The sequence below is a fragment of the Serratia sp. TMDUHS_CL genome, assembly GCF_037137105.1.
GTDB lineage: Bacteria > Pseudomonadota > Gammaproteobacteria > Enterobacterales > Enterobacteriaceae > Serratia > Serratia nevei.
Window position 1 is genome coordinate 397,059 of record NZ_JBBBDV010000003.1, and the last position, 114,723, is coordinate 511,781.

104 protein-coding genes, 3 tRNA genes and 1 riboswitch (1 of these 108 cut by a window edge) are annotated in these 114,723 nt (G+C 59.5%); of the genes, 84 read left to right on the plus strand and 23 right to left on the minus strand.

Translation table 11 applies throughout. The features are described from left to right. Nucleotides 1–379: the 5' portion of a two-component response regulator DpiA gene (gene dpiA, locus WCL58_RS08955; protein ID WP_021505854.1), read on the minus strand. It extends 308 nt beyond the left edge of the window; the window shows 379 of its 687 coding nt (coding positions 1–379); its start codon is at nt 377–379; its stop codon lies beyond the left edge, outside the window. Nucleotides 380–692: 313 nt separating this feature from the next. On the opposite strand from dpiA, the gene citC reads away from it, so the two are divergent. The 11 genes from citC to dhbA all read left to right on the plus strand — a co-directional run bounded on the left by citC (nt 693) and on the right by dhbA (nt 11,855). Further along, nucleotides 693–1,763: a [citrate (pro-3S)-lyase] ligase gene (gene citC / locus WCL58_RS08960; protein WP_004940809.1), complete on the plus strand. Its 1,071-nt coding sequence runs from the start codon at nt 693–695 to the stop codon at nt 1,761–1,763. After that, on the plus strand, nt 1,763–2,071 hold the full coding sequence (citD, locus tag WCL58_RS08965; protein WP_019452464.1) for a citrate lyase acyl carrier protein: 309 nt from the start codon (nt 1,763–1,765) through the stop codon (nt 2,069–2,071). The genes citC and citD overlap by 1 nt, the downstream gene beginning before the upstream one ends. After that, on the plus strand, nt 2,055–2,975 hold the full coding sequence (gene citE, locus WCL58_RS08970) for a citrate (pro-3S)-lyase subunit beta (RefSeq protein ID WP_016927085.1): 921 nt from the start codon (nt 2,055–2,057) through the stop codon (nt 2,973–2,975). The genes citD and citE overlap by 17 nt, the downstream gene beginning before the upstream one ends. Beyond that, nucleotides 2,975–4,480: a citrate lyase subunit alpha gene (gene citF, locus WCL58_RS08975; protein WP_004940815.1), complete on the plus strand. Its 1,506-nt coding sequence runs from the start codon at nt 2,975–2,977 to the stop codon at nt 4,478–4,480. The genes citE and citF overlap by 1 nt, the downstream gene beginning before the upstream one ends. 3 nt (nt 4,481–4,483) lie before the next feature. Continuing rightward, nucleotides 4,484–5,032, plus strand: coding sequence for a citrate lyase holo-[acyl-carrier protein] synthase (citX, locus tag WCL58_RS08980; RefSeq protein WP_033654921.1), 549 nt, complete (start codon nt 4,484–4,486; stop codon nt 5,030–5,032). Then, entirely contained in the window at nt 5,013–5,897 is an 885-nt protein-coding gene (gene citG / locus WCL58_RS08985) for a triphosphoribosyl-dephospho-CoA synthase CitG (RefSeq protein WP_060430289.1), read from the plus strand. The genes citX and citG overlap by 20 nt, the downstream gene beginning before the upstream one ends. Nucleotides 5,898–5,922: 25 nt before the next feature. After that, entirely contained in the window at nt 5,923–7,386 is a 1,464-nt protein-coding gene (locus WCL58_RS08990) for an anion permease (protein ID WP_004940821.1), read from the plus strand. Nucleotides 7,387–7,532: 146 nt separating this feature from the next. Then, nucleotides 7,533–8,762: a bifunctional glucose-1-phosphatase/inositol phosphatase gene (gene agp / locus WCL58_RS08995; RefSeq protein ID WP_336850935.1), complete on the plus strand. Its 1,230-nt coding sequence runs from the start codon at nt 7,533–7,535 to the stop codon at nt 8,760–8,762. 161 nt (nt 8,763–8,923) lie between these two features. Next, a complete protein-coding gene (locus tag WCL58_RS09000) occupies nt 8,924–9,616 on the plus strand; it encodes a 4'-phosphopantetheinyl transferase family protein (protein WP_336850936.1) in 693 nt (230 codons plus the stop codon). A gap of 189 nt (nt 9,617–9,805) precedes the next feature. Next, nucleotides 9,806–10,996 (plus strand): isochorismate synthase, encoded by a 1,191-nt coding sequence (locus tag WCL58_RS09005; RefSeq protein ID WP_043147656.1) that lies wholly within the window; start codon nt 9,806–9,808, stop codon nt 10,994–10,996. Nucleotides 10,997–11,096: 100 nt separating this feature from the next. Continuing rightward, a complete protein-coding gene (dhbA, locus tag WCL58_RS09010) occupies nt 11,097–11,855 on the plus strand; it encodes a 2,3-dihydro-2,3-dihydroxybenzoate dehydrogenase (RefSeq protein WP_039565253.1) in 759 nt (252 codons plus the stop codon). A 1-nt stretch (nt 11,856) separates the two neighbouring features. On the opposite strand, the gene rarD is transcribed toward dhbA, so the two are convergent. Continuing rightward, nucleotides 11,857–12,735: an EamA family transporter RarD gene (rarD, locus tag WCL58_RS09015; protein ID WP_336850937.1), complete on the minus strand. Its 879-nt coding sequence runs from the start codon at nt 12,733–12,735 to the stop codon at nt 11,857–11,859. Nucleotides 12,736–12,874: 139 nt separating this feature from the next. Between rarD and alkB the strand changes: the two genes are divergently transcribed. Then, nucleotides 12,875–13,522 carry a DNA oxidative demethylase AlkB gene (alkB, locus tag WCL58_RS09020; protein WP_019452474.1) on the plus strand — a complete coding sequence of 216 codons (648 nt, stop codon included), beginning with the start codon at nt 12,875–12,877 and terminating at the stop codon, nt 13,520–13,522. Here the strand turns inward: alkB and WCL58_RS09025 are convergent. Further along, the gene (locus tag WCL58_RS09025) at nt 13,505–14,440 is read right to left on the minus strand and encodes a LysR family transcriptional regulator (protein WP_033647920.1); all 936 of its coding nucleotides are present in this window, start codon (nt 14,438–14,440) and stop codon (nt 13,505–13,507) included. The genes alkB and WCL58_RS09025 overlap by 18 nt on opposite strands. 85 nt (nt 14,441–14,525) lie before the next feature. On the opposite strand from WCL58_RS09025, the gene WCL58_RS09030 reads away from it, so the two are divergent. From WCL58_RS09030 to nadS, 3 genes are all read left to right on the plus strand, one after another. Continuing rightward, nucleotides 14,526–15,155, plus strand: coding sequence for an alanyl-tRNA editing protein (locus WCL58_RS09030; protein ID WP_336851048.1), 630 nt, complete (start codon nt 14,526–14,528; stop codon nt 15,153–15,155). 64 nt (nt 15,156–15,219) lie between these two features. Continuing rightward, on the plus strand, nt 15,220–15,543 hold the full coding sequence (locus WCL58_RS09035; RefSeq protein ID WP_060420873.1) for a type II toxin-antitoxin system RelE/ParE family toxin: 324 nt from the start codon (nt 15,220–15,222) through the stop codon (nt 15,541–15,543). A gap of 37 nt (nt 15,544–15,580) precedes the next feature. Then, nucleotides 15,581–15,877: a NadS family protein gene (gene nadS, locus WCL58_RS09040; protein ID WP_060420390.1), complete on the plus strand. Its 297-nt coding sequence runs from the start codon at nt 15,581–15,583 to the stop codon at nt 15,875–15,877. A gap of 7 nt (nt 15,878–15,884) precedes the next feature. Here nadS and WCL58_RS09045 read toward each other — a convergent pair whose 3' ends face one another. Continuing rightward, nucleotides 15,885–16,127, minus strand: coding sequence for a hypothetical protein (locus tag WCL58_RS09045; protein ID WP_025303447.1), 243 nt, complete (start codon nt 16,125–16,127; stop codon nt 15,885–15,887). A 303-nt stretch (nt 16,128–16,430) separates the two neighbouring features. Here WCL58_RS09045 and WCL58_RS09050 point away from each other — a divergent pair, with 303 nt between their 5' ends. Beyond that, nucleotides 16,431–17,339, plus strand: coding sequence for a sugar glycosyltransferase (locus tag WCL58_RS09050; protein ID WP_197796175.1), 909 nt, complete (start codon nt 16,431–16,433; stop codon nt 17,337–17,339). Then, complete coding sequence (locus tag WCL58_RS09055; protein ID WP_060420394.1) at nt 17,317–18,540, plus strand: O-antigen ligase family protein; 1,224 nt, start codon at nt 17,317–17,319, stop codon at nt 18,538–18,540. The genes WCL58_RS09050 and WCL58_RS09055 overlap by 23 nt, the downstream gene beginning before the upstream one ends. Here WCL58_RS09055 and WCL58_RS09060 read toward each other — a convergent pair. Both WCL58_RS09060 and WCL58_RS09065 read right to left on the minus strand, forming a co-directional pair. Further along, on the minus strand, nt 18,464–19,579 hold the full coding sequence (locus tag WCL58_RS09060) for a glycosyltransferase family 9 protein (RefSeq protein WP_225528615.1): 1,116 nt from the start codon (nt 19,577–19,579) through the stop codon (nt 18,464–18,466). The genes WCL58_RS09055 and WCL58_RS09060 overlap by 77 nt on opposite strands. Before the next feature lie 143 nt (nt 19,580–19,722). Continuing rightward, on the minus strand, nt 19,723–20,358 hold the full coding sequence (locus WCL58_RS09065) for a flavodoxin family protein (RefSeq protein WP_336850939.1): 636 nt from the start codon (nt 20,356–20,358) through the stop codon (nt 19,723–19,725). 115 nt (nt 20,359–20,473) lie between these two features. Between WCL58_RS09065 and WCL58_RS09070 the strand changes: the two genes are divergently transcribed. The 3 genes from WCL58_RS09070 to WCL58_RS09080 all read left to right on the plus strand — a co-directional run bounded on the left by WCL58_RS09070 (nt 20,474) and on the right by WCL58_RS09080 (nt 22,451). After that, on the plus strand, nt 20,474–21,370 hold the full coding sequence (locus WCL58_RS09070) for a LysR substrate-binding domain-containing protein (RefSeq protein ID WP_100396965.1): 897 nt from the start codon (nt 20,474–20,476) through the stop codon (nt 21,368–21,370). Nucleotides 21,371–21,439: 69 nt separating this feature from the next. Beyond that, the gene (locus tag WCL58_RS09075) at nt 21,440–22,027 is read left to right on the plus strand and encodes a nitroreductase family protein (protein WP_336850940.1); all 588 of its coding nucleotides are present in this window, start codon (nt 21,440–21,442) and stop codon (nt 22,025–22,027) included. Between the two features lie 130 nt (nt 22,028–22,157). Next, nucleotides 22,158–22,451: a DUF2623 family protein gene (locus tag WCL58_RS09080; protein WP_060451675.1), complete on the plus strand. Its 294-nt coding sequence runs from the start codon at nt 22,158–22,160 to the stop codon at nt 22,449–22,451. Between the two features lie 13 nt (nt 22,452–22,464). Here the strand turns inward: WCL58_RS09080 and WCL58_RS09085 are convergent, their stop codons facing one another. Continuing rightward, on the minus strand, nt 22,465–23,034 hold the full coding sequence (locus WCL58_RS09085; RefSeq protein WP_336850941.1) for a helix-turn-helix domain-containing protein: 570 nt from the start codon (nt 23,032–23,034) through the stop codon (nt 22,465–22,467). A gap of 38 nt (nt 23,035–23,072) precedes the next feature. Between WCL58_RS09085 and WCL58_RS09090 the strand changes: the two genes are divergently transcribed. Both WCL58_RS09090 and WCL58_RS09095 read left to right on the plus strand, forming a co-directional pair. Next, the gene (locus WCL58_RS09090; protein ID WP_049197356.1) at nt 23,073–23,591 is read left to right on the plus strand and encodes a GNAT family N-acetyltransferase; all 519 of its coding nucleotides are present in this window, start codon (nt 23,073–23,075) and stop codon (nt 23,589–23,591) included. Between the two features lie 17 nt (nt 23,592–23,608). Next, nucleotides 23,609–24,049 (plus strand): DMT family transporter, encoded by a 441-nt coding sequence (locus WCL58_RS09095; protein ID WP_043143187.1) that lies wholly within the window; start codon nt 23,609–23,611, stop codon nt 24,047–24,049. 86 nt (nt 24,050–24,135) lie between these two features. Here the strand turns inward: WCL58_RS09095 and WCL58_RS09100 are convergent, their stop codons facing one another. Beyond that, entirely contained in the window at nt 24,136–24,999 is an 864-nt protein-coding gene (locus WCL58_RS09100; protein WP_336850944.1) for a hypothetical protein, read from the minus strand. 243 nt (nt 25,000–25,242) lie between these two features. Beyond that, nucleotides 25,243–25,318 (minus strand) — tRNA-Asn (locus tag WCL58_RS09105). Nucleotides 25,319–25,655: 337 nt separating this feature from the next. Between WCL58_RS09105 and nac the strand changes: the two genes are divergently transcribed. Next, the gene (gene nac / locus WCL58_RS09110) at nt 25,656–26,579 is read left to right on the plus strand and encodes a nitrogen assimilation transcriptional regulator NAC (RefSeq protein ID WP_336850945.1); all 924 of its coding nucleotides are present in this window, start codon (nt 25,656–25,658) and stop codon (nt 26,577–26,579) included. Between the two features lie 36 nt (nt 26,580–26,615). On the opposite strand, the gene WCL58_RS09115 is transcribed toward nac, so the two are convergent. Beyond that, a complete protein-coding gene (locus WCL58_RS09115) occupies nt 26,616–28,079 on the minus strand; it encodes an AMP nucleosidase (protein WP_336850946.1) in 1,464 nt (487 codons plus the stop codon). A gap of 138 nt (nt 28,080–28,217) precedes the next feature. Next, the gene (opgB, locus tag WCL58_RS09120) at nt 28,218–30,521 is read right to left on the minus strand and encodes a phosphatidylglycerol--membrane-oligosaccharide glycerophosphotransferase (RefSeq protein WP_336850947.1); all 2,304 of its coding nucleotides are present in this window, start codon (nt 30,519–30,521) and stop codon (nt 28,218–28,220) included. Nucleotides 30,522–30,807: 286 nt separating this feature from the next. Here opgB and WCL58_RS09125 point away from each other — a divergent pair, with 286 nt between their 5' ends. From WCL58_RS09125 to WCL58_RS09140, 4 genes are all read left to right on the plus strand, one after another. Beyond that, nucleotides 30,808–31,548, plus strand: coding sequence for a transporter substrate-binding domain-containing protein (locus WCL58_RS09125; RefSeq protein ID WP_049198701.1), 741 nt, complete (start codon nt 30,808–30,810; stop codon nt 31,546–31,548). 732 nt (nt 31,549–32,280) lie between these two features. Continuing rightward, nucleotides 32,281–33,312 carry a methyltransferase gene (locus WCL58_RS09130; RefSeq protein ID WP_336850949.1) on the plus strand — a complete coding sequence of 344 codons (1,032 nt, stop codon included), beginning with the start codon at nt 32,281–32,283 and terminating at the stop codon, nt 33,310–33,312. Nucleotides 33,313–33,492: 180 nt separating this feature from the next. After that, entirely contained in the window at nt 33,493–34,233 is a 741-nt protein-coding gene (locus WCL58_RS09135; RefSeq protein WP_336850951.1) for an SDR family oxidoreductase, read from the plus strand. 45 nt (nt 34,234–34,278) lie between these two features. Then, complete coding sequence (locus tag WCL58_RS09140; RefSeq protein ID WP_336850953.1) at nt 34,279–35,937, plus strand: alpha-keto acid decarboxylase family protein; 1,659 nt, start codon at nt 34,279–34,281, stop codon at nt 35,935–35,937. Nucleotides 35,938–36,138: 201 nt separating this feature from the next. On the opposite strand, the gene WCL58_RS09145 is transcribed toward WCL58_RS09140, so the two are convergent. From WCL58_RS09145 to tenA, 4 genes are read right to left on the minus strand one after another with little or no spacing between them, the layout of a single operon-like run. Continuing rightward, a complete protein-coding gene (locus tag WCL58_RS09145) occupies nt 36,139–37,074 on the minus strand; it encodes an ABC transporter substrate-binding protein (protein WP_336850955.1) in 936 nt (311 codons plus the stop codon). 35 nt (nt 37,075–37,109) lie between these two features. Then, nucleotides 37,110–37,877, minus strand: coding sequence for an ABC transporter permease (locus tag WCL58_RS09150; RefSeq protein ID WP_060437754.1), 768 nt, complete (start codon nt 37,875–37,877; stop codon nt 37,110–37,112). Then, nucleotides 37,874–38,614 (minus strand): ABC transporter ATP-binding protein, encoded by a 741-nt coding sequence (locus WCL58_RS09155; protein WP_336850956.1) that lies wholly within the window; start codon nt 38,612–38,614, stop codon nt 37,874–37,876. Before WCL58_RS09155 ends, WCL58_RS09150 begins: the two co-directional genes overlap by 4 nt. Next, the gene (tenA, locus tag WCL58_RS09160; protein WP_126180700.1) at nt 38,611–39,294 is read right to left on the minus strand and encodes a thiaminase II; all 684 of its coding nucleotides are present in this window, start codon (nt 39,292–39,294) and stop codon (nt 38,611–38,613) included. The genes WCL58_RS09155 and tenA overlap by 4 nt, the downstream gene beginning before the upstream one ends. Before the next feature lie 62 nt (nt 39,295–39,356). Further along, nucleotides 39,357–39,459, minus strand: a riboswitch (TPP riboswitch). 150 nt (nt 39,460–39,609) lie between these two features. Here tenA and WCL58_RS09165 point away from each other — a divergent pair. From WCL58_RS09165 to gap, 4 genes are all read left to right on the plus strand, one after another. Then, the gene (locus WCL58_RS09165) at nt 39,610–40,632 is read left to right on the plus strand and encodes an LLM class flavin-dependent oxidoreductase (RefSeq protein WP_055313476.1); all 1,023 of its coding nucleotides are present in this window, start codon (nt 39,610–39,612) and stop codon (nt 40,630–40,632) included. Nucleotides 40,633–40,645: 13 nt separating this feature from the next. Beyond that, nucleotides 40,646–41,380, plus strand: coding sequence for an SDR family NAD(P)-dependent oxidoreductase (locus WCL58_RS09170; RefSeq protein WP_141959665.1), 735 nt, complete (start codon nt 40,646–40,648; stop codon nt 41,378–41,380). 126 nt (nt 41,381–41,506) lie between these two features. Next, nucleotides 41,507–42,481 (plus strand): GlxA family transcriptional regulator, encoded by a 975-nt coding sequence (locus WCL58_RS09175; RefSeq protein ID WP_336850957.1) that lies wholly within the window; start codon nt 41,507–41,509, stop codon nt 42,479–42,481. A 77-nt stretch (nt 42,482–42,558) separates the two neighbouring features. Continuing rightward, nucleotides 42,559–43,569 carry a type I glyceraldehyde-3-phosphate dehydrogenase gene (gene gap, locus WCL58_RS09180; protein ID WP_102984427.1) on the plus strand — a complete coding sequence of 337 codons (1,011 nt, stop codon included), beginning with the start codon at nt 42,559–42,561 and terminating at the stop codon, nt 43,567–43,569. 54 nt (nt 43,570–43,623) lie between these two features. On the opposite strand, the gene WCL58_RS09185 is transcribed toward gap, so the two are convergent. After that, nucleotides 43,624–43,699: transfer RNA gene (locus WCL58_RS09185), tRNA-Asn, on the minus strand. Between the two features lie 99 nt (nt 43,700–43,798). Next, nucleotides 43,799–44,599, minus strand: coding sequence for a DgsA anti-repressor MtfA (gene mtfA / locus WCL58_RS09190; RefSeq protein ID WP_038872331.1), 801 nt, complete (start codon nt 44,597–44,599; stop codon nt 43,799–43,801). Nucleotides 44,600–44,691: 92 nt separating this feature from the next. Here mtfA and WCL58_RS09195 point away from each other — a divergent pair. After that, a tRNA-Ser gene (locus tag WCL58_RS09195) sits at nt 44,692–44,781 on the plus strand. Between the two features lie 159 nt (nt 44,782–44,940). On the opposite strand, the gene WCL58_RS09200 is transcribed toward WCL58_RS09195, so the two are convergent. Continuing rightward, a complete protein-coding gene (locus WCL58_RS09200) occupies nt 44,941–45,690 on the minus strand; it encodes an AraC family transcriptional regulator (RefSeq protein WP_049240784.1) in 750 nt (249 codons plus the stop codon). Nucleotides 45,691–45,909: 219 nt separating this feature from the next. Here WCL58_RS09200 and WCL58_RS09205 point away from each other — a divergent pair, with 219 nt between their 5' ends. The 6 genes from WCL58_RS09205 to WCL58_RS09230 all read left to right on the plus strand — a co-directional run bounded on the left by WCL58_RS09205 (nt 45,910) and on the right by WCL58_RS09230 (nt 54,516). Next, nucleotides 45,910–48,000 (plus strand): TonB-dependent siderophore receptor, encoded by a 2,091-nt coding sequence (locus WCL58_RS09205; protein ID WP_336851049.1) that lies wholly within the window; start codon nt 45,910–45,912, stop codon nt 47,998–48,000. A 21-nt stretch (nt 48,001–48,021) separates the two neighbouring features. Beyond that, complete coding sequence (locus tag WCL58_RS09210; protein WP_336850959.1) at nt 48,022–48,861, plus strand: iron-siderophore ABC transporter substrate-binding protein; 840 nt, start codon at nt 48,022–48,024, stop codon at nt 48,859–48,861. Further along, entirely contained in the window at nt 48,854–50,839 is a 1,986-nt protein-coding gene (gene fhuB, locus WCL58_RS09215; protein ID WP_336850961.1) for a Fe(3+)-hydroxamate ABC transporter permease FhuB, read from the plus strand. Before WCL58_RS09210 ends, fhuB begins: the two co-directional genes overlap by 8 nt. A 28-nt stretch (nt 50,840–50,867) precedes the next feature. Next, on the plus strand, nt 50,868–52,484 hold the full coding sequence (locus WCL58_RS09220) for a cyclic peptide export ABC transporter (RefSeq protein WP_197652690.1): 1,617 nt from the start codon (nt 50,868–50,870) through the stop codon (nt 52,482–52,484). Nucleotides 52,485–52,647: 163 nt separating this feature from the next. Next, nucleotides 52,648–53,280, plus strand: a complete 633-nt coding sequence (locus WCL58_RS09225; protein ID WP_038872328.1) for a helix-turn-helix domain-containing protein — start codon at nt 52,648–52,650, stop codon at nt 53,278–53,280. Nucleotides 53,281–53,553: 273 nt separating this feature from the next. Next, the gene (locus WCL58_RS09230) at nt 53,554–54,516 is read left to right on the plus strand and encodes a hypothetical protein (protein ID WP_336850963.1); all 963 of its coding nucleotides are present in this window, start codon (nt 53,554–53,556) and stop codon (nt 54,514–54,516) included. Between the two features lie 51 nt (nt 54,517–54,567). Here WCL58_RS09230 and WCL58_RS09235 read toward each other — a convergent pair whose 3' ends face one another. Continuing rightward, nucleotides 54,568–55,002: a DoxX family protein gene (locus WCL58_RS09235; RefSeq protein WP_180547432.1), complete on the minus strand. Its 435-nt coding sequence runs from the start codon at nt 55,000–55,002 to the stop codon at nt 54,568–54,570. A gap of 1,676 nt (nt 55,003–56,678) precedes the next feature. Here WCL58_RS09235 and WCL58_RS09240 point away from each other — a divergent pair. The 18 genes from WCL58_RS09240 (at nt 56,679) to WCL58_RS09325 (ending at nt 80,474) form a co-directional block, all read left to right on the plus strand. Further along, a complete protein-coding gene (locus tag WCL58_RS09240; protein ID WP_147840152.1) occupies nt 56,679–57,644 on the plus strand; it encodes a type VI secretion system protein TssA in 966 nt (321 codons plus the stop codon). A 24-nt stretch (nt 57,645–57,668) separates the two neighbouring features. Next, nucleotides 57,669–58,226: a type VI secretion system contractile sheath small subunit gene (gene tssB, locus WCL58_RS09245; protein WP_038872309.1), complete on the plus strand. Its 558-nt coding sequence runs from the start codon at nt 57,669–57,671 to the stop codon at nt 58,224–58,226. Next, entirely contained in the window at nt 58,223–59,749 is a 1,527-nt protein-coding gene (tssC, locus tag WCL58_RS09250; protein WP_019456177.1) for a type VI secretion system contractile sheath large subunit, read from the plus strand. Before tssB ends, tssC begins: the two co-directional genes overlap by 4 nt. A gap of 231 nt (nt 59,750–59,980) precedes the next feature. Beyond that, nucleotides 59,981–60,505, plus strand: a complete 525-nt coding sequence (locus WCL58_RS09255; RefSeq protein WP_004935369.1) for an Hcp family type VI secretion system effector — start codon at nt 59,981–59,983, stop codon at nt 60,503–60,505. Nucleotides 60,506–60,586: 81 nt separating this feature from the next. Next, nucleotides 60,587–61,033: a type VI secretion system baseplate subunit TssE gene (locus WCL58_RS09260; RefSeq protein WP_038872306.1), complete on the plus strand. Its 447-nt coding sequence runs from the start codon at nt 60,587–60,589 to the stop codon at nt 61,031–61,033. An 11-nt stretch (nt 61,034–61,044) separates the two neighbouring features. Further along, nucleotides 61,045–62,886 (plus strand): type VI secretion system baseplate subunit TssF, encoded by a 1,842-nt coding sequence (tssF, locus tag WCL58_RS09265; protein WP_055317104.1) that lies wholly within the window; start codon nt 61,045–61,047, stop codon nt 62,884–62,886. Then, nucleotides 62,879–63,907, plus strand: a complete 1,029-nt coding sequence (gene tssG, locus WCL58_RS09270; protein WP_336850964.1) for a type VI secretion system baseplate subunit TssG — start codon at nt 62,879–62,881, stop codon at nt 63,905–63,907. Before tssF ends, tssG begins: the two co-directional genes overlap by 8 nt. A gap of 16 nt (nt 63,908–63,923) precedes the next feature. Further along, complete coding sequence (gene tssH / locus WCL58_RS09275) at nt 63,924–66,509, plus strand: type VI secretion system ATPase TssH (RefSeq protein WP_102984436.1); 2,586 nt, start codon at nt 63,924–63,926, stop codon at nt 66,507–66,509. A gap of 64 nt (nt 66,510–66,573) precedes the next feature. Continuing rightward, entirely contained in the window at nt 66,574–68,835 is a 2,262-nt protein-coding gene (gene vgrG, locus WCL58_RS09280; RefSeq protein ID WP_087763132.1) for a type VI secretion system tip protein VgrG, read from the plus strand. Nucleotides 68,836–68,847: 12 nt separating this feature from the next. Continuing rightward, the gene (locus WCL58_RS09285) at nt 68,848–71,073 is read left to right on the plus strand and encodes a DUF2169 family type VI secretion system accessory protein (RefSeq protein WP_336850965.1); all 2,226 of its coding nucleotides are present in this window, start codon (nt 68,848–68,850) and stop codon (nt 71,071–71,073) included. Beyond that, a complete protein-coding gene (locus WCL58_RS09290) occupies nt 71,063–72,217 on the plus strand; it encodes a pentapeptide repeat-containing protein (protein WP_225528625.1) in 1,155 nt (384 codons plus the stop codon). The genes WCL58_RS09285 and WCL58_RS09290 overlap by 11 nt, the downstream gene beginning before the upstream one ends. After that, nucleotides 72,210–72,824: a DUF3540 domain-containing protein gene (locus WCL58_RS09295; protein WP_087763130.1), complete on the plus strand. Its 615-nt coding sequence runs from the start codon at nt 72,210–72,212 to the stop codon at nt 72,822–72,824. The genes WCL58_RS09290 and WCL58_RS09295 overlap by 8 nt, the downstream gene beginning before the upstream one ends. Before the next feature lie 6 nt (nt 72,825–72,830). Then, nucleotides 72,831–73,196: a PAAR-like domain-containing protein gene (locus WCL58_RS09300; protein WP_038872288.1), complete on the plus strand. Its 366-nt coding sequence runs from the start codon at nt 72,831–72,833 to the stop codon at nt 73,194–73,196. 9 nt (nt 73,197–73,205) lie between these two features. Then, complete coding sequence (locus WCL58_RS09305) at nt 73,206–73,712, plus strand: type VI secretion lipoprotein TssJ (RefSeq protein WP_060420446.1); 507 nt, start codon at nt 73,206–73,208, stop codon at nt 73,710–73,712. 1 nt (nt 73,713) lies between these two features. After that, on the plus strand, nt 73,714–75,072 hold the full coding sequence (tssK, locus tag WCL58_RS09310) for a type VI secretion system baseplate subunit TssK (RefSeq protein WP_336850967.1): 1,359 nt from the start codon (nt 73,714–73,716) through the stop codon (nt 75,070–75,072). After that, a complete protein-coding gene (gene icmH / locus WCL58_RS09315; RefSeq protein WP_087763129.1) occupies nt 75,069–76,580 on the plus strand; it encodes a type IVB secretion system protein IcmH/DotU in 1,512 nt (503 codons plus the stop codon). The genes tssK and icmH overlap by 4 nt, the downstream gene beginning before the upstream one ends. Before the next feature lie 35 nt (nt 76,581–76,615). Continuing rightward, nucleotides 76,616–80,095: a type VI secretion system membrane subunit TssM gene (tssM, locus tag WCL58_RS09320; protein WP_060420450.1), complete on the plus strand. Its 3,480-nt coding sequence runs from the start codon at nt 76,616–76,618 to the stop codon at nt 80,093–80,095. A 25-nt stretch (nt 80,096–80,120) separates the two neighbouring features. Beyond that, complete coding sequence (locus tag WCL58_RS09325; protein ID WP_004935323.1) at nt 80,121–80,474, plus strand: DUF6277 family protein; 354 nt, start codon at nt 80,121–80,123, stop codon at nt 80,472–80,474. Nucleotides 80,475–80,737: 263 nt separating this feature from the next. Here WCL58_RS09325 and WCL58_RS09330 read toward each other — a convergent pair whose 3' ends face one another. Next, on the minus strand, nt 80,738–80,965 hold the full coding sequence (locus WCL58_RS09330; protein WP_089186148.1) for a hypothetical protein: 228 nt from the start codon (nt 80,963–80,965) through the stop codon (nt 80,738–80,740). 238 nt (nt 80,966–81,203) lie between these two features. On the opposite strand from WCL58_RS09330, the gene WCL58_RS09335 reads away from it, so the two are divergent. The 18 genes from WCL58_RS09335 (at nt 81,204) to WCL58_RS09420 (ending at nt 104,625) form a co-directional block, all read left to right on the plus strand. Further along, nucleotides 81,204–81,494, plus strand: coding sequence for a hypothetical protein (locus WCL58_RS09335; protein WP_038872271.1), 291 nt, complete (start codon nt 81,204–81,206; stop codon nt 81,492–81,494). A gap of 717 nt (nt 81,495–82,211) precedes the next feature. Then, the gene (locus WCL58_RS09340) at nt 82,212–82,787 is read left to right on the plus strand and encodes a helix-turn-helix transcriptional regulator (protein WP_060420452.1); all 576 of its coding nucleotides are present in this window, start codon (nt 82,212–82,214) and stop codon (nt 82,785–82,787) included. A 106-nt stretch (nt 82,788–82,893) separates the two neighbouring features. After that, entirely contained in the window at nt 82,894–83,763 is an 870-nt protein-coding gene (locus WCL58_RS09345; protein ID WP_142110153.1) for a hypothetical protein, read from the plus strand. Between the two features lie 34 nt (nt 83,764–83,797). After that, a complete protein-coding gene (locus WCL58_RS09350) occupies nt 83,798–89,584 on the plus strand; it encodes an amino acid adenylation domain-containing protein (protein ID WP_336850969.1) in 5,787 nt (1,928 codons plus the stop codon). Nucleotide 89,585: 1 nt separating this feature from the next. Beyond that, nucleotides 89,586–90,413: a Cof-type HAD-IIB family hydrolase gene (locus WCL58_RS09355; RefSeq protein ID WP_060420458.1), complete on the plus strand. Its 828-nt coding sequence runs from the start codon at nt 89,586–89,588 to the stop codon at nt 90,411–90,413. Between the two features lie 105 nt (nt 90,414–90,518). After that, complete coding sequence (locus WCL58_RS09360) at nt 90,519–90,752, plus strand: hypothetical protein (protein ID WP_038872255.1); 234 nt, start codon at nt 90,519–90,521, stop codon at nt 90,750–90,752. A gap of 78 nt (nt 90,753–90,830) precedes the next feature. Beyond that, the gene (locus WCL58_RS09365) at nt 90,831–91,229 is read left to right on the plus strand and encodes a hypothetical protein (RefSeq protein ID WP_060439610.1); all 399 of its coding nucleotides are present in this window, start codon (nt 90,831–90,833) and stop codon (nt 91,227–91,229) included. Nucleotides 91,230–91,300: 71 nt separating this feature from the next. Continuing rightward, the gene (locus tag WCL58_RS09370) at nt 91,301–92,779 is read left to right on the plus strand and encodes a PhoPQ-activated protein PqaA family protein (RefSeq protein ID WP_336850971.1); all 1,479 of its coding nucleotides are present in this window, start codon (nt 91,301–91,303) and stop codon (nt 92,777–92,779) included. 645 nt (nt 92,780–93,424) lie between these two features. Further along, nucleotides 93,425–93,964, plus strand: a complete 540-nt coding sequence (locus WCL58_RS09375) for a fimbrial protein (protein ID WP_038872246.1) — start codon at nt 93,425–93,427, stop codon at nt 93,962–93,964. Nucleotides 93,965–94,020: 56 nt separating this feature from the next. Continuing rightward, nucleotides 94,021–94,704: a fimbrial biogenesis chaperone gene (locus WCL58_RS09380; protein ID WP_084827581.1), complete on the plus strand. Its 684-nt coding sequence runs from the start codon at nt 94,021–94,023 to the stop codon at nt 94,702–94,704. Nucleotides 94,705–94,759: 55 nt separating this feature from the next. Next, nucleotides 94,760–97,342: a fimbria/pilus outer membrane usher protein gene (locus WCL58_RS09385; protein WP_336850973.1), complete on the plus strand. Its 2,583-nt coding sequence runs from the start codon at nt 94,760–94,762 to the stop codon at nt 97,340–97,342. Between the two features lie 43 nt (nt 97,343–97,385). Continuing rightward, nucleotides 97,386–98,327 (plus strand): fimbrial protein, encoded by a 942-nt coding sequence (locus WCL58_RS09390; protein WP_060420468.1) that lies wholly within the window; start codon nt 97,386–97,388, stop codon nt 98,325–98,327. Between the two features lie 136 nt (nt 98,328–98,463). Next, entirely contained in the window at nt 98,464–98,823 is a 360-nt protein-coding gene (locus WCL58_RS09395; protein ID WP_060420470.1) for a hypothetical protein, read from the plus strand. A 73-nt stretch (nt 98,824–98,896) separates the two neighbouring features. After that, entirely contained in the window at nt 98,897–100,192 is a 1,296-nt protein-coding gene (locus WCL58_RS09400; protein WP_060439614.1) for an HlyD family secretion protein, read from the plus strand. Further along, a complete protein-coding gene (locus tag WCL58_RS09405) occupies nt 100,179–102,296 on the plus strand; it encodes a peptidase domain-containing ABC transporter (RefSeq protein ID WP_100396942.1) in 2,118 nt (705 codons plus the stop codon). The genes WCL58_RS09400 and WCL58_RS09405 overlap by 14 nt, the downstream gene beginning before the upstream one ends. Nucleotides 102,297–102,391: 95 nt before the next feature. After that, nucleotides 102,392–102,592, plus strand: coding sequence for a hypothetical protein (locus WCL58_RS09410; RefSeq protein ID WP_016927170.1), 201 nt, complete (start codon nt 102,392–102,394; stop codon nt 102,590–102,592). An 86-nt stretch (nt 102,593–102,678) separates the two neighbouring features. After that, on the plus strand, nt 102,679–103,077 hold the full coding sequence (gene gspS, locus WCL58_RS09415; RefSeq protein WP_060420474.1) for a type II secretion system pilot lipoprotein GspS: 399 nt from the start codon (nt 102,679–102,681) through the stop codon (nt 103,075–103,077). Between the two features lie 114 nt (nt 103,078–103,191). Then, entirely contained in the window at nt 103,192–104,625 is a 1,434-nt protein-coding gene (locus WCL58_RS09420) for an EmmdR/YeeO family multidrug/toxin efflux MATE transporter (protein WP_060439618.1), read from the plus strand. A 56-nt stretch (nt 104,626–104,681) separates the two neighbouring features. On the opposite strand, the gene WCL58_RS09425 is transcribed toward WCL58_RS09420, so the two are convergent. Then, on the minus strand, nt 104,682–104,945 hold the full coding sequence (locus WCL58_RS09425) for a FaeA/PapI family transcriptional regulator (RefSeq protein ID WP_060420478.1): 264 nt from the start codon (nt 104,943–104,945) through the stop codon (nt 104,682–104,684). 774 nt (nt 104,946–105,719) lie between these two features. On the opposite strand from WCL58_RS09425, the gene WCL58_RS09430 reads away from it, so the two are divergent. From WCL58_RS09430 to WCL58_RS09475, 10 genes are all read left to right on the plus strand, one after another. Beyond that, nucleotides 105,720–106,244, plus strand: coding sequence for a fimbrial protein (locus WCL58_RS09430; protein WP_336850976.1), 525 nt, complete (start codon nt 105,720–105,722; stop codon nt 106,242–106,244). 128 nt (nt 106,245–106,372) lie between these two features. Beyond that, the gene (locus WCL58_RS09435; RefSeq protein WP_100396941.1) at nt 106,373–106,876 is read left to right on the plus strand and encodes a fimbrial protein; all 504 of its coding nucleotides are present in this window, start codon (nt 106,373–106,375) and stop codon (nt 106,874–106,876) included. 56 nt (nt 106,877–106,932) lie between these two features. Further along, nucleotides 106,933–109,473, plus strand: a complete 2,541-nt coding sequence (locus tag WCL58_RS09440; RefSeq protein WP_336850977.1) for an outer membrane usher protein — start codon at nt 106,933–106,935, stop codon at nt 109,471–109,473. A gap of 33 nt (nt 109,474–109,506) precedes the next feature. Further along, nucleotides 109,507–110,265, plus strand: a complete 759-nt coding sequence (locus tag WCL58_RS09445) for a fimbria/pilus periplasmic chaperone (RefSeq protein WP_060420489.1) — start codon at nt 109,507–109,509, stop codon at nt 110,263–110,265. A gap of 30 nt (nt 110,266–110,295) precedes the next feature. Then, nucleotides 110,296–110,904: a fimbrial protein gene (locus WCL58_RS09450; RefSeq protein ID WP_060420492.1), complete on the plus strand. Its 609-nt coding sequence runs from the start codon at nt 110,296–110,298 to the stop codon at nt 110,902–110,904. Nucleotides 110,905–110,913: 9 nt separating this feature from the next. Next, a complete protein-coding gene (locus WCL58_RS09455) occupies nt 110,914–111,405 on the plus strand; it encodes a fimbrial protein (RefSeq protein ID WP_060420495.1) in 492 nt (163 codons plus the stop codon). 15 nt (nt 111,406–111,420) lie between these two features. Beyond that, the gene (locus WCL58_RS09460; protein WP_060420498.1) at nt 111,421–111,912 is read left to right on the plus strand and encodes a fimbrial protein; all 492 of its coding nucleotides are present in this window, start codon (nt 111,421–111,423) and stop codon (nt 111,910–111,912) included. 14 nt (nt 111,913–111,926) lie between these two features. Then, nucleotides 111,927–112,481: a fimbrial protein gene (locus WCL58_RS09465; RefSeq protein WP_370592990.1), complete on the plus strand. Its 555-nt coding sequence runs from the start codon at nt 111,927–111,929 to the stop codon at nt 112,479–112,481. A gap of 39 nt (nt 112,482–112,520) precedes the next feature. Further along, on the plus strand, nt 112,521–113,363 hold the full coding sequence (locus WCL58_RS09470; protein WP_060439626.1) for an MrpH family fimbial adhesin: 843 nt from the start codon (nt 112,521–112,523) through the stop codon (nt 113,361–113,363). 121 nt (nt 113,364–113,484) lie between these two features. After that, nucleotides 113,485–114,090, plus strand: a complete 606-nt coding sequence (locus WCL58_RS09475) for a helix-turn-helix transcriptional regulator (protein WP_084827590.1) — start codon at nt 113,485–113,487, stop codon at nt 114,088–114,090. A gap of 44 nt (nt 114,091–114,134) precedes the next feature. Here the strand turns inward: WCL58_RS09475 and WCL58_RS09480 are convergent, their stop codons facing one another. Together WCL58_RS09480 and WCL58_RS09485 are read right to left on the minus strand one after the other, a co-directional pair. Then, nucleotides 114,135–114,314 carry a hypothetical protein gene (locus tag WCL58_RS09480; RefSeq protein WP_038872213.1) on the minus strand — a complete coding sequence of 60 codons (180 nt, stop codon included), beginning with the start codon at nt 114,312–114,314 and terminating at the stop codon, nt 114,135–114,137. After that, on the minus strand, nt 114,311–114,496 hold the full coding sequence (locus WCL58_RS09485; RefSeq protein WP_060420507.1) for a hypothetical protein: 186 nt from the start codon (nt 114,494–114,496) through the stop codon (nt 114,311–114,313). Before WCL58_RS09485 ends, WCL58_RS09480 begins: the two co-directional genes overlap by 4 nt. Nucleotides 114,497–114,723: the final 227 nt, after the last annotated feature.

Consider the following 114,723-nt stretch of genomic DNA (forward strand, 5'->3'; position numbering starts at 1 on the left):
GCGCTTCGCGGCGCTGGCTGAAGCGCTGCAGGGTCTGGCTCAGCCGGTCATAGGCCAGCGGTTTGATCAGGTAGTCGAACACGCCGTAACGCAACGCCTCGGCCACGGTGGCCATGTCGCTGGCGGCGGTGATGAACACGATGCCGCCGCGATACCCGCTCAGCGTCAGTTCGCGCAGCAGGGTGATGCCCTGGCCGTCGGGCAGAAAGTTGTCCAGCAGGATCAGGTCCGGCTTGAAGCGCTCGGTCATGGCGCGCGCCTGCGCCAGGGTGCCGGCCAGCCAAATCTGGCGGCAGCCGCCGTTCTGGCGGATAAACTCCGCGTGCATTTCCGCCAGCGGCGTTTCGTCTTCAACGATCAGGATGTTCAGCCATTCCATAATGAAACCTACTATTGCAATCAAGATGCTAAATGAATGTAAGTAAATTGCGGCGCTAAATAAAGATTATCTCAATAATAAACACCATAAGATTAATTAAGCAAATAAAGAACATTAAATAACTTATTAACCGGAATCGGTTTGTGAAATAGGTCAATAATCGGCGTTTTTTTTCTGTTTACCATTGATTTATCGAACGCGAGACGGCGTTTATCTTCATGGTTTTTAAGGTTTTAATTATCCTTGTTGATGTTAATTAAAATGTCTTTTTGTATTTAACTTGTTGTTTGTCAGTTAACCCAGAGAGCGTGTTATGTTAGGCGATGCCGTATTTAATCGGGTAAAGCGATCGGATCATAAAGCGATTTCGGAAATAAGCGCCTTCTTGCGCAGTAACGATCTGAATATCGACACCACGGTTGAGATATTTATTACCGTTACCCAGCACGACAAATTGGTCGCCTGCGGCGGCATCGCCGACAATATTATCAAATGCGTCGCCATCAGCCCGCTGATGCGCGGCGAAGGGTTGGCGCTGGCGCTGGCGACCGAGCTGGTGAACCTGGCCTACGAGCGCCACCACACTCAGCTGTTTATCTACACCAAGGTGCAGAACGAGCCGCTGTTCCGCCAGTGCGGTTTCTACCCGATCGCCACCGTGCCGGGCATCGTGGTGCTGATGGAAAACAGCCCGTGCCGCCTGAAGCGCTACGCCGCCCAGCTGGCGAGCCAGCGCCGGCCGGGCGACACCATCGGCAGCATCGTGATGAACGCCAACCCCTTCACCCGCGGGCATCAGTATCTGGTGCGTCAGGCGGCCAAACGCTGCGACTGGCTGCACCTGTTTTTAGTGAAGGAAAACACCTCGCGCTTCAGCTATGAAGACCGCCGCCGGCTGGTGCTGGCCGGCACCGCCGATATCCCCAACCTCACGGTACACGAAGGCTCGCAGTACGTGATCTCGCGCGCCACCTTCCCCTGTTACTTCATCAAGGATCAGGGCGTGGCCGATGACTGTTACACCGAAATCGATCTGAAGATCTTCCGCCAGTATCTGGCGCCCGCGCTGGGCATTACCCACCGCTTCGTCGGCAACGAGCCGTTCTGCGCGGTGACCGCGAAATATAACCGCGACATGCGCTACTGGCTGGAAACGCCGGCGCTGCCCAGCCCGCCGATCGCGCTGGTGGAAATCGAGCGTTTGCAATATCAGGGCACGGCGATCTCCGCTTCCTGGGTGCGCAAGCTGCTGGCGGCGGGGGACTTCCACGCCGCCGCGCCGCTGGTGCCGCCGGACACCCTGTACTACCTGCAGGATCTGCAAACGCAGCGCCGGGCCAAGGCGGCCCCGCATCCTTTTGAGTCCGCACAATCAGGTGAATGATGAAAATTATCCGAGAAGCAATGGCCGGCACGCTGGAATCCAGCGATGTCATGGTGCGCATCGCGCCCGCCGAGGGGCCGCAGCACGATCTGTTGATCGCCAGCAGCGTGGAAAAACAGTTCGGCGCGGCGATCCGCCACACCCTGCTGGAGGTGCTGCAGCGCTATGAGGTGGAGCCGGTGCAGGTGATCGTCGACGACAAGGGGGCGCTGGACTGCGTGCTGCGCGCCCGGCTGGAAACCGCGCTGATGCGCGCCTGCGAGGGCGGCCAGCTGCCGTGGGAGGCGAAAGATGAAAACGCTGAATAAAACCCGGCTGCGCCGCAGCATGTTGTTCGTCCCCGGCGCCAACGCGGCGATGGTCAGCAACGCCTTTATCTACCAGGCCGATGCGCTGATGTTCGATCTGGAAGACTCGGTGATCCTGCGTGAAAAAGACGCGGCGCGCCGGCTGGTGTACCACGCGCTGCAGCACCCGCTGTACCAGGAGGTGGAAACCATCGTGCGCGTCAATGCGCTCGACTCCGCCTACGGCCTGGCAGACCTGCAGGCGGTGGTGCGCGGCGGCGCGGACATCGTGCGCCTGCCGAAGACCGACAGCGCGCAGGACGTTGTCGACATGGAGCGCGAGATTGCCGCCATCGAAGCGGCCTGCGGCCGGCCGGTCGGCAGCACCGGGCTGCTGGCGGCGATCGAATCGGCGCAGGGCATCACCAACGCGGTGGCGATCGCGCACGCTTCGCCGCGGCTTATCGGCATCGCGCTGGGGGCGGAAGACTACGTGCGCAACCTGCGCACCGAACGCTCGCCGGAGGGCATCGAGCTGCTGTTCGCCCGTTGTTCGCTGCTGCAGGCGGCGCGCGCCGCTGGCATTCAGGCGTTCGACACCGTCTATTCCGACGCCAATAACGAGGCCGGCTTCCTGCAGGAAGCGGCGCTGATCAAACAGCTCGGCTTCGACGGCAAATCGCTGATCAACCCGCGCCAGATTGAGCTGCTGCACAACCTGTACGCGCCGACCGCCAAAGAGGTGGCGCACGCGCAGCGGGTGGTGGACGCCGCCGAAGCGGCGGAGCGGGAAGGGCGCGGCGTGGTGTCGCTCAACGGAAAAATGGTCGACAGCCCGGTGATTGAACGCGCCCGGCTGGTGCTGGAGCGCGCCGCGCTGTCCGGCTTACGGGAAGAACCGGCGCAGCACGGGGAGGAAGCATGATGAACCGCCAACAACGATTGATGACCTTCGCCAACCCGGCGGATCTGCCGGGCTATCAGGACGTGTCCAAAGCCAATCTGCAGGCGCGCAAACCGCGCGATCTCAAGCTGTGCGACTCCTTGCAGGAAGCGGTGCGCCGCAGCGGGCTGCAGGACGGCATGACCATTTCCTTCCACCATGCGTTTCGCGGTGGCGATTTGACGCTCAATCAGGTGATGGAGACGCTGGCGGCGATGGGGTTCCGCAACCTGACGCTGGCGTCCAGCTCGCTGACCGACTGCCATGCGCCGCTGGTTGAGCATATCCGCCACGGTGTGGTGAGCCGCATTTACACCTCCGGGCTGCGCGGCCCGCTGGCGGACGCGGTTTCGCGCGGCCTGCTGGCGGAGCCGGTGCAAATTCACTCGCACGGCGGCCGGGTCAACCTGATCGAATCCGGCGAGCTGAAGATAGACGTGGCCTTCCTCGGCGTGCCGGCCTGCGATGAGTTCGGCAACGCCAACGGTTACAGCGGTGAAGCCTGCTGCGGCTCGCTCGGCTATGCGCGGGTGGACGCCGAGGCGGCGGGCACCGTGGTGCTGTTGACCGAGCAGCTGGTGCCGTATCCGCATCATCCCGCCAGCCTGGCGCAGGATCGGGTGGATCTGATCGTGCAGCTGGAGCGGGTGGGTGACGCCGACAAGATCGGCGCTGACGCCACGCGCATGACCTCGAACCCGCGCGAGCTGCTGATCGCCCGCCGCGCCGCCGAGGTGATCGCCGGTTCCGGCTACTTCACCGAAGGCTTCTCGCTGCAAACCGGCACCGGCGGCGCCTCGCTGGCGGTGACCCGGTTCCTGGAGGACAAGATGCGCGCCCGCGGCATTCGCGCCGCGTTCGCCCTCGGCGGCATCACCTCGACCATGGTGGATCTGCACGAGAAAGGGCTGATCGGCAAGCTGCTGGACGTGCAGAGCTTCGATCGGGCGGCGGCGACCTCGCTGGCGCGCAACCCGCGCCATATCGAAATCAGCGCCAACCAGTACGCCAACTTCAGCTCCAAGGGCGCCTCTGTTGATCGGCTCGACGTGGTGGTGCTGAGCGCGCTGGAAATCGACACCGGCTTCAACGTTAACGTGCTGACCGGCTCCGACGGCGTGCTGCGCGGCGCGTCCGGTGGCCACTGTGACACCGCCGCCGCCGCGCGGCTGGCGATCATCGTTGCGCCGTTGGTGCGCGGGCGCATCCCGACGCTGGTGGAGCAGGTGACTACCTGCGTCACGCCGGGCTCCAGCATCGACATTCTGGTGACCGACCACGGCATCGCCGTCAACCCGGCGCGGCCGGAGCTGGCGCAGCGTCTGCGGGAGGCCGGCCTCGAGGTGGTGAGCATCGACTGGCTGCGCGCCCGTGCGCTGCAGCTGACCGGCGAACCGCAGCCGATCGCCTTTACCGACAAGGTGGTGGCGGTGGTGCGCTACCGCGACGGCTCGGTGATCGACGTGGTGCATCAGGTGGCGGAGTAAGCGATGGCCGCCGTCGATCCCCAACTGGCTGCTGAACGCGCGGTCAGCCTGCCGGAGCTGCTCACCAGCCGCGAATGCCGTCAGGCGCGCCAGCAGGCGTGGCTGGCGCAGCACGAGTGCACGCTGCTGGTGCTGACGCTGGTGGTGCCCGGCCCCGTGAAGGACAGCGCGCTGACGCGCGGCATCTTCAACCTGGGGTGGGCGGCGCTGCTGCGACTGTGCGCCGAACAGGGTTGGCCCAGCCCGCAGGCCGAGGCGCTGGCGCTCTCCACCGGCTGCGAAGGGTTTGTCGCGCTGCGCGCCGATGCCCAGCGGGTGAAGGACTGCGCCATGCAGCTGGAGGTGAGCCGCCCGATCGGCCGGCTGTGGGATATCGACGTGCTGGATACGCAGGGGCGCATTTTGTCGCGCCGCGACATCGGCCTACCGGAACGGCGCTGCCTGCTGTGCGGCCAACCGGCCAAGATCTGCGCCCGCCAGCGGCGGCACAGCAGCGAGCAGCTGCTGCATGAAATGGAAAGGATGTTCAACGATGCGATCTCTGCCGATTAACCTGCCCGCCCACCGTGCCGAACCGGCCTGCGATTTCGCCCGCGCCGCTTTCCGCGCGCTGCTGGTAGAAGTCAACCTCACGCCCAAGCCGGGGCTGGTGGATCGCCATAACACCGGCGCCCACCGCGACATGGATCTCGGGCACTTCTATCGCAGCGCCCGCGCCATCGGCGTGTGGCTGCCGCGCTTTATCCAACGCGGGCGCGAGGACGCCGCTTTGCCGGCAGAGCAGCAGCTGGCGCGGCTGCGGCCGCTCGGCCTGGCCTGCGAAAACCAGATGTTTCGCGCCACCGGCGGCATTAACACTCACAAGGGCAGCGTGTTCTCGCTCGGATTGCTGTGCACCGCCTTCGGCCGCCTGCAGCAGCAGGGCCGCGCCATCGGCGCCGAAGCGCTGTGCGCCGAGGTGGCGGCGATGTGCCGGGGGCTGGTGGATCGCGAGCTGCGGCGCAACAACGCCGGGCAGACCGCCGGCCAGCGGCTGTTCGCCGCGCACGGGCTGAGCGGCGCACGCGGCGAGGCGGAGGCCGGTTTCCGGCTGGTCATTGACGGCGCGCTGCCGCTGTATCGGCAACGGCTGGCCGCCGATGGCGACGAACAGCGGGCGCTGCTGGACAGCCTGCTGTGGCTGATGGCCCACAACGACGACACCAACGTCGCCTCGCGCGGCGGCCTGCACGGGCTGCGCTGGCTGCGGCGCCGGGCGGCATTGCTGCTGGCGCAGGGCGGTTCGGCGGGGGAGGCGGGTCTGGCGCGCCTGCGGCGCTTCGATGCCGACTGCATCGCTCGCAACCTCAGCCCCGGCGGCAGCGCCGACCTGTTGATAGTGACCTGGCTGCTGGCGCAGCTGGGTGCCCAAGAATAATAACCAAGCCTTCAGGAGAGTCCCTATGTCCCAAACCCAGGAAAAGATCTGGAAAGCGATAGCGCCGCTGGCGGTGCTCGCGATCCTGTTATTGATACCGGTGCCCGACGGCATGCCGCCGCAGGCCTGGCACTACTTCGCCATCTTCGTGGCGATGATCGTCGGCATGATTCTGGAGCCGATCCCGGCCACCGCCATCAGCTTTATCGCAGTGACCGTCAGCGTGCTGAGCGCCAACTGGGTGCTGTTCGGCGCGCAGGAGCTGGCGGAGCCGGGCTTCAAGGCCGGTAAAGAGGCGCTGAAATGGGGGCTGGCGGGCTTCTCCAGCACCACCGTCTGGCTGGTGTTCGGCGCCTTTATCTTCGCGCTGGGCTACGAGGCCACCGGGCTGGGGCGGCGCATCGCGCTGTTCCTGGTGAAGTTCATGGGCAAGCGCACGCTGACGCTGGGCTATGCGGTGGTGATCATCGATATCCTGCTGGCGCCGTTCACGCCGTCCAACACCGCGCGCACCGGCGGCACGGTATTCCCGGTGGTGAAAAACCTGCCGCCGCTGTTCGACTCCTTCCCCAACGATCCCTCTTCACGCCGCATCGGCGGTTACCTGATGTGGATGATGGTGGTCGGTACCAGCATCAGCTCCTCGATGTTCGTCACAGGCGCCGCGCCGAACGTGCTGGGCATCGAGTTCGTCGGCAAGATCGCCGGGGTGCACATCAGCTGGATGCAGTGGTTCCTGGCGTTCCTGCCGGTCGGCCTGCTGCTGCTGATCATCGCGCCGCTGATTTCCTACTACCTGTACAAACCGGGCGTGACCCACAGCAGCGAAGTGGCCGCCTGGGCGGATACCGCGCTGGGGGAAATGGGCAAGCTGACGCGCAAGGAATACACCCTGATCGGCCTGGTGCTGCTCAGCCTGTGCCTGTGGGTGTTCGGCGGCAAAATGCTGGACGCCACCGCGGTGTGTCTGCTGGCGGTGTCGCTGATGCTGGCGCTGCACGTGGTGTCGTGGAAAGAGATCACCAAATATTCCAGCGCCTGGAATACGCTGGTTAACCTGGCGACGCTGGTGGTGATGGCCAACGGCCTGACGCGTTCCGGCTTTATCGACTGGTTCGCCCAGACCATGAGCACCCACCTGGACGGCTTCTCGCCGAACATGACGGTGGTGGCGCTGGTGCTGGTGTTCTACTTCGCCCACTACCTGTTCGCCAGCCTGTCGGCGCACACCGCCACCATGCTGCCGGTGATCCTGGCGGTCGGCAAAGGGTTGCCGGGCGTGCCGATGGAGCAGCTGTCGATGCTGCTGGTGCTGTCGATCGGTATCATGGGCGTGCTGACGCCGTACGCCACCGGCCCGGGGGTGATCATCTACGGCTGTGGCTACGTGAAGTCGAAAGACTACTGGCGCCTGGGCGGTATTCTCGGCGTGGTGTACATCGCCGCGCTGCTGCTGATCGGCTGGCCGATCATGAGCCTGTGGTACTGAGTTGAAGCCACGCGGCCACCGTCCGGTGGCCGCGGTTACGATCCTTTCCCGTGAACCCTGTCACACATTTGTCACACTAACCCCGCCATCATACTCAGGCAAACGCTAACACCTTAAAAATAATCATTTTCCGGGAGCCTCTGCGGATGAGAAAAAAAACCTTATTGCTGTGCCTGCCTTTGTTATTCACCGGGAACGCGCTGGCGGAAGCCGGCGGTTATCAGCTGGAACAGGTGCTGGTCATGAGCCGCCATAACCTGCGCGCGCCGCTGGCCAACAACGGCAGCGTGCTGGCGCAGTCTACGCCGAAGGCCTGGCCGGCCTGGGAAACGCCGGGCGGCCAGCTGACCACCAAGGGCGGGGTGCTGGAAGTGTATATGGGGCACTACTTCAACGCCTGGCTGAAGCAGACCGGCCTGTTGCCGAAAGAGGGTTGCCCGACCGCCGGCAGCGTGTACGTCTACGCCAACAGCCTGCAGCGCACGGTCGCCACCGCGCAGTTCTTCAGCAACGGCGCGTTCCCCGGCTGCGACGTCAGCGTGCACCATCAGGACAAGATGGGCGAGATGGATCCGACCTTCAACCCGATCATCACCGACACCAGCGAGGCCTTCAACCAGCAGGCGCTGGCGGCGATGAACGCCGCGCTGGGCTCGCTGAAGCTGGACGCCTCTTACCAACAGCTGGCGAAGATCATCGACTACAAGGATTCCGCCGCCTGCAAGACCGACAAACACTGTGACCTGACCAAAGAAGCCAGCGTGATGAGCGCGGTGCCGGGCAAAGAGCCGGGCGTCTCCGGCCCGCTGCGGGTGGGCAACTCGCTGGTGGACGCCTTTATGCTGCAGTATTACGAAGGTTTCCCGATGAAAGAGGTGGCCTGGGGCAAAATCGCCACCCCGCACCAGTGGCAGCATCTGGCGCAGCTGAAAGATGGCTATCAGGACTCGCTGTTCACCTCGCCGGTGGTGGCGCAGAACGTCGCCAAGCCGCTGCTGACCTACATCAACAACGCGCTGCTCGGCGAGCGCAAACCGGACGCGCCGAAGCTGACGGTGCTGGTCGGCCACGATTCCAATATTGCCTCGCTGCTGTCGGCCATGCAGTTCCAGCCGTATCAGCTGCCGCAGCAATACGAGAAAACGCCGATCGGCGGCAAACTGGTGTTCCAGCGCTGGCGCGACGCGCAGAACGACCGCGAATTGCTGAAGATCGAGTACGTCTATCAGTCCACCGAACAGCTGCGCAAGGCGACGCCGCTGACGCTGCAAACCCCGCCGCAGCGGGTGACGATGGCGCTGAAAGGCTGCCCGATCGACAAAGACGGCTTCTGCGCCTGGAGCGATTTCGAAAAGACCATGAAAGGCATCTTGTAATGCCCAGCCTCTCTCCCGCGCGCGGGGGAGAGGCCTCTCCCCATCCCGGCTAACGCGCCGCCACGCAGGCCTTAACGCCATTTATTTTGCCCAGGGTCATTGTTGCAGGCCGTTTCGGGGGCTAACATCATCAGCCTGCCTGTTTATCATGGATACCGCCGTTGCCCACTTTTATCCGCAATATCGAATTTTTCACGCCGGACGGCTATCCAGGCCAGGTGGCGCGCTGCCATTTTGCGCTGGCGGAGTATCGCGACGAGAGTTTTCCCGAGGCGGGCTTTGCGCTGCCGGATCATCTGGCGCGTGCGGTGCCGAAGCGCCGCGCGGAGTATCTGGCCGGGCGTGTTCTGGCGCGGCAACTGTTGGCGCCGCTCGGTTTTGCCGACTTCACCCTGGCGCGCGGCGAAGATCGCGCGCCGCAGTGGCCGCCGGGCATCGCCGGGGCGCTGAGCCATAATTCGGATACCGCGCTGTGCGCCGTGCACCGCGAGAGCGGGCTGGGCGGCGTGGGGCTGGATGTGGAGACGCTGCTCTCCGACGTGCGGGCGGAGGAGCTGTGGGGGGCGATCGTTTCCCCGGCGGAGCGCGAGGCGTTGCTGCGCGAGGCGCTGCCGTTCAATGAACTGCTGACGCTGACGTTTTCCGCCAAAGAGAGCCTGTTCAAGGCGCTTTATCCGCAGGTGCGCTGTTACTTCGATTTTCTCGATGCGCGCATGGTCGCCGTGGATATGCAGCGGCAGACGTTTGTATTAGCGCTGCTTAAGACGCTGACGCCAAATTGCCCCGCCGGCCGCCGGTTTAACGGGCGTTTTTGGCGTGAAGGTGACGATGTCACGACTTTTATTTTCTGCTAAAACACAATAATAACAGTGTGTTATTTCTTACTTTGCCGTAACGCGGATTTGCCGCAGCGGGCGGAAAGATTCATTCATCGGAGATTGACCCACGGTGGGGATCCGGTGTAATTTATCCTCCTTTTATGGCTAATGATAATTATTCGCATAAACATTATCATTGGTAAGGCGCAACAAAGGAGTGGTCTAGTGGCGACACTGACGACAGAAAACCAAACCTTCCCCGGGTTTGTGTACGCCGAACAATCGACCTTTTTGTACCGGTCCGAATTCCGTTCCCTCTCCGCCGATGGCGTGTTCGAGCGTATCGAGACGCCGGCGTTCGGCGGTGAGCAGGAAGGCAGCGCGCTGGCGCAGCATATCCGCCAGGCGCTCGCGCGCGCCAAAGCCGCCGGCCAGGAGACGCCGGTGGTGGTGGGCGCCATTCCGTTCGATACGCGCCGGCCTTCCAGCCTGTACGTGCCTGAAAACTGCCAGTTTGTCGCCAACGACAGCTTTACCCGCGCCGCGCGCCCGATGCTGCAACAGCCGCATCGCCTGGCCGCCTGCACCAGCATTCCGGACGAGCCGCGCTTCAAGCACGCGGTGGCGGAAGCGGTCAGCCGCTTTAAACAGGGCAAGCTGGACAAGGCGGTGCTGTCGCGCATCCTCGACATCGAGCTGGAGCAGCCGGTGGCGGGCCACCAGATCCTCAATAACCTGATGGTGCAGAACCCGACCGGTTATCACTTTTCCCTGCCGCTGGCCGATGGCGGCGTGCTGATCGGCGCCAGCCCGGAGCTGCTGATCCGCAAGCAGGGCGGCGAGATCCACACCAATCCGCTGGCGGGCTCGGCGCGCCGTCAGGACGATCCGCAGCAGGATCGCCTCGGCAGCGAGCGCCTGATGCGCTCGACCAAAGACAAATACGAACACAAGCTGGTGATCGACGACATTCGCCGCCACCTGGCGCCATTGTGCGCCAGCCTGAGCGTGCCCAGCGGCCCGTCGCTGCTCAGCACCGGCACCATGTGGCACCTGTCCACCCGCATTCGCGGTGAGCTGCTGAACCCGAATCTCAACGTGATGCAGCTGGCCTGCCTGCTGCATCCGACGCCGGCGCTGTGCGGCTTCCCGACCGAGAGCGCCCGCCAACTGATCGCCGATCTGGAACCGCACGATCGCGGCCTGTTCAGCGGCATTGTCGGCTGGTGCGACGCCAACGGCGACGGCGAGTGGGCGATCGTCATCCGCAGCGGCCTGCTGCGCGGCAACCGGGTGCGGCTGTTCGCCGGCGCGGGCATCGTCGCCGCTTCGACACCGCAGTCCGAGTGGATGGAAACCGCCGCCAAACTGGGCACCATGCTCAACGCTTTCGGCCTGAACAGCGGCGCGCTGTAGGCCTCTTTGCGGCGCAGTGCGCGCCGCGTCATACGCTTTCGCAGGAGACAACGATGAACAACAACATGACCCGGCAGCGTGCCCGGATGGCGGTGTGCGCATGAGCATTCAAATGGATTTCACCGGCAAACGCGTGTGGGTGACCGGCGCGGCGCGCGGCATCGGCGAGCAGATCGCCCGGCATTTTTTGACGCAGGGCGCCGAGGTGGTGGGATTTGACCGCGAGTTCGCCAACCCGGATCTGCCTTACCCTTGCGTGACGCTGGACATCAGCCGGCCGGAGCAGGTGGAGGCGGTGTGCCGCCAACAGTTGGCGGAGAACCCGCGACTGGACGTGTTGGTCAACGCCGCCGGCATTCTGCGCATGGGCAATACCGAAGATCTGAGCGTGGATGACTGGCATCAGTGCATCAACGTCAACGCCTCGGGAGCGTTTTACCTGTTCCGCGCCGTGCTGCCGCACTTCAAGGCGCAGCGCAGCGGGGCGATCGTCAGCATCGGCTCCAACGCCGCGCACGTGCCGCGCGCGCAGATGGCGGCCTACTGCGCCTCCAAGGCGGCGCTGACCAGCCTGAACCACTGTGTGGGGTTGGAGATGGCGCCGTTCGGCGTGCGCTGCAATCTGGTGTCGCCGGGCTCGACCGACACGCCGATGCAGCGCGGCATGTGGCAGACCGACGACGCGCAGCAACGCACCATCGCCGGCTTCCCCGAGATGTTCAAGCTGGGGATCCCGCTGGGCAAAATCGCCCGCCCGGATGAGATCGCCAACGCGGTGTTGTTCCTGGCCTCCGATTTGGCCAGCCACATCACCATGCAGGACATCGTGATCGACGGCGGCGCGACGCTGGCCGCCTGAGTCAGACCCGCTGGCGGCGCAGCAGGTGCTGCGCGCCTTCCGCCGCCAGCAGCAGCACCGCCAGCCAGATCGCCAGATAGGTCGGCCATTCGCTTTGGCCGATGCTTTCGCCGAGCAGCAGCGCGACGATCACCAGCAGCACCGGTTCCACATAGCTCAGCAGGCCGAACAGGCTGAACGGCAGCAGGCGGCTGGCGAGGATGTAACACACCAGCGCCACGGCGCTGATGACGCCGAGCAGCGGAATGCGCCAATACAGCTCGGCATTGATCTGCAGCGCCGCTGCGCCGCCGTCGCCGAAGGCGAACCAGGCCGCCGCCGGCAGCATCAGCGCCAGCTCGCACCACAGCCCGCCGAGATTGTCGGTGCCGAAACGCCGCCGCAAAATAAAGTAGAGCGGATAGCCCAGCGCCACCACCAGCGTCGGCCACGAGACGCCGCCCGCCTGATACAGCTCATTGCCCACCCCTACCATGGCGCACGCCACCGCCAGCTTTTGCAGCAGCGACAGCCGATCGCGGTAGATCAAACGGCCCGCCAGCACCATGGTCAGCGGCAGCAAAAAATAGCCGAGCGACACGTCGAGGGCCTTGCCGTGCAGCGGCGCCCACAGGAACAGCCACAGCTGCACCCCCAACAGCGCCGAGGTGAGCAGCAGGCCCAGCAGGCGCTGCGGCCGTTGGCCGATCCAGGCCAGCGTGTCGCCCACATTGCGCCAATCGCCGGACAACGCCATAAACAGCGTCAGGAACGGCAGCGTCAGCAGCGTGCGCCAGCCGTAGACCTGCTCGCCGTTCAGCGGGGTGAGGGTAGAGGTGAAGTAATACATCGCGCCGAACAAGATGGAGGCGACGACCGAAAGAGTGATGCCCTTAATCACACGCATTCCTGGTGAGTGATTGATTTTATGGCGGCTACTGTAGAGAAATTTGCCGCCAACGACAATGGCGTTGCCGGGCGCTGGACAATCGGCGGCGGCGGGTTACAATGAATACTGTGTATTCATACAGGCTTTAGCGATGACAATCGATCTTTTTGAAGACGCGCTGCCGCCGCCGTGGCGCGAAGAGATCGCCCCCGGCGCGGTGGTGATGCACGGCTTCGTGCGCGATCACGGGCCGGAACTGCTGGCGGCGGTGCAGGGCGTCGTCGCCCAGGTGCCGTGGCGGCATTTGACCACCCCCGGCGGGCACGTGATGTCGGTGGCGATGAGCTGGTGCGGCAACGGCTGGACCAGCGACAGCCGTGGTTACCGCTATTCGGAACGCGACGCGCGCAGCGGCAAACGCTGGCCGGCCATTCCCCCCATCCTGATGGCGCTGGCGGACGAAGCCGCGCAGCAGGCGGGCTTCGGCCCCTTCGTGCCGGATTCTTGCCTGATGAACCGTTACGATCCGGGCAGCAAGCTGTCGCTGCATCAGGATAAAGACGAGCACGACTTCGGTGCGCCGATCGTCTCGGTGTCGCTCGGGCTGCCGGCGGTGTTTCAGTTCGGCGGGCTGCAACGCAGCGACCGGGCGCGGCGCATCCCCTTGGCGCACGGCGACGTGGTGGTATGGGGCGGCCCGGCGCGGCTCTGTTTTCACGGCATCCTGCCGGTCAAGGAAGGCTACCACTCGCTGGTGGGGCCGCACCGCATCAACATCACGCTACGCAAGGCGCTTTAGCTGTGGCTCCTGCGCCAGGCAGGCGACGAGATAGTCGATAAACACCCGCAGTTTGGGCGGCAGATACTGGTTAGGCGCGTAGAGTAACCACAGGCCGCCGTGATAGCTGCTGAGGAAATCCCACTCCGGCAACACCTGCACGATCTCGCCGTCGTCGAGCGCCTGGCGGGCGGTAAAATACGGCAGGCTGCCGATGCCGATATGCTGTTTCACCGCGTCCAGCCGCACGCCGGTGTGGTTGGCGGCGTAGCGGCCGCGCACGTTGACCGTCACCGTTTTGCCGCTGCGGCGGAACTTCCATTGCGCGTCGCTCGGCGTTTCGCCCAGATAGATGCAGCTGTGCGCCGCCAGATCGTGCGGGTGCTGCGGCGTGCCGTGCTGCGCCAGGTAGTGCGGCGTGGCGCACAGCAGATGGTCTATTCTCATCAACTGGCGGCCGATCAACCCGGGCGACGGGCGATCGGTGATGCGCAGCGCCAGATCGACCCGATCGTCGATCAAATCCATGTAGCGATCTTCCAGCCGCAGCCTCACGTCCACCTTCGGGTAGCGGCGCAGGAACTCCGGCATGTGCGGATGCAGCACGAAGCGGCCCACCGCCTTGGGCACGCTGACACTGACCAGCCCTTCGGGCTCCACGGCGCCGCGCCCGCCGATCGCCATGACCGCGTCGGCCGCCGCCAGCAGGGTGCGGCAGTGCGCAAACGCCTCTTCGCCGCTTTCGCTCAGCCGCAGTTTACGGGTGGTGCGGTGCAGCAGCTGCAGCGCCAGCGCCTGCTCGAGCTTCGCCACGCTGCGGCTGACGGCGGAAGGCGAGGTGCCCAGTTTACGGGCGGCGGCGGAAAAGCTGCCGCTCTCTACCACCTGAACGAAAACGGCCATTTCGGGCAACAGGGCGTAAGAAAGATTTGTGCTCATGACGCAAAGGTCCATTGTGATGGCGGCGGATTATCCCTCGATTATGACATGAATATAATGGCTCTTCGAACCGAGGAGAAAAATGATGACCGAACGACGTTATTACTACAGCGACGATGTACAGGGCCAGGCGCAGGCGTTGAGCTGCGCGCCGGCCGAGGCGGGCGCTTACGCCGTGGTGCTCGACGCCACGCTGTTCCACCCGCAGGGCGGCGGCCAGCCGTCCGACGTGGGGACGTTAGGCGGCGTCGCCGTGCTGCGGGTGCAGCAGCAAGGGGATACCGTGCTGCACTTTACCGCCGCGCCGCTGCCGCTCGGGCCGGTTACGATGCAAATCGATGAAGCGCAGCGCCGCCTGCACGCCCGCTGGCACTCCGGCGGGCATCTGATCGGCTGGCTGGGAGAAACCCGAGGCTGGCGGCCGGTCAAGGCGCATCATTGGCCGGGGGAAGGGCGCATCACGTTTATGCCAGGGCCGGATGCGCAGACGGTAGAAGCGGACTTTTTGCAGGCGGAGCTGGCGCGTTTGATCGCCGCCGATTTACCCCGCCGCCAACAGGCGGTGGAAGGTATGCGCCAGGTCTGTTTCGGCGAACTGCCCGCCTACGGCTGCGGCGGCACCCATGTCGCCAGGCTGGGCGAGGTGGGGGCGGTGATCGTCACCGGTGTCAAAATGAAGAAAGGGCAGCTGATTGTGCAGTATGAGCTGGGGTGAACACCCTTGATTATCGTACCCTGTACGAGTAGGCTGGAGGGAACGATCGCAGGAGGCGATGATAATGGACTATCTGGAGTTTATCGAAACGACCGTTTTCAGCCGAAAGCGGGCTGAATTGATGAAGGATGATGACTTTCAGGCTTTCCAAAGCTATTTGCTGTTGAACCATCATGAAGGGGATACGATCAGCCACACGGGCGGATGCAAAAAGATACGCTGGGGGCTGGACGGAAAGGGAAAACGCGGCGGCGTAAGAGTGATTTATTATCTGACGGCGCCCAGCGGCCGAGTCTATTTATTGTTGATATACCGTAAAAATGAAAAGGATGATTTATCCGGACAGGAAAAGGCGATATTGAGATCCATCGTTCAACAACTTGATTAACGATGGCGAAATGGCGTGACGAAGGAGTTAAAGCATTATGAAAAAAGAACTTTTCGACGATTTGGTCAGCAGTATGAACGAAATGGTGGCGATCGAAAAGGGTAAGATGACGCCAAAATCCGAGCATGTTCACCGTCATGCTATTCCAGACGTCAAGCTGCTGCGCAAATCCCGTGGGATGAAGCAGGCGGAGTTTGCCAAGGCTGTGGGGGCCAGCGTGGGACTGGTGCAAAGCTGGGAGCAGGAACGCCGCATACCCTCGGGGTCGGCACTGAAACTTCTGCTGCTGATTGAGCGTAACCCGGCATTGCTCGATGAGTTGCTGGTGATTTAAATCATACTCAGCGCCCGGCCTGCCGCAGCTGGGTGCAGAACGCGCATTGGCATCCCGCTACCGGCACCGCCGCGCAGCTGCCGATGTTCACCGGCTGGGCGTCCATGGCGTGAAAGCCGTAAAACAGATTTTCGATGTTTTGTTCCGCCGCGCGCGCCTGTTCCGGGCGCGGTTCGGGCACTTTTGACTGAAACGCCGCGGCCTTGCCGGCCAGCAGGCTGAGAAACAGCAGCGACAGCTGGATTTTCATCGTCGTCTTCCTTTGGCTGAAGTTGTGATACGTTATAACAAAACCCCATCAATGCCAAGCGGCGGTGCCGCTGTCACTCACGTTATTTTTACGCGCTGCAACAGTTTCTCATTCAATTAACACTTCGACATATCTCTTGTCGATACGCTGACTAATAATTCAAATTACAAAAATTGCCTCATTAAACGAATATTTAGATACTCGCTGTGCGGCCTGGCCAGTGCTGACACGTTTTAAATTCTGAGCATACAGAAAGATGCCTCTGTAGGTATCGTCACGCACTCTGGATAGGACATCGCCACCATGGGCTCTTTTTTTAAGCAGGTCTACCGCTATTCCCACGCGCGCCCTTATCGGCATAACGAAAACCTCTGGCCCTATGTGAAGATCGCGCGCGGCGAAGGCGGTGAAATCGCCGCCTTATGGTACAAGCACCGGCCGGTGCCGATCGTCCCGCTGAGCGAACTGCGCAGCAGCTGCCGGGGGGAGGTGCTGCTGACGGCTACCGGCCCGTCGGTGAAGGCGCTGCGCTTCGAAAATATTCCCGCCATGCCCGCCATCGGGGTCAACGGCGCCTATTTTCTGCATCGGCAGGTGGATTTTCGCTTCTACGTCATCGTGGACATGGGGTTTATCGACAGCCGCCCAGAGATCGTGCGCGACGTCATTCAACGGCCTGAGCTGACGCTGTTCACCACCGTGCACGGCGTGGCGCGCATTCTCGATCGCTTTGGCCCGGCGGCGATCGGTTGCCGATTTGCGATCGTCGAAGACGCGGCCTGCAAGATTTACCGCCCCCGGATCGACAGCGGCGCGCTGTGGGAGCACTACTGCCGGGAAAACGGCGTGGTCTTTGCCGCCGAGAGCCGCATGCTCGGCTTTAGCCAGGATATCCGCTGCGGCATTTTCGATGCCGGCACCGTGGCCTATTGGGCGCTGCAAATCATCGCCTATCTCGGCTTCAAGCAGCTGTTTATCGCCGGGCTGGACATGAACAACTTCCACCAGCCGCGCTTTTACGAAACGGAACAGGATCGCTTGCCCACGTTCCTGGCGGACAAGGTGGAGTCGCTGGTGATCCCCGCTTTTCGACACGCCGGCGCGATCATGAAAAAGCAGCAGATCGCGATAAAAAACCTCTCCCTGCACAGCGCTATCGGCAGCGATATCTTCGAGAAGGTGGACGGCAATGTTTACTTTCAGCAAGCCTGAGCGGTGTTATCGCTTCGGCAGCGCGCTGTTTTTAGCCTTCGCGTTTTTCAGCGCGATCTTTTGCGGGCAGACCCGCGTCAACAACCTGTTTCATTTGGCGGCGCTGCTGTGGCTGGCCGCCGTATTCACCTGGCCGCCGCTGCGGCGGCAGCTGTGGGCCAATCGTCAGGCGCGCTGGGGCGGCGGGCTGGCGCTGATATTTTTGCTTTATTATTCCCTCAGCGCGCTGTGGGGCGAGACGCCGGGCGACATGCCGTCGGCCCTGACCCACAGCGCCTATATCCTGCTCTACCTCGCCTGGCTGGTGACGCTGCTCGACGGTGAGCGGCGTCACCAACTGCAGTGGGCGATGCTGGCCGGCATGACGGCGCTGTGCCTGTATCTGACGCTGGTCGACGCCCCGTCGATTTATCATCTGCGAGAAACCACCGCCCGCAATCCGGGGCCGAGCAACGTGATCGATCTGGCCGGTTACGCCGCCATCGCCATTTTGTTGAGCCTGATGATTTTCCGCGATACCGGGCAAAAAGCGGCGCTGTGCTTTATCCCGCCGCTGCTGGCATTCATGGTGCTGACGCAAAGCCGCGGCCCGCTGATCGCACTGGCGCTCGCGGTGGTAGTGGCGATGCCTTATCGACACCGGCCGGGACGGTGGCTGTGGTTTCTGTTGCCCGGCGCGCTGGCTGTGGTTCTTGCCGTCGTTTACAGCGCGATCGGCGAAATGTTGCTGACGCGTTTTGGCGAGCTGTATCAACAGAGCTTTGTTCGCATCAGCATTTGGCGCCACAGCCTGGCGCTGATCGAACAGGCGCCGTTCTTCGGCTACGGCTTTGATAAGCAGCTTAACTTTCTCAATTACACCGGCGAGCTGAACCACACCACGCACAGCCTGTACCTCGGCGCGTTGCTGAAGGGCGGCTGCGTGGGTTTCCTGTTGCTGCTGGCGCTGCTGGGATATGGCGCGCGGCTCGCCATCGCACACTGGCGCGCAGGGCGGCGCTGGGAGGCGGGCCTGTTTCTGTTTATGCTGGTGTTCTACAGTTCGCAGGGCATGTTTGTGATCGCCAATCCGGCGGAGTTTTGGTACCTGTTTTGGCTGCCGCTGGCGCTGCTGCTGTCGCAGCCTAAACGGCGGCCGATCGGGACTGTGCAGACGACAGCGCCGCCAGCGTCTTCTCCCACACCTGTTCCGCCGCGATAATACTAAGCGGCTGGCGGCGCTCAGCGGCACTCAGCGCGGCGCTGTCAACCGGCACGTGCATCACCTGATGCCGTTCGCTGTCCTGATAGGGGCCGGTATGCCGCGGGTTAGCGGTGACGAACAGGCTGACGGTGGCGGTTTTCAACGCCACGGCGAGGTGAAGCGGCCCGGTATCGCCGGTCACCAGCACCTGCAGATTGGCGATCGTCGCCAGCAGTTGCGGTAACGTGGTCGCGCCGATATGGCTTACCACCCGCTGTTGCTGTTCCTCGCTCAAACCTGCCATAAATTCCCGTTCGAGGCCGCGCTCCGCCTTGCTGCCAATCAACGCGATCTGACAGTCGGGGGAGTGCGCCAGCAGCCGTTGCGCCAGCTCAACAAAGCGATCGACCGGCCAGCGGCGCAGCGTTTCGGAGGCGCCCATCTGAAAGCCGATCAGGATCTTGCCCGCCGGTTTCGCCAGCGTGGGAAAAGCGACCGGGATGAACATGTCAGGATTGTCGGTACGGCACCCCAATTGCCCCACCATATCCAGCTTGCGCTGAATCAAATGGCCGTCGCTGCTGTGGCTGACGCCGGTCAGCCAGCGCTCCATACCGCTCGGTTTGTTGCCGTAAACGTCTTTGAACAGGTATTGGCAACCGGCGGCGATGGCGACCAGCACGTCGTAAGGCGCCTTCGAGTGCAGGATGACCGCCAGCTGTGGCCGGTTTTTTCGCAGGCGCCGGATAACGGCCAACATGTCTTTGGCCTTGTGGTCCCAGTAAATCACGTCATGAAAGCAGGGGCTGCCTTCGACCAGCTGCCGGTTTTTATGGCTGGAGACCAGCGTGATTTGCGCGCCGGGATAGCGTTCGCACAGTGCGCGGATGGCGGGCGTATTGAACATCAGATCGCCGAGGGCGCTGGTGGAGAAAATCACGATGCGTTCAAAGGATTGCTGCGGATCGAAGCTCGCTGCGGGCCGGAAATTGCCCGCGATGCGGGTATAGAGACGTAAACCGGCGTTGGCCGCCGCTATTTTCCACTGTTTAGACATTGCAGTTCGCTTCCGCTTGATATCGGCGGCCACCGTCTGGCGCCGCGTCGTATCATACAAGCGCGGCAACGGCGGGCCAATGGCCCGCAACAGATTGCGACAGATGCTAACGTTATGTTTGCAATTGCCGCCGGGCGCCGCGCTTACTCCTCCCAGACCTGCGTACTGCGCGGGCTGTCCATCTGATAATCCGAATAGGGGCGAGTGAAGAACTCGCGCCCCAGTTCGCGGGCGGCCTGCAGCGGATAGCGCGGATCGCGGGCGATCTCGCCGCGCTGGTTGCCGGCGCCGTGCACCACGCCGACGAATGCGGAATGGGTGTAGCGGCTGAACTCCTGGATCTGATGCACGATGCCCAGCGCCGCGCCGGGGTAGGTCTCTTCCGACGCTACCGCCAGCCCGATACGCTTGCCGCTCATGCGCTGGTGCACCTGTTCCGCCTGAGGGTAGGCGTTGGAATAGAAGCTGAACGAGCGATCGAAAAAGGCTTTGGTTTGCGCCGACATGCCGTACCAGTAAATCGGCGTGCAGAATACCGCGCCATCGGCCGGCAGGAAGTGCTCCAGGAACAGCTCTGCGTAGCGATCGGCCGGCGGCGGCGTGTGGCGTTCATCGCTCAGAAAACCGCTCAGGTAATCATCGAGAAAATGCAGGCTGGCGGACGTGCCGGCTTCGGCGGCGCCCGCCAGGATCGCCTGCGCCAGCGTGGCGCTGTTGCCGTCGCGGCGCGGGCTGCCGACCAACACCACCAGACGTTTAGATTGATGAGTTGTATTCATGTCATGTTCCTCGGTATGAAGTGGATTCAGCCCTACTCTAGAAACAAGTGCCGGCGGGCGACAAATGACCGCTTTTCTGCCAGGATGATTTCAACTCATCTCAAGAGGCTTCGCCATGTTTGCCACGCTGCCCGTCAACGCATTACGCACCTTTGAATCCGCCGCTCGCCTGCGCAGCTTCAAGCTGGCGGCGGCCGAGCTGGCGGTGACGCCGACGGCGATTTCGCACCAGATCAAAGCGCTGGAACAGCAGTTGGGGTTTGCGCTGTTCGAGCGGGTGCCGCGCGGCGTGCGGCTGACGCCGAAAGGCGAAACGCTGTTTGCCGGGGTGCACGGCGCGCTGCTGGACATCGCCGCCACGCTCGAGGGCCTGCGGCCGCAGCCCAGCACCGGGTCGCTGTGCGTCTCGGTCACGCACTCTTTCGCGGCGCTGTGGCTGGTGCCGCGCCTGGGGCGTTTCTACCAGGCGTACCCACACTATCTGGTGCGCCTGGAGGCCTGCGCTGAGGTGATCGATCTGCAGCAGGACGCCAGCGTGGACGTGGCAGTGCGTTACAGCCGCGCGCAGTATCCCGCGCTGCATCAGACGGCGCGGCTGGAGGAAAGCTTTGGCGTCTACGCCGCACCGGGGCTGGCCGCCGCCGAGCCGGAAAATCCGGTGCTGATCACCGTCAAGTGGGGGGATTCGGCGCTGTACGACAGCGGCTGGCATGACTGGTGCCGGGCTGCCGGCGTAGACTGGTGGCAGCGCCATGCGGCGATGCGCAGCTATCACGAGGAGCATTACGCCCTGCAGGCAGCGGTGGCCGGGCAGGGGCTGGTGCTCGCCAGTTCGGTGATGGTGTCCGATATGGTGGACAACGGCCTGCTGGTGGCGTACCGGCCGGAGGTGCGCGTACCGGGCGCCGCCTACAGCGTGCTGTGCGCGCCGGGGCGCGAGCGGCATCCGCCGGTCAGGGCGTTTCTCGCCTGGCTGCAGCAGGAGCTGCCGCAGGGCAATGGCACGAAATAAAAGTTTTATCGTCCTAAGCTGTGGGAATATCAGCGAACTTTTGTTTTTACTTCACTGCGAGAACCTATCATGAGCCAGCCAAGAACCTCCGATTACCCGATTGATGCGCAATTTATCGAGCGCTGGTCGCCGCGCGCGATGGCCAACGACGCCATCGACGATCAAACGCTGCTGAGCTTTTTTGAAGCGGCGCGCTGGTCGCCATCGGCCTACAACATTCAGCCGTGGCGCTTTGCCTACAGTAAGCACGGTTCCGACAGCTGGGAGAACTACCTGGAATTCCTGATCGACTTCAACCGCGGCTGGGCGCAGCACGCTTCGGCGCTGGTGGTGATCGTCTCCAAAACCACCAGCCTGAACGGCGAACGGCTGGTGGACAACCCGACCCACGCGTTCGACACCGGCGCCGCCTGGGCCAGCCTGGCGCATCAGGCGCACCTGAAAGGCTGGTTGACCCACTGCATGAGCGGCATTCACCACGACAAGATTAAGGCGGCGCTGCAGCTGCCGGACGACTATGCGGTGCACGCCATGGTGGCGATCGGTAAACCGGGCGACAAGGCCCGCCTGCCGGATTTCCTGCAGGAAAAAGAGGCGCCGTCGGGCCGCCTGCCGCTGGGCAAGACCGTCAGCGAAGGGCTGAATTTCATGCTGTGATTGCCCGCTTTCCCTCAGGCCCGCTTGGCGGGCCTTTTATATGCGGCGAGTAAAACTTAGGGAGTATGTTCTCGTTCGCTTATTCGCTGTATATTTTGTTATATAGCGATGGCGTAATGAGGAGGAAACCGTGGGTGACCATTTTGGCAAAGGGCTGTTGGCGGGGCTAAAGGCGGAGAACCTGAAGCCGGAGGCGGAGCTGTCGCGCTTTTGCTCCGACTATAAGCGCGGCTTTGTGCTCGGCTATGCGCACCATTTGGCGCAGCGCTGCGGCGACGAAAACCGGGCGGCGTTCGAAGCCGGGCAGCTGAGTCGCGCCTATGGCCTCGGCAGTGAGCCGATGAGCGAGTTCTTTTCCGGCGGCGACAGCCGGCTGGCGGAGAAGTTTTTCCGCGCCGGCTATAACCGGCCGACGCAGGGCTAGCGCGGGCGGGGCGTCAGGCGGCGCTCAGCACCGCCACCATATACACGCACGGTTGGTCGCTCTGGTTTTCAAAGCGGCAGTCCGCCGGTGGGCCGAGCTCCAGGCAGTCTCCCTCGGCCATGTCATGGCGCACGTCACCTTCCACAAAGACCAACTCGCCGGATAAAACCCAGATCAGCTGGCGCTTGAAGGCATACACCGAAGCCGGCATCGGGATCGTCGCGCCGGCCGGCAGTTCGATACGCACCAGATCGAGCGGCAGATCGGTGCGCGGCGAAACGTGGCGCCGCACGTAGCCGCTCTCCGGATCGACCCATACCGGCTGATCTTCCCGGCGCAGCAGCCGGCCTTCCTGCGTTTCCGCCCGGGCGATCAGCTTGGACATGCTGAGGCCGAACGCTCCCGCCAGCCTGCCCAGCAGCATCGCCGTCGGGCTGCTCTCGCCGCGCTCGATCTTATGAACCATCGCCCGTGAGACGCCCGCCTGCTCGGCCAGATCGGACAGCGACCAGTGGCGCGCCTCGCGTTCAATGCGAATGCGTGCGCCGATCAGCTGATTTAGATTGTCTAATTTAATATTCATATCGTAGTATTATAGTGGACAATTGGCCGGGGTAAACCATGATTATACGAAATGCGACGCTCAACGATAGCGCGGCGATTGCCGCCATCTATAACGACGCGGTGTTGAACAGCACCGCCATCTGGAATGAACAAACCGTGGATGCGGCCAATCGCGCGGCGTGGATCGGCGAACGGCAGGCGGCGGGCTACCCGGTGCTGGTGGCGGTGAACGGCGCGGACGAGGCGATCGGCTACGCGTCGTTCGGCGACTGGCGCGCCTGGGACGGCTATCGCCATACCGTAGAACACTCGGTGTATGTCCATCAGGCGCATCGCGGCGAAGGGATTGGCAAAGCGCTGTTGATCGCCCTGATCGCACGGGCGCGGGAGATCGGCAAGCACGTGATGGTGGCCGGCATCGAATCCGGCAATCAGGCCTCCATTCAGCTGCATCTGGCGCTCGGGTTCCGCGAGGTGGGGCGCATGGAGCAGGTGGGCGCCAAATTTGGCCAATGGCTGGATCTGACTTTCCTGCAGCTGACGCTCGACGAGCGAACGGCGCCGCCGGCGCGCTGATCCTGGGAGACAGGGCGATGAATATGCTATTGCTGCTGATCGCGGCGGGAATGGGACTGGTGGTGCAGAATCTGCTGATGGTGCGCATTACCGAAAGTGTCTCGACCATCCTTATCACGCTGGTGATCAACTCCAGCGTCGGTTTGCTGCTGTTGGTGGGGTTGCTGCTGGCCAAAAACGGCCTCGGCGCGGTGGCGGAAGTGACCGGCGCCGCCAGGTGGTGGATGCTGCTGCCGGGGCTGCTGGGATCGCTGTTCGTGTTTGCCGGTATCCTTGGCTACCAAAAACTGGGGGCGGCGGCCACCATCTCGATCCTGGTCGCCAGCCAGCTGTGCATGGGGCTGCTGGTGGACGTCTACCGCGCCGGCCCGGCGGCGCTGCGCGAGAATCTGCCGGCGCTGTTCGGCGCCCTACTGCTGGTGGCGGGCGCCTATCTGGTGGCGAAACGCAGCTTTTGAGGGAGCGGTTTGCCGCCGCCGGGATTGTTTCTGCGCCTTGAGCTACGCCGCATGTTATCGGGGGAAACTATTCCCCCGATAACAATCTAGTAAACATAGTCATACTTTATTTCTGCAACATGGCCGTAGACGTTATCCCGGTTTTTCTTCACGTCTTTAATCAAAATTGAAATATTTTGCTGAGCATTAATGCATCTTCCAAACTTATCCCAGCTTTTACAGGTGGTTATGGTCGTTTCTGTAGTGAAGGACTTCATCACTTCTTTGCTGGTTAACTCTCTATCGTCGTTATCATAAGTAAAATCTGCGGTTGTTGGACCTGATAGTGTTCTTATTAAACGGTTTTTAGCGTCATAACTATAAACGGTGTTGCCACTGTCATTGCCCAATGTGCTCACCCGGCTTGAACCGGAGAGCCTGCCTGCCTCATCCGTTGAGAATGTGGTTAGCGCTTTGCCGGACTGTTGATTTTTTCCGGCAGAAATATCGGATGTGTCCTCAGAACGGATTATTTTTCCATTGCTGTCTGTCAGGAATGAACCGCTCATTTTTTGTGTGATCAGTTCAGATTGGGCATCGCCATGTTCAATCATCGACATCTTGAAGGTCATGTTGTAATCCCAGTTCTTATGATTTTTATCTATGGCACCATTGAACTGGGTCAGCAAGACATTGTTATTAATCCGCGACCTGATGGTTTTATTACTGCGTGAGCGTAACAATGCGCCGCATTCATCAAATTCCATCTGCGTATCGGCCTTTATATAATCGTCTTTGCTTTCTATGCGCATGCTGACTTTTTTGGGCGTTTGCTTGGTGGAGACATCTTGCGCCAAGATCATGTTATTGAAAGTATTCACGGAAGAGGAAAATTCAGAACAGGTCTTTTCGCTTGAATAGACGTTACACGAATAAATAACCGGCAGGCACAACAACAATAATTTTTTCATCGCCAACACTCCCTGTAATAACGCGTTATCGAACAATAATTATACCTACGGCCGATCGCTGACTGCAATGCTTGACCCTCGGCGCGGATGGCGAGCGTGGGAAAATAAAATTTCGGTGGGAAATCATGGCAAAGGTCGGGTATGCAGCGCGCTTTTTGCGAATAGGGTGAACCTGAAGCGGAGAGGTAACGGCGCAGATGCAAAAAGCCCGCTCAGGTTTCCCTGAGCGGGCTTCTCTAAATATGGCTCCTCTGACTGGACTCGAACCAGTGACATACGGATTAACAGTCCGCCGTTCTACCGACTGAACTACAGAGGAATCGTGTGAACGGGGCGAATAATAGCGGGGCGGTTGCGGCTTGTAAAGCGTGAAAACGCCCGACGCGTTCGTTTGCTGCAAGATTGCCCAACCTGCTGCTTTTTCTCGCTTTTATCGCTTATCCCGCGCGCAGTGCCCCCGGATGGCCCGTTGTTCGGTGCCGTTGCCTGACTGTGGTGCAACGCCTGCCCCGCGTGGTGGCGCGCGCCGCCCGGCGAACGGCCATCGGCCGCCTGATATCCCGCCTCCGTGGCCGTTTACCGACTCTGGCCCGGATCTTGCTGCGGTGCCTGACCGGATTTCGGCATTCTCAATTTAGCGGCTCGCTGGAGGCACTATGAATTTCAGACGTCTGAAGTACTTCGTGAAAATCGTTGATATCGGCAGCCTGACCCAGGCGGCGGAGGTGTTGCACATCGCCCAGCCGGCGCTCAGCCAGCAGCTGGCGACGCTGGAGGGGGAGCTGAAACAGCAGCTGCTGATCCGCACCAAGCGCGGGGTGCAGCCGACCGAGGCCGGCAATATTCTCTACGCCCACGCGCAGACCATTCTGCGCCAGTGCGAGCAGGCGCAGAGCGCGGTCAACAGCGCCGGGCAGGCGATGAGCGGCCAGGTGTCTCTTGGGTTGGCATCGGGCAGCACCGCGGCGCAGCTGGCGCTGCCGCTGCTGCAGAGCCTGCGCGATCAGCAGCCGGGCATCCTGCTCAGCCTGCATGAAAACAGCGGCGCGGCGCTGGCCGCCCAGGTGGCCAACCAGACGCTGGACATGGCGATGGTCTACGGCGCCAAAATGCCCGCCGGGCTGCACGCCATCGCACTGATGCGGGAAGATCTCTATCTGGTGGCGACGCGCGCGGTGCCGCATCCCGGCAACAGCGTCGAGCTGCTGGACGTGGCGCGGCTGAACCTGTTCTTGCCGCGCGAGGGCGATGCGGTGCGCAACCAGCTGGAGGAGGCGATGGCGCTGCGCAAGCTGGCTGTCAACGTGGTGGGGGAGATCGAATCCTCGGGCGCGCTGAGCGCCGCGATCGCCGGCGGACTGGGGGCGACCGTGCTGCCGGAGTCGGTGGCGCGCGCGATGATCGGCCCGGCCAAGGCCTGGATGGCGCGCATCAATGCGCCGACGATGTCGGTGCCGCTGGCGCTGTGCATGTCGGGCCAACAGGCGCTGTCCGCCCCGGCGCTGCTGGTCAAAGACATGTTGCTGTCGATCGCCGGCGGCCGCAGCCAGGAGAAACGCGCGCTGGCGCTGGTGCGTTGAGGAAAAAACGGCCCGCCGCAGCGGGCCTCAGAACCGTTACCGGAACGGCGGCTCGTTGAAAGTGCGCAGCTTGCGCGAGTGCAGGCGATCGCCCTCGGCGCGCAGCAGATCGATGGCGCAGATGCCGATCTGCAGGTGCTCGGAGATCGCCCCTTCATAGAAGCGGTTGGCCTGGCCCGGCAGTTTTATTTCACCGTGCAGCGGTTTGTCGGAGACGCACAGCAGCGTGCCGTACGGCACCCGGAAGCGGTAACCCTGGGCGGCGATGGTGGCGCTCTCCATGTCGACCGCCACCGCGCGGCTGAGGTTGAAGCGCCGCGCCGAAGCGGAATAGCGCAGTTCCCAGTTGCGATCGTCGGTGGTGACCACGGTGCCGGTACGCAGGCGCTGTTTGACCTCTTCGCCGGGCATGCCGCTGACCATCTTGGTGGCGTCGTACAGGGCGCGCTGCACCTCGGCGATGCTCGGGATCGGGATATCCGGCGGCAGCACCGAATCCAGCACGTGATCGTCGCGCAGATAGGCGTGGGCCAGCACATAATCGCCGATCGACTGGCTTTCGCGCAGGCCGCCGCAGTGGCCGATCATCAGCCAGGCGCTCGGGCGCAGCACCGCCAGGTGATCGCAGATGGTTTTGGCGTTGGACGGGCCGACGCCGATGTTGATCAGCGTGATGCCCTGGCCGGTGCGCGAGATCAGGTGATAGGCCGGCATCTGGTGGTTTTTCCACGCCAGATCGGACACCGCCTGTTCCGGGGCGCTGGTTTCCGGCGTGATGTAGGTGCCGCCGGCGCTGGAGAGCGCGATGTACGGGCTGGCCGGATCGGCGATCTGGGCGCAGGCCCAGCGCACGAACTCATCCACATAGCGGGTGTAGTTGGTGAACAGCACGAACGGCTGGAAGTGTTCCACCGGCGTGCCGGTGTAGTGCCGCAGCCGCGCCAGCGAGAAATCCGCGCGCAGCGCATCGAAATGCGACAGCGGGAAATGGTTGTCGGTGGTGTGGTACAGGCCGTCGGCGGTTTCGTCACCGATCTGCGCCAGCTCGGTGGTGGGGAAATGCTGCGCGATGCCGGCGCTCATCGAGCGATCGAGCGCCAGACTGGAGCCGTCGATCACGTAAGGGAACGGGATCTCCTGCTGCGACGGCGCCACTTCGATATGGGCGGCGTAATCGTGCTCCAGCATCGCCAGCTGTTCGGCCAGATAGTGGCGGAACAGCTGCGGCCGGGTCACGGTGGTGCTGTAGCTGCCGGGATGGGTAAAGCGGCCGAAGGCGCGGGTTTTGCTCGGGCCGGATTGCTGACCGTCCCAGCTGACGCGCAGTTCGGGATACACGAACAGCCCGGCGGCGCGCGCCTGCGCATCCGGCAGCGTACCGTGGCTGATAAAGTCGCCGACCGCCTGACGCAGCGCGTCTACCGCGGCGTCATACAGGGCTTCCAGTTGATCGAGTGCCTGATCGGCGCTGAGGCCGCTGCGAGGTGGGGCATAGCTCATACTTTCTCCTTGGATGTCCCGGCTCTGTGGCGGGGTTGCGGCGTTTTACCGTCACAGGTTAGCCGAAGAAGGGCGTAAAAGCTTGGTCGAAATGACGGGCGCGGCAAAGAAAATACCGCGCCCGTGAAGGCGTGGGGATCAGGAGGCGGGGGCGGCCGCCTCGACCTTCAGCGACACCAGGCCGATGCCCAGTTTCTTCGGCGTAAAGCCGCCGCTGGCGCTCTCTTTCGGCTCGGTGGGGGCCGGCGGGGTAATGCTGATCTTCTGCGCGCCGCGCGGGTTGTCGAAGCGCAGGGTGACGGTGCTGTCCTGTTCGCCGAGCGACACGAAGCGCTCTTCGTCGCCGACGCGCACCGAAATCGGTTCGCCGACGTTATTACCGTAGGCGCGGGCGCGCAGCACCAGATCGAAGCGCTTCGGCAGCGGATCGACGTAATCGATGTCGACCGCCGGCGCCAGGTTGGCGTCGGACCAGCGGCCCCACTCCTCGACGCCGGAAACGCCGGTGATGGCCTTCACCTGCTCCGGCAGGCCGGGCAGCATGAACTCGATGCTGTCCGCCCGGTACTTCATCGCCGCGTCGTCCACCTGCAGGCGAGCAACGGCGTTTTGATAATCGGCGACGCTGTCTGCCGCCGGGGCGGTAAAGCTCACCTTGCTGCGGAAGCGTTCGCCGCTGGCCTGCACGATCTGCGGCGGTGAGGCCAGGGTGCCGGAGGCCACGCAGATGTCGGTGCTTAGCGCCAGCTGCGGCGCCCAGACCCGGCCGATCTCATAGCATTTATCGACCCAGACGAATTTTTCCCCCGCGCCCAGCCCGGCCAGCTGTTTGCGCAGCGGGGTGGAAAGGTAGACGTTGAACATCGGTTCGATGCGGTTATCGCCTACCCGCAGAATGAACGGCACCTTGTAGGTGACGCCGGAGAAGCTGAAGCTGCGCTGGCGCGTATCGACGCTGTAGTCGCTGATGCGGTTCGGCAGGCCCCACTGGTTGATCACCGCCGGTTTCCAGCCGTTGATCTTCTCTTCGATGTTCAGGAACACCGTAGACAGCGACGGCGCCGACAGGCTGCTGCGGCCGAGGCCGATGTAGTTGTCGCCGCCCATCACGTCCAGCACCGTGGCGCCGTTGTCCAGCGTGCTGCGCTTCTCGTTGCGCTGTTCCGCCAGCGGCCGGGTGCCGTCGATGATGAAGAACAGGTTGCGGCGCTTCTGTTTGGTCAGGATATCGTAGGCGGTGTTGTTCATCGCCAGATGATCGGAGGACACCACGATCACGGTGTTGCTGAAATAGGGCGAGCGTTTGATCTTGTCGATCAGCGCGGCGATGTGTTGCTGGCTGCAGGCCACCGCGCTTAGCGAGCGATTTTCTTTATTCTGCCAGGCGTAACTTTTCTTGCTGCAGCCGGCGGAGATAAAGCCGTCCGGGTGATGGGTGTCGACGGTCAGGGTGAACAGCGAGAACGGTTGGCGCTGCCTGGACAGCTCGACGAACTTGCCGTACACCACGTCCAGCACGCTGTCGTCGTACCAGCCCCAGTCGTTTTTGTAGCTCGGATCGGCGACCTGTTCGCGCAGCTCTTTGAAGCCGTAAACGTGGTCGAAACCGTGGGATTTCAGGAAGGTGTCTTTACCGGCGAACGCCAGCTCTGCGCCCTGATAGAAATAGTTGCTGTAGCCGGCGGCCTTCAGCACGTCGCCCAGGCAGACGTTTTCCGGATAGAAGGTGGAGACCGCGCTGGAGGCGTTGCCGTCGAAAGGTGCGAACAGCGGAATGCCGCACTGCGAGGCGACCATGCCGGCGATGGTGTAACCAGTGCCCGGCAGCTGCTGGGTGTTGCTGAAATCGATGCTGTCCGTGCGCAGGGCGTTCAGCTCGTCGGCCAGGCCGGGAAACAGCTCGGTATCGAAGTAGGTGCGCTCCAGACTCTCGGCATAGATGTACACCAGGTTCGGCCGCTTGCCCTGTACGGTCTTTTTCGGCGCCTTGTAGTAGGTGGTGAAATCGGCGGTATCGCCGACGATCTGGCTCTTGACCAGCAGCGAGATGTCCTGAAACGCCGGGGTGGTGCCGACCGAAAACAGCGCCAGCAGCACGGCGACGACGCTGTAGGCCACGCTGCTGCCTTTGGCCTTGCGGCGCAGCAGGCTGCGGGCCAGCACCGCGAAGATAAGCCCCAACCCCGCCAGCAGGCCGATAAACGGCAGCACGTATTTGCTGATGCCCGCGCCTTTGAGGCTGCTGGTGACGGTGTAAATCACCGCGTCGGTGATGCCGTCGCCGGTGAAGTAGTTGCTGGCGATCAGGATGACGTTCAGCACCAGATAGCTGCCGAGCAGCGTCAGCAAAATGGCGAACCACCAGCGGTTGGCGGCGGCCCGGGTGCGATAAATCAAAATCGACGCCAAAAAGAGAACAAACGAAACGACTGCTAAAACCATCCGCCAAACCTTGTCTGATTGAAATAAAACCGTTGCTGCCCTGGTTTGCGCCGCCGAGCGTGCCGCGGCGCGAAAAGTGAAGGGTATAGCCTATTGCCGGCGGCGGAACAACGCGCGATCTCCCGCTACGGCCGACGAGCGGCGGCTATTGTACATTTTTATGACAATAGTGTGACGTTAATCACGCCGACGGCGGCCTCGGCGGCTAAAGCTTGCTGGTCGGAGGTTTCGCTCTACGCTTAATGAGCGCCACGACGGTGCGCCCATCAGCCATTCAGGAGGAAGTATGCAGACGATTCCCGCCGCGGTACTCGACGATCTGGCCCCGCAAGGCGTGTTGCGCGCGGCGATCAACTACGGCAATCCGGTGCTGGCACAGGCCGGGGCCGGTGGCAAACCGCAAGGCGCTTCGGTGGAGCTGGCCGCCGCGCTGGCCCAGGAACTGGGCGTGGCGCTCGAACTGGTCACCTATGACGCGGCGGGCAAGGTGTTCGCCGACCTGGACAGCGGCGCCTGGAACCTGGCGTTTATGGCCATCGAGCCGGTGCGCGCGGCGCAGATCGCCTTCAGCGAGCCCTACGTGATCATCGAGGGAACCTATCTGGTGGCGAACGACGCGCCTTACTTTGAGGTGGCGCAGCTCGATAGGCCGGAGGTGCGCATCGCGGTCGGCCAGGGGGCGGCGTACGATCTGTTTTTATCGCGCACGCTGCAGCAGGCGCAGCTGGTGCGGGCGGCAACCTCCGCCGAGGCGATCGCGCTGTTTTTCGAACGGGGGCTGGAGGCGGCGGCCGGCGTGCGCCAGCCGCTGTTGGCCGCTGCGGCCGCCCATCCCGGCTACCGGGTGCTGGAGGGGCACTTCACCGCCATCCGGCAGGCGATGGCGGTGCCGCGGCAAAAAACTCAGGGCGCCGCCTACGTGAACGATTTTATCGAGCGCTGCAAGGCCAACGGGTTGGTGAAGGCGGCCTTGCAGCGCAGCGGCCAGGGCGAGGTGACGGTGGCGCCACCGGCCGCCTCGGCGTGATCAGTCGACATGCACTACAGCAGCTGCTTGTTTCTGTGACAGAGTGAACCAGGGCTCGCTCAAAACGCGATCGCGATGCAAACCGTAATCGCCGTGTGCGAATGCGAAGGCGTATTTTGGCCGACCGAAAGCAGGGCTTGGGGGGCCAACCGTATCGGCTGTCAGATGCAGAGGCCCACTCCAATTAAATCGATACAAAAAATATGCCAGCCTGAATATTTATCTTTTTTATACTATTCCGATTTTTTATTTAATTATGCTTATCAATTAGTTGTGCTACGAAAAATAAACCACCTTGACTTTCCATTGAAAACGACCAGAATTTGATGTGAATTCAAATAACCTTTTTATTTGTGTGTCTATTTTAAATGGAATTATTAAAATTGTAATGAATGTCTATTTATTTTAAATATGATGTTTTTTTAGCGTCTTGATGTGATGAGGTGTGATGCGATGTTCTAAAGAAGCAACGCTAACTGCATAGCTAAAGGAATGATTTTTTTAATCACGCCGGTCTCGTTTTTCTGGCGAGGTGGGAATGGATTTTTATCCAATAATGATAGTCAATCAAGGCGATGTGCTGCTGTGGCATACTTTATCTATTAGTTTTCGCCTGCGTGGTCTCGTCACTTTGTATGTGTATTTAATTTATTTTCAACTGATCATTAATTCGGTTTCTTAATGGTTTCTTTCCATTTTTTTTGTGGATAAATGAGAAGAGGAAATGATTTTATGGAAAACAATCGTAATGGTATTTCTGAGAGCGATGCGGCGGCAGTCCACCTTTTAGAGCAATCAATGGGGTTTACCTACCAGGCCGCGTTGCGGGCCGCTGCGGTTTTAGGCATCGCGGATTATCTTAAGGAAGGCGCAAGGACGGCGGATGATCTCGGTCGAGAGGTGAATGTCGATGGGCAGAAGTTGTACCGCGTCCTGCGCATGCTCGCATCGAAAAAAATCTTTGAAGAATTGGACGATGGTCGTTTTACACTGACGCCGGCCGCAGAATTTCTTCGTTCGGATGCCCCTCAATCGTTGCGTTCAGCGGTGCTCATGCTGACTGATGAAACATTTTGGTCACCGCTGGGTAATCTTGTTGAGAGTTTGCGCAGCGACTCTGCCTTTAAAAATTTATACGGCATGTCTTTCTATGAATATTGGTCGGAAGAGAGCAACCAAAGAGACGGATATGATTTCCATACCGGTATGTCTTCCATGTCCAAGGTAGAAAACTTATTCTTAACGCGCAGTTATAACTTCCCTGAACATGCAACGGTAGTGGATATTGCCGGGGGAATGGGGGGGTTATTGCTGAGCGTTCTACGCAGTAATCCAACGTTGCACGGCATTCTTTTTGATCGGCCCGAAGTCTTGGCGCGAAACCGTCTTTGGGAATTGGGTGACGATTCACGCTGGCAAACCCAGGCCGGCAGTTTCTTTGAGTCTTGCCCTGCGGCCGACTTTTATTTATTGAAATACATTACGATGGACTGGCCTAATGAGCAAGCGAGCGCGATATTACGCTGCTGTCGTAATGCCATGCATGAAAACTCGAAACTGCTGATTATGGAACCCGTAATCCCGAAAGGTAATGCCTGGCATGGCGGTAATGAAATTGACTTATTGCTGCTGGCCAGTTTTGACGGCGGGCAAACACGTTCTGAAGAAAAATTGCGCGCCTTGCTGGCTGGCGCCGATTTAAAACTGAATCGTATCATCAATACTGGCTGTTATGTCTCTATCGTCGAAGCTGTCATCAATTAACTGTATCTGGGGTTGACAATTTTATTTCGATGAAAGTTTTTGCTCTGACGCTGTTTAATAATAACGCTGACTTCCTGCCTGTCATTAATCTGGCGCGTATTGCCGTGCCGGTTATTGATACGGTGTGGAAGTCAACAAATGATGGATAGATTCATTCTCGCCTGGCGATGAGGAGGAAAAATGGGGAACGTTTCTGGCAAGGTGGTTGTTATTACGGGAGCCAGTAGTGGGTTGGGGGCTGCCACCGCCCGCCATCTGGCCTCTCTTGGTGCGACGGTGGTGTTGGCGGCGCGCCGTAAAGAACGTCTCGATCTGTTGGCCAGTGAATGCATTGCCGCAGGGGGCAAAGCCTTGGCGTTACAGGTCGATATTACACAACGCGATGAGGTGAGCGCCCTGATATCTACAGCTGTCATGCAATTTGGGCGTATTGACGTATTGATTAATAACGCAGGTTTGATGGCGATTGCGCCGATGAATATGACAAAAGTCGATGAATGGGAACGAATGATTGACGTCAACGTTAAGGGCGTACTGTACGGCATCGCCGCGGCGTTACCGGTATTCGAAAAACAACATGAGGGGCATTTCATTAACATTGCTTCGGTTGCCGGCATAAAACTTTTCAGTCCTGGGGGGGCCGTTTATAGCGGAACGAAGTTTGCCGTGCGTGCGATTTCGGAAGGGCTGCGCCAGGAGGTCGGCGCGCATATTCGAACCACAACCCTTTGTCCGGGGGCGGTGGATTCGGAACTGAAATTCGGCAGTTCGGATGCGCAGAGCAATCAGTTCGTGCAGACATTTTATCAGCAGGCTATCCCGGCGGATTCAGTGGCAAGGGCGATTGCCTATGCGATTGAGCAACCTGCCGATGTGGACATCAATGAAATCGTTCTGCGTCCGACACAAGAAATCTTTTGACTGTCGTTTCGTTCAGCGCTTTTCACTTTTAGGCAGGTTCTTGTCATGGCTGAAAATTATACCGTTGCTGATTGCCTTCTCGATCGCCTGGCTCAGATAGGCATCCGCCATATATTTGGGGTGCCGGGAGACTACAATTTGCAGTTTCTCGATCATGTGATCGCTCATCGACAGATAGCCTGGGTAGGCTGTGCCAATGAGCTGAATGCGGCCTACGCAGCCGATGGTTATGCCCGTTGTAAGACGGCGGCTGCGTTGCTGACGACCTTTGGCGTGGGTGAGCTCAGCGCAATAAACGGCACGGCAGGCAGCTACGCCGAATATGTGCCGGTGATCCATGTTGTTGGGGCTCCGGCACTGCGCGTACAGCAAGGCGGCAGCTTACTGCATCATTCGCTGGGGGATGGTGATTTTGGCCATTTCGCTCGCATGGCGAAAGAAGTGACCGTAGCCCAGAGCTGCCTCACCGTCGAAAATGCAGAAGCAGAAATCGACCGTTTGTTGACCTCGGCATTGTTTGAGCGCCGTCCTGTCTACCTGGTGCTTCCTTGTGACGTCGCGGAAGCACCGTTAACCTCACGGCCGATGTCATTGACATTGCGTCAGGCTGAACTGTCGGAGGCCTCGTTACAGGGGTTTATCGCTGCCGCAGGCGACAAACTGCAATCGGCGCGCCGGCTTTCAGTTTTGGCGGGCGGCTTGGCGGAACGCTTCAACGTTACGGAGGCGTTGGGACAGTGGATGGCTGAGGTTGAGGTGCCGCATGCCACCCTGCTGCTGGGCAAAGGCGCGCTGGACGAAACCCACGCCGGCTTCACCGGCACCTATGCCGGCGCGGCTAGCCTTCCGCAGGTTAAACAGTGGGTAGAGGAGGCGGATGTGGTGATCAACGTCGGCGTGTTATTCATCGACACCGTCACGGCGGGATTCAGCCACCGTCTTCCCGCAGAAAAATGCATCAGTCTCCACCCGTTTGAAGCACGAGTCGGGCAGCGTGTATTCAGCCAGATCCCGATGCATGTGGCGATTCACACACTGCACCAACTGAGTTTGAGGCTGGCAAAACAGTGGCGGCCGCCAATGATTAGCCGCCCGACGCCAACGAGCGTTAAACGCGGGAGCCTCGATCAAAACGCTTTTTGGCGGCAAATTCAGGACTTTCTGCGTCCGGGGGATATTATCTTCACAGAGCAAGGTACCGCCTGCTTTGGCGCTGCGGCGTTGAGATTGCCTCAGGGCTGTAAATTGATTGTCCAATCTCTCTGGGCATCAGTGGGTTATACCTTGGCGGCCGCCTTCGGCGCGCAAACCGCAGAGCCCGAGCGCCGAGTGTTAGTGTTTATCGGCGATGGCGCCGCGCAGTTTACCGCGCAGGAGCTGGGTTCGATGTTGCGTGACGGTTTGAAGCCCGTGATTTTCTTGTTGAACAATGGCGGGTACACCGTTGAGCGGGCTATCCATGGGCCCGAGCAGCGTTACCATGATATTGCCCGGTGGAATTGGACGCTATTGCCGCAAGCCTTAGCCGGCGAACATTCGGTGCAGGTGCTGAGCGTCACCGAATTGGAACAGCTGCAGCAGGCGCTGCGTGCTGTGGCAGACAACCAGCAATTCGCTTTTATTGAAGTTGTGTTGCCGAGCAGGGATATTCCGGCACTGCTGAACTCCGTATCACGAGCCCTTCAGATGAACAACGGGATGTAATGAGCCGTGATTATTGCATACGCAGTAAATCGCCCCACAGAGGGGCGCTTTCTGATTTTGTCTGGAATCGCGTGGCAGCTTGCTCCATTCTCCAATGCTGGCGTTCACTTTGGTCGTTAGAAAACAAAATGCCCGATGTCGGTCATCAGGCTTTTGCGGACTGGAATTGCCCGATTTGCTGCTTAGGTGACGGGATATGACCTAGTCCAGCTCCACCGCGTACTGTTCCACCGGGGTGATTTTCTTGATCAGCTGGTTGTCGAACAGGAACTGTTCGTAAGCCTGGTAGCGTGCCCGATCCAGCTTGGCCGGATCGCGTGCGAACAGCGGCAGGCTGGCTTGCCACGCCTGTTTGTTCAGCTCGGTATTCAGCTCCGGGTGCGCCTTGGCGAACGCCAGCCAGGTGTCCTGCGGGTGCGCATGCAGGTAGTCGCTGCCTTGCTTCAACGCGGCGAGGAACTTGCGGATTTTCGGCTCGTTCACCGCATCGCGGTGGGCGACGATGATCAGCTCGTCGTAGGCCGGCACGCCGTAATCTTCGACGTTGAACACCACCGGCGTCTTGCCCTGCAGCTTCAGCTCCAGCGCTTCGATGTTGCGGTAGCCGCCGATCACCGCATCGACCTGGCCCGCCAGCAGGGCGCTGGTCAGCTGGAAGTTGACGTTGATGAGCTTGATGTCCTGCGGCCTGAGGTGCTCGTGTTCGACCATGGTGGCCAGCGTCGCCTGTTCGATGCCGCTGACCGAGTAACCCACCGTTTTGCCCTTGAGATCCGCCGGCGACGTAATGTTTTTATCCAGCGCGATCACCGTATTCAGCGGCGTGTTGATCAGCGTGCCGACGCGCATCAGCGGCAGGCCCTGATCGGCGAAGAAATGCAGCTGCGGCTGATAGGTAATGGCGAGGTCGGCCTGTTTGGCGGCCACCAGCCGCGGCGGCAGCGCCGGATCGGACGGCGGCACGATCTTGACGTCCAGCCCTTCGGCCTTGAAGGCGCCGATCTGCTCGGCCACCATAATCGGCGCGTGATCGGGGTTGATGTACCAGTCGAGCACCAGCGTCAGCTTTTCGGCCGCGCCGGCCTGGCCGGTGATGGCGGCGCCGAGCAGCAGCCCGCAAACGGTTTGTTTGATCATGGTCGTTCCTTTATCCCTGGTTATGGTTGCAATCATCAGTCGTTTTCCGGCGCCCAGGCGATCAGGCGCCGCAGCAGCGCATCCACCGCAGCCCACAGCAGCACGGTCATCAGCACCAAAATAAACAGCGCGGCGAAGCAGACGTCGGTCTGCATGCGCGCGTTGGCGTTCAGCATCACGTAGCCCAGCCCTTCGGCCGAGCCGACCCATTCGCCGATGATGGCGCCGATCGGCGCGACGGCGGCGGCCATGCGCAGGCCGGAGCCGAAGGCCGGCAGCGCCGCCATCAGCCGCACGTGCCGCAGCTGCGCCCAGCGCGAAGCGCGCATCGTGCGCGCCAGATCGAGATAGTCGTTGTTGACCCGACGCAGCCCGTCGAAAAAGGCCGACACCACCGGGAAGAAAATGACCAGCACCGCCATCGCCACCTTGGCGCTCATGCCGAAGCCGAACCACAGCACCAGCAGCGGCGCCAGGGCGAACACCGGTATCGCCTGGCTGGTGAGCACCAGCGGCATCAGCCAGCGCTGCAGGCGCGGCGAGAAGATCATGCACAGCGCCAGCGCCGCGCCGAGCAGCACGCCCAGCGCCAGCCCGCTGACGATCTCCGAAGCGGTGACCAGCGTGTGCCAGGCGAGATAGCCGCGCCCGTCCCACAGCGCCTGCGCCACCGCGCTCGGCGTGGGCAGCAGAAAGGCCGGAATGCCGCTTTGCGCCGCCAGCCACCACAGCAGCAGCAGGCCGGCAAACACCGTCAGCCCACGCCGCAGGCGGGTAAGCCCACGCTCTTTGGCAATATTCATTGCGCGGCCCTCACCAGCTGTTGCAGCAGTTCGGCCTGGCTTTTCAGTAGGTCGGCGTCATCCGGCGCGCGCGGCGGTTGCCCGCTGATGCGGTGGGTATCGTCGAGGCCCAGCGGCCAGGGCGACAGCACCAGCAGCCGGTGGCTCAGGCGGCAGGCCTCCATCGGATCGTGGGTGATCAGCAGCACGGTGTTTTGCGCCAGCAGTTCGGCGGCCAGGCTCTGGATCTCGGCGCGGGTAATGGCGTCCAGTGCGGAAAAGGGTTCGTCCATCAGCACGATCGGCTGGCGTTCGTAGAGCGTGCGGGCGATGGCGGCGCGCTGGCGCATGCCGCCGGACAGCGCGGCGGGCAGGCTGCGGCCATGCGCGGCCAGGCCCACGCGCTCCAGCAGGTGCGCCACCCACGCCCGGTCCGGCGTTTCGCCGCGCAGCCGCGAGCCGAGGGCGACGTTCTCCTCGACGGTCAGCCACGGGTAGAGCAGGTCTTTTTGCCCCATGTAGGCGATGCGCCCGGCGATCGGCAAACCGTCGCTGCCGGTCACCGTGCCCGAGGTCGCCCGTTCCAGGCCGGCGATGATCTTCAGCAGGCTGGTTTTGCCGGCGCCGCTGGCGCCGAGCAGGGCGACGAAGCTGCCGCCGGCGATGTCGAAGCTCAGCCGGTCGAAGACGATTTGCTGACCGAAACGCAGGCTGAGATCCCGCACCTGGATGCCGGGCGGGAGAAGCGGGGAGGTCATGAGGCGTTCAGGCCCATCTGCCAAAATGCCGATTCCAGCTGGGTGGCGGTGGTGAAAATCTGCGCCAGCTCGGTGAGGCGGCCCTGTGCGCCGCGCTGGTGGCCGACGGTTTCCAGCAGCTCGATGGCGGCACGTACGCCGGCCAGATAGCCCTCGTCGCCGTAGTTGCGGATCCAGGAGGCGTAAGGATTGCCCTCCATTTTGGTGGCGGGGTCGTGCAGCAGCCGCAGGCCGATTTCGGCATAGCCGGCCACGCAGGGCAGCAGGCCGGCCAGCAGGTCGAGGGCGTCGCCGGCATGGCCGATATCCAGCACGTAACGGGTGTAGTTCATGGTCTCCGCCGCTTCCGGCTGGGCGGCGATCTGCGCTTCGCTCAGCCCCCATTCGGCGCAATAGGCCACGTGCAGCGGCAGTTCGGCGACGATGCCGTTGAGCGACGCCGTGGCGGCGCGCATTTCCGGCAGGGTGCGTAGCTTGCTGACCAGCAGCGCGTAGGCGCGGGCGAAGTGCAGCAGGAACAGGTAGTCCTGGGTCAGGTAGCGGCGAAAAGCGCGTTCGGGCAAGGTGCCGGCGGCCAGCTGCTGCAGAAACGGGTGATCGACGTAATCTTGCCAGTGGCTGCCGGCATGTTGGCGCAGCCGGCCGTAAAGGCCGCTTTCGAACAGGGTGGTGATGGACATGGGACCTCCTTGAGTCAGTGGAGATCCGGGCACGCTGGGGTATGAACAGGCAACGGGTGAGAGCGTTGTTGCCTAACCGTCCCTTCGCTGGCATGACCCAGATCAGGTTCAAAGGGTTCGGCTTGCGCCATCTCAGCCCGTAACAGGACACCCCTCGGAGCTGCTTGTTATACGACATTTGTTTTTTGATTACAATCGCCGGGCGGCGCAGCGGCAATCGGTTCGTTTAGTGCGATCGGGGGCGATTTTGCTGGCGCAGAGCGCGCGATTTTTGTCACTGTAGGCCGATGATTTTGCCTTTGAGGACGATTCCCGATGAAAAAGATTGGTTTTCTCTCGTTTGGCCACTGGTCGCCTTCCGCCCAGTCCGGCACCCGTTCCGCAGCGGATGCGCTGCTGCAGTCCATCGATCTGGCGGTTGCCGCCGAAGATCTGGGGGCGGACGGCGCCTATTTTCGCGTACACCACTTTGCACGCCAGCTGGGGTCGCCGTTCCCGCTGCTGGCCGCCATCGGCGCCAAAACCCAACGCATCGAGATCGGCACCGGCGTGATCGACATGCGTTATGAAAATCCGCTGTACATGGTGGAAGACGCCGGCGCGGCGGATCTGATCGCCGGCGGGCGGCTGCAGCTCGGCATCAGCCGCGGCTCGCCGGAGCAGGTGATCGACGGCTGGCGCTATTTCGGCTATGCCCCGGCCGATGGCGAGAGCGACGCGGACATGGCCCGCCGCCATACCGAAGTGTTCCTGGAAGCGCTGCGCGGCGAAGGGTTCGCCGAGCCCAATCCACAGCCGATGTTCCCGAATCCGCCTGGGCTGCTGCGGCCGGAGCCGTTTTCCGCCGGGCTGCGCGATCGCATCTGGTGGGGCGCCGGTTCGAACGCCACCGCCGTCTGGGCGGCGAAGCTCGGCATGCACCTGCAAAGCTCGACGCTCAAAAACGACGAGACCGGCGAACCCTTCCACATCCAGCAGGCCAAGCAGATCCGCGCCTACCGCGCCGCCTGGCAAGAGGCCGGCCACGCGCATGAGCCGCGGGTTTCCGTGAGCCGCAGCATCTTCGCGCTGGTGGATCAGCGGGATCGCAACTACTTCGGCGGCGGTGGCAAGGAGGGCGATCAGCTCGGATATATCGACGCGCAGACCCGGGCGATCTTCGGCCGCAGCTATGCCGCCGAGCCGGACGTGCTGATCGAGCAGCTGGCGCAGGACGAGGCCATCGCCGAAGCGGATACGCTGCTGCTGACCGTGCCTAACCAGCTGGGCGTGGATTACAACGCCCACGTGATCGAATCGATTTTAACCCATGTCGCGCCGGCGCTCGGCTGGCGCTAAACGGAGGAGTGACATGTCACGCATTTTTATTACCGGTTCGGTAGACGGGCTGGGCCGCGCCGCCGCGCAAACGCTGTTGGACGAAGGGCATCAGGTGATTTTGCATGCGCGTGAGCCCGGCCGTTTGGACGCGGTGCGGGATCTGCTGGATCGCGGTGCGCAGGCGGCGATCGGCGATCTGTCCGATGTGCAGCAGATCCGGCAGCTTGCCGAGCAGGTCAATCGCCTCGGCCGCCCGGACGCGGTGATCCATAACGCCGGTATGTTTACCGGGCCGCAGGTGATGCCGGTGAACGTGATTGCGCCTTACCTGCTGACGGCCCTGATCGAACGCCCCAAGCGCATCGTCTACCTGAGCAGCAGCATGCACTTTGACGGCGTGCCGGAACTGAACGGCGTAGACTGGCTCGGCGGCGCTGCGGGCTCCTATTCGGACAGCAAGCTGTTCGTCACTGCGCTGGCCGCCGCCGTGGCGCGCCTGTGGCCTGACGTGATCAGCAGCGCGGTCGATCCCGGCTGGGTGCCGACCAAAATGGGCGGCGCGGACGCACCCGACGATCTGGCGCTGGGGCATGTGACGCAGGCGTGGTTGGTGAGCAGCGATGAGCCGCAGGCCCTGGCGTCCGGCGGCTATTGGCACCATCAGCAACGGTTCGATCCCCACGCGGCGGTACACGACGAGGCGTTTCAAACGGCGCTGCTGGCGCAGTTGGCGCGCGCCGGTGGGGTGAGCCTGCCGCAGGCTTGAGGGCTGTGCTTTTTTGGCCCGCCGGTGCTTGCCGGCGGGCTTTTTTATGCCCGCAGGGTGAATCGGTGAGGCTTTTCTTATACAGTGGCTGTCTGACCTGTTTTGCTCGTTCTTCTTATTATCGCCATGCATACATTCCTGATTATCGTCCCTGAAGGGGGCATGCTGTTCGAAGCGGCGGGCATCGCCGATATCCTGATGCAGGCTAACCGTCTGAGCCCTGCCGAAGCGCCGCTGTATCAGATCGCGGTCGCCACCACGCAATCCCATCGGGTGGTCCACGGCCTGTCCGGGCTGAGCCTGTTGGCCGACCATCGCCTGGCGGATCTCGATCCGGCCCTGCCGCGCGATACCGTCATTGTTGCCGGCAAGGGGGCGACCGAAGAAGAGGGCGCCCTGGTGGCGGATTGGCTGCGCCGCGCGGCGCCACAGGCGCGCCGTATCGCTTCCGTTTGCGGCGGGGCTCTGCTGCTGGCCGAGGCCGGATTGCTGGACGGGCGGCGGGCGACCACTCACTGGCGGCTGGCGGAAACGCTGCAGGTGCGCTTCCCGCGGGTGCAGGTCGAGAACGGCCCGATCTACGTGCAGGACGGTCCGATTTGGACCTCCGGCGGCGTCAGCTCCGGCTTCGACCTGACGTTGGCGCTGGTGGAGGACGACTACGGCTTCGTGCAGGCGCGCGAAGTGGCGCAGGATCTGGTGATGTTTCTGCGTCGCCCCGGCGGGCAGGCGCAGTTCAGCCGCTACCCGCTCAACCAGGCCAAATCGCCGGGCCCGATCCGCGACCTGCAGTCCTGGATCCTGGAAAACCTCGCCGACGATCTTAGCATCGATCGGTTGGCCGAACGCGTGGCGATGAGCCCGCGCAACTTTACCCGGGTGTTCACCCGCGAGACGGGCATTTCTCCCGCCAAATTCGTCGAAGAAGGGCGGTTGCATACCGCCAGGCAGCGCCTCGAGCAGAGTGCGGAGGGCATCGAACAGATCGCGCTGGCCACCGGTTTCGGCAACGGCCTTAACCTGCGGCGGGTGTTTGAGCGCAAACTGCAGCTGACCCCGAGCGAATACCGCGAACGCTTCCACGCGCGCAATTTGGCGTAAATTGATCGATAAACGTCATTTACGCCGCCTCGTGGCAGGGCTAGATTTGAGGCAAAGCCCAAAACGAGGAGAGCATCATGGTGAAAGTAGGCATTAACGGCTTCGGCAGGATCGGGCGCAACGTGCTGCGCGCGGCGCTGGGGCGCAGCGATTTTGAAGTGGTGGCGATCAACGATCTGACGGACAGCAAGACGCTGGCGCACCTGCTGAAATACGACACGCTTTCCGGCACGCTGGCGGCCAGGGTGGAAGCCGGTGACAACCAGCTGCTGCTGGACGGCCGGCCGATTCAGGTGTTTTCGCAGCGCGATCCCGCCGAGATCCCGTGGAGCAGCGTGGGCGTGGACGTGGTGATCGAAGCGACGGGCTTCTTTACCGATAAAGCCAAGGCGGAAGTGCACATCACGCACGGCGGCGCCAAGCGGGTGATTATCTCGGCGCCGGCCAAGAACGACGATATCACTATCGTCATGGGGGTTAACGACCAGCTCTACGATCCGGCGCTGCATAAAGTGGTCAGCAACGGCAGCTGCACCACCAACGGGCTGGCACCCGCCGCGCAGGTGCTGCATCAGGCGTTCGGCATCGAATACGGGCTGATGAACACCACCCACGCCTATACCAACAGCCAGGCGCTGCACGATCAGCCGGAAAAAGATCTGCGCGGCGCGCGGGCGGCGGCAGAGTCGATCGTGCCTTACTCCAGCGGCGCGGCCAAAGCGCTCGGCAAGGTGATCCCGGATCTCGACGGCCGCCTGACCGGTTACTCGCTGCGGGTGCCGGTGCCGGTCGTCTCGATCGTCGATCTGACGGTGACGCTGAAACGCCCGGCGACGGTGGAGGAAATCAACGCCGCTTTCCGCGCGGCGGCGGCATCCGGCCCGCTGAAAGGAATTTTGGGCTACAGCGATGAACCACTGGTGTCGAGCGACTACCGGGGCGACGCGCGCTCATCGATTATCGATGGTTTGTCTACGCTGGTCATCGGCGGCAACCTGGTGAAAGTGCTCGCCTGGTATGACAATGAGTGGGGGTTCTCCAATCGGTTGGTCGATCTGGCGCTACTGATGGAAAAACGCGGGCTGTAAATGCCCCATAGCAAAAAGCCCGCTTAAGTTTCCTTAAGCGGGCTTCTCTAAATATGGCTCCTCTGACTGGACTCGAACCAGTGACATACGGATTAACAGTCCGCCGTTCTACCGACTGAACTACAGAGGAATCGTGTGAACGGGGCGCATGATATCCAGCGGCCCCGGGTGTGTCAACGCTAAATTGCCTTGAGTGATGCGACTGCTCGGTATCTGAGCAATGTGTCCGTCAATCAGCCCATTGCGCGTCGTTTTCCGCCTGGCTGCGCAGCAGGCGCGCCAGCGGATCCTGGCGGTAGAAGCGGCAAAAGTGCTGATACAGCGCCGGGAAGCGTTCGGCCAGCAGCTCGGGGGCGCTGAAGAAATACTCCGACAGCACGGCGAAGCACTCGGCCGCATCGGTGGCGGCGTAGGCATCCATGCTGGCGGCCTCTTCACCGACCATGTCTATCTCGTCCTGCAGGCTTTCCATCGCGGCGTGCAGATCGTGCTCCCAGGCGGCCACCTCGCGCAGCGGGATCGGCGGCACGCCGGTAGCGACGCCGCCGTTGCGCATATCCAGTTTGTGCACCGCTTCGTGGATCACCAGATTGAAACCGGAAAGATCGAAAGAGTCCTGCACGTCTTGCCAGTTGAGCACGATCGGCCCCTGTTCCCAGCTTTGGCCGGACTGCACCACCGGCCCCGAGTGCACCAGGCCAATTTCGTCCTGCCATTCGTCTTCCACCACGAACGGAGTGGGATAGAGCAGAATTTCGTTGAAGCCGTCGAGGCACTCTGCGCCGAGTTCCAGCACCGGCAGGGCGAACAGCAGGGCGATGCGCGCCTGCATTTGCGAGGTGAGCTGCAGCCCCTGCAGCGGCACGATGCGCTTTTGCTGCAAGATCTGCCCGGCAACGGCCACCAGCCGCTGCTGCTCCTGCTCATTCAGCGGCGAGAGCAGCGGGATCGCCAACGCGTCCTGCCACTGGGCCTGAGTGTCTGCCTGGGGTTGAGAGGGTTGAGTCGCTTTCCACGGCCATTTAATCATCAGGTTGCTCGTAAACTCATCACTTGAACGTTCAGCGGTATGCTAATGCTGTAAAAATGCCGTAAAAGCGGGCATGATAGCAAGCGTTGTTAGGAGAGATGCCGGAGCGGCTGAACGGACCAGTCTCGAAAACTGGAGTAGGGGCAACTCTACCGGGGGTTCAAATCCCCCTCTCTCCGCCACTATTCAATCACTTACGAATAAATCTTTCAACGATCCCCATCACAGATAGCGCTGGCCTGGCGCCAAATCACTGAACGACAATCCACTGCCTGCCGTTGATTTTCAGCGTGTATTCGCGCGCCATATTGGCATTCCGTCATCTGAAGCTTGCCCGACTTTCACGCTTCCAGCGCGCTGTGAATATAGCGTTGCGGCGATACGCCCAGTTTTTTGCGAAACATGGCGATGAACGCGCTAGGGCTGGCGTAACCCAGTTCGTGGGCCAGTTGACCCACGGCTACGCCGCGCGCCAGATTGCATACCGCCTCCAGCAGGCGAATTTGCTGGCGCCATTCGGAAAAGCTCAGCGCGGTCTCTTCGCGAAACAGCCTCGCCAGGGTGCGTTCGCTGGCGCCGACCTTTTTCCCCCACCAGGCGAGCGTTTCGCCATGGCCCAATTCGCGGCACAAAGCATCGCATACCTGGCGCAGGCGCCGGTCGCTCGGCAGGGTCACGTGACACAGTTGGCCTGTCTGCATGCGTTGAAACTCATCGCTCAGCAGATTTTGAATGAGCGTAAGCCGTTCGGCGGAAATGGCGTTTTCAAGCCCGGCGGCAATCAGGGGATGTAGCAGGGGAGTGGCGCTCAACCCCTGGGGGCGTGCGCCATAGCGACGAGAAAAGGGCGGCGTAAAATAGATGTTGTGCGTCACGACGTCATTGATGGCTTCCAAACCGTGCGGTGTGCCGCTGGGGAGCCAAATGGCGCGGCCCGGCGAGAGCAGCCAGATATGCTGCGCGGTGGCGATTTTCGCCACGCCGCGCAGCGGCAAAATCAGCTGCCCCTGCTCATGCTGATGGACGGGCTCTTGGCTGCCGGGGCTGTAGCGCAGTTGACGCAGGCCTTCAATACCGTGATGGGATGTCATGTTTACCTGCCTCTGTCCGGTTCTCACCATTTGTGCCTATTGCTGCGATAACGGACAACGTTTGTCCGTCTGGCGACATCCTGACTGTCGGTAGCGCCATTCTGCCATGAACGGGCTTCTCTTTTAAAGTTGAATAATTATCATTTCCATCAAATTCTACTAACAGTCGGAAAGGCGAAGAGACAGATGGGCAAATTTTTCAGGGAAAAACCGTTGAAAGTGCTGGTATATACGATAATCGCAGGCTATAGCGGGCAAGCCTTTACCGCGGATGGCGGGCAGAATACCACAAAAGAAGAGACGCTGATGGTGAGCGCGGCGGCGTCTCAGGATCAGGATGACGAGAGCACGCTGGTGGCGCACGGCGCCGCCTCCGCGACGAAGTCAAACCAGCCGATTAGCCGCACTTCACAGAGCATCTCTGTGGTGACGCAAGCAGAGATTGACGCGCAAGCGGCGAAAAACGTCCCGCAGGCGCTGCGCTATGTTTCCGGCGTCAACTCGGAGAGCGCCGGACCGGATACCCGTTTCGACACCATCATCGTGCGCGGTTTTGAAGCCGACGAATACCTTGATGGCCTGCGGCTGCCGCGCGAAGCGTGGTGGAGCCGTCCGGCGTGGGATCCGTTCCTGCTGTCGCGCATCGAAGTGGTCAAAGGCCCTTCCTCGGTACTGTATGGCCAGGCGAATCCCGGCGGGATCGTCAACCTGGTCAGCAAAACGCCGCAGGCGACCCCGTCCGGTGAGGTGTATGTCAGCGCGGGCAACGAAAACCAGTTTGGCGCCGGCGTCGACGCCACCGGGCCGCTGAACGATAACGGCACGCTGTTGGGGCGCGTGGCGGGGACCTTTTTTGATACCGAAACCCAGGTCGATCATACCCGCTATCAGCATTATGACATCGCGCCGTCGCTGACGTGGCAGCCGGATGCGCACACCAGCCTGACGATTATTTCGCAGCTGCGCAAAGATCCGGACAGCGGATTCTACAACCAGATGCCGCTTTCCGGCACCTTGACGCCCAACCCGTACGGCCACATCTCGACCCGTTTTTACGGCGGCCAGCCGGGCTTCGACAAGTACGAACGCCAGCAGGGCAGCATCGGTTACCAGTTCCGGCACGATTTCAACGATACGGTGACTTTCCGCCAGAATCTGCGTTACCTCAGCAGCACCGGCGACTATCTGATGGTCTATCCATGGGGTGTGCATGCGGGTGCGCCGCTCATCGATCGCTATTCGATGAACCTGAAGGAGAGCATGACCAACTTCGCGGTGGATAACCAGGCTGAATTCCACTTTGATACCGGTCGGGTGAAACATACGCTGCTGACCGGGATCGACCGGATGCATACCTCGGTGCGCAGCCAGTCGGGCTACGGCGACGCCAGCCCGATTAACTTCCTCAACCCGGACTATAGCGTGCCGGTGGCCATACCGCCGCTCGATAGCAGTACGCACAATACGCTCGATCAAACCGGGCTCTATCTCCAGGACCAACTCGAACTGGGGAGCTGGATACTGAACCTGGCCGGCCGTTACGACGCGGCAAAAACCAAAAGTATCGATCTGCTGAACGACGCTCGTACCGAGCGCAATGACTATGCAACGACCGGGCGCGCCGGGCTGCTGTACCACTTCGATAACGGATTGGCGCCTTACATCAGCTATTCTACTTCGTTTGTGCCGAGCAGCAGCAATGACTTTTACGGCCACGCCTTTAAACCGACCGAAGGCAAGCAGACGGAAGTGGGGTTGAAATACGATCCGGTCGGGCTGGATGCCTTGTTTACCCTAGCGTTGTACGACCTGCGGGAAACCAACGTGGCGACCGCCGATCCCGATCACCCGAACTTCAGCGTGCAGACCGGCGAAGTGCGCTCGCGCGGAGTTGAGCTTGATGGCCGCATCAATATCACGCCGGCGTGGTCGGTGCTGGCATCGTACAACCTGACCGATCCGAAAGTGCTGAGTGCCAACGACGATACGCAGGGCAAGCGTCCGGTGGGCATTGCGCGCAATACCGCCAAGCTCTGGAGCCAGTATGCCTTCGACGGCGCGCTTGACGGTGTGACGCTGGGCGGCGGCGTGCGCTATGTCGGCACCAGCTACGCCACCACGGACAACGGCCTGAAGGTGCCGGCGGCCACGGTCTACGATGCGCGCGTCGGCTATCAGTGGCGCCAATGGCAGCTGGCGCTGAATGCCGCCAATCTCGGCAACAAAACCTACCTGGCTTCCTGCTCCAACAATGGCTGCGAGTATGCGCTGAAACGCCAGTACATCGCGACCCTCAGCTATAAGTGGTGACCGATGCTGTCGCGACGCAGGTTGTTGACCGCTCTCCTGTTGGCCCCGCTTTACGCGCGGGCTGACGCCGGCCGGCCGCCGCAAAAGCTGGCCGTGTTGGATTGGGGACTGACGGAAATTCTGTTGGCGCTGGGGGTGACTCCGGCGGGCGTCTCGGCGCCGGATTGGTATCGCAAGCTGATCCCGACGCCTGCGCTGCCTGCGTCGGCGTTGGATCTCGGCCTGCTGTTTCAGCCCAATCTGGAAACGCTGTACGCACTGCGGCCGGACGCGATTGTCATCACGCCGCAGCATGCGTTGTTGAAGCCGGCGCTTGAACGTATCGCGCCGACGATCGCGCTGCCGGCTCATGGGCTGGCGGAACTCATCAGCGCCGCCCGGCAATTGGGCGAACGGCTTCAGCGGCAGCCTCAGGCCGCGCAGATATTGGCCAGCCTGAACGGCAAGCTGAGCTGCGCCTCGCTGCTGGCGCGGCAGGTTGAACGTCCGGCGCTGCTCGCCGCCCCGGTAGATGCGCTGCACCTGCGGGTCTACACCGCAGGCAGTCTTCCCGGCGACGTATTGGCCGCCTGCGGGCTGCGCAACGGATGGCATGGCGGCGCGGGAGCGGAAGGTAGCGTGCTGGTGGAGCTGACCCGCATTGCCGATCTGAATGCGCGGCTGATGCTGTTGACGCCTGACGATCAGCGGGAGTCGGTGTCTCAATGGCGCCAAAGCTCGCTGTGGCAACGTCTGCCGCTGACCGCAGCGCACAACCTGAACCTGATAGAAGAAAACATCAGCGATGCCGGCGCCCTGATTACCGCCGGGCGCTTTGCCGATATTTTTACCGCGATGATGATGAGGTGGCGTGATGCATGAATCTTTTTCCCGCCGTCTTTCCTGGGGGGTAATCGCCGCGTTGTGGCTGACGTCGTTGCCGTTGGCGCTGGCCGATATTCATCGGCAGGGCGGCATTGTCGCGTTGTTCTCCGAGCATAATCTCGATCCGGCGGCCATTATCCTGCATAGCATGTGGTTGCCGCGTCAGGGTATGGCGATGGTGGGGGGCGCTACGCTGGGGCTGTGCGGCTGGTTAATGCAGCGTGCGCTGCGCAATCCCTTGGCGGAGCCGATGACGCTCGGCATGACCGCCGGAGCGACGTTGGCGATGGGGCTGGCATCGTTGTGGCTGCCGTCGCTGCTGGTCGGCGCGCGCACCGCCGTGGTGATTGCCGGTGAGATTGCGGCGCTCGCGTGCGTGCTGGCGCTCAGCTGGCGTCAGCGCATGTCGCCGCTGGCGATGGTGCAGGCGGGCATCATGATCAATTTGTGGTGCGGGGCTCTGACTTTGCTGATCGCCATTATCAACGATCGCTTTTTACTTCAGGTGCTGATGTGGGGAGGCGGTTCGCTGGCGGTGGAAAACGGGCAAATTCTGCTGCGGATGTTGCCGTGGCTCGCCGTCTGCGTAGTGGGCCTGTTGTTCTTGCTGCGCCCGCTTGAACTGCTGCAACTGCCGGAAACCGTGGTCAGCAGCCTCGGTGCATCGCCGGTGCGCATCCGCGCCGCCGCGGTGCTGCTGGCGCTGACCATGAGCGCCCTCATCATTAACGCCGTCGGCGTCATCGGGTTTTTGGGGCTCGCAGCGCCCCACCTGGCGCGCTTTGGCGGCGCGCGAACATCCCGGCAAATGGTGCTGCATACGGCGCTCATCGGTGCGGGCCTGCTGTGGCTGACCGATCTTTGCGTCTCTCGCGTGTCGCTGGAGAGCGGCCAGCTACTGCCCGTCGGCATGCTGACCGCACTGACCGGCGGCCCGTTGCTGATGCTGCTGGCGCGTTTTGCACGGCAGCAAAGCATCGATCTTGCACCGCCGTTGCCGGTGTCGCAGACCTCGCATCAACGACGGTTCATCTGGTTGTCGGCCGGCATTCTGGCTGCGGGGGTCGTGGTCTCCTTATGTTTCGGCCATGGATTGCAGCATTGGCACTGGGCGGAAAGAGGGGAGCTGGCGAACCTGCTGCCATTGCGATTGCCACGACTGCTGGCGGCGGTGAGCGCCGGTGCGCTGCTGGCGGGGGCCGGCGTGTTGATGCAGCGGGTGAGCGGGAACCCGCTCGCCAGCCCGGAAGTGCTGGGTATCGGCGGTGGCGCGGCCATGGGGGTTACGGCCTTCGTGTTTTTGCTTCCCGCTGGCGGCAGTGGCTGGCTGTTGGCGAGTAGCCTGGGGGGCGCGCTGATAAGCCTGTTGCTGACGTTGTGGAACAGCCGTCGAAGCGACTTTAATCCGCAGCGGGTATTGCTCAATGGTTTGGCGCTGAATGCACTATGCCAGGCCGCGGTCAGCATCGTGATGCTCAACAATCTTGCCGCAAGTGCGGTGTTGTTGCCGCTGATGACGGGCAGTACCTATTACGTCGGCGCGTCGTTGGCCCAAGGTGTGTTTGTCATCACGCTGGTTCTCCTGGCGCTGATGCCGCTGTTCCGCCGCTGGTTGGTGCTGTTGCCGATGGGCAACGTCGCAGGCGCGCTCGGTGTGCCATTGTCGCGCGCACGTTTCAGCGTGTTGGCGATGGCGGCAGTCATGACCGGGCTGGCGACGTTGCTGGTCGGCCCTGTGTCTTTCATCGGCCTGCTGGGGCCGCATCTGGCGCGCAAGATGGGCGCGAAAGGGCCGCTGATGCAGCTCTATACCGCCGCGCTGTTGTCATCCGCCATCATGACCGTTGCCGACTGGCTGGGGCGCAATGCGCTCTACCCGCGCCAGCTGCCGGTCGGGTTGGTGGCGTCGCTGATCGGCGTCCCCCTGCTGGTATGGCCGTTAATTCGTAATAAGACATCCCGGTCAAAACCATAAAAAGTGTGAGTATGAGCAAGGAATTTGCATGTCGGTATTAATGATGTTGTTTCGTATGGTGCGCGGTTGGCTACTGCTCGCCGTGGTCGCCGGTGTCGTCAGCGGGCTGTGCAATGCCTCTTTGCTGGCGATGATCAATCACGGTCTGACGCAATCCAATGAGGCGTCATGGTTGAGCCCGGGAGGCGATTTTGCGTTACTGACGCTGTTGATGCTGGCGACGCGCGTGGTTTCTCAAACCACGTTTATGGCGCTGGGACAAAAGGTGAAGGCGCGCTTGCGCAGCGAGCTGGTGCAAGACGTCAGCGAAACGCGCTGGCTGCTGTTGGAGAAAGCGGGGATGGCAAGAACGCTGTCCGTGCTGACACAGGATCTCGATACGCTGGTGGTGTTTTTCGTCAACCTGCCCAATCTGCTGATTTTCGGCGCCGTTATCGTTGGCTGCCTGATTTACCTTGGCAGCCTGTCATTGAGCGTACTGGCGCTGGCATTGGCGGTGATTGCCTGCGGCAGCCTGGGCTACCGCGCCGCGCACGGCCCCGCGATGCGTTTGTTGCGCCGATCGCGTCAGCGGGAAGATACGCTGATTCAGCAATGCAAAAAATTGTTTGACGGTGCAAGGGAGTTTCGGCTTAACGCGGTGCGCCGCCGTCAATTCGTCAGCGGTGAACTGGCGCAAAATATTGACGCGGTTCGCCGGGAGAGAACCCGCGGTTATGTGTTGTACGGTTTGGCGAGCAGTTGGGGAAGCGCGCTGTTTTTCGCTTTCATCGGCCTGGTGTTGTTCAGCTTGCGCGACGGGCTGGCTTTGGACGAGCGGGCGCTTACCGGCTATATCATGGTGTTTCTGTATATGATTGTGCCGGTCGAAGGGCTGTTATCCGCGCTGCCCACCCTGGCCGGTGCGCGGGTGGCCATGCAGCGGGTACAGTCGCTGCGCGCGCAACTTAGGCCCGAAGTTCCACAGCGCCATTTTACGCCCCCTCCTTTTGCTTCGTTGGCGTTGGATAATGTCCGTTACCAATATCAGAACGAAGAAGGGGAGCATTTCACCCTTGGCCCGCTGAATATGCACATTGCGCCCGGTGAACTCATTTTTATCGTCGGTGGCAATGGCAGCGGCAAGACGACGTTGGCGAATCTGCTGGTGGGAATTTATCCTCCCGATAACGGCGCGATTTTGCTTAACGGCGAGCCGGTCAGCGACGATCTTCTGGAAATATACCGTCGGCATTTTTCGGTGGTGTTCAACGACTTCTTTCTTTTTGACGATGTGGCGTTCGTCACTGAGCGCACGCCAAAGCAGGTCGAACATCTGCTGCGCCTGCTGAAGTTAAGCCATAAAGTCAGTTTTGCCCACGGCCGTTTTTCAACAATTGCGCTCTCTCAAGGGCAGAGAAAACGGCTGGCTTTACTGCAGGCGTGGTTGGAAGAGCGCCCGGTTTATCTGTTTGATGAGTGGGCCGCCGATCAGGATCCGGAGTTTAAGGCGGTGTTTTACCTTGAACTCTTGCCGATGCTGAAGGCCGAAGGCAAAACGGTCATCGCGATTACTCACGACGATCGCTATTTCTACCTGGCGGATCGCATCATCAAGCTGGAATCGGGGCTGGTGGTCCCATCGACGCATGGCGTGCCGTCATGATGCACATTGCTTTCACCCAGCACGATATTGGGCTTTTTTCCCCTCATGCTTGATGATTCGCCCCGGCTTTCCTCTGCGCAGTGAACGCGGTGATAGTGTACTGTTGCCCGCGGGTAAGGTAATTTGCTGATGGCAATGACGACTGACGCGGGGGCTAATGGGCATGAACGAGAAAATCGACTATCACATCGAGAAATACCATTTCGCGCCGCTGGATGAGGCCCCGCGGCTTGCGCACCAGTGGAGCGAGGTGCTGAACGAGTGCCGCGAGACGCAGGCCGGAGCGGAGGAGCGTCTGCGCATTGCGCTGCTCAACGTGGATTATGTGACCAGTTTCGAACTGCCTTTCCGGTTATTGCTGGTGCGGGCGCCGCAGCTGATCGCCGGAATACGGGAGGAGCTGCCGCTCAGCCAGAAGAATGTGGTGTTCAACGGCAAGCGTTTCGGCTGCGTCTACAGCCTGAAAAGCGATTTGAGCGGCGTGCCGGAGGCCTTTCAGTACAGCCTGTCGACCCGCATTCACCGCCGGGCGGCATCGGGCGTGGACGCGCTGCCATACCGGGAAATCGCCAAGGCGCTCAAGGCGCCGCGTGAGCGGCTCAGGTTGGCGCTCGAGCAAGGGCTGCCGGTAACGGCGCTGGACGGATTGTTCTGGTTCGGCATCCAGCGCATTGCCGCCGAGGTGCGCAGGCTAAGAAAAACCGGCATGGCGATCGTGACGGCGGAAACGGAGATCTTCGACACCCTGACCGGCACCACGCGTAAGGTCCCGGTGTACCGCCTGGCCGAGAGTTAATGGCCGATAGCCGGCGGTTCAGACTATAAAGCTTGATTCCCGCCGGGCTTTGCCTGGCTCTTCCAGGTTCTTTTTTTACCCGCATCTCCTCGCCGCTCGGCAAGCAAACCGACGCGACGTATTCCTCAAACCTGAACCGTGTTCGTTCTGCCGCTGCACAACGCAAACGACGGGCCACCGCCGATAGCCGGTGCCACGATGGTGTTTCCGGTCGGCGGCGTCGTTTGCCGCCCACCTTTGGCTAACATCGACGAGGGTTTGAAGGAGAAGAGTATGTTGAAACGTTTTGCACTGCTGTGCTGGTGCCTGTTCGGCGCTAACGCGCTGGCGGCGGGCCCCAATGCCAATATCAAGTATTACGGCTATGACTGGCTGGACTTTTATGAAACCGCCACGCCGTCTTTCAGCGCCACAGAAGCGCTTAAGGCGATTACCGACACCGGCTTCAGTATGACCAATCTGAATGTGGTGCACACGATGGCAAGCCTTAATCTGCCCGTTTGCGCCGGTGGCACCTGCGCCGTGAACATTCAGGCTGGCTCGGGGGCGGTATCGGGATCGCCGTTTATCGATATCTGCCCTGGGGCGGTCTCGAACAGCAGTTGCCAGGCCGCAGGTTCCTGGAACACCATCTGGACGGTGGTCAAGAAGATCGCCGAAGCTAAATATAAGCCGGGCGCCATTTATTTTATCGATGAGCCGTTCGACGTTCCTGCCTTACAGACCGCGGGGAAATATGACGCTTACCAATACTCCAGCTATGTTTGCACCCTGCGGCAGGCTATGCAGCAGTATGGGGTCGCGATCCCCGTCTATACCATCTTGTCCTACCGGCATGCCAACAACGCTGAATGGATCCGTGAAATACAGCAGGGCGCACCCGCGACCGCGTGCCCGGCCAACGTCAAAAGCACGCCCGATTGGGTTGGGGTGGATAACTACAACTGGTCGGTGGCGGATATGTGGAGTACCTACAATCGCCTGGCGCCGATAAGCGCAGCCGGGCAAAAGTGGGTGTTGGTACCGCCTTCTACGGCGTCGTTAGGAATGAACGACCAGCAACTTCATGCGCAAATTCAACTGTATTGGGATTTCATTAATCGGTATCCGACTGCGCCCGTGGTTTACATCATGAACTGGCGGTTTGATCGCGCGGTCACCGAGAACCGCGCGGTCTTCCCCAAATCGACCGCCTTATTGTCTTTCATGGCGAACACGCTGCTCACCAAACCTTAAGCGTGCAAAAAAGGAGGTTCGAATCAGGAACCTCCTTAATTATGGTATCGCTTACCGATAGGCTTCATTGCGCGCAATCGCGTATTTGCCGCTGCCCAGCAGCAGGATGGCAAGCCCGCCCATAAAGAACACCAGTTCGTTTTCAATACCCCAGGCGCCGACGTCGGTAACGGTGAACACCTTGCCAGTGCCCACCATCAAAAATGCCACCACCAGAGTAAAGGCGTAAACCAGCGCGGCGGGGCGGGTGAACAGCCCCAAAATGATCAGTATCGGCGCCAGGATCTCGCCCACGTACACGCCATAGGCGATGAAGGCGGGCAGCCCCTGTTCCTGCAGCGCGCCGGCGATCCAGCCGACGCCATGCTGAATTTTCGCTACGCCGTGAAACAGCATCAGCCCGCCGAAGGTCAATCTGAGCGCCAACTTGCCGGCGTCCGGGCGATCAAAAAGACGAGCGAATGCCGCATTCAGTGATTTAACCATGGCCTTTTCTCCTGAATAGGAATGATTTTCAATCAATGTACCAGTCAGGTGAATGCGAAAGATGTCCTGGATCAGTAAAACGGTGGGCTTCGCGCCGACTTTTCGCGTGAGGTGGAGGGATAGTTGAAAGGCGGCGGCTCTCTCAGGGAGTGCACGTTCAAGGGGGCAGGGGAGGTTACGTTCCACTTTTTCACTCGCAATAACATTCTCACACCGGCTGAACGTAGGGTAAAAAAAGTCTCTGGGCCGTTTTCATGCGTTACCTGGTTATGCCGCCGCACATTCTCTTTATGTCTGTTTTTACCCCTGGAGTCGCGACGGCGTCACTGTGTGAGGATGGCGGCAACATAAAGATCAATAAGGTTTTTTTCCTTAATAATAATCGACGACTCGCGTGTGATATAACCCTATAGGGTTAATCTTGTTTTTATTTTGTACTGCTAACTAATTAGCGGTTCTTTTTCGCCATCTTATTGGGAATTATCTTGCTTATTTTGTTTTGCGAAAGTTGATCCTGTGGGAAGGAATGTTGCCCGTTGCATTTATTTCCGATTTTTTCCTTGTTTTTTGATGTGAATTCAACGGTGAAGAGATTCCGACTGATTTTATGAGTGGCATTATGATCGGCTGTAAACTTTGGTGAACTATTTTTATCAGACTAAAAATAATAGAAATACTGATTTTTCAAGTTATTGAATTGTTTAATAATTGTATATTATTTTGTTAATTTTTTATTAAAAAAATAATATTTTTCCTTGATATTGGTTTTGGCTTTGCTAGTATCAAATTAGTGGTCTTATCAGTTAGGAAAACATCCCTTGAGCATGGAGTGGATCGCTGGCCATAACGGGGTTATGGCCGTCACAAGATTGAAGTGGTTATTTTGCCGGCAGGTGAAATGATATTATTCATACCACTTTATCGAACCCAGCGATTTTTTAGATGCTGACTCAGTGCTGGCCTGGCGTAAAAGAATACGTCGGTGAATGGGGGATGAATCTTAAGTTAATCTGATCATTACCCTGGGTTAACTATAAAAAATGTGCTTTATCAACCCAGCTGTTTGCGCGCCAATACCGTGTTAGGTGCGCCACGGCGGAATGTTAACTCAGAACCTAAGCTTTAAAATTAATAATCAAAACTCTCGCCAAATTGTTTATTTTCACACCAGGTTTCGCATTTGTAAGTACTGAGTGCTGGAAATGAAAGTCACACTGTCATCGTGTTCTCATGATCATTGCGTGCTACCCGATCGCAAGAAACGAATGACTGTCATGCTTGTATGAAAAAAGTTCACTATTTACCATAGTTACCATTTGATTGTTAAATTATTTGTATTCTGAGGTTTTATTGGAATTATCCTACCAACGGAGAAACGTTGTTTTTAGGGCATTTTTTGATTTTTTTCCTATTATTAGCTTGCATAATTATTGTTTGTAACTTGTTGATTTTAAAATGAAAAAATAAACATGTAAATGTAAAATAGTTTAAACCGATCACTGAGTTTTTATTGATAGGTTTAATCTATTATTATTGTTAATATTAATACATCTAAACAATTTGCGGGCTTGGTGACGACTAATTACGCTAAAAGGACTCTGGGAAAGACTGGCGAATGTAAAAGCCCATTTTTATAGGCTTTATGTTTGTAGTGCTGATGAAAAGGATATCAGGCAATGAATGAAGTCATCTCAACAGCAGTTAACGGCGTCGAATTTGACCCTCGATACAGTGAAATTGAATTCACGTTATCGGAATTTGACAGCCAAACCGATCCGCTGAATGCCGTGGATAATGCACGCGACATCAATTGGCATGCTATTCGCGAGCAATCTGCCGCCTTACTTGAACAGTGCTTTGATTTACATGTCGTGCTGTGGTTTATGCGCGCTAACCTTCATATCGATGGTTTTTCGGCTGTCTACCAAGGCATCACGGCTATCGACGGCAAATATGCCGAAGAGGGAAGCACCATTTTCCCTCAGGCCGATATGGAGCCGGCGACGGACAGCTTCCATGCGGCCGCGTTAGGCTGGCTCGCCACCTCGTCCTGCCTGCACGAAATCAAAAACAGCAAGATCTTCCCCGATACGCCGTTAACCACCGATGAACTGCTCAATATGCGAATGGACGAGCAGGAAGGCAAAAGCCTGCATTTTTCGGAAGTGGTGAAGGTGTTGGGGCAGGCTGACAGCTATTTTGCCGGCAGAAATATGCCGTCATTAAAAGAACAGCTGTCGCAGGGAATCGACGCCCTGGAGCGCGTGGAAAACTACGCCAACCTGCAGGCTGAAGATTACCGGCTGGACTGCCGCCAGGTACGCGACTATTTAGCGCTCTTCAGCCGCCAACTGCTCTCTCTCGAACAGCAGGAATTGCCGGAGGAGATCGGCGCTGCGCCGGCCGACGCGGAAGCGGCGGAGGCGCCGGCCACCCTGCCTGGCAAATATATCCGTTCCCGGCAGGATGTCATCTTGCTGTTGGACCAGGTTTTGGACTATTTCCAAAACTATGAGCCCAGCCATCCGGCCCCCATTCTTATTCGACGTTCACAAAAAATGATCGGTATGGACTTCGCGACGATTGTTGAGGAGCTTTTGCCGGAATCTCTGGCCTCGTTAAATCAATTGTCCGGGAAGTAATTTTTCTCACAAAGGAGTTTTCCAATGGCTAAGGACTCAAGCTCTCAGAAATTTATCGGTAAAAATAACGCGCCCCGCGTGCAAATTGAATATGACGTAGAGCTCTACGGTTCACAAAAGAAAGTAGAGTTACCTTTTGTCACGGGGGTCATGTCCGATCTCTCTGGGCATCGGAAAAAACCTTTGCTGCCGATCGAAGAGCGAAAATTCCTGACGTTCGATCAGGACAATTTCAACGATCGCATGCGGGCCATTAAACCTCGTCTTCAATTTTACGTGGAGAATACCTTGAGTGAGGATGATGCGCTGCTGGACGTGGAATTAGAGTTTGAATCGATGGAGGATTTTTCGCCCGGCGCCATCGCCAAACGGGTTCCGCAGATGCAACGCCTGCTGGAGGCCCGCGAACATCTCACGGAACTGATCACGTATATGGATGGCAAATCCAGCGCGGAAGAGGTGGTGAAGAATCTGCTGGAGAAGCCCGATTTTCTGCATCGTTTGGTGACGGATGCACGTAAAACGGTCGCGGATGCGGAACAGGATGTGCAGGATTCCGGGAATAAAGGAGATGAGGAATGAGAGCGAGGCAACGACGCTATTCAGCTAAGCAGCAGGCAACGGCGGTCGCTGAAGTTGAAACGCAGGAAACGGAAAACGAGCTTGACGGTCTGCTCAAGCGTTCGTTCCGGCCCAGAACGAACGAGGCCTCAGAAGCGGTTCGTCGGGCCATCGGCACGCTGTCCGAATATGCCAACCAGGGCAAGGTCAAGGTCAGCCAGGATGTCGTATTGACCATTGAATCGCTGATCGCCCAGATCGACGAGCAGCTTTCGCAGCAGATGAACAATATCTTGCACCATAAGGAGTTCCAGAAGCTGGAGTCCGCCTGGCAAGGTCTGAGTTATCTGGTCGACAATACCAACGTCAGCGAAACGCTGAAGATTCGGGTATTGAACATCAGTCAGGATGAGCTGACGCGCAATCTGCGGCGCTACCGAGGATCGGCCTGGGATCAAAGCCCGGTGTTCAAACAAATTTATGAACAAGAGTATGGCCAGTTCGGTGGCGAGCCGTTCGGCTGCATCATCGGCGATTTTGAGTTCGATCACAGCCCGATGAGCGTGACGCTGCTGACGGAGCTGGCGAAAATTTCCGCCGCTTCGCACTGTCCGTTTATTTCCGCCGCTTCGCCGTCGCTGCTGCAGATGAGCAAGTGGAACGAATTGGGCAACCCGCGGGATATCGGCAAGATTTTCACCACGCCGGAATACGCTTCCTGGCGCCGCCTGCGTGAAAGCAACGATTCGCGTTATCTGGTGCTGACCATGCCGCGTTTCCTGTCGCGTTTGCCTTACGGTGCGAAGACCAACCCGATCGAAGAGTTCGCCTTCGAGGAGGCCGTCAGGCCGGATATGGATGATGATTTCTCCTGGGCCAACTCGGCGTATGCGATGGGCGTCAACATCAACCGCGCCTTCCATGAGTACGGCTGGTGTTCGAAAATCCGCGGCATCGAATCCGGCGGCTCGGTGGAGGAACTGCCCGCCTACGCGTTCCCTTCCGATGAGGGCGGTTATGAGCTGACGTGCCCGACGGAGGTCGCCATTTCCGATCGGCGCGAGCAAGAGCTGTCAGACGCCGGGTTCTTGCCTTTGGTGTATCGCAAACATTCTGATTTCGCCGCCTTTATCGGTTCTTGCACCATGCATGCCCCGGCGAAATATGAAGATCCGGATGCGACGGCCAACGCCAAGCTTTCCTCCCGGCTGCCGTACATTTTTGCCACGTGCCGCTTTGCACACTATTTGAAATGCATCGTACGCGACAAAATCGGTTCTTTCCGTTCCAGAGACGATATGCAGCTGTGGCTGAATGACTGGCTGATGAATTACGTGGATGGCGATCCTTCCGTGTCGACGGAAGCGACGAAAGCGCGTCGTCCCTTGGCCGCCGCCGAAGTTCGCGTTGAGGATGTTGAAGACGATCCGGGTTATTACCGCGCACATTTCTATTTGCGCCCGCATTACCAGTTGGAAGGCATGACCGTGTCCTTGCGATTGGTATCAAAACTTCCGTCAGCCAAAAAAGATGGGAGCAGATAAGTCACGGCTGGTCATTGGTTTGGATATTGCCGACGTTAATTATTAAATGGCGTGGGTGAGAATTGATATTTCATTGAAATTTAGCGGCGTTATTCTCTGCGTCATGGCTATTTATTAATGGCTAATGGGTTCCCATTGTCGCTATTTCAATGATTGCGTAGGCAATATAACGACTTATCTGAGTAGACATTTCAATTAACGTAGTAGGACCTATCAGTCAAGGAGACAAAAATGAGCACTAAAGCTTTAGTAGACTATTTTTTGAAGATTGAAGGTGTTGACGGTGAATCCCCTGACCAAACTTATCCGGGATGGATTCAGCTGCAAGCCTGGCAATGGGCGGAGGAAAATGCCGGGCGCTGGGGATTCGGCAGCGGCGGTGGTTCCGGCAAAGTCGAAATGAAAGACTTTGAATTCCGTATGGTGAGCAATAAGGCTTCGCCGAAGCTGTTTCTGATGTGCGCCACCGGCGAGCATATTCCTCAGGCAAAACTTGTTTGCCGTAAATCAGGCCAGGGTCAGCAAGATTTTATTGCCGTGACCTTCAGTAACTGCCTGGTTTCCTCATTCAAGACCGTGGGTAATATGCCGCTGAACTCCACCATCGGTACTGAAATCGATACCGTGCTGCCCACCGATGTTATCAAGCTGAATTTCGCACGTATCGAAGTTGAGTACAAAGAGCAAAACAACGATGGCTCCATGGGTGCGGTGATTAAGACGGGGTATGACCTCAAGCTTAACGCCCGCATCTGATCATTGATGTCGTAACACTTATTGCAGGCCGTCTGCCCGCAGATCTTGCGGGCAGACACACTCATTACCGCGAGGTGTTAAATGAAAGCGTCATTACCCATGCTATTCGATAAGCTCAGCGTGAGAAGTCAAAGCGGCAGCGCCGATAATTGGCGGCGCGTCCTGGTGCGCGATATCGAATTCTTATTGAATGACGCATCGCGCAGCGCAGATTTAAAACTTCACGATTATGCGCACAGCGAAAGCTCGGTATTGAATTATGGCCTGCCGTCGCTGAGCCAACGAATACCGATTAATACCGATCCGCTAACGCTGGCGAGACATATACAAAGAATCATTACGTCTTTTGAGCCACGGCTGGATCCGAAAACGATTCGCGTGGTGCCGGTAGTGAATGAGCGTCAATCGTATGTATTGGCGATCTTATTCGATATCTATGGCACCTGTTCATTACCGGGTGACGAAATGCTGGTGAATTTGCGCATAGCTCTTGATTATTCCTGTGGCGCCGTACACGTATTTGATTAATAGAGGTGACTATGTTCAGTGAGCGTTTTCTCCAATTATATAATGATGAGCTGCGTTATTTTCGCGAGGCCGGCCGTCAGTTCGCCTCTTCGCATCCCCAGGTCGCTCAGCATTTAGGCATGCATATCGACGGCGTGCTGGATCCTTTCGTCGAGCGCCTGTTGGAGGGCTCTGCTTTTCTTTGCACCCGCATCCAGGAAAAGCTGAACAACGAGCAGCCAGAATTCGCCTTGCAAATGCTTTCGCGCCTGGCGCCCTTGTGGTACACGCCGGTTCCCGCGATCGCCACCGTCGCGATTAAGCCCGATCTCTCTTTTCCCCAGTGGCATAGCCAGGTCGACCTGCCGCGCGGGAGCCGAATGACCCTGAACGATATCTCGCTGAACAACAAACCCGCCACGTTCACCACGGCGCGGCATATTAAAGTGCAGCCCGTTGAGATTGCGCTGGCGGAATGCGAAATCCTGCCGCCTCACCATTTGCCCGACGGCGCCGCCAGGCATATGCAAGACTGTTCGGCCTACGTCAGAATCGGCCTGACCACGCACGGCGTGTTGCCCGTCTCGGAACTGGATCTCGAGCCGTTGCACCTGACGTTGGCGGAAGATACGGTGCGGGCCAACCAGCTGATGGCCGCGCTGCTTAATCGCACCTTGCGCATCGTGCTATGGGCGAAAAACGACGATCGGCCGGTCATCAAAGTCTTGCAACCGGAAAGCCTGCGTCTGGGCGGCGTCGGCGACGAAGAGGCGCTGTTGCCCACCGCGGTGGGGGAATTGCCCGGCAACCGCCTGATGCGCGAGTACTTTGCGGCGCCGAGCCGCTTCTTCAGCCTGGAGCTGCATGGCGTGCGGGACTTTCTGCGCCAATGTGAACGCGTCCATGAATTCGAGATTTTGTTCGCGCTTGAGCAACGCCCGCTAACGCTGATCGGCCGCGTCAACGCCAGGGATTTTCATCTTTTCGCGACCCCGGTCATCAACCTGTATCGTCGCCATTGCTCGCCGGTGCTGCTGACGGGAGAGCGCACGGAGCATCAGCTGGTGGTCGATCGTTTGAACACCTCGCTGTATGAGATTCATAGCGTCAAACAGGTGAAGGGCATGCTGCCCGACGGCAACCCGGTGATTTTCTCTTCGCTGCAGGCCGACGTGCACTACGACTGCGAGCGGGAGCCGGCCGGCTATACGTTGCACCGCCGCCGGGAACCGTCGCCATCCAAATACAACAACCCGCACCTGCCCAACGAAGATACCTTTATCGCCATTTCGCCGGGCAAAAGCGGCATCGACATCGATGACATCACGTCGCTCAGCGTCGAGGCGCTGGTCTGCGAACGGCATCTGGTGCCTGCGCACCTGCAGCAACCGCATTTTCAGCTGGAAACGGCGATGCCGATCCACCAGGTGGAGATCGTCCGCTATCCGAGCAACCCTGTCGCGGTGCCTAACATCAGCCAGGCGTGGCAAGCGATCCAGATGCTGGCCTCCAATCCTTTGCGCCATGCGCGCCCTGACGTGCAGGATTGCTCGGCGCTGTTGCGCGACTGGCTGTCGTTGTTCTGCCATCAGGATGACTCCAGCCAGCGCAAACGCATCGCCAGCATCAAAAACGCCTGGGTGGAGCACCACTTCGAACGCAATCAGGGGCCGGGGCCGCTGGCCTGGATCCGCGGGGCCGAGATCGCCGTCAACCTAAGCGCCAACCATCATGCCGATCACGGTGCCTATCTGTTCGGCAAAATATTGCACCACGCGCTGAGCCAATACGGCGACCTGAACCAAACGTTGAGCATGAAGCTGTTGCTGGATGGGGAAACCCACGCCGACTGGGGGGCGCTCTACTATGGCTGATATGTCGCTGATGCGCGAAACGGCGCTGTCGTTGGAACAGGCGCCGGCGCCGGGGGCCCAAGGCGAAAGCGTGGGCCAGACCGAAATCCGCGGGCTGTCCAATCGGCAGGATTTCTTCGAGCTGTTGCGGCGCATCGAGCGTGCGCAGCCGGATGCGCCGCGGCTCGGCGTCTCCAACGATCGCAGCCGCGAAAGGCTCTGCATCACCCAGCCGGCGGATATGGGTTTCGCCTCGCGTGAAATCGCCTCCATCGTACAACGCCCTACGCAGGTGCTGATTCAGGCGCGGCATTTCGGCATGTTCGCCCCTTACGGCCCGCTGCCGATCCATGTGACCGAGCACGCGCGCACCGAAGTCATCGCCAGGCGCAATCAGGCGTTCCAGCAGTTCGTCGGCATCGTCAGCCAGCGCTTCGCCGTACTGCATTACCGGGCCTGGGCGCAGCTGAAGGCGATGATCGGGCATGACCATGACGATGACAAAAACCCGTTTTTGCATCATCTGCGGCAGACGGTGGGCGTCGACACCACGTTGGCCGTGAACCCGCATATCCAGCGCCTGCGCGAAGCCTACCCCGGCATTTATCTGCCGGGCCGCCGCTCGCTGCGCCAGCTTAACAAGATGCTGGCGGCCTACTTCGCGGTTCCCATCGAAATTACGACGCGCTACGCCAAATGGATCGACGACGGCAAAAAAAACGGCAGCCAAAAGCTGGGCAAGCTGGGGAGCACGCGCATCGGTAGCCGCTTTTTCGATGCCCAGTACGGCGCGCATATTCAAATCGGGCCGCTGGGGGCCCCGCATTATCAGCAGTATCAGCGCGGCAGCCGGCGGCTGCAGGCGCTGGTGAGCATCTGCCATGACTTCACGAGCCATCAGCTGATGTTGGACGTCAGCCTGCTGATCGCCACGGAGCCGGGCATGGCGGCGCAGCTGGGCGGCAAGTCGCTGAGTAAAGACAGCTGGCTGAAACCTAAGACAGGGACGTTTAGGCAGCTGGTTTATCAATCAACAACTTAATATAAGGAAATTTAAGGTGTATCAACGAGAACGTCTTTTTTCGCGATTGGGCCACTTTGCTTATCAGTCCTTCGTTGAAGCCACCAAGCTGTGCCGGACCTTCAGGCACGAATACGTGGAGCTTGAACACTGGCTGAAAGTCCTGGTGGACAAAGAACGCGGCGATTTGCCGCTGATCCTGGCGCACTACGCGATCAATATTCAGCGCGTAAGCGATGCGTTGGATCGCATTCTCCATACGTTGCCAAACCGGACGAATGCGGTGGTGGATCTATCGACGCAGTTGGAAACGGTGGTGGAAAGAGGGCTGCTGATGAGCCAGCTCGCCGAAACGCCGTCCGGCGGCGTGCGCACCATCCATATCCTGGTCGGCATTCTGCAGGATCCCACGCTGCAGCGCAGCCTGTACCGGCTGAGCGAAGAGTTTAAAAAACTGCCGATCCCACAGCTGTTCGACGACTACCCGGCGATTCTGGCCGAGTCTGTCGAACACGAGGAGGAGGAAGAAGAAAGCTACGGCGCGCTCGGCGAGGCGCCGGATGCGCCCGAGACGGTCGAGATACTCGATAAATGGTGTGCGGACCTGACTCGTCAGGCGCGCGACGGTGAAATCGACCCGGTGATTGGCCGCGAAGCGGAGCTGCGCCAGGTGATCGACATTTTGCTGCGTCGTCGGCAGAACAACCCGATTTTGGTGGGCGAAGCCGGGGTCGGCAAAACGGCGGTGGCGGAAGCGCTGGCCTGCAAGATCGCCCAAGGGCAGGTGCCGCCGCTGCTGCAGGGCGCCCGGCTGCTGTCTTTGGATCTGGGGCGCATGCAGGCCGGGGCGAGCATGCGGGGCGAATTCGAATCGCGCCTGAAAGCGCTGATCGACGCCATCGCGCATTCGGCCGTGCCGGTGATTTTGTTCTGCGACGAGGCGCATACGCTGGTGGGCGCCGGCGGGCAGGCCGGTACCGGCGACGCCGTCAACCTGTTGAAACCGATGCTGGCCAGGGGCGCGCTGCGCATGGTGGCGGCGACTACCTGGTCGGAATACAAACAGTTCATCGAGCCGGATGCCGCGCTGACGCGCCGTTTCCAGTACGTGCTGGTTTCAGAGCCGGACGAAGAGAATGCGGTGAACATGATGCGCGCCATCGCCCCGCATTTTGCGCAGCACCACAGCGTCAAGATCCGCGAGTCGGCGCTGCAGGCGGCGGTGCATTTATCGCTGCGCCATCTGCCGTCGCGGCAGCTGCCGGACAAGGCCATCAGCCTGCTGGACACCGCCTGCGCGCGGGTGGCGCTGAGCCAGCATGCGCAGCCTGAAAAAATCGAGTCGCTCGAGGCCGGGCTGGCGGTGAAGCGTACCGAAATGCACGGCCTGCAGGAAGAAAGCAAATTCGACGATCTGGCGCTCACCCGCATCAGCGAATTGCAGCAGACGCTCAGCGAGATGGAAGGAGAGCTGGATGCGCTGCGTCAGCGGCAGGCGCAGGAGCAGCAGGCGGTCACCACCTTGCTCGATGCAGAGCAGCAGTCGCCGGATCGTTTGCCGCAGCTGGCCACCGAGTTGGGCGAGCTGCAGGACGGCGGTCTGCCGCTGGTGTATCCGTGGGTGGACGATCGCGTCGTGGCGGAGGTGTTGTCGGATTGGACCGGCATCCCCACCGGCCGCATGCTGCAAAGCGATCTGGACAATGCGCTCAACCTCAACCAACTGCTGAGTCGCCAGATTTTCGGCCAGCAGACGGCGATCGACGAAATCGCGCAGGCGGTGAGGATCTCCCGCGCCGGCATCCAGGCGCACGATCGGCCGTTGGGCGTTTTCATGCTGTCCGGCCCGAGCGGCGTCGGCAAAACGGAGACCGCGTTCGCCCTGGCGGAGGCGATGTACGGCGGCGCGCATAACCTGATCGTCTTCAATATGAGCGAGTTTCAAGAGTCGCACACCGTCTCCACGCTGAAGGGGGCGCCGCCGGGCTATGTCGGCTATGGCAAGGGCGGCAAATTGACGGAGGCGGTGCGGCGCAAACCCTATTCCATCGTGCTGCTCGACGAATTCGACAAGGCGCATCCCGATATCCATGAAGCGTTCTATCAAGTCTTCGACAAGGGCGTGATGGAGGACGGCGAGGGCCGCATGATCAGCTTCCGCCAGTGCTTTATTTTGATGACCAGCAACATCGGCGCCGGCGAAATAGAAGCGACGCTGGCGGAAACGCCGGAGCTGAAAACCGAGGCGCTGCGCCCGATGCTGCACGACGTCCTGGCGCGCTTTTTCCCGGCGGCGCTGTTGGCGCGCATGAACGTCATTCCTTACGTGCCGCTTTCCACCGAAGCGATAACCCATATCGCCACCAAACAGATTTCACGTTTACAGCAGCGTTTGCACAAAGAAGTGGGCGTGTCGCTGGTGCTGGAGGGCGACATCCCAGGCTGGATCGCCAAACGCATCAGCGCCCATCCATCGCGCGGAAGAGCGGTCGAGTCGCTGCTGCAGCAGGCGATCTTGCCGCCGATCAGCAATGAAGTGCTGCAGCGCAAACGGACGGGACAGGAACTGCAGAATATCCAACTCATGGTCGAGAACGATAGCTTAAGTGTTTATTTCGACTGATTTTTAATTTACCGCCGGCCCGCAAACGCGGGGCGGGGTTCGATATCGGATCAGAGAGGTTGTTATGCCTTTAATCGAAATTGATAACCCGGTGTTAGCCGAATTAAATGCGTTTCCACTCAGCTTCACCACCCAAGAAGGGTTGTCGAGCAACTCGCAATATTCGCTCGAATTCGAATGCGAACAGGCGGACGTGGATTATGAATCCTTGCTGGGTGAAGGGATCCGCATCCAGATAGAAAGGCCGGATTTCGGCTCGCGGCCTTTCTATGCTTACGTGATCGGCGCGTCCGATGCGGGGCAGCATCAGGATAAGTTCGTGTACAAACTGGAGCTGAGCACCTGGCTGTGGTTTTTGATGCAGAACCGCAACAGCCGTATTTTCCAGGATCTGAACGTGCTCGACATCATCGAGCAAATCTTCTCTCGCTATGGCTTTGCCGACTACCGTCTGGATATTCAAGGCACCTATCCGACGCGTGAGTATTGCGTGCAATTTTCCGAAACGGATTTTGCGTTTATCAGCCGCCTGCTGGAAGACGAAGGCATCTGGTATTACTTCGATCACGCCGAGGATAAGCACACGCTGGTGATCACCGACCGGCAGGATTTCGACGATCTGGATTTCGGTTACGCCGTGTTGCCGTTCATGCCGGACAGCGAAGAAAACCGCGCCATCCGCGAAGGGATCCAGCGCATCCAGCGTTCCCGCAAAGTGCGTCCGAATGAAATCGTGCTGCGCGACTTCGACTTCCAGAACCCGCGCAAGAACCTGCAAACCAAGGTGGAAGAGAGCCGCCTCGGCCTGCAGAACACGCCGCTGGAGTGGTACGACTACGCGGCGGGCTATGTGGATACTGAACGCGGCGAGAATCTGGCGCGTTTGCGCCTGGAAGAAATGCAAAGCGACGGCCACCTGCTGTTTGGCGAGAGCAACGCCGTCGGGTTGATGGCCGGCAAGGACTTCTCCTTGATTTTGCACCCGGACGCCAACCGCAACCGCCGCTTCAAACTGACCCGCTGCGACTATGTGTTCGTGCAAGATGGCCCCGACAGCAGCAGCGACGGCCGCAACGTGACCTGCCGTTTCAACGCGTTGAACGACGACGTGGCGTTCCGCCCGCTGCGCGAGACGCCCAAGCCGCAGATGCCGGGCATCCAGAGCGCCACCGTGGTCGGCGCGCCCAATTCCGAAGTGCATACCGACAAGTTTGCGCGCATTCGCGTGCACTTCCACTGGGATCGCTACAAAACCACCGAGGAAGACAGTTCGTGCTGGATCCGCGTGGTGCAGGCCTGGGCGGGGAAAGGCTGGGGCGTGATCGCCATGCCGCGCGTCGGCCAGGAAGTGTTGGTGACCTATGTCGACGGCGATCTCGATCGCCCGATGGTGACAGGTATCGTTTATAACGGCGATAACCCGCCGCCTTATCAACTGCCTGAATACATCAACTACTCGGGGATGGTGTCGCGCTCGCTGCGCTTCGGCAAACCGCAGCATGCCAGCCAGCTGACCTTCGACGACAACCGCAACAACGAACGCGTCATGCTGCACGCCGAACGCGATCTGCAAACCACGGTCGAGCGCAACCAGGCCACTGAGGTGGGGATGGACAAGTTCGACATCATCCGCCGCACCTTTACTGACTGGTTCACCAACCACGTTTCTTACAAGGATTACGTCTTCAGCATCACCGGGTTTGACGCGTCGATAAAGGGCGTCAGCGCCTCGATGACCGGCGTCAGCCTCACCGCCACCGGCGTCAGCACCTCGTTCACCGGCGTCAGTACCTCGTTCACCGGCGTCAGCACCTCGTTTACCGGCGTCAGCACGTCGTTCACCGGGTTGAGCACGTCATTTACCGGGCAGAGCACCAGCTGCACCGGCGTCTCCAACTCGATGACCGGCGAAAGCAACTCCTTTACCAGCATCAGCAACAGCATGACCGGCGAAAGCAACAGCTACACCACGGTCAGTACCAGCCAGACCGGCAGCAGCACCAGCTTTACCGGCGTGAGCGTGAGCACCACCGGCTCATCGACCAGCACCACCGGCTGCAGTATCAGCACCACCGGTTCCTCGACCAGCACCACCGGCTGCAGCATCAGCACCACCGGCAGCAGCGTGAGCACCACCGGCAGCAGCGTCGGCACCACCGGCAGCAGCGTCAGCAGCACCGGCAGCAGCGTCAGCAATACCGGCAGCAGCGTCAGCAATACCGGCAGCAGCACCAGCACGACGGGGGTGTCCATCAGCTACACCGGCGCGTCACTGTCCGAGACCGGCGTCGATTTGAAAAAAGTCGGGATGCAAAGCAAAAACTAACGAGGCGCGGCAATGAGAATCATACGGCCACAGCAATTGGTAGTGATTAAAGGGGGTTACCAGATCGGCGCAGACAGCCGGCTCGGCATCAGCGTCGTGGCCGGATGCTACCTGTCCCGACCGGAACACTTCGTGAACGAGGCCGAAATCTGGGAGGCGTGGAAGCGTGCGCCGCTCAGTCTGCCGGTGTTGGACGTTGCTGAGCCGAAGCCGTTCGCCGAATACCTGATCGCCGGCCATGCCGGCGTCGGGCAGCCGGTAAAAACGCTGGACGTCAGCGCCGACATCGGTGGGCTTAAGCGCCGTTGGCGGGTGGAGGGCGAAGGGCGACGCGGCGCGATGGGGGCGGAACCGTTCCTCAGCGTGCCGCTGGACCACACCTCGGCCTGGGGCGGTAAAGACAGCAAGGAGAACCCGGTGGGGCGCGGTTGCAATGATGGGCTGCGGCCGCTGCTGATGACCTTGTCCGCCGAAGGTTCCGCACAGGAGCGTTCCCCGCTGGCGGCGCCGGCGCCGGTGCCACACGAGTTTTCGCTGCGCAAGGCGCATATCGATAAGGTGGCGGGCCAGATCGCGAGCAAAGCCTATCTGGAGAAGGCGTTTCCCGGGTTGCCGGCCGATATCGATCGGCGCTATTACCAGATGGCGCCGCCGGCGCAGTGGCTGCCGGAAGCGGCGTGGCCGGATAGGGTGCCCTTCGAACTGCAGGGCGTCGGCGCGCAGAGCCAGGCGATTCGCGGCGAGCTGCCGGCGGTGCGCGGGCGGGCATTCATACGCCGCCACGATAGCGAAGGCCTCGAGGAAATCGAACTGCAGCGAAAAACGCTGTGGTTCCTGCCCGACAGCGACATGGCGCTGATTATTTTCACCGGCAATGCGCCGCTGACGCATCTTCTGGACGAGTCCATCGAGTCCCTGATGCTGGCGTTGGATCGTTGCGACGCGCCGCGCCCGTTCGATTATTTCCGGCAGGTGCACCATAAGCGCAGCGACGACGAGGCTTCGCCCTTCGAGTTCCTGTTCGATCCGGATCTGATGCCGGCGGAGATGGGGCTGAACGTCATCCAGGCGGCGTCGGATCACCCCAGCGATCTGCGTTACGATCCGTCGCCCACGTCTTTGGGCGACTCCGCCGTTTTCTATCAACGCATTCGCGAGGCGATTGCCTTGCACCAGCAACAGACGGCGGCGGAGCCCGCCCCCGTGACGTTGCCCGATTTGCCGGATCTGCCTGCCGAAGAGGGTAACGACGCGTTTTTCCCCGCTAGCGCGACCGTGGAAGGGAAAACCTTCACCGGATTGCGCAGCCCTGCGCTGTCGGACAAGCATTTTCTGCAATGCCGTTTTGAGCGCTGCGATTTTTCACAGGCCGTTCTGGAGAACTGCACCTTCGAAAACTGCGTTTTTGATGCGGTCAACCTGACGCAGGCGGCGCTGCGCCGGATCCGCATGGTGTCGTGCACCCTGCAAAAGCCGCTGATGGCGGAAAGCGCATGGCAGGAGGCGGTGCTCGAAAAAGTGACGCTGGAAGAGCCGCAGGGGCAAGGCATGCGGGCCGAGGGCGTGAAGCTGGATTACTGCGTCTTCGAGCGGGGAGATTTCACCGCGAGCCGCTTTGAGCGCGGGGCGATTGGCAACGGCATGTTCAACGGCTCGACGCTGATCCGCGCGCAATTCCTGCAAGGGGAGCTGGACGCCTGCGTCTTCAACCGCTGCCTGGCCGAGGGGGCGGTGGCGCTGGATATGGCGTTAACCAAGAACTCGTTTCTTGGCGGCAATTGGCGCGGCGTGCGCTTCGAACGTTGCCGAATCGAGAGCATGACGGCGGGGATGCAGGTGAATTTCTCCCACGGCGTGTTCAGCGACTGCTGCTTCACCAAAGTGGGGCTGAAAGCGGCGCGTATGGACAGGTGTCAGCTGCAGTACAGCGTTTTCACCGAATGCAATTTCGACGAGGCCGACCTGACGGCTTGTGCAATCGTCGGCTGCGACCTGGCCGGCGTGCGGTTTAAAGACAGCGTGCTGACGCACGCCCGCTGGCAAAACAGCAGCGCCCAGCAAGCGATGTTTTATAACGCCGATTTGCGCGATGCGGGATTTGAGCAGTGCAACCTGGCGGCGGCGAATCTGGCGATGACCTGGCAGGACGCAGGCACCCGTTTCAGCGGGTGTTTGCTGGAGCGGGCGTGTTGGGTGCCGCGCAGAATTATTCAGGGGGACTATGCGCATGAAAACTGAAAGCCGCGTGATTCAGCAGGCCCTGCCTGACACCGAGGTGATTGAGCTGGAGGTCGCTCAGGCGGTGTCGCAGACGCCACCCCTGCCGCGAACCTTCAAAAAGCGGCGCTTCCACGATCGCGAGCTGAAAGGGCTGACGCTGAGCGACTGTTTTTTCATCGACTGCCATTTCGATCGCGTCACGTTTGAAGGATGCGATTTGCGGGCGGTGCGCTTTGAGGGCTGCACCCTGAACCAGGTCAACGTGGTCGGCGGCAGCTTGCTGCGCCTGTCGTTCAACGAATGCCGGTTTGACAACCTGACGCTGCAACGGGGGCTGCTGTGCAATCTGGCGTGCAACGACACCACGCTGCGTGGGTGTTACATCGGCGACTGTCTGCTGGACGACTGCAGTTTGATCCAGTGCGAGGTCAACGGGGCGGAAGTCGAGCGCAGCAGCCTGGGGCACCTGGCCGTGCAGTCCAGCATCCTGACCAACCTGATGTTCCAACAGGACATCATTCAGGACGCCAACTGGTATGCCTGTCAACTCACGCAGTGCCTGTGGCAGGCATCGACCCTCGAACGCCACATCATGGGGAGCTGCCGGCTGGAGAAATGCAGCTGGCAGAAGATAGAGGGGCAGGCGCGCATCTGGTTCACCTGCCGCCTGTCGGGCTGCAACCTGGCCCAGCTGCGGCTGCAGGGCGCCAGCTTTCACCGCAGCGAGCTGGAAGGGTGCTCGTTCGCCGACAGCGATCTGACGTCGGCGATCTTTGCCGAAGTGCAGGCGCTGCGCTGCGATTTCGAGCGCGCGACGCTGACTCTGGCGCAGGCGCAGAAGGCCCGGTTCAGCGAATGCGCGATGAACGGCGCCCACTGGGGGCGCGCCAGGCTGACGCAGGCGGAGTTCAGGGCGTGCGATCTGGCGCTGGCCAACATGGAACAGGCCGAGATGCGGGAGGCGAACCTGATGGAACAGCCGTTGACCGCCGCCCAGCAACAGAGCGCCCGCCTGCATGGGGCGAAGCGTCATCGCGCCGAAAATGTGCCGCTTACCGCCGATCCGTTCTTGAGTGCGATCGACGCCTGGTATGCGCATCAACAACCGGGACCGCGGCAACCGTCGTATCAACGGCCAACAGGAGTAAGCAGATATGTATAAGTCCAGAAGAGAGCATCAGAAGGTCTATGCCAACGCCAGGGTGACGCCTTTGCAGTTGGTGCGCAGCGCTCCGCTTGCCGAACAAGGGGGGCGCAAGGTGGTGACGCTGGCGGCCGACGCCAATGGCGGCCTGTATGTCGATGGCATGCGCGCCCACTGCCTGGCGGTCGCCACCAGCTGCCTGGTTCAGCCGCTGGCGGGCGATCGCGTTTGCGTCATCGTCGACGGCGACAAATTGGTCATTACCGAGATCCTGTCGCGGCAACAGGCGCACGCCGTCATGACGCTGGACAGCCGCAGCGCCAACTTGCGCATCGTGGCGCCGGAGATCGAACTGCAAGGCGGCAAGCGGCTGACGTTGCGCAGCCCGCACTTTACGCTGCTGACGCGCAGCAGCCGCTGGGTCGCCGAAACGCTGCACCAAATCTCTCAACGCCTGTTTGTGCGCAGCAAGCACGCAAACCGGCGGGTGGAGGAAACCGACGAGGTGCTGGCGAAGCACATCATTCAGGATGCCCGGCAATCCCTCGTCATCAACAGTGAAATTGGTTCCCTGAAGTCTTCGGCGGTGCTGAAGATCGACGGCGGCCAGATACATATGGGGTAAGTCATCATGACCGCAGCCAACAACAACACGGCCGGGATCAGCTTCGCCGGCTGTGACCCGATGATCCCGGCGCCGGGCCCGAATACCGCGCCCAACAATACCGGCATACCGAACGTGCCTAACTATTTCCTTTGCGGCGGCAATGAACAGAACATCGGCAGCATTCGCGTGGCCACCGTCGATTCGGGCGGGGTGATCGGCGCCGCCTCGGGGACGCATTCGGCGCAGATGCAGCCGATGCAGGGGTCGGGGAAGTATTTCACCGGCGGGATGCCGGTCACGCGGTTAGGTGATTCCAGCACGACGAACAACAACAACATGGTCGCCACTCAGGTCGCGCCGAGCCAGACCAAATGTTTCGTTAATGCATAGGAGTTCAGCATGGTGAAAACGCTCCGGGGGATCGCGGCAGGGGGACTGTTGGCGGTGGGGATGCTGAGCGGGTGCAGCTGGTTTTCTCACGACGGGGCTGCCGATGCGGGGCGTCGATTGCGGTTTATCGATGTCGAGGTGACCGCCAACGACAACGTGAACCCGAATGCGGCCGGACAGGCGCAGCCGGTCAAGGTTTGCGTCATCGAAACCAATCGCTCGGGGTGGATGCCCGACGGGATTGGCGATGGCGCCCCTTGCCGCGAGACGGCGCCGTCGGAAGGGGCGCTGAGCCGGCACCAGAGCATTTTGCAACCGAGGGAGACGCTGCGTTATCGCTTCGAGGTGCCGGCGGGGCAAGAGCGATGGGTCGTCGTGGGGGCGGAATTTCAGCAAATCAGCGGGGTATTGCCGCTCGCCGAGCAAAAATCGCCCGCGCAGGCTGATTCGCAAATGAAGGTGATGGTGGGGATGACGTCACTCAGCATAGTGACTAACGACAAAATGGATGAATGACATGTTACCTAAACAACGCGTCGCCTGGGTAGAAGGCATGTTGATGGAACCGCAGCATTTCCAGCAGCAGGAACGTTTTTTCGAGCACTTGATTGAAGCGCGCTTGCGCAGCGTCGAAACCTTTACCTGGGGGTTCCTGACGCTGGAAATCGACAACGGGCTATTGGAGCAGGGCAAGTTTGCGCTGAAGAAAGCCAAGGGCGTTTTCCCCGACGGCACGGCGTTCAGCATGCCTGAGGATATTCCGCTGCCGCCACCGCTGGTGCTGGGAGAGGGCTGCCAGGGGAAAGTGGTGTGCCTGTCCGTGCTGATGGACATTGCCGGCAATGCCCAGATCGATCTTATCCAGGATGAGCGGAAAAGCAGCCGTTTTCGCACCATGGACGCCGACGTGCCGGATCGCAACCACGGCGTCAGCCTGGAGGGAACGCCGCGCGTGTGCACGATGCAGCTGGGGAGTCTGGTGACGCGGCTAAGTCTGGAAGATGCGGTCAGCAGCGCGGAAAGCGTGCTGCCGGTCGGCTTCGTGCGCGAACTCACCAGCGATCGTCGGGTGCTGCTGGATGAGCGCGCCCTGCCGCCGATGTTGGACTTCCGCGCCATCGGCTGGCTGCCCGCGTTCACCACCGAATTGCTTGGGTTGATCAGCCAGCGTCTGGAGTCGGTGTTCCGTCCGGATGTGCCTATGACGATCGGCGGGCTGTCCGAGCTGTTGGAATTGCTGCTGCTGCAAACCCTGAGCGAATTCAATTTGCGCATCAGCCAACTGTTGGCCAGCCCGCAGGTGCATCCAGAAACCCTGTTCGACACGTTGTTGAGCCTGCTGGGGCGGCTCAGCATCATTCCCGGCGGCGAGCGGCTCTGGGACCGGGCCGACTTGGTGTATCTGCACGATGAGCCGCACAACTGCTATTTCCAGCTGTTCGCCTCGATTCGCCGCGCGCTGTCGCTGGTGATCGAAGCGCCGGCGGTGGCGCTGCCGTTTATCGATCGCGGCGACAGCATCTACCTGTGCCCGAACGACTCGCAGCTGCGGCTGGAAAAACTGGTGTTTGCCGTCAGCTGCGGTTTGTCCATCGAGCATCTGCGCTCGTACTTCCCCGCGCAGGTCAAGCTGGGGCCGGTCGAGAAAATCATTCAGCTGATCGATCTCCAATTACCGGGCGCTCGCTTGCTGCCGATGGCTTCGCCGCCGCGGCACATACCGTATTACCCGAACAGCATCTACTTCGAGGTGGATCATGCCGACCCGATTTACAAGGAAATGATGGGCGGCTCGGCGATGGCGCTCAGCATCGTGGGTGATTTCCCGGACCTGCGTTTTGACGTCTGGGGATTAAGGCAAGGGAGGGTGGGATGAACGAATTCGAGAGGAAAATCCGCGAGGCGATGGCGGTAACGCGCAACAACGCGACCCCGCGTCTCCCCACGTCCGGCTCGGTGGGCAAAACCACGGCGGAAATCGCCGCGCTGTCCTTCGGCGCGCGGGCGTTGGCCGCCAAGCTGCGGCCGGGAAGCGCCGGGGTGGCGGCGCCCCCCGAACCCAAACCTTATGAAGCAGAAACCGCCGTCCCGGAAAGCGTCGAACCCGCGCCTGGCGATCGCCAGGCCGATGCGCCGCCGACCTCGAGCGGGCTGTTTGGCCGCGCCGCGCTGAGCAAGCCCGGCGTAATGATGGGCCACTGGGACAACCCGCTGATCGCCGCCGCCATTCCGGTATTGCTGCAGGTGGAGCGGGTGCGCGATCAGAAACAGCTGAACCCGGCGGCGGTGCGTGCGCAGATCGTGCGGGAGATCCAACAATTCCAGCAGACGTTGCTGGCGGATCACGTTGCGCCGGGCGATGTGGACAAGCTGGCCTATCTGCTGTGTTCCTACGTGGACGAGTGCTGCATGAGCACGCTGGAGTCCGGGGAACTGAACCTCAGCCTGCTGGTGGAGTTTTATCGCGATGCCTGGGGCGGGGAAAAATGCTTCGAGCACCTGCAAGAGTATCTGGCCGCCTCGCCGCGCAACAAGGAGATCCTGGCATTTTACGATCTGATCCTGTCGCTGGGGTTTGAGGGGCAGTTCCACGTGATGGAGCGCGGCGCGGTGCTGTTGGCCGACGTGCGCAATCGCCTTGACGGTTATCTGTACAGCCAGAATCCGACGCAGACGCTGGCCGATGCCGAACCGAGCAAAGTGGTGCGCAAGGCCACCCGTATCACGCCGCTCAAACTGCTGTGCTACGGCCTGGCGATAGCGCTGCTGGCGTATGCCTCGGCCGCCTGGTATCTGCATGACCAGTCCCGCGCGCTGCGCAACGCCATTCTGGCCTGGACGCCGCCGCAGCCGCGCAAAATCAACATTATGGAGACGCTGCCGCAGCCGCTGCCGCAAATCCTCAGCGAAGGGTGGCTGGAGGTGCGCGCCGATCCGCGCGGCTGGCTGTTGATCTTCACCTCCGACGGCGCCTTTGCCACCGGGCAGTCGAAGCTGTCGGAAGAGTTTAAAAAGAAACGCAATATTGAGCGTCTGGGGGAAGCGCTGGCGCCGTGGCCAGGCGATCTGGAGGTGATCGGGCATACCGACAACAAACCGTATCGCAACACCTCCAACAACTCCAACCTGAAACTGTCGGAAGCCCGCGCGCAGACGGTGGCCGACAAGCTGCGGGAATCATTGGCCAACAGTAAATACAACCGCACCGTGACGTCGGTCGGCAAGGGCGATCAGGAGCCGCTGGACGACAACGCGACGGAAGAAGGGCGCCGCCGCAACCGCCGGGTGGACATCCTTTGGAAAATCGGCGAGAGGGAGATGGCTTCACCGTCTGCCACGTTGAATCAGGCAGGGGTAGCCGCCGAGGTCCCCGAGGATAACTAAGACATCCGTCGGCGTAGAGATAATAAGGAAATTATATGATACGTAGATCATTCATATTGGTGATTGCCTTGCTGCTGTGTGCGGTGGTGTGGTGGATTGGGCCGCTGATCGCCATCGGCACCTACCGGCCGCTGCTGTCGGTCTGGGTCAGAGGCATCATCATCGCCCTGATCCTGTGCTGGGCGCTGTGGCCGTTCGTGGCGACGTTTTTATCCTGGGTGTTCCGCCACGCGCGGGCGCCGGCCCCGGCTAAAAGAAAAACCGCGCAGCGAGATCGCGTGACCTCGCGTTTTTACGACGCCTTGCGCACCTTGCAATACGTCGGCACGTCGAAGCAGCGCACCCCCTGGCAGCGTTTCAAATACCGCCTGGCGCGCCGTTATATCAGTGAAAAGCCCTGGTTCCTCGTCATTGGGCCGCCGGGCAGCGGCAAAACCTCGCTGATCGGCGAAAGCGGCGAACGTTTCTTGCTGGCTGAACACTATGGCCTGCAGCAGACCGTGGACGTCGGGCCGACCCAGGATTGCAACTGGTGGCTGGCGGAGAACTCGGTGTATGTGGACACCTCCGGTGAATGGCTGCAGCTGAACGGCCTTGGCGAAGACGGCGCCAGGGCGCGCGATACCCTGTTCAAACTGATCCGGCGCCACCGCCGCCATCCGGGCATCGACGGCATCATGCTGTGCCTGGATGCACGCTGGCTGCTGCATGCCTCGCTGACGGAAAGAAAATCCGTCGCCGATGCGCTGCGCGTGCGCCTGCTGGAAATGGCCTCATGGTTCCGCTGCGAGCTGCCGGTCTATCTTACCATCAGCCACCTCGATCAACTGGTCGGCGGCGAGACCTTCCTGTCGATGCTGGGCGACGACCTGTTGCAAAAAGGGATGGGGTTCAGCCTGAACCGGGCCGAACAGGGCGAAACCCCGTTCGAGCAGTATGAAGATCTCTACCGGGAGATGGTGGCGCGCGTCAGCCATCACGTGCTCGAACTGCTGCACGATGCGCCGGACGGCCAGAACCGCCAACAGCTGCTGTTCTTCACCGAGTCGTTGGGATCGCTGGGCAACCCGCTGTATTCGCTGCTGGAGCAGATTTTCCCGCAAACGCCGGTGGGCTACGCCTGCCATTTGCAACAGGTATGGCTGGGCAGCACCATCGCCTTGCCGCCGCAGGGCGCGATTTATAACGCGGAAGCGGCGGATATCTATGAAGCCCGTCCCACCGGGCGCATTTACCACCCAGAGCTGAATTACGCCAGGCAGGAGCGCGGGGTGCTGCAGCAGTCTTCTCACGCCAGGCCGCTCGGCAGCCGCATGAGTTCCCTGGGCCGCTATGTGCTGGTGCTGGTGCTGCTGGCGGTCTCTTTTAACCTGCTGGCGATGCGTTACCTGTGGGAGAGCGATTACATCTCTTACATTGCGGCGCGCTTTGACGAAACGAAGCGCATCGTGCGCGAAATACCGGTCACGAACCGCGTCAGCGACGATGTCATCTCCGCCTATGAGCAGCTGGGATACATGAACGCGCAGCTGGGCGGTGAGGTTTCGCCGGTGCCGAATCCCTATTTCGAGCACAAGCTGATCAACAGCGCGGCGCAAAAGACCTACCAACGCCATTTGCTGCAGATCTTCTGGCCGGCGGTGGAAAACTATATCGCGGACGAACTCAAGAATGACGTTTCGGCGTCCAACAAGGACGTCTACGGCACGCTGAAAGTGTATCTGATGATGGGCGAACCCTCGCACCGTTCCGCCGAGGCGCTGGTCGACTGGTTCATGACGCGCTGGGATAGCTTTATGCCGCAGGGCTACACCGACATGAACAAAGGCATTTTCGCTTACCACCTGCGGGAAATGTTCTCTCTGCCGAATGCGCCGGTCATGAAAATGAACGGTGACCTGCTGCGCCTGGCGCGGGTGAAAGCGATGAATATTCCGATGCAGGTCAGGGTGGTGCGCCGCATCGAAGAGAAACCGCTACCGGCGGCGATCAACGACATTTCATTGGCCGACGCCGCGGGGCCGAACGTGTCATTGATGCTGCGCCGCAAGAGCCAGGCGACGGTCACCGATACCGCCGTGCCGGGGTTCTATACCCGCGCCAGCTACCGCGATGTCTTCCTGGCACAGCTCGATGACGCCGCCAAAGACATGATCGAAGAAGAGTCCTGGGTACTGCGCGACAGTGCGGAAGGGAAAAACGCGGTGAACTCGCTGGCTTCGGCGCAGAAGCTGGCCGACGAGGCGAGGAAGCTTTACCTCATCGAGTATGCGGACAAATGGGATGCTTTCATGCGCGACGTGCGCGCCCGGCCGGTCAACGGGCTGGAGGATGCGGCGATATTGGCGCGCCAGCTGTCCGATCCTTCATCCCCGCTGGCCAACCTGGTGCGTTTCGCCGCGCGTGAAACCAGCATGACCGGCACCAACCAGGGCGATGCGGCGAGCTGGTTCGATCGCCAGCGCAATCGTATTGAACAGCAGCGGCGTGACATCCTCGGCGAGATTTCCGGCGAGCGCGCGCGTTTTCGTCTCACGCCGGAACGCGCGGTGGAAGACCGTTTTGAGCTGCTTCGCCGCCTGGGGTATCAGCTGTTGCAGACCACCAACGCCAGCAACGACCCGCTGAGCCGCAGTTTCGAAGCGCTGTACAGCCAGCTGACCACGCTCTCCACCTCATTGCGCGGTGGCCAGGTGGTGCCTGCCGGCGGCACGCTGAAGCGGCTGCAGCTGGATGCGGCGCGTCAGCCGGAACCGGTGCGCAGCGTCATGATGGATCTGTTGCAGGTCGGCGACAGCCAAACGATCCAGCAGAGCCAGAAGAACCTGAGCAAAGGCGCTTCATCGCTGGCTTCCGGGCTGTGCAAGGGCAGCATCAGCGGGCGCTATCCGTTCTCGCGCAACGCCAGAGCGGAGGTCGGCATCGAGGACTTCTCGCGCATGTTTGGGCAGAACGGCGCCATGCAGCAGTTCTTCGATGAAAACCTGGCCGCTTACGTGGATGTCAACGCGCAGAAATGGAATGCCAAACCGGGGTCTGAGGGGATCGTTAATGCGAGCACGCTCGGCGCGTTTGAAAATGCCCGTTTGATTCGCGACACCTTCTTCACCGCCGGCGACAAACTCTCGTTTTCCATGTTCATCAGGCCGCTGTCCCTGACGCCGACCATCACGGAAGCGACCCTGGACATCGATGGGCAGGTGATTAACTACAGCCATGGTTTTAGCCAACCCACGCGTATCGACTGGCCCGGCCCGAAAGGCGGCAGCTATGTTCGGCTGACCTTCCGCACCGGCACCGGCCAGATCCAGGTCGCCAGTTTCGACGGGCCCTGGGCACTGTTCCGGATGTTCGACGCCAGCAATCCCGTGCCGCTTTCCAGCGACAGGCGAGAGCTGACGATGTCGATGTCTTCGGTGGTGGGCGTGCTCAAACTGGAACTGCGCTCGACGATGAAAGATTTCCCACTTTGGTCACGGGCGTTGCGAGGATTCTCGTGCCCGAAAGCGATGTAAACACAACCGTAAAGAGGTGATAAACATGTTAGATCCAGCCAAAATTTTAGAAACCATGAAGGCCGGCGGCAATTTGGGCACCAACTCCCAATCGTCGCTGAGCCAGCCGTTTATGCAAGGCGTCAGCAATATTCAAATGTCGGGGCCGGATGCGGCCAAGTCGGTCATGAGTAACGTGACAAAATCTTGCGATGATATGTTCGGCAATATGAAGGGCATTTTTAATGGGCTGCAGTCGAATGTGAACGCACACCAAAAAATGCAAACGGGCGAACAGCCGAAAGATTTTAATGTTTCTATGGACGATCTTCGCCCGGCGATTGCGAAAGGGTTCCCGCACGAAATGGCGGACTTCTTTTCCAAAGTGCCGAAACTGTAATCTGCAACTCGGTGGGTAATTTACCGGGGGGCCGAAATGCTCCCTGGTATTCACAAGGAGAGGTGAGATGATCAACGAATGGATGTTAAAAAATGCCAACAAACGCATGGGCTTTTTTATTGTGGTGATCCCCAGCCTGTTTTTTTGGATGATGCTTTTTCTGACCTTTTATCTTTTTTGATTCTTTGAGGTAAAAAAAAGCACCCGCTAAGGTGCTTAAAGTGAAACGAATTAAAAAAATAGGAAGGGATGAAAATGCGTTATTACAGTTTTGAAATGATCTGCAATCCGCTGGAGATCAGCGCATCGACGGCCAGACCAATACCTTTACCGATGGTGCCGACAACGGTTTTGGCATCCGGGTTGACACCGGCAATCGCGGAAAGGGTATCAATACCGGTTCCCACTGCACTGCCAATCAGTGTCCCTACGTCACCAAAAAAACCAGCACCGTTCACTTGTTCAATTTCAATTGCGGATAGTTCTTTCATGATTGAAACTCCTTTTTCAGTTAGCCCTTTACTTCAGGCAATTTCATTATTGCAAATCAGGTCTTTTTTTCAACAGAAGTATTACTATTTTTTATACTATTCTGTTGTCTGTTATTTTAATTTCGTATCGTTAGAGTATATATTGCCGAAGCCTGATTTTCGTCTCCCCCGTTCGTGCTGAATGAGGGATGCCGGTTTTTATTTTCAATCTGAATGACCTATATCTGAAGGGGAATTTATGAAGGTTTTGACGACACCGGAAAGACCTTTCCGCTATGAAGATCTGGCGGAAAAAATTGTCACCGAGGCCAGAAGTCGCTTGGGCTGCGCCGCTCTGCGGTTTTTAGACTGCCTGATCCAGGGGTATGGCCCGCCGGTGATTGTCTTTGATATCTATAATAATCACGGTAAGTTGCAAACGGTGAAACTGATTCTCCCCATCGGAAGTCATAAGCAGTTAAAAAAAGATCACCTCGGGCTGATCGCCTGCCTGGAGGCTAAAAAATTGGTGAGATTAAAAAAGATATAAACAATGTTCCGCATCGGCAACACCGATTGAGTTCTTCTTGTTTTTCGTCACACCGCTGAATAATCTCTGTCCCTGCCTGGATTCTCTTATATCCACGGACGATGCGTTTGCCTTTTTTCAACCCATCAACCCATCAACCCATCAACGCATTTTTTTGGAATCACTTATCGTCATAAAGTGTAGCTTTTCTTTATGCATTTTTTTTACAATAGGATTAATATGGTTATAGAGGGTTTTTTAATATGGCCAGCCAGGATGACGGCACATCTCGAGATAAAGCATTATCCCGCCTTTCTTCTAAGTAAAGTCCTAATACATAATCGGATGCTCTTAACAATCAATACAGAGCCGTGTTATGTTCTATATTATGTTTTTTTTCGATATTTATCTGGATATATTGCGCTCTTGGAGTAAAATTAACTTATCAGAGAAAATTCTTGGCACCGTATCACGGATGGCAATGATGCACTATAAATATAACTTACGGTAACCCATTACCTTGTAAAACGCGGTACTTCCCCGCGTCTTGCTTTTGTGTGCTCTCCAGGGCTGATGAGTTTATATCATATATAAAATACACTTTTTGCGAGGCGAAGACGTTTCCGCATCGCATATAACGCTTTTTTATTAAAAAGCATCTCAAAACTAAAAAATAATCACAGCAATCATATTGCAGTAAGGAGAGTGGGCAAGCGTAGTCAAAAGGGAGGTTTGTTAATGGAGCGCGTCAATATTGCTATCGTCGATCAAAATCAATTTTTCAAGCTTGGGTTGGGGCTCGCCTTGCAAGAGGGTTTTCTCCAGAATGGTGTCAAGGCCAAGATCACGGGAGAGGAACGGGCCAACATTATATTCCGGGCGCCGGATAAGCGGGTGTCCATCAATTTTTGCCATACCCAGCTTTTGCAGGGCAACTTTTCTTCTATTCCGCTCTATTTTTCAATACTGGAGCATAAAACGATTTTTCCAAAAATCCATTGCAATCTAGAGGCCGGAAGCATTACGCGCAAAGACGGCGTGGCGGCGATCGTGGATAAGGTCATGGTTTGCTATCGCAAGAAAAACAGTTTGGTTTCAAGCTATTGCCCGCGTTGCCGCACCCAGTTGACCTTTAGCGAAGGGAAGGTGTGCCGTCTGATTCATCTGGGATACTCGCAAAATCAAACTGCGATGTTGCTCGGCATCAGCCCGAAAACGGTCAGCATTCATAAACGCTCTGCGATGAGAAAACTGAATATCGATAACAATATTGAATTCTTGCGCTGGTTAAAAATGCACAGCGACTCTTGTTAATGGAGAGGGGGAGAGTGACGATCTGATTCGGTATTTTTACCGGCGCAGGCGGCGATCGTTCATGGTTGCCGCCTGGCATGGAATAGGTTTTATAGGGAGATAAAACATGGCTGATTTTGTAAGGGAAACGGTTTCCAAAAATCATTTCAAATTATTGCAGGATCTTTATGGCAGAGATCTGGGCGGGGAACGTTTCCTGCACTGGAAGCATCTGCTCGATCCGCATTGTGGCGCGCCAAGGGAGAAGACGGGCATATTCTACAAGGATCGCGAACGTTATCTCGGGATGTTCGTTTCAAGCTTTTATCCCTTTAAGATCAACGGTGTTAGTGTCAATGTCAATATGCTTGGCGATCTTGGCATCCATCGTCAGGTAAAGTCCTCCACCGTATTGAAAGATTTTTTCCTGCAGGCCAGACGGTCGGACGTGGCGGCGGATATTTGCTTTTCCGATGACAGGAAGATCCGGGTTTACGAAAAAATATTTAGAAAGTATTTAACAACAAATACCCAAATCTATCCTTATGTCGAATTAACCTTAAAGCCTGACAAGTTTATGGCATTTCGTTTTGCTGAAAGTGGGCTCGCACAGCAGGCAAGCTTCATCAATAATTTAGGGCGGGAAAAAGATCGCCGCGCCTTTGAGTATATTGAAAAACACCCCCTGTACCATAAAATTCATTATATCAACAAAGGCAGCCACTACGCCGTGATTGGCTGTTCTCATGAATGTGCCGAACTCTTGGATATTTCCAACCCTTCCAGGGAGTGTTTTTCCTGGGCCATCGGTGTGTGTCGGCATCTGCATAGCCGTTGCAAAGTAATGATCCCCCTCGCTTTTTATAAGTCGGTTTGCGCTCAGGCGGCGGAGGTCATTTCAGAAAAACGCATCAACATGCTTATCGGCTATTACTCACAAAAGATAAGCGATCTGATGCCGAAAGAGGTTTGGGTATGCCGCATGGATCGCCGTTAAGCAGGGCTTGTGTCTTCTAAATGGAGTGTTTGTCATGGAAGAAATTCCTGTATCACCCTACTCAAAAGTTTTTATCGATGAATATGATCGCCATCCTGAAGGCTGCAATTACAACGTATTGGTGCTGCAGCGAATTGAGGGCGCGCTGGATCCCATCCGGTTGCAAGCCGCGCTGAATGCGCTGGTGCAAGATCATGTACTGCTGAACAGCCATATTCATGAACAGGATGGCGAGCTGTATTGGCGCCGCAATGACGCAATCCATCCGTTGCAGCATTACACGGACCGCACGCTGCTGACGCAAGTGATTCGCCGGCCCTTCGATATTTACCGCGGGCCGCTTTATCGCTGGGCGCTATTCGCCGAGGGAGAGCGGCGCTATACCTTGGCGTTGGTCGGCCACCATCTGGTGATTGACGGCGCCTCTTCCGACGAGTTTTTCTCCCTGGTGAGCCAGTACTATCGCCAACAGCGGCTGGCGACGCGCGTCGAGGCGGCCGAGATCGCCGCCGTTAACCTGCAACTACAGCAGGAGGTGAAGCAACTGGCCGCCGAGGGGGCGCTGGCGCATTGGCGCGCCGAAGCGGAAAGTTTGGGCGCGCTCGAGGTGCCGTTTGAGCGAAGCGGCGCCGGCCGTGAAGACGAAGCGGGCGAGCTGCGCTTCCACTTTCCCAAAGCGCAATGGAAAGCGCTGAAACAGGCCTCGGGGATACGGCGAGTTAATGACTTTCTGGCGCTGCTGGTGCTGTGGGGCATCTTGATGGCGCGCAGTGGCAATCAGGAAACGGTCTACATCAGCTATCCGGTGTCGATAAAGAAGGGGCAAAAGTTTGCGCTGGGCGGCCATGTGAACACCAGCGTGTTGCCTCTCTCTTTGCGTGACGGCGCGAGTTTTTCCGACGTTTATCGACGGGCGCTGGCATTTATTACCGCCGCGCCGCCGCAGTCGCGCCAACGTTTTAACCAGCTGCCCACGCAAGAGGTGGTGCGGGCATTGGGGATCCGCGCGTTACCGATCTCCTTTGCCCAAACCAACTTGCGCGATGCGGCATTGCCGCTGGCCGATTGCGCCACCTGGCCGCTATTCGAAGCCAATCACGATATGGCCAGCGCGGCGCTCTCGCTGGAATACGAAGACCGGGCCGATATTGATGCGTTGCAGTTCCGGTTGCGCTTTCGCCAGGGCATGTTTGACGAGGAAGACATGCGCGACTGCGCGGGGCATTTTACTCGCCTGATGCAACAGGCGATGAGCGCGCCTGACGCCCCGTTAAGCCACATGGCCTTCTATCCCGCCGCCGACAGGTCGCCGCCGGATAATGAAAGTCTCCCGCTGCCAGGGGAGACCCTCAGCGCCCGTTTTGAAGCGATCGCGCAACGCTATCCGGAAAACATCGCGCTGGAGTATGAGGGGCTGCGCGTCAGCTACCGTGAGTTGAACGGCATGGCGAACAGCCTGGCGCGCGAGATCGTGCTTCGCTATGCGTCGCTGACCGGGGCCGAGCCCCAGGCCGACGAGCCGATCGCGCTGTACAGCGAAAAAAGCCTGGAAATGGTCGTGGCGCTGCTGGCGGTGCTGAAAACCGGCGCGGCCTATGTGCCGATCTCCTGCCATTATCCCCAGGCGCGTATTCGGCATATTCTTGAGGAAACGCGGGCGGCCTTGGTGATTGCCGGGCCCTCTATGCAGACGGCGGCGGAAGCGTTGGCCGCGATGATGCCGCATCCCCAGGCCGTGCTGACACTGGGCGATCTGAGCCGCCTGCCGCATGAACGGCATAATCTGCCGGTGGTCACCGCCGCCGAACGGCTTGGCGCGATCATTTATACCTCGGGGTCGACGGGAGTGCCGAAAGGCGTGATGCTCGAGCAACAGGCGATGTGCGGGTTGGCGACCGCGTCCGGCATCGCGATTACGCCCGAAGATGTCTTGTTGTTCCTGTCCAGCCCGGCGTTCGACGCGGCGACGTTCGAAGTGTGGGGCGCCTTGCTCAACGGCGCCAAACTGGTGGTCATCCGCGACACGGAAGATATCGCCGGCGATGTGCCGCAGCTGGAAGCGCTGCTGCGTCGGCAGCAGGTGTCGATTCTTTGGGCCACGCGCAGCTTGTTCGATCATCTCTACCTCAGCAACCCCGATCTGTTTGCCGGGCTGCGCTATCTGCTGGTGGGCGGGGAGGCGCTGACCGCCACGCTGATGCAGCGCCTGGTGCGGCAACCTCACCGTCCGCAGTGGGTCATCAATGGCTATGGCCCCACCGAATGCACCACGTTTACCACGATGTACGCTATCGCTCAGGACGAAGCGCGCAGCAGCATTCCCATCGGCAGGGCGATACCGGGGCGTGAGCTCTACGTGCTGGATCGCTGGCGGCAACCGCTGCCGCCGGGCTTGGCCGGCGAGTTGTATATCGGCGGTTCGGCGCTGGCGCGCGGTTATCTCAACCAGCCGCAGCAAACCCAGGCGAGTTTCATCGAGTTGCACGGCCGGCGCTTATACAAAACCGGCGATCGGGTGCGTTGGCTGCGCGACGGCAATCTGGAATATCTCGGCAGAAATGATTGCCAGGTGAAAATTCGCGGATTCAGGATTGAACTCAGCGAGATAGAAAATGCGATCAATGCCCTGGAGGGCGTCGAGAAAGGCGTAGTGGTGGATGTCGTCCATCGGGAGAGCAAGCGCCTTGCCGCCTATTTGCTGATGGCGCGGGGCGTGGCCTGGGATCCTGCCGAATTACGCTCCCGGCTTGAGCGCAGTTTGCCGGATTATATGGTGCCGTCCAGCTATGTCGAGATTGACGAGATACCGCTGACGGTTAACGGCAAGTTGGATCGCTCGGCCTTGCCCGCGCCGCAATTCGCGCAAAGCGGGCGTTATGCCGCGCCGGAGAACCCGCTGGAGGCGCTGATTTGTTCCCTGTGGTCGAACATTCTTGGCGTGGAGACCGTGGGTATCGACGACGACTTTTTCCGATTGGGCGGCGATTCGATCCAAAGCATTGTGTTCACCAGTGAATTGAGCAAGTCGGGTTACCACAGCAACTCGCGTGCGGTGTTCGAAACCAGAAATGCGCGGGCTCTGGCCCAGCGCATTCTGCGGCAGCAAGACGCGGTTACCGCGCTCAACGAACAGGGCGAACTGCAGGGCGAATTCGAGCTGCTGCCGATTCAACGCTGGTACCGTGAGCTGGCGCCGAATCGCAGCGCTTTCTTCAACCAGACTTTTTTGGTGCGGGTACCGCCGATGTCCGCCGAACAGGTCGCCGATCTGGTGGCCGCGTTGGCGGATCAGCATGACATGCTGCGCGCGCGTTTTAGCGTCGACGACGCCGGCGTCATCGTGTCGCAGCGCTACCTGTCAGCGGCCGACGGCGGCCCTTCATGGGGCTACTATGACCTGGCGCTTTGTCGCCAAAGCCGTGCCGAGCTGCTGCGTCAATGGCAATCGGGGTTTGATCCGACGACAGGGCCGATATGCCGCTTCGTTTACATCTTTGACAGCCGCGCCCCCGGCTACGCGCTGATGTTCTGCGCGTTTCATCATCTGATCGTCGATGTGGTTTCCTGGCGCGTCATCGTCAGCGACCTGCAGCGGTTGCATCAGGGGGAATCGCTGCCGGCAAAAGGCACCAGCTACCGCCAATGGGGAGAACGGTTAAGGCAATACGCGGCAACCCGGCAAGACCAATGCGCTTACTGGCTGGCGATGATCGCCGGGCAGCCCGATTACGCCACGCTCAGCGGCGTGGTGCAGGCCCCTGAATTTTGCCGCTTCGAGTGCGATGTGGCGTTGACCGCGCTGCTGATGGACGGTTGCCATCAGGCCTACAACACCTCGGTGCGCGAAGTGCTGTTAGCGGCCCTGGCGCCGGTGCTGCAGGCATGGCACGGCAGTGCGGACAGTTATCTCACGCTGGAACACCATGGCCGCGATATCAATGACGATAAGATCCGGCTTGAGGGCACCGTCGGCTGGTTCACCGCCTTGATGCCCTTGCGCATCACCGCGCACGAGTGCCAAAAAACCACGCTGCGCGCCATCAAGGACAGGCTGAGAAAGATGCCTGACCACGGTATCGGTTATTCGGCGCTGAAATACGCTTCAGCGCCGGGCGATGAGGTGCCGGCTTGCCTGCGGCGCCACCGCCTGCCGGCCATTTCGTTCAATTATCTCGGCGCGTTCAACGAGCAGGCCGACGACGCGTTATGGGCCTTGATCGACCAAACGGCGGATTTGGAAAATGGCGCGATGCCGGTCAGCGGCAACGTATTGGATCTGGTGCTTTATGTTCACGACGATCGGCTAAGCATCGTCATGTCAGGTTTGCTGCCGCATGAAACGCTGTCGCGGATCGGGTCGCATTATGTCGACAGCCTGTCGGCGCTGGTCGAGCACTGCTGCCACGAAGCCAGCAACGGCGTTTGTCTCGCCAGCCCGGGTGACTTCCCCCATGCCGACGTCAGCCTCGCCGAATTGGATCGCTGGCAGCAAAAGCATCGTCTCGCCGCCGTTTTCGAAGCCACGGTAACCCAGCGAGAGTTGATGTATTTCAACCGACTCAACCGCGAGTATCAGATCGACCAGGCGGTTTATGAGATCGCGGGGCCGTTGCAGCCCGAGGTGTTGAATCAGGCATGGGCGCTGGCGCTGCAGCGGTTTGAAATGCTGCGTGCCGGATTTGACGATCAAACCCGCCGCGGCCGGCCCAACGTCTTTATCTGCGAGACGCTGCAGGCGCCGATCGCGATGGACGATTGGTCGGATGCCGCGCCAGCCTCTCTGGAGGAACGGATGGAGGCGCTGCTGGCCCGGGAGAGGGAGACCGCGTTTGAGCTGGATGCGCCGCCGTTGATTCGCTGGCGCCTCATCAGGTTGCATGCGGACGAGCACTATCTGGTGCAGACCTTTAACCACATTCTGTTTGATGGATGGTCGCTGGGGGTCTTGTTCGGCCAGTGGTTCAACGATTACCTCGCCCTGTTGGCGGGCCGGGTGCCGGCGCTGGAGATTAACCGATTCGAGCCTTTTGCCGCCCATGTGCGCACGCACGGCAATGATCCTGAGGCGCGGGCCTTCTGGGCAGACTATTTGCGGGATGCGCCGGTCAATCAACGCTTGCCGCTGACTGCCGCACCGCAGCTCGTACCGCAGGGGCGCCGGATGCGTCAGCATGGCGACGAATTCTCCAGCGCGCAGATGGCGCGCCTCACCGCGTTTTGTCGGCGGCAGGGGATCACGGTCAACCAACTGACGCAGCTGGCCTGGATGCTGGCGCTGGCCGAGGCGCTGGCTTGCGATGATATCGCCATCGGCACGACCATGAGCGAGCGCCCGGCCGACATTGAGCAGGTGCAGACGCTGTTTGGCCTGTGTGTCGCAAGCCCGGTGCTGCGGCTGCGGGCGATTCGCCGCCGCCCCCTTTATGAGCTGCTGGATGACATCGCGGATTCACAAACCTTCCGGCAGAAATACGCCTTTTCCGAACTGAATCGATACGACGAGAATTGGGTGCCCACCTCGCCGTTCGGCAGCCTGTTCGTGTTCGAAAACATGCCGAAACCGGCGATGGATCCACGGCTGCCGTTTCAGTGCCGCGTGATGGATATCGTCAGCGGCAGCAATCACCAAACGGTGCTGTGCCTGTTCCCCGAGGCGGAACGGCTCGCCATTTCACTGTTTTATGATTCCCACGAGATCGCTCGGGAAAACATCGTCGAATTGGGCCGACGTTTTCTGATTATTGCGCTCGCGATCGCCAATCTCCCGCCCGACAGCGACATCTGCGCTGAGGACGGGATTATCCAGGCTGAGGAGGCATGATATGTGGCTGGCAGTCGACGGCAAAATAAAGTACCGGGCGATCGTGAGCGATCTTGACGGCACCTTGCTCGATCCGTCCGGGAATTTATCCGATGTGACGGTGGAAACGCTCAACATTTTACAGCGTCGGGGGTTGGAAATCGTCATTGCAACGGGGCGCTGCGATGCGGATGCGCGCGGGATCGTGGATGGGCTGGGGTTCTCGCCGGTGATCGTTTCTTGCAACGGCGCGATGGTCAACATCGAAGGGCAGGCGGTGGCGGATAGAAGCTATTTTTTGCCCGCAGAGCTGCAAACCGGGCTGATCGATTTTTTATTCGCCAGCCCGTTCCACGTGACCCTGTTCACCCGAGAGGGCTGGATGATGGCCGAAGAGAACCCGCATTTTTCTGACTACGTCAAAACGTCGGGCGTGGCCTGCCGCTATGTCGAGCCTGAGGCCATGAAGCGGCAGCGGATATTGAAGGTACTGGTGCATGGCGACGCGGCGCCGATCGAGACGCTCTTTGACCAGGTCAACCAGGCCTTCGGCAAAACGCTGTCCATCTGTAAGTCCTCCACGGAAACGATAGACATCATGGATAAGCATATTTCCAAGGCCAGAAGCGTGGCCGACTATTTGAATTCCAAACAGATAGCGATGCGCGATTGCCTCTCTTTCGGCGATGCGATGAACGATCTGGACATGCTGCGCTGGGCCGGAACGGGCGTGGTCATGGGCAATGCCATGAGCGAATTGAAACGCGCTCTGCCGTTGAATCCGGTGGCGTTGCCCAATAGCCGCAATGGCGTCGCAGACTATCTCTGTCGTGAATTCGGTCTGTTCTGACGTTTTCACCGGGCGAGGTTTATTGGCAGACATAAGGAGGTGAACGAACAGTGAGGGTTTCATTTTCTCAAAACGGAACACTTAGATTAATGCAAAGGAGCGAGTATGAAAGAACTGACTGAAGCAGAAGTTATGGCGGTATCCGGCGCGGGCATCGCTTCCGACGCCGGCAAAATCCTGGGTACGGGTATTGGCGCCATCGTGGATGCCGGCACCGGTCTTTTCGGTATCCATGCGGATGCGTCAAACGCCGGCGCAAAACTCGGTGAAGGCATTGGCGCCGTCATCGATGCCGGGATTAGCGCGTTCTCGCAGTTGTTTGGCCGCAAATCCTCTTGAGCCTCTAATGAAAAGTGCCCGCAAGGGCACTTTTAAATCAACCGCGAGCGCGGTGCAGGGAACGGGGCGGGAGGATGAATGGCAAATAAAATCATGCTGATTATGGTTATCAATCTTTTTGTGGCGGTGGCATTGGCGGTGTTTAACGTCATCTATATCCAAAAGAAGATGGATATCCGCTACCCCAGTGACGCCACCCCCTTTCAGGTCGCGGAGAAAGCGCAGGCCAGAATCCTGTCTATGAGACAGACCGCGGTGTTTTTAAACAACAATCCCGTGGTGGCGTTTACGTTGGAAATTACTGCCAAGCGCAGGCAGTTCACCCTGACGGATCATCGCGAGGTCGTGCTCTATGTCGCCATGAGTCGTTATCAGGAGAACCGCATTTATAGCGTGCTGGTGGGCGAAAACGAGAACGATGTGATGTTCGAAAAAGACAGCTTCGGCTACCCGATATTATTTCATCACGCCTCGTGAGGCTGTTGATGCCCGTTTGCCGCCGCGCCGGCCTGCGAGGGCGGGGCAACGCCAACTATCGTGGGGGAAAAATGTTAAAGATCTCCGCTTATATTACCTTGATTTGGCTGGCGTTGGCCGTCTGCCGGTACGCCGCGGCCAAGGAGGAAGACACCTGCTTCGCCGATGAGCACCCAGCATTACAGACGGTGATCCCTTGCTATAACCAGCAACTGGCCACGCTGCCCCTGTCATTTTCGTTAAAAAGCGTGGAGAGCGGCCAACACGCGGAAATTCGTCATTATCGGCTGATGTCGCAATCCTGGTCGCCGCAAGACGCGATCCGGCCGACGCAGTGGTGGCACGACGTGGACATTTATATTCCCAACGGGGCATTCACCGGTAAAGCGTTGCTGGTGATGAGCGAAGACTGCGCGTGCAGCGCCGCCGGCCCGGGAACGTCGGGCAATCAAAAGCCGGCGTTTTCAGCTGAGGCGCTGGCGGCGCAGAGCAAAACGGTGGTGGTGGTGGTCAATCGGCTGCCTTACCCGTACCTGGAATACCAAAATGAGGGACGGCGCCGTTCAGGGGCGGATAGCCGGGCGAGGGGATGGCGATTGTTCCTGGATGATGCCGATGAATATTTGATGATGCCGCTGCATATCCCGATGACGGCGGCGCTGTCGCAAACCATGACGCTGGCGCAGCGCGAATTGCGCCAGTGGGGGATAGACAAATTTATCGTCGCGGGCGTGTCGGAGGGGGGAACCACGGCCATGCTGACGGCGCTTTCAGATGAGCGCATCGATGCCGTGGCCGCCATTTTCCCTGAGGGGATCGCGGCGCGGCAGGTGATGAAGCATACCTATCGCACGTATGGCGGGCGTTGGCCTTTGGCGTTTCATCCTTATTACCAACTGGGCATCGATCGGCGCATAGAGACCCCGGCGTTTGACAAGCTGATGCAGATTGAAGATCCCATCGAATATCCCCCTCTGGCCGAGCACGGGCGGCCTCCGGCACCGAAGTATTTCATCGTCGCCGGCGGCGACGAACGCTATCCGCCCGACAGCACGCGGTTTTATTTGAATAAGCTGCCGGGGGAGGTCTCGATGCGAGCCATCGCCGGCGACGAGCGCACGGTCCCCGAACGCGCCGTTCTGGCCTTGGTCAACCGTCGTCAGCGTGATATTGCGCTACCGACGATCGAGGTGCAGAGCAACGCCTCAGAGACGGCGCTGCGCACGCTCCGCTTTTCCGAGCCGCCGATCAGGGTGTTGCGCTGGACTGCGCATAACCGCACGGCCCGAGATTTTCGCTACTCGTGCGGCGTGCGTTATACCTCGGCGCCGCTGGAGGCGAACCGCGGTGAATTTCGGCTGAACGCCCCTGCACAGGGTTGGGAGGCCACCTTTATCGAAGCCGAGTTTAGCGACGGGTATATCGCGACCTCGCCGGTCTTTATCACCCCTGACGACCGCTACCCGATCGCCGCACCGGCGGGCGATGGCCTGGCGTGTGAAACCTTACCGGGTCGAGGGCTGGGGGAGGATTATCGCCATGACGATTAGTCCCGCTGAAAATAAGACGGAAAAGCGTTTACTGTGAATTGAACGTCAAGAGAACGCGGCTACATCGCTGAATTAACCTGCGTCAGAAGGGAACCGTTGATGATCGGCGGCGCCCTTTCTGCAGCATGATTACGCTGATTTATTGTCGGCGTTTTCTTATTTAAGAGAAAACTTCCCTTCATATTTCACCTCTTCTGAACGCTTAATCGTTATTGCCCTATCCGGTTTCGCCGTCGACGCGCCGCAGCCCCTTAGCAAGAATCAAAAAACTCTCCAGTCATTGGCTCCCGCGCGGCGTCTTTCATTTTTGTGACAACTCATCCTTACGCACATTCATTGAAGAGGAAATGAGTGGTTTATCTTGTGGATGGTGTATGAAGCATGCTGATAAACCTTTCCTTTTCGGCCAGAGGAATGAATCAAGAAACGCTTTTTTTTTGGTTTTTTTAAAATAAAAATAAGAATGATGCCAATTCGATTCGGGGTAATTATCTTTTCTCATCTTTACATTGATTTTATGTATTGCTAAAGAGGGAAAGCCAAGCATAATTAACTGTGAAAGGGGCGGAGCTCCTATTCGCCTTATCACGGATTAGCCGTGATAGGGATATTTTTAAGTTTGTCCAATCAAAAGGAGAAGTACCCATGATGGAAAAAAAAGTGATTATGTTGGCATTGGTTGCGGCGAGTTTTTCGAGTGCTTTGCCGGCCCTGGCGGCAGACGGGCAGGTTAATTTTACCGGGAATATTGTTGATGCCGCGTGCAAGGTCACAAATGACTTGAGTAATCCATTAAATGTTGTTCTGGGCGATGTGGCCCGAACGGCATTTGCGGGGGGCAAGGGATCCACTTCCTCGGCGACTAAATTTACGCTGGAAGTGACGGATTGTCCGGATACGGTAAAAAGCGCCACCGTTAAGTTCGACGGCGCGGCCGATAATGGTGACAACAACGTATTGCAGCTGACCCAGGAAACGGATGTCGCCACGGGCGTTGGCATCCAGCTGTCTGATATTTCTAATAATGTTCTTCCGCTTTACACGGCCTCAACGGCCTATCCGCTGGCTTCCGGCAGCGGCGTGAAAAACAATCTTGATTTTACCGCGCGTTATATTTCCACGCTTGCAGATGTGACTGCCGGTAAAGCCAATAGCGTCGCGACCTTCACGCTGAATTACAACTGATAATATTTTCTTGCCCGCTGGTTTCCAGCGGGCCGTATTGCCTCGGAGATAATATTATGCGGTTTAATTGCTGCAGTGCCCTAATGGGATTCATTTTATTATTATTTTTTTCTACGGCGCAGGCCGGTGTGGTTGTCGGTGGAACGCGAGTGATTTTTAACGGTGAAAAAAAAGAAGCCTCAATCAGCGTCGACAACCCGGACAACGAACCTTATTTAATCCAGTCCTGGCTGGATAATCAACAGAGCGGCGTGGATAAGATAGCCTTTATCATTACGCCGCCTTTATTTCGTCTGGATGGGCATCAGGAGAATATGCTGCGCATCGTCCGCGTCGGCGATGACTTGCCGAAGGATAAAGAGAGCCTGTATTGGATGAATATAAAGTCCATTCCTTCGACAGAACACACGGGTAAGTCGAACACGTTGCAAATCGCGGTAAAAACGCGCCTCAAACTGATTTATCGCCCTGCGGCGCTGCTCAAACAGGTTCCCGAGGATGTGACTCAACGGTTGACGTGGCAGCGCGTCGGCAAGGAATTAAAACTCACCAACCCCACGCCGTATTATATGAATTTTCATTATGTTCGCATCGGCGGGCGCGAAATGAAAGAGGTGACTTATATCGCGCCGATGAGTAGTGAAATGTTTTCATTGCCGGTTTCTGGCGCGTCGTCGGTCAGTTGGAAATTAATTAACGACTACGGTGGCACCGGCAAGGAGCATCAGTCAGGTATTTAACCGCCAGGGGATAGGCGGCAGAAGGGAATAACGAATTCAATAATGGAGCTAATGAATGATAACTCGTCAGCGTAGAGCAGCGAAGCGGGATGCTTGGCTGAAGCGCATCGTCTTATTCACGGCAACCACGGCGGTATGCGGCAACATGGCCAACCCCGCCTTTTCCCGTGACTATTTCAATCCGGCGTTGCTGGAAACGGGGCGTTCGGGCCAACAGCCTGTTGACCTGTCGGTGTTTGAAAACGGCAACCAGGTGCCCGGCAAGTATCGGGTGGATATTTGGGTGAATGACATGCTGATGGAGACGCGTGATGTTCGGTTTGTCATCAAGCCCGGCGGCGACGATAAAGCCGGCCTGCAGCCTTGCCTGACGGGGGAGGATTTACAACGGCTCGGCGTGAAGATCGAGCGGTTTCCCGCATTGAACCGCGCGGAAGAGTGCGCGAATTTGGCCGCCATCCCGCAGGCCTCGGCGCAATTTCAATTTAACCGCCAGCGGCTGGTGCTGAGCATTCCCCAGGCGGCGTTGGAAAATCGGGTGCGTGGCTATGTACCGCCCGAACTGTGGGACGAAGGGATGCCGGCGATGCTGCTTAATTACGGTTTCACCGGCAGCAACAGCAAGGGGCGCGATCGTTTTACCCAGAGCGCAAGCAGCTACTACCTCAACCTGCGGCCGGGGTTCAATCTGGGGGCCTGGCGGGTGCGGAATTACACCACCTGGAGCTACAACAGCGGCGGTGGCGGGCGGCAGTCGGAAGATCGCTGGGACACCGTCTATACCTACGCCCAGCGCAATATCATCAGCCTGAAGAGCTTGCTCACGCTCGGTGAAAGCAGCACTCCGTCCGATGTGTTTGACAGCGTGTCGTTTCGCGGCGCGCAGCTGGCCTCCGATGACGACATGTTGCCGGAAAGCCTGCGCGGCTATGCGCCGGTGGTGCGCGGCATTGCGCGCAGCAACGCGCAGGTGGTCATTCGCCAAAACGGTTATGTCATCTACCAGAGTTATGTCGCGCCGGGCGCGTTCGAGATTTCTGACATGTATCCGACCGGCGGCAGCGGCGATTTGGACGTGACGATCAAAGAGGCGGACGGCAGCGAACAGCATATGACCGTGCCTTTTGCCAGCTTGCCGGTATTGCAACGCGAAGGGCGCCTGAAATACGCACTGACGTCCGGCCAATATCGCACTTACGATCACAGCGTGGAGAAAAAGGTTTTCTCGCAGGGCAGCCTGATTTACGGCTTGCCGGCCGGCTTTACCCTCTATGGCGGCGGGCAATTCGCCGGCCCGTATCAATCCTTGGCCTTGGGGGTGGGTAAAAACCTGGGCGAGTTCGGCGCCCTGTCGGTGGACGCGACTCAGGCCTGGGCGAAACAGGAACATCAGCCGAAAAGCGACGGCCAGTCGTGGCGCGTGCGCTACAGCAAAAACATCGTAGCGACCGGCACGAACTTCGCCATTGCCGGCTACCGCTATTCGACCAGCGGCTATTATGGGCTGCAGGAAGTGCTGGACACCTACCGCAGCGGCAACCGCTACGCCCTGACAGACCGCCGTAAAAACCGCGCCGAGATTACGCTCAACCAGAATTTATGGGAGGGGGCGGGGTCGCTTTCCCTCAGTGCGGTCAGCGAAGATTACTGGAATTCCGAGCGCAACATGCAATCGCTGAGCGCGGGTTACAACAATAGCTGGAATGGCATCAGTTACGGTTTTAACTACAGCTACAACCGTAATTCACAGGCGATTTACGGTGACTCAGACCGGGGACAACGGCGTATTTACGATCGCGACCAACTGTTTGCCTTCAATATCAGCGTGCCGTTGGAGAAATGGCTGAGCAACACCTACGCCACCTATAGCCTCAATACCAGCCAAAAAGGCAATACCAGCCATACGGCGGGGCTCAACGGCACGGCGCTGGCCGGCAACAACCTCAACTGGAGCGTACAGGAAGGGTATGGCAATCAGGGCCAGGGCAACAGCGGCAATGCCAACCTTGACTGGCGCGCCACCTACGGCGAACTCGTCGCGGGATACGCTTACGATCGCAGCCAACAGCGCGTCAACTATGGCGTGAAAGGGGGCGTGATTGCCCACGAAGACGGCGTCACCTTCGGCCAGCCTTTTGGCGAGACGGCCGCCCTGGTGACGGCGGCCGGCGCCAGCGATGTGGCGGTCGGTAACCAGGTCGGGGTGAAAACCGATTGGCGCGGCTATGCCATCGTTCCTTATGCCACCCCTTATCGCAACAACTCGATTCGTCTTGATGTGGAGAGTTTGCCGGATGATGTCGATCTCGCGCTGACCAACCAGTCGGTCACGCCTACCCGCGGCGCGGTAAGCCGGGCGAATTTCAAGGCGCAAGTCGGCAAAAGGATCCTGATGAGAGTCACGGATCCACATGGGGTGCCTCTCCCTCTGGGGGCCAGCGTCCGCGATGCGGATCATTCGGCGCAGCCGTTCCTGATTGGCGGGGATGGGTTGGTTTATCTGTCCGGCATGACGGAACAAGGCCGGCTCATCGTGCAGTGGGGGCGAAATGCCGAGCATCAGTGCCGCATCAGCTATCAACTGCCGGCGGAGAAACCCGCTGCAGGGATCCAAACCCTCAATGGCGTTTGCCAATAGATCTCGCTCCGTATCCATCATGACTTGTTAAGTGAGAGTGAAAATGAACGTTTTTATCAGGATATTCGGTTACGGCGCTCTGCTATGGCTGGCGACGCTAACGACGGTGGCGTATGCCGGCACCTGTACCACCAACGCGAAAACCATCCGCATGGGGTTGCTGACGCTGGCCGTGGATCCGCGTATTGAAATCGGCGAACAGTTGGCTGTCCGTACGGAAAACAGCATCAGCGGCACGACGTTTTCTTTTCTTTGCTCGGGCTCGGTGGCCTATCGTTCCCTGTCGCCGCTGACGCCGAGTGCGCTGCCCGGCGTGTTTGAAACGGGCATCGACGGCGTAGGCGTGACGATTTCGGACCTGTGGCAGAGCAATAAGAACGTGCCTTTCAATACGGCGATTTCGCCCAACCTGCTGACGCCGTGGATCAACCGCAATGATGTCAGGCTGACGTTTATCAAAACCGGCCCGATTAAAACCGGCGGTGATATGGGGGGGAAGATTATCGCCAGATATTATCTGGACTCGACCTCGGTATTGGACTTGAGCATTTCCGGCATGAAGGTCATTCAGAAAAGCTGCCTGGTGGATTTGAATTATAAAAATCAAACGGTGGACTTAGGCAGCCCAAAACGCAGCGAATTTAATGGGGTCGGCAGCAGCGCGGTGTCTTCCGAACGTAACTTCTTCGTGGTCCTGCAATGCCAGGAAGACAATATTCCGGTACAGGTGACGTTTGAAGCGGCCGGAAATTCGCCGGGCGTAGGCATGATCGCTATTGCCGACGGTTCTGATGCGGCAAAGGGCGTTGCCGTGGAGGTCCTGGACGAGAACCGTAATCCGCTCACGTTTTCCCGGCCGATTAACTATCACACCGCTGCCGAAAAAGAGATCAGAATTCCCTTAATGGCGCGTTATAAGCAGACGGGGGACATTAGCCCCGGGCAGGCCGATGCCGTCATGACATTCACCATTACGCAGAATTAAGGGAGCCGCATCAAAAATATAATGCCGTCTTTTCCCGCGGCATTATTGGTGGCATCCGGCGCTGCAGGCCGATGCCAATGCAATGACAACACGCATGTATGGCTGTGTTTGTCCGTTTAAATATGGAGATTAACCAATGAAAGAACTGTCTGTTATCGAAATGAATGAAGTGTCAGGCGCCTATTCCTGGGATATGAGCAATGGGCTGGCCGGCCTGATTGGCAGCGCCGTCACCAATGCCGCGGAAGCCGTTTCGTCCGTTGCTTTGGGCGCCGCGGTCGGCAGCATGGCGGGCGCCGTCATCGGCGGTAAGCACGGCGGCGACGGCGGTGGTCTGCTGGGCGTCGGCTCCATTGGCCAGGGCGTTGGCATGGTCGCTGCGGGTATTCTGGGTGGCGTGGCCAGCGGCGTGGCCGCGGCCGTTGTTGGCTGGGATACCACCCTGGAATACTCCAAAAAAGGCCTCGATGGGCTGATTAACGGCACCATCAGCTAAATCAATATTGCTGTCCAAGGCCGCAGCGCTCGCGCTGCGGCTGTCTCCCGGTCAGGCATGCGCAGGTCTTCCTATGAGTGATAATAAGAGCAGAAATATTTTCCGCCAGGAGGCGGTCAATTATCAACGTCAAAGATGGACCGGCAGAGCGCTGCTGATTTCCGGCGCGTCCAGCTCTGTGATTGCCGTGACGTGCCTCGTTTTTATTCTTATTTTGGCGAGCGCGCTCTATTTTTGTGAATATACGCGCAGGGTGGATGTCGAGGGGGAGGTGATCAGCATTCCGCATTCGACGAACGTTTTTTCTTCCCAATATGGCTATGTGAATCGGTCTTTCCACCAGGCCGGTGATGTGGTGGAAAAAGACGAGCCGCTGTATATCATCGATGTTTCCAGAAGCACGGCCTCGGGTAATGTCAGCCATATTGCCGCGGGTGAAATCAACAAGCAGATCGGCAATCTGGATTCGATCATCAGCAAGCTGAAAAAAAACAAAGACGCGATGCTGGAGAACCTGAGAAAACAGATCGACAGCTATGAGATAGCGTATAAAGAAACGGAAAAACTTAACCTCAGTGCCAGAGACGGCATGGAAAAAATGAGGGAGAGTTTGAAAAACTATGAGCATTACCTGACGAAAGGGCTGATTACCAAGGATCAGCTGAATTATCAGCGTTCGCTCTTTCAGCAACAGCAGAGTTCCTATCAGGCGCTCAACAGCCAAAAGATTCAGCAGAATATCCAGCTGTCGCAGCTGCGCAGCGATCTGCTGATTCGCGCCGCCGATTACGACAATCAAATATCGCAAAGCGAATCGCAACGCAGCGAGCTGCAACGCCAATTGGCGGAATCCAACGCCGGCGACCAGGTGATTATCAAGGCGCCGCTGAAGGGGAAAATCGAGTCGCTGAGCGTGACCGCCGGGCAGGTGGTCGAGAGCGGCAGCAGCCTGGCGCAGATCAAGCCGATTGAGAACATCAAATATTATCTGGTGTTGTGGCTGCCGAATAACAGTTTGCCCTACGTGAAAATCGGCGATGGCATCAACATTCGCTACGAGGCTTTTCCCTCGGACAAGTTCGGCCAGTTTCCGGGGCGCATTGAATCCATCTCTTCGGTTCCGGCTTCTCCGCAGGAGATGGCGGAATACAGCAGCGGCAATAAAAGGGAGCGAAACGCCTACTACAAAGTGTTGGCGTCCATCAGCGACACGCAATTCAGCGACAAAGGGAAATATCTGGAGATCAGCAGTGGGCTGCAGGCCAGGGTGATTGTGTTCCTGGATAAGAAACCGCTTTATCAATGGGCGGTCGCGCCTTTGTATGACATAAAAAACAGCGTAGTGGGGAGAGTCGATGAAGGATCATAATCTTTTTGAACGGATCAACGAAAAGTTAACGTTCTCTCTGCGTAAACGGGTGCCGAGCATCTTGCAGTCGGAGTCGTCGGAGTGCGGCCTGGCCTGCCTCGCGATGATCTCTTCTTATTACGGATTTAATGTGGATATGCTGAGCCTGCGGCAGCGATTCGGCATTTCCACCCAGGGCGCGACTCTGGGCACCCTGTCACAAATTGCGGCGCAAATTCAGCTGAAGACGCGGGCCTTGTCGCTGGACATCGATGAAATCAATCAGCTGAAAACGCCCTGCGTATTGCATTGGAACATGAACCATTTCGTGGTGCTGGTTAAGGTTCAGCGCGCGGGCTTTGTGATTCACGACCCTGCCTTCGGGCGCCGAGTGATTGGCCTGCAAGAGATGTCGAACCATTTTACCGGCATTGCGCTGGAGCTGTGGCCCGACAAGGCTTTTCAGCAAGAGACCTTAAAAACCCGTTTACGCCTGCTGGATTTGATGAAAAACATCGAGGGGCTGCCGGGGACGCTGCTCAAGATTTTTGCCTTATCGCTCGTCATTGAGTCGGTCAACCTGCTGCTGCCCGTGGGGACCCAGCTCGTGACCGACCATGTCATTCAGGCGCATGACTACAGCTTGCTGACGGTCATCTGTTTGGGGCTGATCTTCTTCACCCTGTTTCGCGCCGTGGTCAGCATCGCCAGGGCCTGGATTTCCATCGTGCTGGGGACGCTGACCGATATCCAGTGGAAGACGACGCTGTTCGAACATCTGCTGAAGCTGCCGCTGGACTTTTTCGAGAAGCGGCACCTGGGGGATATCCAATCGCGGTTTTCCTCATTGGATGCGATCAGAACCACCTTTACCAATAATATCGTCGGCGGGATCATCGACGGCATCATGACGGTCGGCTTGTTCGTGATGATGATGGTCTATGGCGGCTGGCTGGTCTGGGTGGTGTCAGGCTTCACCCTGGTCTACATCCTCATCAGGATGATGACCTACCGCACCTACCGCCAATTCTCGGAGGAACAAATCGTCAAGGCGGCCAAGGCCAACTCGCATTTCATGGAGACGCTGTACGGTATTTCCACGGTCAAAGCGCTGGGCATCAAGGAAACGCGCTCCAGCTATTGGCTCAATTTGAATGTCGATGCCGCCAATACCAATATCAAAATCACCCGTTTCAATATGATGTTCGGCGGGATCAATACCTTTATCACCACGCTCGATCAGGTGGCGATACTTTGGCTCGGCGCCATGATGGTCATCGACAATTCTATGACGCTCGGCATGTTCATGGCGTTCAACGCCTATCGCGGCCAGTTCTCGCAGCGGGCTTCCAGCCTGATCGATCTGGCGATCGGCCTGCGCATGCTGTCGCTGCACAATGAGAGGATATCCGACATCGTCTTTACCGATGCGGAGGCGGAGTCCGCGCCGCGGCAGGTCTTCGAACCGGGCAAGGGGGTTGCCGTTGAGGTTAAAAACCTTACCTATCAATATGACGCGCTGTCCCGGCCGATCTTTAAAGACCTGGATATCCGCATTGCCGCCGGCGAGAGCGTCGCCATCGTCGGGGCGTCAGGCGTGGGGAAAACCACCTTGCTGAAGGTCATGTGCGGCTTGCTCAACCCAACCTCGGGAGAGATCCTGGCCGACATGATGGATATCCATAAAATCGGCGTGAATAACTACCGCAATGCGATCGCCTGCGTGCTGCAGGACGACCGGTTATTCTCCGGCTCGATCGCGGAAAACATCAGCGGCTTCGAGGTCAACGCCAATAAAGAGTGGATTGTGGCCTGTGCGATGCACAGCAACATTCACGAGGAAATCATGCAGATGCCGATGGGTTACGAAACCCTGATCGGAGAGCTGGGGAACGGCATCTCCGGCGGGCAAAAGCAACGTTTGTTTATTGCACGCGCCCTCTACCGGCGACCAAGCGTGCTGTTTATGGATGAAGCGACCAGCCATCTGGACGTTGAGAATGAATTGGCGATCAATCGGGCGATATCTTCGCTGAATATCACGCGCGTGATTGTCGCCCACAGAAAATCGACGATCGACTCGGCGGATAGGGTGGTGGCGCTGGGGGCCGCGAGCGGCGGCTAACGCTCGCCCGGCAACCCAGGCTGTCCCCGCGGCCAAAATCGCGGTAAAATGCAGCAGTTGACCTTATCGCACGCCATCAGGCCGCCGTACTCGCTATGAAAATGCGCAAACCGCGCCGTCCGCCCGGGCGGTGGATCTATTACATCCTGCATGAAGACATGCTGTGGCCCTGCCCGGTCAAATGGGAGTGGGAGAGCGGCTATAACGCCTGGCTGCCGTTTTACTATTCCCCCACGCTGGAGTTCGTCGCCGGCAACCCCGCCCGCGCCACCAAAGTCAGCAGCGGTCGGCGTTAAGCGGGCAGCGCGTGCTGCTCGCCTTGCCGCTCGGCATCCGCTCACCTAAGATCATTGCATCACCCACAGGTTTTCCGGGAGCTCCCATGTCTACTCTGTTTCGCACTTCTCTTTGCGGCGCGGTGGCGTTGCTGCTGCTGGCGGGCTGTCAGCAAACGGCGCATAAACCGACGCCGCCGCTGCAGGCGCAGTTGGATCACATCGCTTCGATGCTGGCCGGCGGGCACTTCCTGCGCGTGGACTGCGGGCGCAGCGATGTGCCGGACGATGTCAAATTGCAACGCACCGCGATGCGAGCGGCGCAGCATCGCGGCTGGGATACGCAGGCGGCAGGGTATCGGCAGCTGCCGGCACTCACCCAGGCGCGCTACCTGACTCTGCAGCAGGACAATCAGCTGCTGACGGACAAATGCACCACACTCAGCCGCAGCACCGCACGCTTTATCGCGGCGGCGCAGGCCGATCAGGAAGACTACATGGAGTAGCGCGACGGTGTGCCTTTCGGGCGCTCGTCGCGGGCGCCCAAAAATTCTTTGCAGGATAACGAGTTATCGCTCATCATTTGAAATGATGTTTCACTTTTATCCATCGAGCCCACCTTGAACCTGTATGCCGCCCTGCGTCAGCGCGTGGAAAATACGCCCTGGTACGCCAAACGGAAAAGCTACCGCGTGCTGTTCTGGCGCGAAATCACGCCGCTGGCGGTGCCCATTTTTCTGGAGAACGCCTGCGTTCTGTTGATGGGGGTGCTGAGCACCTTTCTGGTGAGCTGGCTCGGTAAAGAGGCGATGGCCGGGGTGGGGCTGGCGGACAGCTTCAACATGGTGATCATCGCCTTTTTCGCCGCGGTGGATCTCGGCACCACCGTGGTGGTGGCCTTCAGCCTCGGCAAGCGCGATCGTCGGCGCGCGCGCGCGGCGGCGCGTCAGTCCCTGGTCTTGATGACCGGCGTGGCGCTGCTGTTGGCGGCAGGCATCCATCTGGCGGGCGAACCGATCATCGATGTGATCGCCGGGGCGGCCTCGCCGGAGGTGAAGGCGCTGGCGCTCTCTTACCTGCAGACCACGGTGTGGAGCTACCCGGCGGCGGCGATTGCGCTGATTGGCAGCGGCGCATTGCGCGGCGCGGGCAACACCAAGATCCCGCTGCTGATCAACGGCGGCATGAATATCCTCAATATCATCATCAGCAGCATTCTGATTTACGGCATGCTCGGCTGGCACGGGCTGGGCTTCGTCGGCGCCGGGCTGGGGCTGACGATTTCCCGCTATATCGGTGCCATCGCCATTCTCTATGTGCTGGCGATCGGTTTTAACCCGGCGCTGCACATCACCCTGAAAAGCTATTTCACGCCGCTGAAGATGAGCATCCTGTGGGAAGTGCTGGGGATCGGCATTCCCGCCAGCGTCGAATCGGTGCTGTTCAACGGCGGCAAGCTGCTGACGCAGATGTTCGTCGCCGGCATGGGCACCAACGTGATCGCCGGCAACTTCATCGCTTTTTCTATCGCTTCGCTGATCAACTTGCCGGGCAACGCGCTGGGCTCTGCCTCGACCATCATCGTGGGGCGGCGGCTCGGCAAAGGCGAGATCGGCCAGGCGGAGCGGCAGCTGCGCCATATTTTCTGGCTGTCGACCCTCGGGCTGACCGCCATCGCCTGGGGCACGGCGCCGCTGGCCGGCGTCTTTGCCGCGTTCTATACCTCGCAGGATGACGTAAAAACGGTAGTGAAAACCCTCATCTGGCTCAACGCCGCCTTTATGCCGATCTGGGCCGCTTCCTGGGTGTTGCCCGCCGGGCTGAAAGGCGCGCGCGACGCCCGCTTCGCCATGTGGGTGACGATGCTGGGCATGTGGGGCTGCCGCGTGGTGGCCGGCTATGTGCTGGGCATTGAACTGGGCATGGGCGTGGTGGGCGTCTGGCTGGGGATGTTCCTCGATTGGGCGGTGCGCGGCGCTTTGTTTTACTGGCGCATGGTCAGCGGGCGCTGGCTGTGGAAATATCCGCGGGTCAGGCGCACGGACGCCGGATAGTCTCGTCCGTGCGAAGCCTGCCGGTAGCCTGGGGGACACCGGCAGGAAAAACGCGTTCAGAGGGAAGGGTACCAGCGCAACGACTTATTGACCGGCCCCGGCGTGACCAACACTTTGCCCCTGCCGGCCAGATTCAACAGCAGGTTGCGCGCCTGATAGATGGTGATGTCGTTAGACTCGGCCAGCTGGCGAGTGGTGGGCCACTCGCCGGGGGGCGGGGGGGCCGCACCGTTGGCCACAGGGCAGAGGCGGTGCAGCGTGGTTAATAAATGCTGCTGCAGGTTTTGTAATTCTTGTTGTTTTGGCGTGCGTTTTATCATGTCAGCCTCCCTTAAGCCTCAGCCGAGTTTTGATATAACGGTAAGCGTCTCCCGGACAATAATGCTCTGTTCCGGCAATACCCTTCTTGAACCGATCGCGAACGCCTGCCTGAACCCGATATTTCCGTTGCGATAATCCCGCGGCACTCACCGATCAGAAGGGGTAACGGGGTGGCTAAATGCTCAGCCTGCTGTATGTAATGGCTGTAATTCATATCTTTTCTCCATTATTTACTGCCCGGTGCCGGTTTTTACCGGACCGAATTGATAAGCCTCCCTTTCCTTTTCCGGATCATTATAACGCAAATAGAAAAAAGGCGATCAATAATGTCGCGTGATATATATTTTACGAGATAATTGACTGGCGTTGTTAATTTTACGATCTGTTGTTTCGCAAAAATATATTTGCCCTGTGGTTTTTGGGCTTATATCTCGTATTTATTGCTTTTGCCGGAAATGACTTTTCAAATTGTCGCGGTTTTTGTAACAATATTCGGGCCAAGACAAGCGAATAAGTTAAATCTTAGTGTAATTTTCATGATGGGTAGTAAATTTTGTGGAAATTTAAAGATTTGATTTTTTTCTTTCTCGTTAGCGTGAGTTTTGCTGAATACCTAAAATGGGTAATGATGAAATAAAATACGCGATTTAATTATCGTGAGGGTTTGCTTTGTCTGCGGATAATACCGTTTTCATTCTGGATTATATAAATAACTGTTAAAGGAACGGGAGCGATCCTGCGCTTTTTACATAAATTAAAGGAATAAGTGAATTATGAAACTGAACAAAATCATGCTGGCAGCGGCTCTGGCGTTTGGCGTTTCTTCTCTGGCGCATGCCGGCGATCAGGGGCATGGCAAAGTGACGTTTACCGGTTCCATTATTGATGCGCCTTGCTCCATTTCTCCTGAGACCGTGGACCAGACCGTGGATATGGGCCAGGTTTCCAACGTTGCGTTGAAAAATGGCGGCAAATCGGCGCCACGCCAGTTCGATATCAAACTGGAACAGTGCGACAACTCGACGTTGAAAACCGTCACGACCACCTTCGAAGGCGAAGCCTCTGCCGCCAACAAGGATCTGCTGGGCATCGTCGGCACCGCCAGCGGCGCCAGCATCGCCATCACCGACACCGCCAGCAATCCGATCAAGCTGGGCACCGCCACGGCTCCGCATAACCTGGGTGCCGGTACCAACACGCTGCGCTTTGCGGCTTACCTGCAGGGCGACGGCGCTTCCGCCAGCGTGGTTCCGGGTGATTTCACCGCCGTAGCCGACTTCAAGCTGGCTTACCAGTAAGCCTGCGCCATTGGCGTGACTTTTTGCATGCGGGGGTTCCCCGCATGCATTTTTCCAAGATGGAAGGGCAGTTGTCAGGAGGTTCAGTGCGCCGATTTATTCACCCTATAGTGTCTCCTTGCATATTGATGGCCACGCTGATGAGCCCGGCCGTGTCGGCGGCGCCCAGCTCTCAAGGCTGGGGGCGCGTAAATATGCAAGGAGCCATTATTGATACCGCTTGCGCGATCGCCGCCGGCAGCCGCGAACAGACTATCGATATGGCCGTAATGCCGACGGGAAATATGATGCGTGACGGTTTGGGCAATACACATGCCTTCACCATTGAATTAATCAACTGCACGCTTGAGCGCCCGAAGCCGAATTTACCGGACTGGCGGCAGTTTCAGGTGGTTTTCGACGGTGATGCCGAGGGCGATTTATTCGGCGTGCACGGCGAAGCGAAAGGCATCGCGCTGCAAATATCCGATGGCCTGGGGAATATTGCCGCGCCAGGTCGGCCGTTGCCGCTTGGCGATATAACGCCAGGCAGCATGTCGCTTAATTATTCCATAAAGCTGGTTGCCAATAATCAACCGATGCGTGCAGGGAATTATTTTTCCGCCGTGCGTTTTAAGCTGGATTATTACTGAGCGCTGCGATTGCGGCGAGCCGCAACGCCAGAATTATACGATATAAGGTTAGGGATATGATGTTGTCGCCTGCTGGGAAGCTATTTCGTTTTCAGGTGCTGGGGTTATGTATCACGCTGGCGCTGGGAAGTTCATCAACGTGGGTATATGCCGAAGACGGTATTCAGTTTAATGCCGACATTTTGGACGTGAACGATCGCAAAAATATCGACCTAAGCCAATTTTCCCGCAGTGGATACATTATGCCGGGAAGTTACAGCATGGTGGTTCATCTCAATAAAAGCGAGTTACCCGAGCAGAAAATCCCTTTTTATCCGCCGGACAACGAACCTGACGGCAGCCGCGCCTGCGTCGGCAAAGCGCTGGTCGATCAGCTGGGGCTGAAATCGGCGGCGATGCAAACGCTCACCTGGTGGCATCAGGGAGAGTGTCTGGATGAGTCCAGCCTGAAAGGGATGGTGTCGCGCGGCGATCTGGCGACGGGCGCGCTGTATTTAAGCGTGCCGCAGGCCTACCTGGAATACAGCTCGGAAGACTGGGATCCGCCGTCGCGTTGGGATGAAGGCATTCCGGGCCTGCTGTTCGATTACAACGTCAACGCCCAGAGCCGGCAGCAGCAGCAGGGCGGTACGCGGGGGTACAGCGTCAGCGGCAACGGCACCGCCGGCGCCAACCTCGGCGCCTGGCGCCTGCGCGCCGACTGGCAGGGGCAGGTGAACCATCAGACCGGCAGCGGGCAATCGACCGACAAACGGTTGGACTGGAGCCGTTACTACGCCTATCGGGCCGTTTCCGCGCTGCGCTCGCGCCTGACGTTGGGTGAGGATTATCTGGATTCGGGCATTTTCGACAGCTTCCGCTTCTCCGGCGTGAGCCTGGTGTCGGACGACAACATGCTGCCGCCTAACCTGCGCGGCTATGCGCCTGAGGTGGTCGGGGTCGCCAAGACCAACGCCAAGGTGACGATCAGCCAACAGGGGCGGGTGATCTATGAAACTCAGGTGGCGGCGGGGCCGTTTCGCATTCAGGACATCAACGACGCCATCAGCGGCGAACTGGACGTGCGGGTGGAGGAGCAGGATGGCAGCGTGCAGGCGTTCAAGGTCAACACCGCCAGTATTCCGTACCTGACGCGCCCCGGCTCGTGGCGCTTCAAGCTGGCCGCCGGCAAACCTTCGGACTGGCAGCACCATTCGCGCGGACCGCTGTTCGGCACCGGCGAGTTCTCCTGGGGCGTCAGCAACGGGTGGTCGCTGTATGGCGGGGCGCTGCTGGGCGGCGACTATAACGCGCTGTCGCTGGGGATAGGCCGCGATCTGATGATGTTCGGTGCGCTGTCGTTCGACGCCACCCAGTCGCGGGCGCGGTTGCCGCAGCGGGATGAGACGCTGAGCGGCGGCTCTTATCGCGTGAGTTATTCGAAAACCTTCGACGAGCTGGACAGTCAGGTCACCTTCGCAGGCTATCGCTTCTCGGAGGAGGACTTCATGAGCATGGGCGAATACCTCGATGCGCGCTATTACGGCAGCCGGGTCGGCAACAACAAGGAGATGTACACCATCACCTTCAACAAGCAGTTCCGCGACTGGGGGCTGAGCAGCTATCTCAACTACAGCCACCAGACCTATTGGGATCGTCCGTCCAACGATCGTTACAACCTGACGCTGTCGCGCTATTTCGATCTCGGCGAGATAAAAAACCTGAATCTGTCGCTGTCGGCCTACCGCAACCGCTACAACGAAACCAACGACGACGGCGTGTACCTGTCGCTGTCGATGCCGTGGGGCAACGGCGCCACGCTCAGCTACAACAGCACGGTGAACCGCAACGACAACACGAACCGGGTGGGGTACTACCAGCGAGTCGATGAGCACAACAACTATCAGCTGAGTGCCGGCAGCTCGCGCCGCGGCGCCAACCTGAGCGGCTACTACAACCACGAGGGCGATGCGGCGCGCCTGAGCGCCAACGCCAGCTATCAGGAAGGACGCTACAGCGCCGTGGGGCTGTCCGCGCAGGGCGGCATGACGCTGACGCCGGAAGGCGGCGCGTTGCACCGCGTCGGCATGATTGGCGGCACGCGCCTGCTGCTGGACACCAACGGCGTGGCCGGGGTGCCGGTGCGCGGCTACGGCAGCACCGTCAGCACCAACCGCTTCGGCAAGGCGGTGGTGGCGGACGTCAACAGCTACTACCGCAACAAGGCCAGCATCGATCTGGACAAGCTGGGCTACAACGCCGAAGCCACCCGCTCGGTGGTACAGGCCACCCTGACCGAAGGCGCGATCGGCTACCGTCAGTTTGACGTCATCGCCGGCGAGAAGGCAATGGCGATCGTCAAACTGGCGGACGGCAGCACGCCGCCGTTCGGCGCCACGGTGCTGAACGCCCGTAAACAAGAAACCGGCATCGTCAACGACGGCGGCAGCGTCTACCTGAGCGGCATCAACGCCGGCGAGATCATGACGCTTCACTGGAGCGGCGTGGCGCAGTGTCAGGTGCAGCTGCCTGCCACGCTGCCGGCCGACATGCTCACGCGTACGCTGCTGCTGCCTTGCCGGCCGATCGCCGCGGCGCCGGCGGAGCCGGTTGAATAAATTCATCATCCTGAATTTGGAGTTATCGACAACATGCAAACTTTTTCTCTGAAAACCGCGGCGGTGCTCGTGTTGCTGGGCGCCACGGTGTCGCAGCACGCGCAGGCGGCGATCGCGCTCGACCGCACCCGGGTGATCTTCGACGGCGGCCAGAACTCGGTCAGCCTCAATCTCAGTAACCAGAACAAACAGCTGCCGTACCTGGCGCAGGGCTGGCTGGAGGACGAGCAGGGCAACAAGATCCAGAGCCCGCTGGTGGTGTTGCCGCCGGTGCAGCGCATCGAGCCGGGCAAACCGAGCCAGATCAAGATCCAGGCGCTGCCGGCGGCCAAACAGCTGCCGCAGGACCGCGAGACGCTGTACTACTTCAACCTGCGCGAGATCCCGCCGAAGAGCAACAAGCCCAATACGCTGCAGATCGCGCTGCAGACGCGCATCAAGCTGTTCTACCGCCCGGCCGCTATCGTGCCGAGCCGTACCGACATGGCGACGCCGTGGCAGGAGCAGTTGACGCTGACACGGCAAGGAGAGCGCTACCAGGTCAATAACCCGACGCCGTACTACATCACCATCGTCGATGCGGGCAGCAAAAAGGGCGGCGAGGGCGTGAAGGGGTTTGAGCCTTTCATGATCGCGCCGAAAAGCCAGGCGAGCCTGACCGTCGGCGCAGCGGCGCTGGGCGGCAGCCCGGTGCTGACCTACATCAACGATTACGGCGGCCGGCCGCAGCTGAGCTTCAGCTGCAGCGGCACGAGCTGCAAAGTGGTGCCGGAGAAACGGACGGCTTCATAACCCGCGCTGTGAGCCATTCAGGGGTAAAGGATGAAACGAGAACGGAAAAAAATCGGCGCAGGCGCGTTGCTGCTGGCGCTCAGTCTGGGCGTGATAGCGATGCCGCCGGCGCAGGCTGACGAGGTGGACAACTGGCAGGTAGAGGGCGCCAATGGCGTGCTGCAGGTGTACGGCGCGCTGACGGAGAGCGCCTGCCGGTTGGAGATGACCAGCGCGCGGCAGGACATCTGGCTGGGTGAGACCGGCACCGCACGGTTGCGGCAGGTCGGCGATCGCGGGCAGCCGGTGGCGTTCGAACTGCGCTTGCAGGATTGTCTGCGCACCCCGGGCGGCCAGCGTGATGCGCGCACCGGCGCGTTGACCTGGGCGCCGAATCAGCCGGCGGTGACGGTCAGCTTCGGCTCGACGGCGGACAGCGACAACCCGCAGCTGGTGAAAGCGCAGGGTACCACCGGGCTGGGGCTGCGCCTGCTGGACGGCCGCGGCCGCGACGTTCGTCTGGGCAGCCGCGGGCAACCGCTGCTGTTGACGCCGGGGCAAGATGCATTGAGCTACAGCGTGACGCCGGAGCGAACCGCGGCGCCGCTGATGGCCGGCGCGTATCGGGCGACGGTGGATTTTAGGCTGAGTTATGACTGAGGCGAGGCGATGGCACAGAAGATAACGCGTTGCCGGGCAGCGTTCTGGTTGGCGGGGATGCTGGCGCTGGGCCAACTGCCGGCGCAGGCGACCACGGTGAACGTGCGGGTCACCGTGCTTTCGCCCCCCTGCATCATCAACGGCGGGCGCCCGATTGAGGTGGACTTTGGCGATGAGGTGATGACCACCCGCATCGACGGCGCCAATTATCGGCGGGCGGTGAATTACACGCTGACGTGCAGCGGGCAGAGCAGCAACGGGCTCAAGCTGCAGGTGCAGGGGGCGGCGAGCGGTTTCGACGGCCAGCTGCTGCGCACCAGCAAGGACGGGCTAGGTATTGCGCTGCTGAACGGCGGCCGCCGCTGGCCGGTCAATCAATGGCTGAGCTTTACCTATCCGGCCGCGCCGACGCTTGAGGCGGTGCCGGTGAAATCGGCTTCCGCCAGGCTGACGGCGGGCGAGTTCACCGCCGGCGCCACCATGAAGGTGGATTACCAGTAACGCGGGAGCGAGAGCATGAAACAACGTTTTACGGCGAGCGTGCTGCTGTGCGCCGCGATGGCGTGCCCTTTCGCCTGGGCGGAAAAAACGGTCGACATGCAGTTTCGCGGCACGCTGATCGCGCCGCCGCCCTGCACCCTTAACGACGACGGGATCATCGACGTGGACTTCGGCGATCGCGTCGGCATCAACAAGGTTGATGGCGTGAACTACCGACAAACCATCGGCTACCGCATTCGCTGCGAACCGGGGATCGGCAAATGGGACATGTTGCTGAGCCTGACCGGCACCGCCGCGACGTTCGACGAAGCGGCGGTGCAAACCAATCGGCGCGCTCTGGGGATCCGCATTTACCAGAACGCCCAACCGTTCAAAGTGGGCAGCGCACTGCCCGTCGATCCCGCCAAACCGCCGTTGCTGGAAGCGGTGCCGGTCGGCAAACCGGGCGAAGCTTTGACGGAAGGCGCATTCGAGGCCGCGGCGACGCTGCGGGCCGACTACCAATGAACAAGGAGGCGCGCGTGAAAACAATACAAGCCCGCCGCCGGCCAGGCGGCCACGGAGCCATCGGCCTGCTGTTGCTGACGCTGGGCGTGAACGGCGCGGCGCACGCGGTGGACAACCTGCGCATGCACGGAGCGCTGGTGGCGGAGCCTTGCGTCATCCAGCCGGGCGACGAAGACATCGAGCTGGATTTCGGCACGCTGGTCGACAAATACCTGTACCTGAACCAGCGCACGCAGGGGCAACCGTTCGAGCTGCGGCTGACGGAGTGCGATCTCAGCCTGGGCAAGACGGTCTCGATCACCTTCAAAGGCACGGAGAATGCGCAGCTGCCGGGGCTTCTGGCACTGGCGGCGAGCAGCCAGGCGCGCGGGATCGCCATCGGCATGGAGACGCCGCAGGGGCAGCCGTTACCGCTCAACAGCGCCGGCGGCAAGTACCCGTTGCAGAACGGCAGCACGGTTATCGGCGTACAGGCTTATGTGCGCGGCGAACCGGAAGCGATCGCGAAGCGAGCTATCGGTCGCGGCGCTTTCAGCGCCATTGCGACTTTCAGTCTGGATTACCAATGAGCGCCGGGCTCCGGCACCACAGAATAAGGATATGACGCGATGCAGCGTGTTCACTTCAGATGGATGTACTTACTGTTTGGCCTGCTGCCGGGGCTGTGCTCGGCGCAAATATACTCGTACGTGACCAAGAGCACCGGCTCCCCCAGCAACGCGTCCTATGAATTTGTGCTCGAAAGCTGGGATACGGACGATTCGTCGCCCAATCCCTGTTACCAGCAAAGTATGTGCGCGGTGGGGATCAACCACCGCCACACCAGTGCCAATACCGGCGGCAGTACGGCGGTGACACCGTCGACCTCTATCGTCGGCTCAGGGCGCTACCCACAGATCACCCAATTGAGGACGATGGGCGAACTCAGCCGCTTCTACCAAAACATCTATCCGTTGCCGATTGTCGGCGCGACTTCTCATGTGGGGGACGCTATCACTCAGGAGTGTGTCGGGCTGTTTTATACCACCAGTTCCTCTTCCGTTGTTCAGGGGGCCAGTGCGAGATTGATGCCGAGCAGCGTTTGCGGCATCGCGCCACCGCCGGTCGGGGTGTGCGGCATCGATGAGCAACAGCTCGATCTGAACCACGGGGTGTTGCCGGATACCGAACTGGTGGGCAACACGGCGCGTGGCAGCCTGCGCGTGGTTTGCTCGCAGAAGATGAACATCGTCATGTATATCCGTGTCGGCAGCAATGGCCGCCTGGATCTGGGGAACTCCGGCGTTTACAGCACGCTGCGCATCAATGGCGCTCTGGGCAACCTGGGTTACCAGTTCACTGCGGATACACGCGGCGTCACGGTGCCGATCACTTCCACGCTCGGCGTGACCGGAACGGTCAAGGCCGGCGATTACTCGGGGCAATCGGTCGCCATTCTGGCGTTGCCGTAGCCGCATTACCCCCGCCGCGCGCCGGCGCGATGCCGCGTTATGTCGTTGAGCCGCCCGCCATCGGGGGGATGGCTCACGCTCGGTGGCGGCCGGAAAGGATTATTTTAAAGGGAGCGTGCCGATGGAAAGCACCATCACTCTGGCGTTTATCGATAATGACCGTTTCTTTATTGAAGGATTGCAGCGGCTGCTGCTGGCGTATTTCTCGCGCTGCGGCATGCGGGTTCAGCTGCTGGACGCCGCACAGGCGCATCGGGCGGATATGGTGTTCCAGTCCGTGGAGCGAGACTGGCAGGCGCGTTTCTGCCTGCGTTCAGTGAGCGGCAGCCGACCGATCAACTTTGCGCTGCGTGAGCCGGGCGATATTCGCTGGCGCGATAAGCCGCGTTGCATCAGCGAAACGGGGGTGATCTTCCGCAATGACTCGCCGGACAGCGTAGTCAGACAGCTGGACCTGGCGCTGGCGGCGCGGGCGCAAAGCGGGGCAGCGCACCGCTGCCATTGGTGCGAACGGCAGCGCATTACCCGCCGCGAGCAGGACGTGATGCGCTATCTGGCCTGTGAATTGCCGCAGACCACCATTGCGCGCAACCTGCACCTGAGCGTGAAAACCGTCAGCAACCACAAACAGGCGGCGATGAGAAAACTGGGTTTCAAACGCAACGCGGATCTCTACCACTGGCTGCGAATGGGCGGGTTGAAAACCGTAGAGCGGCCGCGAGGGTGACGGCGCGGCTCAGGCGCCAGACCTACGCCTGAGCCGCTGCGGCGTCAATACAGCAGGGTCATCGCGCTGAAGAACAACAGCGTCAACGCGATGATGATGACGTTTTGCGTGGCTTTGCGCACCAGCTTACCGGCGCTCAGACGGCTGTCGATGACGTAGAGCAGCGGCACCATCAGTAGCACGTAGGCAAACATCAGCATGGCGGTAAAAGGCTGCACATTCATTCCGGCGGCTCCTGTGGGTCATCTTGGCCGATCAGGTGCACCAGCACGGCCTCTGTTTGATGGGGAAGCCCGACAAAGGGCGAATGGACGGGGTGAGCCGGCTCGAACGGCAGGCCGGCGCGCCGCGTCTTCACCGCCGCTTGCAGGATCTTCTTTTGGTGTCTTTGCGTGTGGTCGACCATGCGCCTCCGAATAGGGCCGCCCGCAGGCGGCCGACTGCCATATTGCCCATTAAGGTGGAGAAGGATTGCGGGCCACTGCCGGGGCCACGCACTCATAATATTGCGAATGATAATTATTATCAATAATGAAAATGAAAAAATTAAGGGTATTGCGGGCGGCGCATCAGGCGGGGCGTAAAAAGAAAAAGCACGCCTTGCGGCGTGCTTTGCAGGGTATTACCGGTGGC

Excerpts from the sequence above, each read along its gene's own strand:
- WCL58_RS09380 (WP_084827581.1), top strand. The coding sequence starts at position 94,021 with ATGCGGTTTAATTGCTGCAGTGCCCTAATGGGATTCATTTTATTATTA.
- WCL58_RS09030 (WP_336851048.1), top strand. The coding sequence starts at position 14,526 with ATGACCGAACGACGTTATTACTACAGCGACGATGTACAGGGCCAGGCG.
- WCL58_RS09405 (WP_100396942.1), top strand. The coding sequence starts at position 100,179 with ATGAAGGATCATAATCTTTTTGAACGGATCAACGAAAAGTTAACGTTC.
- agp (WP_336850935.1), top strand. The coding sequence starts at position 7,533 with ATGAGAAAAAAAACCTTATTGCTGTGCCTGCCTTTGTTATTCACCGGG.
- WCL58_RS09390 (WP_060420468.1), top strand. The coding sequence starts at position 97,386 with ATGAACGTTTTTATCAGGATATTCGGTTACGGCGCTCTGCTATGGCTG.
- WCL58_RS09340 (WP_060420452.1), top strand. The coding sequence starts at position 82,212 with ATGGAGCGCGTCAATATTGCTATCGTCGATCAAAATCAATTTTTCAAG.
- nadS (WP_060420390.1), top strand. The coding sequence starts at position 15,581 with ATGAAAAAAGAACTTTTCGACGATTTGGTCAGCAGTATGAACGAAATG.
- WCL58_RS09025 (WP_033647920.1), bottom strand. The coding sequence starts at position 14,440 with ATGAGCACAAATCTTTCTTACGCCCTGTTGCCCGAAATGGCCGTTTTC.
- WCL58_RS09125 (WP_049198701.1), top strand. The coding sequence starts at position 30,808 with ATGCAGACGATTCCCGCCGCGGTACTCGACGATCTGGCCCCGCAAGGC.
- WCL58_RS09260 (WP_038872306.1), top strand. The coding sequence starts at position 60,587 with ATGAAAGCGTCATTACCCATGCTATTCGATAAGCTCAGCGTGAGAAGT.
- citF (WP_004940815.1), top strand. The coding sequence starts at position 2,975 with ATGAACCGCCAACAACGATTGATGACCTTCGCCAACCCGGCGGATCTG.
- mtfA (WP_038872331.1), bottom strand. The coding sequence starts at position 44,599 with ATGATTAAATGGCCGTGGAAAGCGACTCAACCCTCTCAACCCCAGGCA.
- WCL58_RS09285 (WP_336850965.1), top strand. The coding sequence starts at position 68,848 with ATGAGAATCATACGGCCACAGCAATTGGTAGTGATTAAAGGGGGTTAC.
- WCL58_RS09435 (WP_100396941.1), top strand. The coding sequence starts at position 106,373 with ATGGCCACGCTGATGAGCCCGGCCGTGTCGGCGGCGCCCAGCTCTCAA.
- WCL58_RS09230 (WP_336850963.1), top strand. The coding sequence starts at position 53,554 with ATGTTGAAACGTTTTGCACTGCTGTGCTGGTGCCTGTTCGGCGCTAAC.
- dhbA (WP_039565253.1), top strand. The coding sequence starts at position 11,097 with ATGAGCATTCAAATGGATTTCACCGGCAAACGCGTGTGGGTGACCGGC.
- WCL58_RS09170 (WP_141959665.1), top strand. The coding sequence starts at position 40,646 with ATGTCACGCATTTTTATTACCGGTTCGGTAGACGGGCTGGGCCGCGCC.
- WCL58_RS09345 (WP_142110153.1), top strand. The coding sequence starts at position 82,894 with ATGGCTGATTTTGTAAGGGAAACGGTTTCCAAAAATCATTTCAAATTA.
- WCL58_RS09480 (WP_038872213.1), bottom strand. The coding sequence starts at position 114,314 with ATGAATGTGCAGCCTTTTACCGCCATGCTGATGTTTGCCTACGTGCTA.
- WCL58_RS09440 (WP_336850977.1), top strand. The coding sequence starts at position 106,933 with ATGATGTTGTCGCCTGCTGGGAAGCTATTTCGTTTTCAGGTGCTGGGG.
- WCL58_RS09075 (WP_336850940.1), top strand. The coding sequence starts at position 21,440 with ATGAGCCAGCCAAGAACCTCCGATTACCCGATTGATGCGCAATTTATC.
- WCL58_RS09375 (WP_038872246.1), top strand. The coding sequence starts at position 93,425 with ATGATGGAAAAAAAAGTGATTATGTTGGCATTGGTTGCGGCGAGTTTT.
- citG (WP_060430289.1), top strand. The coding sequence starts at position 5,013 with ATGCGATCTCTGCCGATTAACCTGCCCGCCCACCGTGCCGAACCGGCC.
- WCL58_RS09385 (WP_336850973.1), top strand. The coding sequence starts at position 94,760 with ATGATAACTCGTCAGCGTAGAGCAGCGAAGCGGGATGCTTGGCTGAAG.
- WCL58_RS09070 (WP_100396965.1), top strand. The coding sequence starts at position 20,474 with ATGTTTGCCACGCTGCCCGTCAACGCATTACGCACCTTTGAATCCGCC.
- WCL58_RS09350 (WP_336850969.1), top strand. The coding sequence starts at position 83,798 with ATGGAAGAAATTCCTGTATCACCCTACTCAAAAGTTTTTATCGATGAA.
- citE (WP_016927085.1), top strand. The coding sequence starts at position 2,055 with ATGAAAACGCTGAATAAAACCCGGCTGCGCCGCAGCATGTTGTTCGTC.
- WCL58_RS09085 (WP_336850941.1), bottom strand. The coding sequence starts at position 23,034 with ATGAATATTAAATTAGACAATCTAAATCAGCTGATCGGCGCACGCATT.
- WCL58_RS09095 (WP_043143187.1), top strand. The coding sequence starts at position 23,609 with ATGAATATGCTATTGCTGCTGATCGCGGCGGGAATGGGACTGGTGGTG.
- WCL58_RS09360 (WP_038872255.1), top strand. The coding sequence starts at position 90,519 with ATGAAAGAACTGACTGAAGCAGAAGTTATGGCGGTATCCGGCGCGGGC.
- WCL58_RS09335 (WP_038872271.1), top strand. The coding sequence starts at position 81,204 with ATGAAGGTTTTGACGACACCGGAAAGACCTTTCCGCTATGAAGATCTG.
- WCL58_RS09255 (WP_004935369.1), top strand. The coding sequence starts at position 59,981 with ATGAGCACTAAAGCTTTAGTAGACTATTTTTTGAAGATTGAAGGTGTT.
- WCL58_RS09485 (WP_060420507.1), bottom strand. The coding sequence starts at position 114,496 with ATGGTCGACCACACGCAAAGACACCAAAAGAAGATCCTGCAAGCGGCG.
- WCL58_RS09455 (WP_060420495.1), top strand. The coding sequence starts at position 110,914 with ATGGCACAGAAGATAACGCGTTGCCGGGCAGCGTTCTGGTTGGCGGGG.
- fhuB (WP_336850961.1), top strand. The coding sequence starts at position 48,854 with ATGCATGAATCTTTTTCCCGCCGTCTTTCCTGGGGGGTAATCGCCGCG.
- tssB (WP_038872309.1), top strand. The coding sequence starts at position 57,669 with ATGGCTAAGGACTCAAGCTCTCAGAAATTTATCGGTAAAAATAACGCG.
- WCL58_RS09090 (WP_049197356.1), top strand. The coding sequence starts at position 23,073 with ATGATTATACGAAATGCGACGCTCAACGATAGCGCGGCGATTGCCGCC.
- WCL58_RS09240 (WP_147840152.1), top strand. The coding sequence starts at position 56,679 with ATGAATGAAGTCATCTCAACAGCAGTTAACGGCGTCGAATTTGACCCT.
- WCL58_RS09100 (WP_336850944.1), bottom strand. The coding sequence starts at position 24,999 with ATGAAAAAATTATTGTTGTTGTGCCTGCCGGTTATTTATTCGTGTAAC.
- WCL58_RS09290 (WP_225528625.1), top strand. The coding sequence starts at position 71,063 with ATGAAAACTGAAAGCCGCGTGATTCAGCAGGCCCTGCCTGACACCGAG.
- WCL58_RS09145 (WP_336850955.1), bottom strand. The coding sequence starts at position 37,074 with ATGATCAAACAAACCGTTTGCGGGCTGCTGCTCGGCGCCGCCATCACC.
- WCL58_RS09300 (WP_038872288.1), top strand. The coding sequence starts at position 72,831 with ATGACCGCAGCCAACAACAACACGGCCGGGATCAGCTTCGCCGGCTGT.
- WCL58_RS09050 (WP_197796175.1), top strand. The coding sequence starts at position 16,431 with ATGGGCTCTTTTTTTAAGCAGGTCTACCGCTATTCCCACGCGCGCCCT.
- WCL58_RS09150 (WP_060437754.1), bottom strand. The coding sequence starts at position 37,877 with ATGAATATTGCCAAAGAGCGTGGGCTTACCCGCCTGCGGCGTGGGCTG.
- WCL58_RS09060 (WP_225528615.1), bottom strand. The coding sequence starts at position 19,579 with ATGTCTAAACAGTGGAAAATAGCGGCGGCCAACGCCGGTTTACGTCTC.
- gspS (WP_060420474.1), top strand. The coding sequence starts at position 102,679 with ATGTCTACTCTGTTTCGCACTTCTCTTTGCGGCGCGGTGGCGTTGCTG.
- WCL58_RS09165 (WP_055313476.1), top strand. The coding sequence starts at position 39,610 with ATGAAAAAGATTGGTTTTCTCTCGTTTGGCCACTGGTCGCCTTCCGCC.
- WCL58_RS09450 (WP_060420492.1), top strand. The coding sequence starts at position 110,296 with ATGAAACGAGAACGGAAAAAAATCGGCGCAGGCGCGTTGCTGCTGGCG.
- WCL58_RS09475 (WP_084827590.1), top strand. The coding sequence starts at position 113,485 with ATGGAAAGCACCATCACTCTGGCGTTTATCGATAATGACCGTTTCTTT.
- nac (WP_336850945.1), top strand. The coding sequence starts at position 25,656 with ATGAATTTCAGACGTCTGAAGTACTTCGTGAAAATCGTTGATATCGGC.
- WCL58_RS09055 (WP_060420394.1), top strand. The coding sequence starts at position 17,317 with ATGTTTACTTTCAGCAAGCCTGAGCGGTGTTATCGCTTCGGCAGCGCG.
- WCL58_RS09175 (WP_336850957.1), top strand. The coding sequence starts at position 41,507 with ATGCATACATTCCTGATTATCGTCCCTGAAGGGGGCATGCTGTTCGAA.
- tenA (WP_126180700.1), bottom strand. The coding sequence starts at position 39,294 with ATGTCCATCACCACCCTGTTCGAAAGCGGCCTTTACGGCCGGCTGCGC.
- WCL58_RS09155 (WP_336850956.1), bottom strand. The coding sequence starts at position 38,614 with ATGACCTCCCCGCTTCTCCCGCCCGGCATCCAGGTGCGGGATCTCAGC.
- tssK (WP_336850967.1), top strand. The coding sequence starts at position 73,714 with ATGTTACCTAAACAACGCGTCGCCTGGGTAGAAGGCATGTTGATGGAA.
- WCL58_RS09225 (WP_038872328.1), top strand. The coding sequence starts at position 52,648 with ATGAACGAGAAAATCGACTATCACATCGAGAAATACCATTTCGCGCCG.
- WCL58_RS09400 (WP_060439614.1), top strand. The coding sequence starts at position 98,897 with ATGAGTGATAATAAGAGCAGAAATATTTTCCGCCAGGAGGCGGTCAAT.
- WCL58_RS09295 (WP_087763130.1), top strand. The coding sequence starts at position 72,210 with ATGTATAAGTCCAGAAGAGAGCATCAGAAGGTCTATGCCAACGCCAGG.
- WCL58_RS09045 (WP_025303447.1), bottom strand. The coding sequence starts at position 16,127 with ATGAAAATCCAGCTGTCGCTGCTGTTTCTCAGCCTGCTGGCCGGCAAG.
- WCL58_RS09445 (WP_060420489.1), top strand. The coding sequence starts at position 109,507 with ATGCAAACTTTTTCTCTGAAAACCGCGGCGGTGCTCGTGTTGCTGGGC.
- WCL58_RS09410 (WP_016927170.1), top strand. The coding sequence starts at position 102,392 with ATGAAAATGCGCAAACCGCGCCGTCCGCCCGGGCGGTGGATCTATTAC.
- WCL58_RS08990 (WP_004940821.1), top strand. The coding sequence starts at position 5,923 with ATGTCCCAAACCCAGGAAAAGATCTGGAAAGCGATAGCGCCGCTGGCG.
- WCL58_RS09035 (WP_060420873.1), top strand. The coding sequence starts at position 15,220 with ATGGACTATCTGGAGTTTATCGAAACGACCGTTTTCAGCCGAAAGCGG.
- alkB (WP_019452474.1), top strand. The coding sequence starts at position 12,875 with ATGACAATCGATCTTTTTGAAGACGCGCTGCCGCCGCCGTGGCGCGAA.
- WCL58_RS09365 (WP_060439610.1), top strand. The coding sequence starts at position 90,831 with ATGGCAAATAAAATCATGCTGATTATGGTTATCAATCTTTTTGTGGCG.
- WCL58_RS09235 (WP_180547432.1), bottom strand. The coding sequence starts at position 55,002 with ATGGTTAAATCACTGAATGCGGCATTCGCTCGTCTTTTTGATCGCCCG.
- icmH (WP_087763129.1), top strand. The coding sequence starts at position 75,069 with ATGAACGAATTCGAGAGGAAAATCCGCGAGGCGATGGCGGTAACGCGC.
- WCL58_RS09430 (WP_336850976.1), top strand. The coding sequence starts at position 105,720 with ATGAAACTGAACAAAATCATGCTGGCAGCGGCTCTGGCGTTTGGCGTT.
- WCL58_RS09470 (WP_060439626.1), top strand. The coding sequence starts at position 112,521 with ATGCAGCGTGTTCACTTCAGATGGATGTACTTACTGTTTGGCCTGCTG.
- tssG (WP_336850964.1), top strand. The coding sequence starts at position 62,879 with ATGGCTGATATGTCGCTGATGCGCGAAACGGCGCTGTCGTTGGAACAG.
- vgrG (WP_087763132.1), top strand. The coding sequence starts at position 66,574 with ATGCCTTTAATCGAAATTGATAACCCGGTGTTAGCCGAATTAAATGCG.
- WCL58_RS09115 (WP_336850946.1), bottom strand. The coding sequence starts at position 28,079 with ATGAGCTATGCCCCACCTCGCAGCGGCCTCAGCGCCGATCAGGCACTC.
- WCL58_RS09395 (WP_060420470.1), top strand. The coding sequence starts at position 98,464 with ATGAAAGAACTGTCTGTTATCGAAATGAATGAAGTGTCAGGCGCCTAT.
- tssC (WP_019456177.1), top strand. The coding sequence starts at position 58,223 with ATGAGAGCGAGGCAACGACGCTATTCAGCTAAGCAGCAGGCAACGGCG.
- opgB (WP_336850947.1), bottom strand. The coding sequence starts at position 30,521 with ATGGTTTTAGCAGTCGTTTCGTTTGTTCTCTTTTTGGCGTCGATTTTG.
- gap (WP_102984427.1), top strand. The coding sequence starts at position 42,559 with ATGGTGAAAGTAGGCATTAACGGCTTCGGCAGGATCGGGCGCAACGTG.
- WCL58_RS09425 (WP_060420478.1), bottom strand. The coding sequence starts at position 104,945 with ATGATAAAACGCACGCCAAAACAACAAGAATTACAAAACCTGCAGCAG.
- citC (WP_004940809.1), top strand. The coding sequence starts at position 693 with ATGTTAGGCGATGCCGTATTTAATCGGGTAAAGCGATCGGATCATAAA.
- citD (WP_019452464.1), top strand. The coding sequence starts at position 1,763 with ATGAAAATTATCCGAGAAGCAATGGCCGGCACGCTGGAATCCAGCGAT.
- WCL58_RS09460 (WP_060420498.1), top strand. The coding sequence starts at position 111,421 with ATGAAACAACGTTTTACGGCGAGCGTGCTGCTGTGCGCCGCGATGGCG.
- WCL58_RS09200 (WP_049240784.1), bottom strand. The coding sequence starts at position 45,690 with ATGACATCCCATCACGGTATTGAAGGCCTGCGTCAACTGCGCTACAGC.
- citX (WP_033654921.1), top strand. The coding sequence starts at position 4,484 with ATGGCCGCCGTCGATCCCCAACTGGCTGCTGAACGCGCGGTCAGCCTG.
- WCL58_RS09220 (WP_197652690.1), top strand. The coding sequence starts at position 50,868 with ATGTCGGTATTAATGATGTTGTTTCGTATGGTGCGCGGTTGGCTACTG.
- tssF (WP_055317104.1), top strand. The coding sequence starts at position 61,045 with ATGTTCAGTGAGCGTTTTCTCCAATTATATAATGATGAGCTGCGTTAT.
- WCL58_RS09305 (WP_060420446.1), top strand. The coding sequence starts at position 73,206 with ATGGTGAAAACGCTCCGGGGGATCGCGGCAGGGGGACTGTTGGCGGTG.
- WCL58_RS09330 (WP_089186148.1), bottom strand. The coding sequence starts at position 80,965 with ATGAAAGAACTATCCGCAATTGAAATTGAACAAGTGAACGGTGCTGGT.
- WCL58_RS09140 (WP_336850953.1), top strand. The coding sequence starts at position 34,279 with ATGGCTGAAAATTATACCGTTGCTGATTGCCTTCTCGATCGCCTGGCT.
- tssM (WP_060420450.1), top strand. The coding sequence starts at position 76,616 with ATGATACGTAGATCATTCATATTGGTGATTGCCTTGCTGCTGTGTGCG.
- WCL58_RS09065 (WP_336850939.1), bottom strand. The coding sequence starts at position 20,358 with ATGAATACAACTCATCAATCTAAACGTCTGGTGGTGTTGGTCGGCAGC.
- WCL58_RS09130 (WP_336850949.1), top strand. The coding sequence starts at position 32,281 with ATGGAAAACAATCGTAATGGTATTTCTGAGAGCGATGCGGCGGCAGTC.
- WCL58_RS09355 (WP_060420458.1), top strand. The coding sequence starts at position 89,586 with ATGTGGCTGGCAGTCGACGGCAAAATAAAGTACCGGGCGATCGTGAGC.
- WCL58_RS09325 (WP_004935323.1), top strand. The coding sequence starts at position 80,121 with ATGTTAGATCCAGCCAAAATTTTAGAAACCATGAAGGCCGGCGGCAAT.
- WCL58_RS09135 (WP_336850951.1), top strand. The coding sequence starts at position 33,493 with ATGGGGAACGTTTCTGGCAAGGTGGTTGTTATTACGGGAGCCAGTAGT.
- WCL58_RS09370 (WP_336850971.1), top strand. The coding sequence starts at position 91,301 with ATGTTAAAGATCTCCGCTTATATTACCTTGATTTGGCTGGCGTTGGCC.